This is a genomic window from Bradyrhizobium arachidis (assembly GCF_024758505.1).
GTDB lineage: Bacteria > Pseudomonadota > Alphaproteobacteria > Rhizobiales > Xanthobacteraceae > Bradyrhizobium > Bradyrhizobium manausense_C.
Genome location: NZ_CP077970.1, coordinates 6876651 through 6987342 on the forward strand (window position 1 = coordinate 6876651; position 110692 = coordinate 6987342).

Below are 110692 nucleotides of genomic sequence, written 5' to 3' on the forward strand. Positions count from 1 at the left end.
CAGTCCTGACCGCTCCATGTAATATTGTCCATAAGGTCAAATTAATATCAGGGAGGAACTGCGATGGCCAGGATCGTATTCAGCTTTGCCGCCTCGCATACGCCGATGCTGGCGCTCGAAGGAAAGCGCTGGAGCGAGCGCGCCGAAGACGACAAGAAGAACAAGGCGCTGAACCTGGCCGACGGCAGATTTGTCAGCTACGACGATCTCGCAGAGGAAAACGGTGCCCCTTACGGCGATGTGGCGACCGAAGCCAAATTTCTGGAGATCGAGGCCGCCTCGCAGAAGGCTCTCGATGCAATCGCCGACCGCCTCGCAGTCGTTGCGCCCGACGTTGTCGTGATCATCGGCGACGATCAGGCCGAACTGTTCAGCCACGCCAACATGCCTGCAATGTCGATCTTCTACGGCGAGGAGATCCTGACGCACGAGAAACACCTGACACCGCAGACGCCGGGCTGGGTCGGGACCGTCATGAAGGGCTATGCCATGGATGCCGTGCATAGCTTCCCGGGGCAGCCGCAGTTCGCGCTCGAACTGATCCGCGGCCTCATCGACGAGGATGTCGACGTTGCAGCAGCTGCGAAGGTCGAAGATCCGCTGAAGGCCGGATTTGGCCACGCCTATGGCTTCATCATCGAGCGGCTGTTCCGGGGACGCGCCATCCCGGTCGTGCCGGTGCTTCTCAATACTTATTATCCGCCGAACGCGCCGACAGCCCGTCGCTGCTACGACATCGGCACCAAGCTGGCGCGCATCATCGAGAAATCGCCGAGCGACCTTCGCGTTGCGGTTGCAGCAAGCGGCGGTCTCAGCCATTTCGTGGTGGACGAGCAATTGGATCGCAAGGTGCTCAACGCCATTCGTTGCAACCATCCGCAAGTACTGCGAAGCCTGACACGTAACGAGTTGAATTCCGGGTCGTCGGAGATCCTCAACTGGGTCATGACCGCAGCTATGTCTGAGCGCCTGACGAATGACTGGTCGGACTACTATCCCGCCTACCGCACGCCGGCCGGGACCGGGACAGGCATCGCGTTTGCGACGTGGTCGTGAGCGTTTGCGCGACGGCTCGCGTTGACACATCGCGCGCGGCCCAGCGCGTCTAGATGCGGTGGTGACCGGCGGCTTGCCCTCCATGGACTCGGAGGATCTCGCCGGTCACAAAGCCTGCGCCATCCAGGTAGAGCACCGCATCAACGATGTCGGATATCTCTCCCATTCAGCCCAGAGATGGAGTGCAGCCAAGGCGCGCTATCTCATTCGCCCCTATTATCTGCGACCGGATGGCAAGGTCGGCCATGACGCCTTCGCGGTGATCCGCGAGATGGACAAGGTCGCGATCGGTCGGGTGGTGCTGACGAACCGCGAGCACATCTTCGCGCTCGAACCGCTCGACAGGAGTCTCGTCGGCACGATGCTCCCGCTCGATGAGCGTGGAAACCTCCGTTCAATAGGTCTTCATTTTCCCCTCCCTTGAGACAAGCCGGTTTTCAAGCCGGCTGCCGTTCATTCCGTTCTTAAAAATTATCCGCGCAGCGTCGCATCACGCGGCGGCGACGGACTTCGCCTGCGCCTTCGCACTACGGCCGAGGATCTGGCCGAACACGTCGAGCAGCACGTCGGGGGCATTCACTGCTGCCTCCCTGGCGCACCAGGCGACATACATGTCGGGACGCACCAGCACGCAGCCGTCCTCGTCGACTTCACTCTGGCGATACCAGTCGGCATAGCTGTCGAGCGCATCGCAGCCTTGCGGGCCGATGGTGACGACATCCACCGGCAGGCCGTAAGCCTTCTCGACTGCGGCAGCCGCCGTCTTCCAGCCATCGCCCCCGATCCCGGTGAGCAGCGTGAAACGGCCCTTGCCGACAAGATCGAGCGTCGATTTGCGCTGGCCCTGATGCTCGACCCAGACATGAGGCAAGTGTGCGCCGGGCCAGGTGGTCGCCTGATAATAAAGTTCGTGATCGCGGCTGAAGGCCGGCATCGGCGTGCCGTCGGACACGACGGCGGTCGAGCCATAGCGCTGGTTCATCTCGACGCCGTGGCAGTCTGTTCGATATCGCTCCGGACGAACTGCTGCCGTTCGTCATGGCAGGTCACGCCGAGTTCGGAATCGGCAGCTTCGAGGACGATGGCACGTCGGAGGCGCGGATCGAAACACTTATGGAAAGCCCGCTCTCGGCGATCGTTATCAAGAACGGGCGGTTCGAGAAGCGTCGGCGCTTGACTTGGGACGAACTCACCGCCTCCGAGCTGATCGCCATGCGCCGCGGAACGCGAATCCGTACCCAGATCGACGAGGCCTTGGCGCAGACGGGCCAGGAGCTGAAGCCAACCCTCGAAGTCTCACTAATTACGACTGCCTTGGCATTGACTGCGGAGGGTGCCGGAATCAGCATTCTGCCGGCGCACATGCTACCCAAGGCGCAGTTTCCAACCCTTGCAGCCGTTCCTCTGAGCCAGCCGACCGTCAAGCGACATGTCTCGCTGTTGAGCCGGGCCGATTTTACACTCTCGCCCGCAGCGGAGCAGTTTGCCGAAATCGCCAGGCGCGCCTGGTCGGCGAAATAGCGACCTGAGCGCGTGGACGATTCATCTCAATCACATCGCGCTTTAAGCCTTCACCGGTCCAGCGGCAGACCGGCCACGTAGTGCTCCGCGAAAGAAGAAGTAGACGAGAGCGACGGCGATGAGCCGAGCAAGGCAGCCGTCCCTTCTCCGTTTCATCGACAAAGCGTCGATCCTTCGCCAACTCGGCGTCTTTCTGCCACGGCTGAAGCAGTGAGATTGAGCATTTCGCGGCGCAGCGCGGGCGTCGAGCCCGCCAGAACGGCCTTGCCAAGCGCGCTTCACACCAGCACTCGCCCCTTCGCTTCTATTCACCGAATTTCGTTCGGATAAACAGATATTCGACGGTTTATCCGCAGGGGTTCTAAGTTGTTGAATTCTGGCGCTCCCTAGGGGAGAGGGTCATTTAAGTCGCATCAACGACTTAGCGGAAAATTTGGGGCAACAGTGCGGCATTGAAGATCAAAGACTTTCTGAGGCGCACCCCAAACCAGAATTTGAGCCGCTCGATCATGCGGTCTACTATGGCCGACAGAACCTTGGACGGTATACGCGGATCGCGCCTACTCGTTATGCCGCTTACGACGCTGACGGTCATTTCCTGGGCGAGTTCTGCGGGCGCCGGAACGCCTATCTGGCTGTGGCTGCTCTCGCGGAAGGGAGCGCACAATGAACGTGCTCTCACCCATTGCGGCAGCCATCTACGACAGCATCAATGGCGCGCTATCGCCCGATCAGCTCGATAACTTCGCGCGCTCCGTTTGGCACCATTTGAGCCGAGGTGTGCTTACCGATGACGAGGCCACGTTTCTTAGCAACGCGGTCGAAAAGCGCCGGCCGCTGCGCGCCGTCAACTTGGCGGCCGGCGTTATGGTTGGAAAGACCGCCGCCCGCATGTTCTCCCGGTTCGCTCCTCGGGCGTGTCGGAGGCGGTTGACCGACCACGAACGCACGAAGCGACGCCACCGGAAGCGGATGCTCGGCGGATCAGCCGTCATGCCGGACAATATTCGACACCACTACACGGAGGGCGAGCGGGCCGTGCTGTGCATTGTGGCAGGCGAGGTCAAGCGGCAGGGCGTTTGCGAGCTCTCCATTGATGAGATTGGCGACCGCGCGGGCGTCGGGAGGACAACTGTGCAGAATGCAATGCATCACGCTCGGCTTCTTGGTCACCTCGAAATCAAGGAGCGGCCGCAACGGGGCGCGAAGAATCTAACGAACGTTGTGCGCGTCATCTCGGACGAGTGGCTTACTTGGATCAAACGAGGCAAGTCAGCTGCGCGCACCATAGGGTCCAAATCAATCGAAAATGTGAACACCTCAAAGACCACAAAGATAAACATAGGAGGAGACGGCGCCAACCTATTGGCACGGGTGCCAACCGGTTGGCACCGTAGGGCTAGGCGAGCAATGAGCGGCGACTCTGCTCCAAGTCAGCAACAGCAAGCCGAGGGCAATAGCCGCCCTAAGCTCTGACGCGTAGTGGCCTCTCCAAGAACAGGTATGCCCCCTCGCCTCCTGGCATATGCGTTGATGCTCAGTACACCCATATTATTGCCCGACTAACTTTCTGAATTCGCACTGCCGAACGATCGACACCGCAGCACTCGCGATCGCACTTGCTGGTGGGGGGCGGCAAAAGCCTGGAGACGCTCTCTAGGACCGGTCCTCTAGTGGCGGATTTTTTGCCGCAAAATCCCGCGGAAATTATTTTTTGGCGCGTTCGCGAAAGGAAGCGGCCGCCTTTGCAAAAGGTTTCGCGAGGCGAAGAGCGGACGTCGTTCGCTTGGGACACCCCATGGGTCCCTCTAGGACTAGGATCGATCGCGGGTAATTCGCACCCCTCGGTCTCGGCAGCTGGTGCGGTCCAAAAGTTAGGTTGACACGGTTGACAGAGTTGACGTCGAGGTTGACACGCGCCCGGCCCCTTACCAGCCAACGGACCACAATTTCGAGGTTAACGCGGTTAACACGTCGGTTAACACATGACCTTCCTTGAGATGGTGCAAGATGTTCGCTGTCGGCATCGGGGCCGAGAAATCCCTGACTGTCGCTTATGTCAGCTGGACCCTGAGCGCGAAGTCAGGGCGGTGTCCTCGGTTGTCAGGTCATGGAGTTAGACCGGAAGCAATCGGCCGACCTTCCGAACGGCCCATGACCTTTCACGTCATTTCGCGGCAACACACTAGTTCGGTCGCGATCGGAGCGAGGCGGATGTCTAGCCCCGAAGCGGACCTGGCGCGGCGTCCAGACCCGACGCTTCGTCCGGATGGGATGGCGGATTGTAGCGCTGCGGCGGTGGTGGATTATTGTTGGGGTTCCACGTCTTCCGCCTGAGGTTCAACCTGCTATATTCAGTCCAAACTAGCAGGGATGGCGGTGGTTACGGCGCGCGTTGAGAGACGGTTAGCGGCGGTGCTGGCAGCGGACGTTGCCGGTTATTCGCGGTTAATGGGCGCTGACGAGGTCGGAACGCTCGAAGCCCTTAAGGCCATCCGCCGCGAAATCGTTGATCCAGCCATCGCGGAGTACAAGGGCAGGATTGTTAAGACAATTGGCGATGGTCTCTTGGTCGAATTCGCCAGCGCTGTCGACGCGGTGACTTGCGCCATGGCTGTTCAAGAGAAGATGGCCGGCCGGCAAGGACAAATTGCCTTTCGCATTGGCATCAACATCGGCGACATTATCAGCGACGAAAACGATATCTTTGGTGATGGCGTGAATGTGGCCGCACGCGTTGAGAACGAGTGCGCGCCGGGCGGCGTTTGTCTGTCAGGAAGTGCGTTCGAACAAGTCAGGGGAAAAACGAAATTCGAGTTCGATGATCTAGGCGAACGATCGCTGAAGAACATTGATCGGGTGGTTCGACTATACGGAGTCAAACTTGGCAACGCGCCGAAGGCAACGATTGTGGACAACTATCGATCGCTGCCATTACCCGACAAACCTTCAATCGCGGTTCTACCGTTTCAGAATATGTCCGGTGACCCGGAGCAAGAGTACTTCGCCGATGGCATGGTGGAAGACATCATCACTGCGCTGTCCCGATTCAAATGGCTGTTCGTGATCGCCCGCAATTCGACCTTCACGTATAAGGGGCGGTCCGTTGACGTCAGGCAGGTTGGACGGGAACTAGGGGTTCGTTACGTATTGGAAGGCAGCGTGCGAAGGGCAGCCGACCGAGTACGGATCACAGCGCAGCTGATTGACGCGGAGACCAGGGCCCATATTTGGGCAGATCGCTACGACCGCGCCGTCGACGACATCTTTGCTTTGCAGGATGAAATTACCTTGAGCACTGTCGCCGCGATCGAGCCCAGCCTGCGCCAAGCCGAAATTGAACGAGCGAAGCGCAAACGGCCTGAAAATCTCGACGCCTACGACCTTCTGCTACGTGCGACGCCTCTGGTGGATACTGGGATGCCGGGGGGTGCGTCGCAGGCAGTGCCACTCCTAGAGCGCGCACTTTTACTTGAGCCGAACTACGCGCTCGCGCACGGCCAGACGGCGTTTTGCAATGAAATACTATATCTCCGAGCGGGAAGGCGTGAAGACAATCGCACAGCTGCGATACAGCATGCGCATATCGCAGTGGCGCTTGGCCCCGACGATGCCCCGGCGCTTGTCTACGCCGCAATCGCTATCGGTCTCGTCGAACATAACCGTATCTTGGCTCAGGAAACGTTCGAGGCCGCTCTTGCAATCTCGCCATCGGCAGCGTGGGCATATTCCTGGGGCGCGTTGATTTTGGGTTGGGGAGGGGAAGCCGAGCGTGCCATCGAATGGGGCGAGCGAGGTATCCGCCTTAGTCCACTCGATCCCTGGATTACGGCGGCGCTGCATGGCATCTGCATGGGCCATTTTCTTCGCGGGCGCTATGAAGATGCTGCGGCGGCAGCGCAACGGGCCATTCGCAGCAAACCAGGTTTCAGCGTCTCGCACATGTTTCTGGCAGCGGCGCTGGCTAAACTCGGACGAATGGAAGATGCGAGTGCGGCTGCCGAACGCGTGATACAACTTCAACCCAACTTCAGCAGCAATGGTCAGTGCTCCGCCATCGGTTGCGTGCCGGTGCTCGCAACACGTCTTATCGAAGCAATGCGCGCTTCAGGTCTTCCCGAGTAATTGGGATCCGCCGCCTCGCTGGCGATGTGGGTCGGCCATTGCCGGCATCCCAAGTTGTCTGCTCTTGGCCCATCAAGAAGTGACGACACCCCTCGTTGACGTCCGCTTATTGGAGCAGAGCGGACCGGATTTGCTCAGTCTGAGTTCTTCGCTTGTTGACCCAAAGGCGAATTTCATCTGTGATAAATACCGCCAGATCAGCCTATTTCTGTGTTGTGCGCGAGGTTCGGTCCGCTTGTACCATCGTCAGATTGTGCTCTACTCTTACGAGTCCGCGAGCAGTCCAACTACGAGGGCGATGCAATGAGGCGCCGCGAGTTCATAGTGCTTGTCGGCGGCTCATCCGCGCTATGGCCGTGTGCTGCACGGGCGCAACCAACCGGACGGCGCTATCGCGTTGCAATGCTGGCCACAGAACGAGCGCAGCTCCTTGTCGAAGAGCTCAGCCGAGCTGGATTTGTGACAGGCCGAAATCTTGAGTTCGATAGCCGCGGCGTTGGCGTTCTGCCCGCGGCGTACGAGGAGGTCGCGCCGGAGATGGTCAAAGCGCGACCGGACGTTATCATAGCATTCGGGCCAGACGCGATAAGGGCTGCGCAGAAGGCAACCCGTCACATCCCTATTCAAGCGCTTGCAGATGACTTGCTTGGCAGCAAGCTCGTGGCCTCCATGCCGCACCCTGAGGGAAACACAACCGGCGTGGCCATCTTTGCATTTCAACTGGATGTGAAGCGATTGGAGCTATTGCATGAAGTCCTTCCCAGGGCTCAACGCATCGCAGTGCTGGCAGACCACGAGCCGATACGAAACATCGACGTTCTCGAGAGTGCTGCCCGTGCGCTCGGTATCAAGATTGCATCATTCACGGCGCGGTCTGAGAATGACGTCACCAGGGCAATCGAAGTCATGCAAACGACCGGGATTGAAGCGGTCAATGTGTTGGCGTCACCCGTTCTTTGGCGCTTCCGCCAGCTTATACTTGACCATTTGAGTGTGCATCACATTCCGTCCATTTGGCAGTGGCCGGAAGGCGCTGAAGCGGGCGGTTTGGTTGCCTATGGTCCACGTCTCCCTGATGTTTTTCGCCAATGCGCTCGTCAGGTCGTGAAGCTTCTGCGTGGCGCCAACGTGGCGGATGTACCCGTTGAACAACCAACTGAGTTTGTTCTCGTTATCAACCTCAAGGCCGCGAACGCGCTTGGTGTGATCTTTCCGCCAGCGATCATCGGCCGCGCCGATCAGGTGATTGACTGAGGTCCGCTTCTGGCCCGAAGGCGAAGATGGTTACGACGCCCGGCTCGTCAGCAGTTGAGGCAGGACCGGATCTCGCGGTGACGCAGCCAAACCGACGCGATTGACCCAAAGCGGTCGCCGAGCCCCGCCGCTTGCTCAGACCGCTCGAACTTCGGCAAGCCGCTTGATCGAGTACTCATCATCCCAGCAAACAGCAGCTTGCCACGCGGCCGACGCTTGCGCCGCTATGTCATGCGTGACGCTGTCGAGACCAGCGGCGTTATGGGGCAGCGCTAGGTCGAGGTCGGGAACGTCAACATGCGACTCGTCCCAGTCGATTAGCGCGACGCGACCTGCGGTCATGCGGATGTTGCGCGGGTTAAGGTCGCCGTGGACGACCGAAGTCTGATTTCCAGCAAGCCGAGCCCATGCGGCTCGGCATCGAGCAACGCCCTCAGGCGGCATCTTGCGGAGGTCGATCCTTGTCCCGGTCTCGGCGTGCAGGAGATCGATCGACGATCGCCAGCCCGGTCGCTGCGGCCAGCCCCGCGTCAACTGATGCAGCCGCCGGAGCGTATCGGCCACGCGACGCCAGTCGGCCTCCGTCTCTGGCGGCCGGCCCTCCACGTATGTCATCAGCACCAGACCGTCCGCGAACAGTCTGCCGTCTGTCGTCGGGATTGGCACCGGCACTGTGAGACCTTCGCGGTCAAGGCGTTGGAGAAGCTCGGTTTCCCACACGAGATCAGCGTCGCTCCTGGTGCCGAGACGGCCAACCGCGAGCTGCCCCTGGACACGCATGCTCCACACGTCGTTGGCAACCCCGCCAGCGAGTGGTTCGATGCGAGCTACGTCCTCACCCCACTGCCCGAGTGCTTCCCATCCCACTGGCGACATTAAAGCCTCGGCTTGGTCCGCCTGTGGATTGGGCCTTCCGGCATATACCATCCGGCTTTTTTTTCGCACCGTTGGATTTTCATCACTTTGCTGGGCGGCAGAGATCGCCGCAGCAGCAAGAGCACTGCTGTGGACGAACTGTCCGACCACTTCAATCGCCATTGCGCGAACATGCGCGTCGGGATCGCATTGAAGCAGGCTCATCGCCTTCGGAAGTACTACAACTTCCTCGGGCCTGCAGGTCCCTTCCTTGCACCGGTCGCATGCCAACGTATGCAAGGCGGAGCATCTGACGCGCTCATCGCTGTCGTTCAGCATGCCCATCAGATCGGCAAGAGTGTCGGCCGACAGATACCGGTCGAGAAACCTGCAACAATGCAAGCGGACATCAGGATTGTCGTGCCGCAGCCCGGCGCGCACTGCAGGAAGCGCTCGTATCCCGAGATCGAGCAATGCCCGATAGGCGTTAGGCGCCTTGTACGGCAACGCGAGTTCTCTGATGATCTGGTGGCGCTCTGTCAATGTCAGCAACCGGTCAGGTTGTGGAATGTTGCCAGCACTAGCACACCGCGACACTTGTCTCCAGACCGGCATTTCCGCTTTTGGACCCAAAACGGACATATGGTGGCCATAAGGCGATCCCCGGGCCACTGCCGCTGTGTTAAGCTCGCAAATCATTTTGCTCACTCCGGGAGCGAACATGAGGCGGCGCGACTTCATCATCCTTTTCGGCAGTGCAGTGACCGCGTGGCCGCCAGCAGCCCTGGCACAGCAAACTCATACTAAGAAGATACCTCGCGTCGGTGTCCTTTGGCATGCTGCAAATGCTGAGCAAGAAGACGTCTACTTGCGCGTCGTGACTAAGGCATTCGCTGATCTGGGCTACGTCGACGGCAAGAACATTCTGCTTGAGCATCGCTTTCCGGCCGAACAGCCGGACAGGTTTCGCGCATTTGCTAGGGAGTTCGCCGAAAGCAAGGTTGACGTTATTCTTGCAGTCACCACGCTCGGTGCTAAGGAGGCCAAGCAGGCCACCAACACTATTCCAATTGTAGTTGTTCTCGATGGCGATCCTGTCGCTAATGGCCTCGTCGAAAGTCTGGCCCGCCCCGGTGGGAACGTCACCGGGCTTTCCCTGATGTCGGTTGACGTATCCGGCAAGCGTCTTGCGCTTTTTAGAGAGCTGGTTCCAAATCTGTCCCGATTGGCGATCATGGTTGATCCGAGAGATCCGGGCGGCCCGCGTATGCGCGCTGGTTACGAGAGGGCGGCGAAAGCTGCGACGGTTTCGACACAATACTTCGGTGTGACAACGCCCGACGAAATCGAGCAGGCGTTCTCTACAATTTCTCGAGACAGTTTTGATGGCGTGGCCTTGGCCGGACCTTTGTTGTTCAATGAACGGGTGCTGATCGGTGCGTCCGCCCTCAAGCATAGGGTGCCAACGCTGTCCCTCATCGGTGAGATGGTCCCGCATGGCCTCCTCTTGTCCTATGGGCAGGATTTTCCGGATTTCTTCCGACGGTCGGTCGGCTACGTTGACAAAATACTGAGAGGTGCAAACCCCGCCGATCTGCCTGTCGAACAGCCTACGCACTTCAAGCTCGTGATCAACTCAAAGATGGCCAAGGCGCTCGGGATAACTATTCCGCAGTCTTTGCTGATCACCGCTGACGAGGTGGTCGAGTAAGCCGTGGAGCGAGGTCTCCTATTGGCCTATCGCGTTTTTTCTTTGCGCTGCGGTATTTGGTCGGTATCGCAGCATGGCGGACTCGAGTAAGCCGCATCAATCAAACTCGATTTATGAGACGCGCCCTAGATATTCGGCGCAGATCGCGGCGAGCGCATTGCCTTGCGGCGATCGATTGGGATTGTCGGGGTCGCGCGGCTTAGTCGCCCTAGCGATGGCGCGCTCGACGATGTCCCACTGCTCGCCATAGAGAATGAACGTCATGTCGCGATACGGAGACCGATCGCCATCCGGCAATTCCGGCATGGCCTCAAGCACACCGACTCCGACCGAAAGCCGGGATAACTCGCTCTCGGTGATGCCGGTCAACGATAGCTCAAAGCCGCCTTCGAGAAGGTCGTTCAATTCGAGCCGCAGCATCTCGTCATCCCAATCGGACGCATCGGTCAGCCGATTGTCCGCGATGACATAGGCGAGCTTCTGCTGATCGCTCCACCCGCGCGCGACGATGACCGGCACCTCGGGGATGGCGAGGAGTTTGCCCGCCGCCAGTCGGCCGTGACCGGCGAGAACCATGCCGTCATCCGCCGCAAGGATCGGCATCGTCCAGCCCCACCGGCGGATCGACGCCGCGATCTGCTCGATTTGCTCGGGCGAATGGCGCCGCGAATTGCGCTCATAGGGCCGCAGCCGCCCGATCGGCCAAACCTCGACGGCGGCTTTATCGATCAAAGCGTCCATTTCTGAGCCAATTTTCCGGGTTTTGGCCCATTTCCGAAAGCGCGAGATATTGTCGGAACGACTGACCGCTGCCACCGATTATCTCATGGGCCACGTCGAGCGCGGCTAGTCTCCGTGGTCCGGCCGGTCCCGCTTTCGACACCCTCCTAAGCGTGCTTGGAGGCGGGACCGCGCTCGTTAGGGAGAACCAAGCAGGAAGCAGATTGAAACAACACCCTGAACAAACTTCGCCAAGTACATTTCTGAATGCTCACTGTTGGCCTGATCGCGCCCACTGACTACTCCGTCCGCGAAGACGGACGGCCTATCGGCCGCATCAGGCTGGCTCACGAGCGCGCGCCCGCCATTTGGCTCTGGCACATCACCGTGCCGCTGCCCGGCCCGCCCTTCGGTGACGCCCAGACGCTCGACGAGCCAAAGGCCGGTTCAACGTGGCATGGGAGGCGCTCAAGGCGCGGCAAAGTGCGGAGGAGCTCACGCAGGCCATTGAGGCCGTAAGCCACGCGAACCGACGGGATCGATGGCGGTGAACTACTCGCAATGTGGATCAGAAAGACCAACCCTTTGGATTGCCGGATGCGAGGAACAGCTTGCACTACTTTAGTTCCGATTTCACGGGAGTGATGACTTCGCCAACGCGGCCACAATGGTCACAAGTGAATACGTGCTCGATGGTCCTTTCTGCGGCGCGAAGCGTCGAGCGCGACCATGACATCGGCAAGATTGCATTCCGAACAGATCGGAGCGCTGGGTTGATCGATCGGGCGCCTGAGTATTTCCATCTGAGGACCACTGCTTCCTCGGGAACATTATAGGCTCACCGCCAAAGCATGGCACCAACTTGGGATATGTCGAGCCCAGCGGCCACGTGGTTCCAAGCAAAGCGAAAATTCACCCGGATCAAATACACACGAAGGGGGCGGTCCCGCGATCCCGCGAGGCTTTACCATTCCGGGGAAACCACTAAATTTCAGGGCCTACTCTCGGGCACTTCTGTTCGGGGGAAGCTTTTGATGGTTCGTCTCAGCATGGGAGGGAGACGATGCGGCAACAGAGGATGACCGTATACCGACCCGAGAATTCGGAGATCGACATCGCTCACCTTTGGATAAGATACCACGACATAGTGGAAAGATCGGTTGAGCTATTAAGCCAGGCGCCGCCCGATACTTTCTTGGGGCGGAAGCATCACGACCCCATTCCGCTGCCACCGATTGCTCCAAGACGTCGCGATTGAGCCGGAAATGGTCAGCCGCATCACGGCAGCTTACGAGCAAACGCTCCGTACCCTTTGCGTCAAGGATCGCGACGATCCCCTTACGGAAATGGTCGCGAAGAAGATCATCAAGGTAGCGCAAAGCAGCGTCTATACCCCGACGGAGATATCGGCTCGCGCGATCAAAGAACTTGAAATGCGGTAAGGCACTTCATGCCCGCCGCTTGGAACTGAAACATTCCCAACATCGGGAAGTTGGCTCTTGGGCCTCGGGGCTTCGCAATGTGCGAGGCACGCTATGACCCCTCTACCGCCAGGCGAAGCTATTCTCACTGTCGCCATTATGGGCGTCGCTTTCCTAATCGAGGTCGCATTTTTGGCCTTGATCGGAATATTCTGAGAGACCCCGCTACATCGGTTGGCACGGGAGGACGCCTCAATTCCGGCCCAAATTTTTCAAAGTTCCCCGCAACCATCGGCCCTCGTTCGGCGTCATTGCTCAATTGCGGAGCGCATTATGGACGACGATGAGGAACAGCAAGAGCTGCAAGATCAGATCATGCGCTACCGCATGATGGAGCGCGACGTCACTGATCCGCTTGCACTTGGTCTGCTGCACGACATCGTTGCAGAGTTAGAGGCGTCTCTGCGACCGGCCGACGAGTAGCGGTCGCCGCCATTAATCCGTTGCGGTCGGGGCCGTTTCTCCCTCTGCGGAGGAGCTAACCCCGAATTCCCTCGACAATCTTGGTACACGGGGTTTCGTATGCGCTCTAGACAATCGCGCCACCACAACTCGGACCCAATTGTCCGCGTCCTGACCGGGAAATGGAACTGCGGGTTCTTTCCCGAATTGCCGTTCTGCCGGTCTACTCTAGCGCTGCGAGGGTCGTTCCGCCGCTTCGGACTCTGAGCTTTTTGATGAATGATTTAGTCGAGCAAATTATGGAGGCGGCTGCCGAGGGGCGGCCTATAACTTATCCTGGTTCCGAGAGTGAGTTACGGAAACACATTTCTACGTACATCGAGCTATTGTGGTCGGCCGGAAAACGCGATCCTGAAGAGCTAACCAATCTGGGCCTGGAGTATCTACGCAAGCTCCTTGATGGGCCTAATCCCAAGTACAGCGGCTGTTGAGAGGCCTACTAGCTCCGTCGGCCAGCTCGTCGATGAGCAATTCGCGATACTGTTCTCCGACTACCGGGAGCTCGCTGGAGGCAGCCCAGACGGTCTTCAAGAATGCTCTTTTTCTCGATGAGGATCGTGGCGAGCTTCCTATCGACCTGTTCTCGCAATGACCAAAGTTCATCGATAGAGAGGCGCTGCAAGTTCGATCTTTGCGCCATGATAGTCCCTCCGAAGTAACGGGCGGCGCTGGTTCTGTACTATCACATGCCGCCACGGGCACAGGTACAGCTTTAACCAGTAGTACCCCTGAAAGTTCCTGAACTGGATCTCGGATAAGCGAGCGGAGCCAATGACTTGTCTGGAAAACTGGGCGAGCCAAGCGCCGCTGCGGCTTTCCCAAAATACCTTTGCAATCGTCGGCCTTCGATGGCCCTCGGCCACGTCAATCGACCCACGTGCGGGCCAACCCTTGCGGTCAGCGTATCCGAGCACGCGCTACCGATCCCAGCCGATCATGTAGCGGAGGATGGGCCCCGCCCGGATCACTAGCGGGTCGCGGCACCAGCACGGTGAAGCGTGCCATCGAGGAGGCGGCATCATGATCACCTTTGACCTCAAGCATCGGCGCGTCGACAAGGCGAGAAGCCGCCTAGCGGCCTGGATCGATTTGCCGATCGCCATCGCATCGCGCGAAGTGCCGCGTAATGGACCGGCTTGCGGAGTTGGCGCCGGGACGGAAACAACCCCTCAGGCATAGAAATAGACCAGAGGCAGAAAGACGTATGTCCACCAGGCCAAGCCAGCCAATCCAGCCAAGACGAGCATATCCTCGTCGGTCATGGGGATCTCCGAGGGCAGTTTCGATTACCGTCCAACCAACGAGCGGCGGTGCGCGTTTCAATCGCGCATCAAATATACTTCAAAGGGGAACATTTTTTTCGACACCGTGCGGTCGGCCTTGATGTGGCTGGGTTTCCCGTGCGCAACGCGCTGGAAGCACGACCTAGTCCTTGTAGGGCGGGACGCCGGGCGGCGGGGGATCTTCCGGCTTGTCCGCTGTCGGCTGCTCCTGTGCGGCCTTGTCCGCCGGCGGCTTGTCCGCATGGCGCCGGTCCTCATGCGCGTCCTCTTTCGGCTTGCCTGCCATGGCACCCTCCGTGTTAGCGGCGCCGAGTCGACATCGCCCGGATGACCGCGATTGCGAGGTTTAGCGTCATCTCCTGCCGCATCACCTCGGCGAAGTCCTTGTAGAACGGCACGTCTTGCCGGATCGGGACCGACGGCCGCAGCGAATACATCAGCTTGATGCGGCCCTTCGCCTTGCGTACCGATCGGCCCTGGAAAATGAAGCGCCCGCGCTTGAAGCTGTTCCGCTAATTCTTCGGCTGCTGCTGCGTCCGCACGGCGCCGCCGCTCGTCCGCTGCACGTTGACCGACGACGGGATCGAGAGGTTGCCGCCCTTCGCCCGGCGCGTGCCGCCCTTGGCATGCAGAAACAGGTTCGCCCGACCGATCTTGTCGTAAATCTCGACCGTCAGATCACCCTTCGTGGCGCGCGAGCCCTTGGTCGTCAGCGCGGCATTCATGAACGAACGATTGCGAACGGTGACGGACGACGGCCATGTCGTCTCGATCAAATACGACCGGTCTTTTCGGCGGCCATGTTGAGCGTGGTCGCCATGATGTAGGGGATTTGATCGGCAGCGCCGAAGTCTATGGCGCGCTGCTTGATCTGCGAGAAATCGAAATCAACCCCGAGCGTTGGCATAGGTAGTAGGTGTGCTCATAAGGCGTAGATGTCAGCTTCTGACGGCCAAGCGGAAATCTTACGCTCGGTCAGAGCATTACTGCTCGTGACCCAACTCGGACGTCGGAGCCATTGATTTTGACCGGATTGCCTGTGCGACATCCTGGCCAATATGAAGGTCTTTTGGGCTGGCGTGGGATCTTGTAGTCTTCTTTGAAGCTGCTTTTCGAGACGGGGCGTGCCGACGTCTCCGTTCGAGGCGAATGGCAGCGGGGAATGCCGTCGGCGGGCATCGCACTCTCGTAAACCGACAATTCTCTTGCGCCGGTCTCTTCTTGGGCATCCGCCATGCGCGCGGGCGCGGGAAAGCGCTCAGGCCGCATGTCCGAAGGAAACAAGCGCGCGCCTCAATAACTGACAGCGGGGACTAATACCGCAATTCTCCGCGCATCTGTTGGCGACGGACATGCACATCGCGGGGCGCCCGACTTGTTAAATTCGTCGAGAGCGGTGCCCGCGAGGGAGGAGATCTCCATGGCTGATCACCCCATCATACCAACTGAATCCGACCTGGCATCGCGGGGGCGGCCCCTGACCGCGGTTACTCGCCGCTCGCTGCTTGGCGGGGCTGGCATCGCAGTTGGCGCCGCCGTGCTTGCACCTCCGCCGACCATGCCCGGAATAGCCCCGGCGGCGGCGCAGCCTGCGAGCGCGGACCCGCGACCGCTTGACGCGGCATTCAAGAGTCGCGCCCTGGAAGTGCGAGGGGTCTGCGCGAGCAACAACGAGAAAATTCCCATCGCGCCCCACCCGACGAATGGCGATGAGGCGCGCTACACCAACAAGATCGGCTCCGATTCACGGGGCCTGCCGCACGACAAACGCGGCGAAGTCGAACAGGCGGCATGGCAGACCCTCTATGCCGCTTGCCAGTCGGGCGATCCCGCTGATTTTGAGAAAATCACGCTCGGCGGCACTCGCAAACTGGTCAATCCCTTGGGCACACTGGCCGTCAGTCTCAGCGGCATCAACCCTACTCAGATTGCGATACCGCCGGCACCGGCCCTTGCAAGTGCGGAGCGCGCCGGCGAGGCGGTCGAGGTCTATTGGCAAGCCCTGCTTCGTGATGTTCCGCTTACCGAGCTGCGCGACGACACCACCAATCGCGACGTGCTTGCAGCAACCGAGGAAATCAACAAGCTTTCCGATTTCCGGGGGCCGAAGTCTGGTGGGCGGGTCACACCCGGTACGTTGTTCCGCGCCAATGCGCTTTATTTCGACGCAGGCGACCCGAAGGGCCGCTCCGTCACGCCTCCAGGCGTTTTGGACGGTCCAATGATCTCGCAATTCCTGTTCCGGGACGCGCCCTATGCCGCACAGTGGATCAGTGCTCAAATTCGCACTGTCTTGCCCGCCAACGAATTCCTGACCGAATACGAGGAGTGGTTGGCAATCCAGAACGGCGTCGCACCGAAACGCCAGTTGCAGTTCGACGCGACACCGCGATACGTAACGACAGGAAGAGATCTCGCGGAGTATATCCATACTGGTCCTGCACTTGGGTGGGCGGCAGCGCTGCTCCTTGCCACCCCAAGCGGTGGGACGGACAAACGCTACTCCGGGATCTATCCACCGGCAGAGCCCGTGTCCTACCCATCGAACCCGTATCGGAAATCGAAAACCCAGGTACCTGCGGGTGCCACCTTCGGGTTGATGTATGTGCAAGCACTCCTCGCCACGGGGATTAGTAACTCCGTCCGCGCGTCCTATTGGCAGAAGTATTTCGTGCACCGGGCTGTGCGACCGGAAGCCTACGGCGCTCTGGCGCACCATCGCCTCGCCAATGGCGTGAGCGACTACCCGCTGCATGATGACTTCCTGAAATCGGAAGCCCTCGATCGCAGTAAGGCCAAATACGGCACCTATCTTTTGTCACAAACCTATCCGGAGGCCGCGCCGTTTCACTCCACCTATCCTGGCGGTGCCACGAGCGTTGGCGCCGTCACGGCTACCATATTGAAGGCGTTTTTCGACGAGAGCCGCGTCATCGCCAACCCGGTACAGCCCGATCCGGCCGACCCGACGAGGCTCGTGCCCTATAGCGGCCCGCCGCTCACGATTGGTGGAGAGTTGAACAAGCTCGCGGTGAATTTTGGTTTCGGGCGGAATTGGGCGGGCATCCACTGGCGTTCCGACGCTTCCGCCTCCATGGCGCTCGGCGAGGAAGTGGCTATCGGCATGCTGCGGGACGAGCGCTCGACCCTCCGCGAACCCTTCGACGGCTTCTCCTTCACGCGCTTCGACGGCAGCCGCGTGACAATCTGACAGCAGCCGGGCCACGCCCCTGCCGTGAGGCGCCTGGTCCTGTGCAGAGAAGTGGAAGCGTTTATGCCCGACAGCCTATTGGTTAAGCTAGGCGCGGCGCCTGCTCAATTAACGATGGCCCAAACCGGGGCCGCCAAGGCGCTCGGCCTCACCGTGCTGCCCTCGTTGCTTATCCGCGCCGACGAGGTGATCGAATAGCGACGACAATTGCGGCGGTGCATGAGTCCGTTCATGGCCCTTAGCGACAGAAATCCATGTCCGCTCGCGTGCCGGCGATCAAGGCAAGAGCGGACTCATTTTGCTCAATGTGAGTTCTTCGCATTTTGCCCCCAAGCTGAAGCAACCATCGACCCCTGGTTAGCAGGGGCTCGAAGGCGCTGTGCGGGCAAGTTCGTCCAGCAGATGCTTCGCGTTCTCCAGGTCCGGCGTGTCGAAGCCCTCGGTGAACCAAGCGTAGACGGACGCGAGGATGTCCTGGGCCTTGCGTCGTTCGACCTTCTCGACCCAAAGCCGCGCGAGGGCTTTGGCGGCGCGCAACTCCCAAAGCCTGGCCCGCTGATTGCGAGCAACCGCAAGCGCGCGTTGGAAAGAGGCCTCGGCCTCGTCACGGGCAGACAACTCCAGGAGCAGTTCGCCCTTGCAAAGGTACAGCGCTGCTTCTTTCCATCGCTCGTTGGTCTCGGGGATCAATGCTAAGGCCTCGTCGATGGCGTCAAGAGACGCCTGGAGCTGGCCAAGACTTCCAAGTGCGTTCGCAAGCAGGAGGAGCCAGTGAGTCACCATGGCCTTTGCATCGCCGCGCCAGGCCGCTATTCCCTCGCGCAGCTGTCTCAGGCCGCGATCCGCCTCGCCGGCCCGAACCATTAGCCAACCCTTCATGATTATTCCTGCAGTTCGCCACAGGAAGAAGCCGTGCTCGGTACAGACTGCGATCAGCTCATCAACGATGCTCTCGTCTACTCCGATATGGCCATGCCGCTTGTAAGCTCCGGCGTCTCTTTCAAAGATACAGAACAGAGATGCTTGGAACAGGCCGAACGCTATCGATGGATTGTGTCTTTGCGCCCGTATCACCTCCAGCAGCTGATTGAATGCCTGCTGCGCCTGATCCGGATAACCCAGCGGATGGAGTGCATGGGCGAGATAGGAAAGGTTTGCGACTTGAGGCTCGTAGCTGAAGCGGTAGGCAAGGTCAGCATGCTCCTTCGGATCGTACAACGTGAACGCCTCCGCCATGTGCGTCCGACCCAGGTCAAACTCCCCACGATGCACCTGCACAATCCCAATACATCGGTGCGCGATCATCATGGCAGTCGAGTCTTGCTTTCGCTCAGCCCGGCCTAGCATGGCTGTCGACGTCGCGAGCGCAGCGTCTGTTTGGCCACGCAGAAGGTATATAACATACCTGCCGAAGTCGGCGATGCTACGCTGCCTTGGGTCATCAACCCGCTCGCATAATTCTTCTGCCCGTGCAATTGCCGCCACCGTGACCGGGGATGACCAACCCTTGGCGGCCATGCAGGCCGTGGCTAGCGCCACCTGCATATCGAGTTCCAGACAGACGTGTTCGGGATGATCGGGCAGCGTCTGCAATAGTCGCAGGCCATGTTGCAAGTGGGCGATCGATTCAAGAGTCGCGGAGCGCTGGATCGCCAATTGCGCAGCTTGCCACCAGTACTTGATCGCCCGTTCGGTGAGACCTGCCTCGGTGCAATGATGAGCGATAATTTCCGGCAGTGTCTCGGCGTTCCCGATCACTCGCGCTTCAAGGGCCTCCGCGATGCGAGCGTGCAACTGCTGCCGTCGGGGGCGCAGCAAGGTGCTGTAAGCGGCGTCCTGCACCAGCGCGTGCTTGAAGGTGTACGTGGCATCGGGCGGCGTCCCGCGCCGGAATACCAGCTCCGCCCGGATAAGCTGCTCCAAAGCGTCCTCGAGCTGCTGTTGCGACATGTCGGCGACGGCGGTAATCAGCTCATGGGAAAACTGACGCCCGAGCGTCGCTGCAATCTGCGCCGCTTCTCGAGTTGGCGCCAATCGATCGAGCCGGGCCAGAAGCGAGGCCTGGAGCGTCGTTGGGATCGCCAACTGATCTCCGGCATTGGTCATCCATCCGCTCTCGACGACGGATTTGGTCAGCTCCTCGATGAACAGTGGTATGCCATCCGTGCGATCAATGATCTGGTCGCCAATCTCCTTAGGCAATGTCGTGCCGCCCGCTACGTGCGCGATCATCTCGGCGCGCTGCCGAGGTGGCAAGCGGTTGAGACTGAGCAATGTCACGTGCGGACGGCCGACCCAGGGTGGCGTAAACTCCGGTCGAAACGTGAGAATCATCAGAACACGCAGCGCCGCGGCCCGGTCGATCAGCAGGTCCAGCGATTCCAGCGTGGTGGGGTCGCTCCAATGGATGTCTTCCCATAGCATCAGCAGCGGCTGCCGTGCCGCGAGTCCTTGGACTTGGCCCATCTGCACTTCAAGTGTTTTCTCTTTGCGCTTCTGCGGCGTCAAATCGAGCGGCGGGTAGCGGTTGCCGGCCGGTATCGACAGCAAGTCCGCCAATAGAGGGACGGCTTCGCTCAGCTCCGTGCTCGCCAGAGCGAGGACCGCCACAAGCTTATCCAAGCGAGTCTCAGCCGTATCCTCGCGTCGAAATCCGGCCACCTGCTCCAACTGGGTAATGCTGGGATAAAGCGCACTGTGCTGATGATGTGGCGAGCAGAAAAAGCGCAACCGCGTGTGCGGCTCCTTGTCCAACTGCTCCAGCAGGGTTTGAGCGATGCGCGACTTGCCGATGCCGGGCTCGCCTACGATCAGGACGACGGAACCCTCGCCGGTCCTGGCCCGCTCCCAGCGCCGCATCAACAACGCGATCTCTTCCTCGCGGCCAATCAACGGCGTGCTGGCGGCCCGGAGCGCCTCGAACCGACTTCCGATTAGGCTCGCGCCCAAGACTTGCCAGACATGCACTGGATAGTTAATGCCCGCGACCGGCATGGTCCCGAGATCGCGATAGTCAAACAGGCCGCCAAGTATGCGGCGGGTACCCTCTGCGATGACGACCGCGTTCGGTTCGGCAAGCCCTTGGAGCCGTGCCGCAAGATTAGGGGTCTCACCGATGACGGCTTGTTCCTGGGCGGCGCCCTCTCCAAGCAGATCACCCACGACCACAAGGCCCGTGGCAATACCGATACGCACCCGCAATTTGGTCGCGTGGCCCGTATCGAGTTTGGCCACGCCATCGATCAAGGCGAGGCCGGCGCGCACTGCCCGCTCCGCGTCTTCCTCATGCGCCCGCGGGTAACCGAAATAAGCCAGCACGCCGTCACCGAGATACTTGGCAACAAAGCCGCCGGACCTAGTGATGATTTCGGCGCAACGGCGATGATAGGCGCCGATGATGTCCCGCAACTCCTCCGGATCGAGCCGCGCCGACAATGCCGTGGAACCGACGAGGTCGGCGAACATGACGGTGAGCTGGCGACGTTCGGCCTCGGGAACCTTACCGCCGAAGCGCTTGGGCTCGACCGGCTGTTCGGTCGTGTCGCGAAAAGTGTCAACTCGCAAGGCGGCGATCGCATTGAGGAGAATGCGGCGATGGCCAACCGCCGTCACCCCGAGGTCTCTGAGGTCCTCGGCCGTCAGCGTGGGCAGGATTGCCTCATCGATCGCGTTGTCCCGGAACGCCTGCCCGTAGCGTTCCAGGCCGAGGCCGCGCAGCCAGGCAGAAATATTCATGCCTTCACACGCACACTTGGCCGCACTCATCCAAGGGCCATAGTCGCCGCCGTGCGGCCGCTACGTTAACCGTGCGCCGCACCAGTAACAAGATAGACAGTTTGCCCCACCTCATGGAGCCAAAGACGGGTTGCGGGGCATCCGAACGAGCCAGTGAGGCTCTCCCGATCCCCTCCAGTTTGCGACGGAGAACGCCCATTCATTGGGCCGGAGGAGGTGATTGAATGAACCCGCGACTTCCGGTTCTGATGCTGTGGGACGGCTCCTCCACCGGCACGAGAGTGCCAAGGAGTGGGCGCCGTTTGAGGCTCCCACGATTCGGAGGAGCAGCCTATGCAGTCGATTTCGACAATCGGTCTGGATATCGCCAAGTCGGTCTTTCAAGTGCACGGCGTTGATGCAGCCGGCCAGGTGGTGATACGCCGCCAGTTGAGGCGACGGCACGTCCTGGCATTTTTCCAGAAGCTGGCGCCATGCCTGGTAGGCATCGAGGCGTGCGCATCATCGCACCATTGGTCTCGCGAGCTGCAGGCGCTGGGGCATACGGTACGATTGATGCCTCCGGCCTATGTGAAGCCCTACGTCAAGCGGCAAAAGAACCACAGCACCGACGCGCAGGCGATCTGTGAAGCGGTCACGAGACCCACCATGCGGTTTGTACCGACCAAGACGGTCGAGCAGCAGAGCTGCCTGATGCTTCACCGGGCGCGGCATCTCTTCATCCGCCAGCAGACTGCCGTGATCAATTCAATCCGCGCCTATCTCGCCGAGTTCGGGATTGTCGCCCCCGTCGGGCGCAGGGGTGTTGAGCAGCTGCTGGAGATCGTCGCCGATAGAGCCGACTATCGGCTCCCGGAGGTGGCCCGTGCTTGTCTTGCTGCTCTCGGCAGTCAATTGCGCGCACTGAAGGCCCAAATCCTGGAGTTCGACCGACGCATCATCGCCTGGCATCGATCAAGCGTGACGAGCAAGCGGCTTGACGCGATCCCCGGCGTCGGGCCGGCGCTGGCAACAGCTCTGGTCGCCAGCATTGCCGATCCCAAGGCTTTCCGATCGGGACGAGACTTCTCGGCCTGGGTGGGGCTCGTGCCGAAGCAGAACTCGAGCGGAGGCAAGGACAAGCTTGGCAGTATCAGCAAACAAGGCGATCGCTATTTGCGCAGCCTTTTCACGGCTGGCGCGCTCGCCGTGATCCGCTATGCCAAGATCCATGGCACGGGGCATCGGCCTTGGCTTATGGGACTGCTGACGCGCCGCCCCACCAAGGTGGCTGCGATCGCGCTCGCCAACAAGATTGCTCGGATGGCGTGGGCTATGATGGCCAGGGGTGAGCGCTACAGGGAGCCCGTCGCGCTCGCGGCGTAACCTATCGCGCCGGACATCCGGTGTGACGTAACGGTTGGGAGGGCGAACAGCACGTAATGCAGCGCCGGTCGATCCGGCGATCAGGACAACCCACTTGGGCCATGGCATCGTCGAATGCGTGGTTTTGACCGGGACCTGATCCGCGGAGGGCATTATGGCCAGCGGTCACGTGAACCGCGCTAACAGGCCGAACACATGGCTGCTCCGACTACCGCCGCATGCGTAAAGAAAACCCTTGCCAACCCGGAGCCGTCCACACATGGGCCCATAGCTGACACCTGAAACATACGTTCGCAGGTCTGCTGATCGGGTCGAAGCGGCCGTCGGTCATTGGCCTGCTTCTTCCATAAGATCAGTATCGCGAACCCGCAGCCTAGCTGCGATGGGTGCGTCCACCGCTGAACGGTGATGAAGATAAAGCCAAGCGGCGCGGGCATGCTTGCGGTCCCTCGTTGCGCGTCTAATGTTGCGTGCTCGCCCGCGATTACCCCTATCGCATTTTGTTGTGACACAACGCGGATATCGCCGAATGCTGAGATGTGCGAGTGACGCAGCCACGCGAAAAATCGTCCAGCGCTCCAATTGCCCCATGATAGGTCCACATCGCGCTTTGCCTTTTCTTCCTGATGTGGATGTGCGGACGCTTGCTTGATCATTTCCGGTAAGGCGAAGGCAACGGCTGCTTCCGGCCGCAAATTTTCGTTCTTTAGGGGGTGCGGATAAGGCCGGTAAAATGCACGCGGATTGCCACGTTTTCCTGCTATCCGAGCCGCATTTGCGTCACCTTCATCCATGCATTTGCCCCCGCAAGTCCGTCATCACCGCAAGTTCCGCATCACTAGGGGCTCTATTCCTAAATGAAGCACGAGATTCTAATGACCCGCCTCGCCGCGGGCGTGAGCACGTTTGCGTTTGCGCTTGGCCTTGCCACCGTGATTTCCGATTTAAGACCGGCATTCGATGGCTCATTTGTGCAGAAGGCTGTTCTGACGGTGGTTTTCTGCGCCGCTGTGATCAGCCTTTTCTACGGAAACATCGTTTATCAGCTGACGCGACTTGGCGAGATCAGGCGGCACGCTGCTCACCGGGACGGCGCAAATAATCGCAGCGCGGCTAGAAATGCGGAAGCGCCGCGGATCAGCATTCTCATACCGTCTTATAAGGAGCAGATTCCGGTCATAATGCAGACGGTCTTGTCGGCGGCTCTTTCTGAGCATCCCAATCGGCAAATTACGCTGCTCCTTGACGATCCACCGACAGGCCCGGCGGCCGACTTGACGGGGCTTGAGGCCGCACGCGCTCTGGTCTCTGAGTTGGATGATCTTTTCCGTGGAGCGTCGCGGCAATTCCGTATGGCCGCCGACGACTTCAACGCTCGCCGTCTCTCGGACGGCTTGTCCTTGTCGAATGAGCGCGTAGTCCTTGCTGGACTTTACGTAGAAGCCGCAAATTTCGTGAACCGGCTTGGTCTACTTTACGCGGAGCGCTCTCAACCGGTATTTGCTCATGCGGACGACGTTTTCGCGTTTGAAGTCATCGATCATCTTGACGCCGAGTATCGGAAGCACGCCGCGGCTCTTCGCAATCGGGCCGACTTCGACCTTACGCGCATTCACCTGGAGTACAGACGATTGGTCAGCCTTTTCGACGTGCCGATCGACTGCTTCGAGCGCAAGCAATTTGGAAACCTCTCCCATGCGCCAAATAAGGCGATGAATCTCAACAGCTATATTGGGCTGATTGGACGTGCATTTCGCGTATCCGAGGGATCGGACGGCATGCAGGTTCTCAAGGATTGTCCCGAAGGCAAGGCCGACCTCGTCGTTCCGGCGGCAGATTACATCCTCACTATCGACGCCGACAGCATCATCCTGCCCAACTACATTAACAAGCTCGTCTCTATCATGCAGGCTGATCCAACGATCGCCATCGCGCAGACGCCGTACTCTGCCTATCCAAACCCACCCACAAGGCTGGAGAGAGTGGCAGGCGCAACCACAGATATTCAGTACCTCGTCCATCAAGGGTTTACTGCCTACAATGCGACATTCTGGGTAGGTGCCAACGCGCTGCTGCGCCATTCAGCTTTGAATGAAATCAAAGCCACGACGACCGAGCGTGGTCATGCCATACCTGTCTTCATCCAAGACAGAACCCTCATTGAAGACACAGGTTCGACGATTGATCTCGTCGCAAAGGGATGGCGCTTACACAATCATCCCGAACGGCTCGCGTATAGCGCCACGCCTCCTGATTTCGGTGCACTCGTCATTCAGCGTCGACGTTGGGCGAATGGCGGTCTCATCATATTGCCGAGCCTCCTTGCGCTTTGGCGTGATCGCGGCTCCGCTCGCGCCGGGGGACTCGAAACGTTCGTTCGGTCTCATTACTTGATCTCGCCAGCACTCGTCAACATCGGCCTGTTGCTGCTTCTCGTAGTGCCGTTCGGTGAGGGATTCTCCAACATCTGGTTTCCGATAGCTGCGGCGCCCTATTATCTCTTATATGGACGAGACCTTATTCGATGCGGATACAGATGGTCGGATGCAGTGCGGGTCTATGCCCTGACGCTGCTGCTCGTCCCTGTCAATCTCGCTGGAGTCTACCGATCCCTAGAGCAGTTAGTCACCGGGCGTAAGAGCGCCTTCGCTCGCACTCCTAAGATCGATGGCCGAACCGCTGCGCCGCCATCCCACCTGATCTTCCTGGTCGGTCTTCTGACTACTTCCATTGTTTCGGCTGCAGCCAACCTGTGGGGAGGCAGCGTACTCTTCTGCGGATTCGCCGCAGTAAATGCTCTGTTTCTTGTGTATGGCATCTGGCGCCTGATTGGCTGGCGCGACGCCATAGAGGACATCAGAGCTGGCATCTTGGTGCGAAAAACCGGTCGTTACGCACGCGGCGACGCGACGACGCTCGCTGAGCAATCAAGCCTCTAAGTGAAGAGGCACATGACGTTTCATCGATCAGATGCGGTCGGAGAGAGCCGGTGAAGTTGTTGAAGGGCTTCACCTCGGTTTTGATGGTTGGCTTGGCGGGCGTCGCAGTCGCGGAGGAGCCGCCACGCCTTTCAGTGCAGAGTACCAGTGATTTTTCGTCCTACGGTGCTTTTTACACGGACCTTACGGCCCTGCACTCTCCGTTCGGGAACCTGTGGGAGCCTGGCTGGCGTGTGGAGGGCATTGCCTCAGCCCGCCGCTACAGTTTCGTCGATGCCGATCAGAAGCGCGTCGGGCTCGATACGACGCTCGATGTGCTTGCAGGCTACCAGTTCGCCCCGCATGGCTGGTCCTGGCTCGTCGCCGCCGGCATGACCGCCGTTAACAGCCACCTCTATGCCGCGCCTGGCTTGCCTCGATCCGACGCGCAGTTGTACGGGCTGAAGGTTCTAACGTCACTCTACGGCAAGCCGACTGATCAAACGATGGTTTACGTCCAGGCGCACTACAATACTGCATCCGAGTTCTATTACGCGCAGGGCAAGACAGGCATTGCGATCGCGCCAAATATTTTCGTGGGGCCTGAAGCAGCCTACTCAGGCGGCTGGACCTACAACCAGGTTCGTTTCGGCGGACACATTACGGGGTTTACCGTACTCGGCATGAACACGGGCGTCTCGCTCGGCTTTGTGCGAGACAGCAACTACGGCAAAGGCGTATATGGCGGCTTGAACTTTCAGGTCAATTTCTGATCGGAAATCCTCGCACTGGCTTGCCCTGCCGACTCCTTATGAAAATTTCTACACGCCCGTAACCGCCAAAGCATCGGCGACGTTGGTTCGTGGCCCTTAGCCGATCTTCTGAGCGGTCCCCCATTGAAGGCTGCTTCTGACCCAACTGAGACATAGGCGAGAGCGGACTCCGTCACCTCCCTCCTGAGTGCTCGCATCTCGCCCCGGGAATGGCTTGGAATGGCATTCTCTCGCCACTCTCGCGACGTGGGGAATGACGCTGGTGATCCAGCGGGCTGAGCATCGGGACACCCAGGCCATTCACGCCAAGCAGTTCGCGGGGGCGCTAAGCGGAGCGACACTCCCCTGCCGCTCTCCGTCGGCGGCCGCACGATCGGGCGTCGGTACTCCGCGCGCATCGGCGGCAGATCGCTCACTCGAAGGTTGGGACCAAAGCCTGCTGTGATGCACAACGCGGTTCGCGGATGTGGTAAAGTGCGGTCCCAGCCCTTTGGATAGAGCCCATGAGGCGACGCGAGATCATCGCGGTTCTCGGGAGTGCTGCGTTGGCGTGGCCGCTTTCAGCGTACACACAACAAATGAGGATTGTACCGCGCGTCGGAATTCTGTGGATCGCTCCCGAGCCTGTGGTGACACCATTCCACGAGGCGTTTCGTCAAGAATTGCGCGACCTCGGCTATATCGAGGGCCAGACGATCGTCATTGAGGCACGATTCGCGGGCGGCAAGATTGAGGCGTTGCAGGGCCTCGCAGAAGAGTTGGTGCGCCTCAAGGCCGACGTGATCGTGGCGCCGTCTACCCCCGCCGTGTGGACTCTGAAACAAGCGACGAAGTCAATCCCGATCGTCATGGCAAACGTCTCCGATCCGGTCGGGTTCGGTTTCGTCGCGAGCCTTCGTGAGCCCGGCGGTAACATCACCGGGTTCTCGAACCTGATGGTCGAGCAGGTCGGTAAGACCGTCGAGCTGGCCAAGGAGGCGATCCCGAACCTCGTCCTACTCGCGGTCATGGTGAACTCGGCGGCTCCGGATTCAGAGCTCGTGCTGAAGGAGACCCAGTTGGCGGCCCAAACCCTCAAGTTCGAAGTGGTGTCCGTTGAGGCGCGGGTGCCGGATCAACTCGAAGGTGCTGTCGCACGGGCAAGCGGCGCGCGGGCCGATGCGCTGCTGGTCTCGACAATTGAGGGCATGTTCTTCGCCAATCGCAATCGTATCATCGAGGCGGCGGCAAAACATCGCTTGCCAGCCGTCTTCGCCGCGCCACCCTACGGGCTCACCTCCGCGGGCGCTCTTCTGACATACGGTGCGAACACACCCGACCTACTTCGGCGCTCCGCCACCTACGTCGACAAGATTCTGAAAGGCGTGAAGCCAGCCGAACTTCCAGTCCAGCAACCAGTTAAATTTGAACTTGGTGTCAACCTGAAGAGCGCCAACGCACTGGGGCTGACGATCCCTACGTCGATTTTGCTGCGCGCCGACGAGGTGATCGAGTGAGAAACGGCATAAAGCCGTTGCTATCTCCAGGCTCCTGCTCAGGACGAGCATAGCAAACCTGGCAGGGGACCGTCCGTAGTGCGCTGCGCGCTGAGAACACGTTCAGTGCTGTGAGCCGCACGTTCTCCACTACGACGCGGTCAGTGTGATCAGGGCTGATGTGAAGTCGATGCCTGACGGCCGGTTTTGCGCCAGTAGCCGGTCAAAGTTCGAAAAGAATACCAAAGTTCGACGACGTCGCGAGCGCTTCATTGGCGTCTGCCAAGCCTGAGATTGACAATGAGTTGAGCAAACCAGGTTGGCCACATCCCAACTCACACGAAGTGGAAAGCGTTGGCGTGGTTGGCAATGAGCTGCGCGGAGGTGACGCCGGGAAGCATGATCGTGTCGTTTTCGTTGACGGTGATGATCGCCCCTTGCGGCTCGTCCGAGATGGCGCCCTGCAGCGCCGCCCAGTCGGCAAACGCCGACTTGCTGAACTCGATCACGTCGTTGTCAGCGCCCGCGGCCACGAAATCGGCGATGACGTCGGATCCGGGGTTTTTGGCGAAGACGAAGGTATCGTTGCCGGCCCCGCCGAACAGAAGGTCATTGCCGGCGCCGCCATCGATTCGATCGTTGCCGTTTTGGCCGTATAGCGTGTCGTTGCCATCGCGGCCAAAAATTCGGTCGTCTCCGTCACCGCCGTAGACGATATCGTTGCCTTTTCCACCGTCCAGGTAGTCATTGCCGCCTTTGCCGTCGATCACGTCATTGCCGCCGGCGCCGATGATGACATCAGCTCCATCAGTCCCGCTCAGCGCATCGCTCTTGTCGGTGCCAATGATCGAGTCTGATGTCGGCGTCACGCTGAACTGGCTGACGATCGCCGGGGTCCGCGCCAGGATCTGATCCGGATGGGCGGCGAGGTCGGCGGCCGTGTAGGCCGGTATCCCCCAGGTCGTAACGAGCAGCTGTCCGGTTGCAGGATCGATGTTGAAATCGGTCCAGCCATAGTCGTGTCCGACGAAATAATCGCCCTGCAACAGCGTGGCATGGATCGGGCCACCGCTCTCCAGCCCGATCGGATCGTAGCCCAGCTTGGTCATGTATCCATTGAGGATCGCCTTGTCGAAGTCGTCCTTGTCATTGGGAATGCTGTCGGTATCCGGCGCGTTCGGCAGGCTGTTATACAACGCGAACTGCTGTGGGGTGATCAGGCCAAGTTGAAGCGCGGCCGCGGGCAGAAATGGTGCGAACGACCCGGCAGCCGCAGCCATGGCGACCACCTCGAACGCGCCGCTCTTGACCTGTGGACCGCCGAGCGTCTCTTGATAGGTCAGGTTATTGACCGAGGTCCAATGCTGGTCTGCGGATACGAACACCACGTTCTCGATGTGATTGTCGGCGATGAACTTCAAGAGCGCGTCGCGCTCGGCCGCATAGCCTTCGAAGCGGTCGCCAGGGCTGAGGACCGGACCGAAATTCTGGATCGGCTCCGGCACCATGACGAACTTCCAGGTGACGCCGTTGTCTCGGGCATCGAGAAGGTCGTGCTCCACGCGCGCGAACTGGACGTCGCCCAGGATGCTGCGGCTTGGATCGAACGAGGCGGTCAGGAATTGCGAGATCTGGGCCGGGTCGAGCGGATTTGTCGGCCCCGGCAGCTCTGCATCCCGGAACGAGCGCTCATCGGTCAGAATGATCGCCGCATCGGAGCCATAGGTGTTGTAACGATAGAGATCGGGCGCACCGTCAAAGCGATCTTCGCCGGTGCCGCTGTAGGTCCGGTTCTCGATTGCGTTGTATTCATTGAAGGCCTGCAGACCGTTCGAATACAGGGGCGTTTCATTGATGAAATCGCCTGGCTGACCGGCGAATTGCGGATCGCTGCTCGGTGACGCGCCGCCGGCAAAGTTGTTGGTGACCTCGTGATCGTCGATCATGGCGAGGACCGGCGTATTGGCTTGCAAGTCCGCCCAGTAGTTGAAGCCGAGATGGCTGCTGTAGATCTCGTCATGCGCAAGCCGGAACTCGTCCAGCGTGGTGGCCGCCGGCGGCGGAATATCGGTGTAGGCCGTGTCGCCGAGCTTCACCACCAGATCGAGGTCCGCCGCCGCGGCATTCTTGATCGAAACAAAAGGAGCGAGTTCGCCATGCAGATCGGCGACGAGGGCGAAGTTAAATCCGTTATGGGCGCCGGGTTCACTGGCGGTTGTAAAGCTGCCTTGGAGCGTATCGCCGGACGCGTCGATGACACGATAGAAGTAGTGTTGACCCGACTTGAGATGGTCGAACTCGACCTTTACCGGCACCAGCGGGTCAGCCACCGTGAGGTGTTGACTCTTCACTTGGTGAAACGAGGGGTCCGTCGAGATTTCGAAAGTCAGCTGCCCGGTCTCGACAGCACGCGCCCACAGGACCGCCGATGTCTGAGTGACGTCGCCCGACGAAACTCCATCCGGAAACGCAGCCGTGTTCGACGCACTTTGCGGTTCGACTGGAGACACGACCGCTCCGGGGTCGCTGTCGAAATTGAACGCGTCAAGTGCTGCGCTCAAGCTGAAGAGATCAGAAGTGTTGAAATCAATTGTCCCATCGGGACGTGTGCGAAGGCTCGCCATCGTATGACCTCGCGACTGAAAGCAAGGTTTCCACGAGTAGTCGCTCGAAAGCCATTTTGCGCCCACCTCTCGGGGCGCGTTGGAACGTGGCTATAACGGATCTGAGCGTAGGCAGCTAACGATGCCCAAGAGTAAGCATAGCGCCGAGCGATCACCCGGGCCACTGAAAATTGGGTTAGCAACGCTGCCGCACAAGGTCTCCTCGCAGCGCGCCGACGATCTGGCCCATTTCGGTCGTCGTCGGTCCAGCTGCCGATGTCACCTATCGGGGCTAAAGCAGATCTTTTCCTACCACGGGTTCATCCGCAGTCTGCTCGCGGAGCGGCCGAATCTCAGTCTCGATCGGTCGGTTGCGCGGCGCTTTGGCTCGCTCGACGCGATCCAACGCAGCCAGCACTTCTCGCGGATGGCGCAACTGCGTTCCGTCAAACTCCACTTTGGGCGCGTCGGCATCGAGCAGTATGACCTGCCACCGCTCTGTCCGTAGGCGTCGGTGGCTGAGAGACCAAGCGCGCTCCCGCCTGCAAGGGAAAGGGAGCTGCCGATGCCAGACAACCCCCATGTCTGCTACGTCCATAGTCATGCTTCCGGAATCGCGGAGCAAAACGCGTTCATGCGCGAGCTCGTCAGAAAAGCGATGGAGATTCTTAGGGCTCCAGTCCCCGACACATTCCTAGGCCGCAAGACCCAAGAGCCCTTCCCGAGAGAAGATGAAGCTCACATGGCGCAATGGATGGCCTCGAAGGAATTGCGGCCGCCGGAGTAAGGCTGCTCAGTGAGGGCCCTTTGGTTCGAAGCGAGCTCTACCGGGTGAAGATCGACGAGCTGTTCGGCCATCGACTTGGCGTTCTCCTCGGTAGCGGACACCAGATCGACCAACTGAATGACGTTCTCCTCAAAGTGAGAACGTATGCCCGGTAGGTTTTCATCAGGCGGCCTTACCAGTTTTTCCCGCCTCCGTCCCCTATCCGAGGTTATTGCTGTTCAGTCGGCGCGATAGGTATAATGTTCCGTCCGAGGAACGGGTGACCTCGATGGAAATACTCAGGCGCTCAATCGAAAAGCTAAGCGCTCCCATTTGCTCAAAATGCAACCTCGCGATGGCTTGGTCGCGGTCGGCTCTTCTCAAAGAAGAGCATGCAATTGTGCACAAATTTTCCTGCCCGCGCTGTAACGCGACCGCCGAAACAAAGACGCCAGTTAGGGTCTCCAAAGAAGGCCAGGACACTTTCTGATCGGGCGAATTTCCAGCTTGGGCCTGGCACAGATTGCATAGCCCCCGGGTCCAAACCTGTGTCACGATACCGGCATGGGCGATCGTTGGTTCATAACCATAGCGGTCAGTCTCGGCGCCCTCACTGTAGCAGCCGTTTCTGTACTGCTGTTTACCCCTTGATCTAACTCAACGCGGGTCGTGCTCCCCGGTCTTGCCTGATGACGGCAGGAAACTTAGGGGAGCACGTTGAGGTGTACGACCGCACCTGGCTGTTTCATTCTGTCTGTTGGACGCTCGCCTTGGCGGGTCTGCTCGCCGTCGTCTCAATGATTTGGTAGTTAGAAAGGCCCAGCGGCGTAAACCGGCGACCGCTGATTACTGCCTCAGGCGGGCCGTCCCAGCCGGAGCTGCTCCAGACCATGTTCGATCACTAGGAGATCCTCAAGAATAGGATCTCGAACCGAGTCAATTCTGGACGGGGAATGTTGTGTTCCCAACAATTGGCGCCGGAGTTCTCGCATATTCTCCAGGGCTCGCCGGTTCTTCAAACGCACATGAGCGGAAACGATCGATTCAAATGGTGTTGACATCGGGTAGCTCCGAATACCCTGTTCTACAACAGGTTGCATGGTATCATACTCGGGTTAACCCGCAAGATAGGGTGCTGGTGCAGACTGTGACCGACCGTCATATAGACGGCTGCACTAATCAGGCCCGAGGTTGCTGACCCAAGAGCCCTTCCCCAAGGAAGATGAAGCGCACATGGCGCAATGGATGGCCTCGAAGGAATTACAGCCGCCGAAGTAAGGCTCCTCAGTGCGGGCCCTTTGGTTCGAAGCGAGCTATTCGGCGCGGGCGACTCGCGCTTCGTCTGCATCGCCTGCCATTCCGCGCGCGGCCGCGGGCAATCTCCGGCAGCGGCATATTAACCCAACGGTTGAGATTTGAATGGTCTGTTGACCGGGAGTGGTTGAGTGTTGCCTTAGGACGGGCCGTTAGGACATCGCGGCCTCGTGCTTGAGGTGGAGAGCCCGCCGGCGCCAGCCCCCGGCGGTGCCCTCCCTCAATAATTAATCTTTTATTTACAAATGTATTGGCGAGAACCGTCGTCGCGATTTAGATGTGGATTACCGGGGCTGGCTGCATACTTCACATAAATCTTTTCACCCGGCATTTTTGACACGGCGCGGCCGCAGCGATCAACCTCGCTGCGGCCTTCGTCTTGTGGCCCGTCGGCTTCTTGCGGATATAACGGCTCGGTGAACGAAACCATTTACCGCTCCCACGAAGCAGCCCGGAAACAATTCGGGTCCAGCCTATCAGCATGAACGAAGGGGAACTCAGATGATCGCTCTTAAAGTGGTTGGTCTTGTCCTGAGCGCCGGGATTCTGTTGACGATGTATGCGGGTGACTTCAGTGCCGACCTTGCGCTCGCCATCGTGGCCTGTCTCTCTTAGCATCAGCGACTGGAGCCGCACGGAGATAACCTTAATACCTCCGGGGCCCTTCGGCGGGTCCCTTGCTCCTTTCAGGACGCCTTGTCCCCTGTTGAGGGAGATTGCCTGTATTTCAGAAGCTATTTTTGGAGGGCAGGACCATGCCCAAGATTCTGGAAGATCTGTTGTGGTGTGCTGCCCTGGCGACATGGCTTATGCTTCTCTGTGGCTTCGTCGTCGCTGCGATGCAGCCTTTTGCAGAGAACCTTCGTCGTCAACTAAAGGCGCGGCTGAAGTCCAAAGAGAGGCAAGGCTGAGTGCGTCGGTGCGTCGCGAGTCCTACAGGCGCAATCGATCCTTTGCTGCTTGTGGATCGGCCTCTGCAGAACGTAATCGCCTACGCGATCTCGGTAACCCTTGAGCCTCGGCGTGTGCGCTGCCCCTGCACATGCTTAAGACCAACCTGGAGCAGCTATTGGCCCGGCGGCCAGACGGCATAACCGTGGCGCCGTTCGAACGGGGCGAGATCGGGCCAGACCCATTCCGCGCGGCATGCCGCATGGGCCTCGAGGGTTTGGTCTCAAAGCATCGCGATCGGCCGTAGCGCGGTGGCAGGCAAAAGTTCTGGATCAAGGTGAAGAACCGCAACCATCCAGCAATGGAGCGCGAGCTATGACCGTCCTCGTTTACGTCAACACTGCCAAGCAGGTCGGCGACGCCGAGCACATCAAGGTCTTTGCCACGGTCGATGCCGCGGAAAGATGGTTCGAAGAGAACGACCCGGAGGGCCTCGCTTTCGAATACGAGGTCCTGGAATGAAAGGAAGCGACGAAGAGGTATGTAGCGTTGCTACGTCGGATCGAGTGCGAGGAGTAGGCATGAGATCCCCCGTCGTGAAACGATCCATCATTATCGCCGGCCACAAGACTAGCGTCAGCCTGGAAGCGGCCTTCTGGAATGGCTTGAAGGAGATTTCCGGCCTGCGCAACATGACGCTGTCAGAGTTGGTCGGCGAGATCGACAGTAACCGCCCGCGGAGCAATCTGTCGTCCGCGATACGCGTGTTCGTCCTCGACTACTTTAAGAACCGTGCCACGGCGACCAAACCAGAGCAGAAAGTGTAGGCGCCGCAGCCATCCCGCAGTACTCGGGCAGAAGCAGACGTGTCAGCACCGTCTTCAAAGTTCGCCTTTTGACTCCAGAGCGAACCTGCCTCTGCGCCTTCGTGTGCGGTGTCGATCCGAGCCTATCGAACCGATCGCAACCAGGCGGAGAATGCGCGAATGATCCTTTCGCGGGGATGGCTTGGCCTGCGGACGACGTAGAACTGGTAGCCGGGTAAACTGAGATCAAACGCCTTTACAAGCGCGCCGGATGCGAGTTCAGCCGCCACAAGCACATCGCTAAAAATCCCGACGCCTTGGCCTGCGACGACCGCCTCGATGGCGTGAAGCTCCTCTCGGAAACTCAGATGTTGCATGTCCATGAAATCGGGCAGGTTGCGCCACCTGCGCCTGGCGACCGAGAGCCATCGCTGCCAGCTAGGTGGGTCTATGTCAGACGGAAACCAATAGGAATGAACGAGGACCTGCTTTCGAAGATCGGCCGCATTCTTCAGCCGGCCTCCGGCGGGAAGCAAGTCAGGGCTGCACACCGGCCAATAGGTGTCGCTCAAAAACTCTTCTGCAATGCCCTCTCGCGGCGCTTGGCGGGACGTGGCATAGCGGATCGCGACATCCGCGTCTCCCGCAGGTAAGTCAAGAACATTGTCGGTGCCGATGATATCAAGCGGTGCATCGGGGCGCTGTTTTCTCCAGTGCGGCAGGCGCGGCACGAGCCATCGAGCGGCAAATGCGTTCGTTGTCGTGATACGAAGGGCCTGCCGATCGTCCTTGCGCCTGATCGTGCCGAGAGCGGTGGCGAAGGCTTCGAGACCGGCGTGCACGACTGGAAAGAGCCGAGCGCCGGCATCTGTCAATGATAGTGGTCTCGGTCTGCGCCGGAATAGTGCCCTCCCGCAATATTGCTCCAACAAGCGGACTTGGTGGCTGATCGCAGTCGGCGTTACTCCGAGTTCGGAGGCAGCCTTCTTAAAGCTAAGGTGCCGTGCGGCAGCTTCAAACGCCCGTAGTTCGATAAGCGGCGGCAACTTGCTCATGCCCCAGCCTAGATGAACTATATTCATCTTCAAGCCAAATTCTTTGAATTTGCCTTCCCCGCACAGAGGGTGTGACAAGTGACGAGGCACAACGAAGGGATAGCGCACCATGACGACAGTCCGATCGGTTGCCGCCGAGGCGGCGGAGTTTGGCAAAACCTTCCGAGGCTCACTTATGCAGCCAGGCGATGCGGGCTACGAGGAGGCAAGAAAGGTCCACAATGGACTTGTCGACAAACGGCCAGCGCTCATCGCGCAATGTCGCGATACCTCCGACGTAACCGATGCGATAAGGCTCGCCCAACGACTTGGTCTCGAGGTTGCGGTCCGTGGTGGCGGTCACAATGTAGCAGGACGCGCAACGATCGACGGCGGCGTGATGATCGATCTCTCGCAGATGAAAGGAATCCGCGTCGACACCGAACGCCGAAGGGTGCGCGCGCAGGGCGGCGTCACTTGGGCAGAGCTCAATCGCGAAACCCAGCGGCACAGCCTGGCGGTCACAGGCGGAGTTGTTTCGAGCACGGGCATCGCGGGGCTGACCCTTGGCGGGGGTCTCGGTTGGCTCATGGGCAAATATGGTCTGGCACTCGACAACCTTACGTCGCTCGAGTTGGTCAATGCCCAAGGCGAATTGGTACGCGCCAGCAAAACGGAGGAGCCGGACCTGTTTTGGGCTGCTCGTGGTGGCGGCGGCAATTTTGGTATCGCCACCACCCTGGAATATCAGCTTCACCCAATAGGGCCCGCCATCACGGGCGGTCTGATCGCGCATCCGTTCGATCGTAGCCGTGATGTGCTGTCGCTGTTCCGCGAAAGCACATCATCGCTTCCTGATGAACAAATTCTTGTCGCCACGTTGGCTCATGCACCTGATGGATCAGGCATGAAACTGGCGGCGATGGTGACGTGTCATTGCGGTCCACTCGCAGCTGGCGAATTGGCGGTGCGTCGGCTTAAGCAATTCGGCACTCCGGCATTGGACGGGATCGGTCCCATGGACTATTGCGAGCTCAACAGCATGCTGGACGCAGGATATCCCAAGGGCGCGTTCAACTACTGGAAATCTACCTTCCTACGAGAACTCAGCGACGACGCGATCGGGACAATGATCGCCTGCTTCGCGCGCTGCCCGACTCCCATGGGGCAGCTTCTTGTCGAGCACGTCCACGGGGCCGCAGTGCGCGTCGGCGTCGAGGAAACGGCATTCCCGCATCGGCAAGAGGGCTACAACTTCCTGATCCTGACTCAATGGCTGGATGCCGCGATGACCGATCGTTGCATCGCCTGGACGCGCGATACCTACGCTCAGATGGAGCCTTTCGCGGCGACTGGCAGATACGTGAACTATCTCGGGGATGATGAAGGCATTGATCCCGTTCCCGCTGCCTACGGATCCAATTACCGTCGTCTTCGTGAGCTGAAGAGCAAATACGATCCCAAGAACTTCTTCCGCATGAATCAAAACATCAGGCCATTAGTCTGACTGAAATCGTGTGCATGGCCCAAAGGGGACGGTGTTGTATATGCCCGACAGGCGATGGCTAATTTCTGCTCGTCCTTTTCTTGCACGCACAGCGCTCGCAATTCAGTACTAAGGCGTGGCCTCCGCTGGCGCGGGTCGGGGACTCGTATCGATGAAGGCGATAAAACTCCCCGCGCTGCGGTTACCGCGGCCTTCTACGTGTCACCGGCTGTGCCGACGGCCGTGCCGTGGTTCCGGTGGGCGGCTCTTGGCCGTGAGCGCAAGCGATGCGCTGCAAGGCAAAGACGGATTCCGGGACCGGCGAGATCGAAAGTTGCTACCATAGCAAGTTCGGCGAGCGTGGCGAGGCTCGGCTTGCATTCTGCTGGTCTAAATGCGGCGTAACTTGTCGCCCCTGGAGCCGGCGCCCTAGAGGCGAGGCGCTCAAGCATATTGCCAAGTTCTATGCCATCGAGAAGGACATCCGCAGCCGTAGCGCCCGAGGAGCGCCGCCTCGTTCGACAACCGAGAAGCTTACGGCTCGCCGACCCGTCCCAAAAATAGTTGCGACAAACTCGGCTTGATCAGCCAGGGTAAGCTGGCCGATGCCATCCGCTACGCCCTCTCACGCTGGGAGGGGCCGTCGAAGGTGGCGGTATCGACCTAGACAACAACGGGGGCCTTGATGATCGAAGGGAGATTTTCAGAGCGTGTCCGGCGTCTTCAATTCGTGCCTGACCTGTTCCTCTTTGAGCTGGCGCTCGGCCTCCTGCCAGAACTCGTCCCGACGTCCTTCAGGCCTGCCGGCCTCTTCCCAGAGCTTGTAGGCGCGGGCGCGGATATCATCGTCATGGACGTGAGCCATGCGAACCTCCCGATGAAGCACGGCCTCGCCGTTGGGGGCTGGTGGGGTTAGAGCCAAGGGCCGTGCAGGCCGGCTGTCGGCGGGAAATCCGGCCTGCGGATTCAAGTCGTCGGATCGACGACGGTTCCAAACCCCTGGTGCCGTGTGCGTTGAAGTCTGGTCGTTGCCCGTCCACTCCCTTTCAGCACGCAACCAGAACTCCAGATCACGTCCTTCCGGCCGGCCCGCTTCCAGCCACAGCACAAAGGCACGGCTGCAAGTTTCCTCGCGCCGAATTGACACCTGCAACTCATCGAGCCTGCCCTTGATCACCTTCGCGAAGCTTTCGAGCCGCTCCACGGTGGCAACGTCGCAAATCAACGGGATCATGCGATTGGCCAGTTCGAGCTGATGTTGCAGCCTCTGAAGTTCGTCCCGGTGGCCCACGATGTTGCTCCGATTGGCTATATGACGCCGGAGCCCGCGGAATGTTCGATTAGCACGGCCGTCCTTGCGTAGTTCGCAAGACCATCGGAAAACAATTCGGGAGGATGCGATGCCGTGCAAACGTCCGGCCGCCCGGCCCCGATGCTCAGCTCGACCTGCATCGTGCAGATCGGAGAGAGAGAGACTGGAGCTACAGCTTTGGCTCAACGATCCTCGCTATCGTGAGACGGCCGATTTCTTGTCGGCGCTGCCTGAGGATTGCCGCCAGACAAATCATTGGCGCATTGCCCGGTGCTTGATAAAGCCTTCCGCGAACCGGCCTATCTCAAAGCTGCAACCATGTCGCTGCAAACAGCGCTCGTGATGGATGGCTTGGTAGCCGCAATTTGGTGACAGCGTGCCGCCATCGGCTGGCTATAGGTCGGGTACGGTGGCGGCGGCCTGTCGCGTTCTTGCCTCCCAACGACCAGGACCGCCGAATCCTCATCCAAAATAGGAACCGGCACAAACGATGCAAGCGGTGAGGCAGCGCGTTCTGCATCTGCACATGAGCGAATCTCTGGTTGTGGCTGGATTATATCACAGCCCTGCCGCGTCGATCCGGAGGGCCACTCGGTCAACTACTGGCACGAACCGGCGTCGGTCTTGATCCAACCGCCTAGCTTTATATGTTGGGGCAGGAAGCGGGACACATGATGGACACATGGTCTCCCTTGCGAAAAAGCGCTAAGTTATTGAAACCAAAGAACTAAGCTGGCGTGGTTCAATGGTAGAACGGCAGCTTCCCAAGCTGTCATCCGCATTAGTGGGGCAGCTAGATCTTCCATAACATTCGATTTGCGAATGCGGCGCGGCGGGCCGGCGCCGTGGAAGCCACTTATTCAATGAGAGAGCGTTTCCTGTCTGCCTTGCGCGATAGAAAACTTTTGCTCGCGCTCCTGCCGCGAGTATCCGGCGCAGAAGCTCCTGAAATGGAAGGTAGCGGAGCCTTTGATAACCTCGCGACGACAACCTTCGAACTGGAATGTACGAGCCCTCAGCGGAGCGAGAGAGATTCAAACCGGTACAAGGCGCTATTTTCCGGTGGCGGAGTAACAGCGGTTCGAAACGAGGCAATAAGGTGTGGGGCCCCGTGTCAGAACCAATTGACGACCGGCATACAAAGAACCTCCATAAGACATTTCACTAATGACTTGACTTTGCCATCAGATGAATCTCCTATGGACGTAGTTTGAGGACCGAGTCGGTGGCAACGCCGGGGGAACTTTGTAGCAAAACCGCGGAGCTGTTGGGCTTCCCACCAAACACTACCTTAGTTGCCTGGCGGGCATTGAGGGAGGACGGTCGAGTCACGACCGGTGGCAGGGGCAAAAGCGCTTCTCACTGCGTGCCCTCAGACGCAGCGAATTTGTTGATCGCCACCATCGGGAAACTTCCGTTGCAAAGCTATCTGAAAAGCTGGGAGCGATTTTCGGGTTTAACCTGCACACGGATAAACCAGCGACGGAAATATACGATGGGAGAGATAGGAGAGATCAGCACGTTGAAACAGGGTCACTCCTTTCAAGAGGGTTTGACTGCGCTGATTGCGTCCGCCTTGTCGGGAGTACTGCAAAACTTTCCCAATCCAACGAAGATTCAAGTTGATTTTCACGGTCCCACACCCCGCGCATCGATCAACATATTAGGCGATGTCAGTATTTTCATTCGCTACGATGACCCTACTGAAGAATTGTCAGACGTCCAGCCCAATCAAGCCGGAGACCTTGAACAATCAATCAATATCAGCGGCAAAACAATCTTTGGCCTTGGTGAGTTTCTCCGGAGGGAGGCGACTACAAAGTGAGAAACTCTCCATTGAGCACGTACAATTTCGGCGGCGGCTTTCCTGTGGAGCTTTGCACCAACCGCGATCGCACCCATTCAGCCAGCGAGACGGCGCCCAAGTTCAAGTACAATTACGACCAAACTAACCCTCTCAAGCTCGAAGTGTAATGGCACGCCAGTTCGCGCTTCCCCCAACACTTCCGCCTCGTTTGATCGGTCGCGAGGCCGCTGCAGCTTACGTCTCGGTTTTGCCGGGAACATTCGATGCGATGGTGCGGGACAAGCGAATGCCACCTCCTCGGCGCCTCACTGAGGGGCGCAAGGCGTGGGACGTTCGGCTGCTGGATCAGGCTATTGATGGGTTGCCGTTGGACGGCGAAGACGCCGGCGCGTTGAACGATGGCTGGGATGATTAGCTATGCGTCGAAAGTTGCCGCCGAATGTCGAGAAGAACGTCGTCAAGGGACATGTCTACTTGTCCTATCGCGTCGGGAAGGGGCCACGGATTAAGCTCCCCGGTGACCCTAATTCAGACGCCTTTAAGATGGCTTACGCAGCTGCTGTCGCCGGGCACGCGTCGACCAGTCCGGCGATCGCAAGGGATCAGCCTCGCTCCATCGGCGCGCTCGTCACGTCCTATCTGAACAGCGATGCGTTTGCGTCGCTCGGCGACGGTAGCAAGAGCGGATATCGTAGTCGTTTGGATCAGATAAGGCGTGATCACGGCCACAGGGCAGTTGCCGGCCTCACCAAAGACCGGATCGAAGAGAAGATCCTCAAACCGCTCCATAATAAACCCGGCGCAAAGATCGACACGCTCAAGAAGCTTCGAATCTTGATTCGTCATGCAAAGGACGATCTGAAATGGCTCGCCGTCGATCCGTCCGCCGGCATTAGGCGCGGGAGGTCGAAGGAAATTCGAGCTTGGACGGATGCCGAGATGGTCGCCTTCGAAACGCGATGGCCCTTTGGAACGAAGCAGCGCGCAGCATACGAACTGATGCTCCACGTCGGCACGGCGCGCGTCGACACGCACCTGACAACCTGGGTGCAAGCCGATGCCGACGATTTTGAGTACACTAGACGCAAGACCGGCGTGCCTGTTCTCGTCGAGAAGGCGCAGTCGCTTCGTGCGGCTCTCGCAGCGCTTCCGCGCAGACACGTTTGTATTCTGACCACTGAATGGGGCAAGCCATTCACTGTGGATGGCTTTAGCGGTTGGATGCGCGATGCAATGACTGACGCCGGCCTTCCGCTTGATTGCCGGCCACATGGCCTACGCAAGACCTTTGGCCGCCTCCTCGCCGACGCGGGCGCGACCGCTCATCAAATCATGGCTGCACTTGGCCATCTCACTCTGGCCGAAGCTGAACGTTACACGCGCGAAGCTGATCGTCGACGCGGGGGTCGGCACGCGATCCAGAAACTAGAAGACTACAAGGCGAACAGAATTCCCCAAACCTCTTCTGCCAGTTTGGGGAAAGAGGCAAAAACCATAGGAAATTCAAAATGAAGAGAAAACCCTTGGCGCTCCCTAGGGGAATCGAACCCATGTTTCAGCCTTGAGAGGGCCTGGAGCTTCGTCTCCAAGCCACGACAATCCTAAATGGCCGACCCAGTTTTTTGCCTATCTTGGGGTAGCCGGATGGATTGCAAATTGTTCGTTTGTCCAATCGAGAAAGTGCATTTTGTTTCAATAGCTTTGATTTCCGTTACTCACCGGCGGAGTACAGAGGTCTGGAGAAAATACGGGCATTGGAGAAGGAGTTAGGCAGACGCGCGCTTTCTGAGTACGGTCCGCCAGCGAACCGACGAGCTAAATTAGCGGCAAAAGAGCGGTTCGATTTTTAGGGAGAGGACGTTCGAAACGTAAGGTGGCGGAGGGAGAGAAACCGGGTTCGAACCTTCTCCGCCCGCCGCTCAGAAACACCGCCGGGCGCGCCGCCTCCAAAGCCGTTTATTTTCAACATGTTATAAGTTTTGATTGGCTGGAGCGTGATTTACCGATCAGACGTGAGCCCATCCGAACGATCAAATCTATCGCCGGACGAGAGGGATACCATCGCGGTAGACGCCTGGCCCGCCAGCTGCGAAGTCCGCGTTCAAAAACAAGTCGCTCGCGGTGGAAATCTATTCGCCAATGCCAGGGCAGAGTTTTCATCAGTCTCCAACGCGATCTTTTGAGCTAGCATGATGTCCCCCGGCACCAGACGCGCGTTCGGCACGAAGCAATAGCAGCATAGGGGCTCTCCCTTTGCGTCTAGCACGTGCACGTTGGCAGCCGCGCCATAACTAATGCGGTAGATTCTGCCGGTGTGGCTTCCGACTACATCGAAGTGTTGATATAGCTTGAATTGTTCCAGCTGCCTGGGTGAAAGCCATTGGCACAAAAGTCGACGGCCCCGGGCTTCCGGAGAATTTTCTCCAAGAAAGTTCGCATAGACCTCGTAGAGAGCTCTCAATCGATGGCTCGATCGCCCTCGCGAGCCAAACAGAAACATCGTTCTCTCTAGCCCCCCACCAAGCGCGGAAAGAAGAGGGTCTCTTCGGCTGTCGGGTCAAACGCACGAACTAAATCGATTCGCCCGGTCCCTTGCGCGTCGCTGCCGTAAATCCCTTGCCGGTCAGTTCCTGAAAACGCTGCTCGGCCTGAGCCACCGATTCAAGATCGAACCGATCGAATTCATGTCGGCTGTCACCGTTCGCGTCCATGATGATTTGGATAGCCATCGCGCTCCTCCTCGTTCCCCGGACTCTGTTAACGGAGGGCGCTGCACTCCTGTTCCTATTTGCGACAGGCGTTCTTCATTCCACACGGCGCTCCCTCAGCTCCCCAGCACTCACGTTCGGTCGACACCAGGGCTGAGTCCAGTCTTGGCGGAATCAAATCGCGTCTGTATTGAACGGTTCCTCGCGCTTCACGACGCTTCCACTTCCTAACATTTGTTAGACTAAACGGGCGGTTGAGCCGACTGAGTTACATAACCTATGTGAGTGTCGACGATGGACCGCGGCCGCTAGGCTAACTCGAACAATCGAGAATGCGGGAGGTTCGCGATGAAGCATCGACGGCGTTTCAAACAAGCCACCACACTGCATGATCGACTAGCAAAATTCGCAAAGGACATGCGCGAGCGCGCCGAGGTTTTGCCGCCCGGCAGCGAGAGAGACGAACTTATCAAACGGGCGCGCAATGCCGAAGCTGCGGCACGGATCGATGCGTTGCTGCCACCGCCAAAGCTTCGATCAGCAACTTAGGAACTAGTCGCGATCGGCAGATTAGTATGCGCTACTTCAGCGCACGCATTCGGCCTTGACTGTAATTCGGAAGATCAGCTTCTCCCGGCGGTCTCTGACCTCCAAACTCCAAGCGCCACCCGGAAGCAGGTTGCTCTCAATATCCCGGGTCAACCGTGTGGCCGTTCGCCAAGCCGCTCTATCGTCAGGCAGGTCTTCCCCGACGTTGTCCCGGTAAGGGTAACCATTCTCAATGTCAAAATAGTACCGCGACATAATTCTTGAACACGATTCAACTAAGTTAGTTTCATGGCCGGCGTCGGTTCTTCCTCGGCCATAGCGCTGAAAGAAAATTAGTACACCTCAAAATCTCCTGGCCCTCGGCAGCGAGGCGGCGCTCGAGCTTCGCGCGCGACGTCTTCGGACGCGTCCCTTGACCAACCCTCCGCCGGGCCACTCGGCGAGCTGGGGCAGCGGAGGAACCGGGGCATCCACCTTCTCGGCCGGCACTGTCTCTATCGCCCGGTCGACCAGGGGCCGCGCCTCCATGAATTCCAGGACTGCATGTCCCTTGGCGGTGATCTTCCAGCCGCCGTTTTTGCGCTCAATCAGGCCTTGCGCGAAGATGTCGAAGTCCGGCACGCGCGCAGCAAGCCGCTTGGTGCGATCAGCCCAGTCCCGACCGCTCGTCGCCAGGATCGCCATGTCGCGTTTGAGGTCGGCCATGAGGGCGAAGCCGTCAGGATAGGCCACCAGGATCTTCAGCACCGTGACCTGGAAATTCACCCCCGCCCCCCGGCCGGTCAGCGCCACATGGTTGGCGCTTGCGAGAGAGCTTGGCGCCCGACCTGCTTGAGCTGCTCCGGTGACGTGTCGCCTCTGGTCGCGGCTTCCAGGATTTTCGAAGCCACGTGGGTACGGGCGCCGGTCTCGGCCTGGGAAACGCTTTCGCAGACTTCGTCCAGGACCGCGCGCAAAATCGCGGTGGTAGCAGGATCGAACATGGGGGACCCCCAGAAGAAAGAACTATCGTAACGCAATCGCTCGGGCGTCGAATTCAACAATGTTAAGAAATCTCTAGGAATCTACATCCCGGCTCGGATTTGGCAATAGACTCAGAATGCGTCGCGCCTAGAACGGCCTCAGGCTGGCCCGCTTGAAACGCCGGCGCGGACCTGGACCTTTCGCACCGCGGCATAGATCGTTTTAGCGCTCTAGTCGAGAAACCGGATGATGGTTCGAGCGGTCGAGAGCGTGCACCAGCTCGTCGCTGTCGAGTACGGCCTGCAGGCGCCGCAAGGTCTGTACAAGATCCAAAGAGCCCAGTCGATCCTCACTGAGAATTCGTCGAGCGTCCACGATCGCGCGATAAAGGACATCCTGGTCGGGGCTATTCATTTTCGGCGCTCCAAACACAAACCAATCCCGCCGGAGGGCGGAACGTTCCCAGGTTCTCCCTGCGATGATCGTCGACTTTCGGCGAAGCGAGAAAACTCGGAAACATTCGCAGCAGGGTGGCTTCGGCATCGAACATTGGAGCGTGGACGGCGGTGTCGGCGAGGAGCTCGCGCCGGTGCGGCAAAATGGATCAGTGGCCGCATGCGCCGGGAAAGCGGAGGAACGAGCACCTGCCGATCTCACTTGTCTTGCATCAATCTTTCGTGGAGGAGAATGACAATGGAAATGGAAAGGCGTGAAACAGGAACGCTGATCGGTAGCGACAAGGTCGAAGGCACCACCGTCTATGGCGCCGACGCCCAAAAGATCGGCTCGATCGAGCGCGTCATGATCGACAAGGTCAGCGGCCAGGTGTCGTACGCGGTTCTCGGCTTCGGCGGCTTCTTGGGCATCGGAGACGATCACTACCCCCTGCCATGGCAGTCGTTGAAGTACGACACGAGCCTTGGCGGGTACCGAACCAATCTCACCGCCGACCGGCTCGAGGGCGCGCCAAAGTACGGCAATGACAACGATTGGAATTGGGACGACCCGGGACGGGCGCGAGCCGTGAACGACTACTATTCCGGGTTCTAGCCGATGCCGGCGACCTAGATCGCACCGCGCCACATGCTGTTGCGGTTGCGGGGACCCGGAATCCCAAGGCACTTCGGGTCCCCCCTTTGTAGACTGCTCGAGCCACCGGCGCCCTCAGTGAGCTTTCCGTCCATCTCCGCACCGCTGCATCTTGGAGCGGATCGATCCTGTCGCAGTATGCGCACAGGTATTGGCCGGGCCGCTGCACGGCCTCGTCGGCCGCGGGCTTCCGACCGTCAGCAATCTTGCCCAGCAATGGCGTACCAGGATGAGAAGGCCTCGCAGGGCCGATGCGACCTGCATCAGAAAATCGATGCGATGCGAACCGAGATGCAGAAGCTGGACGCTCTCGTCAAATCCGCCGTCAAGGACATTGCGCAGATGAAGCCGACTGTGGATGCGGTCGAGAACGCCAAGCAGCAAGCGGTGGGCGCGCGGATCCTGGCGCGCCTGTTATGGGGCGGAGCGATCTGCATCAGCGGCGGCGCCGTCTGGGTGGTCGCCAACCATGTGAAGATCACCTTCAAATAGAACTTGGCTGGATGCTCGTAAACTGGCCGGATGCCCGCTCAAAAGCCAACAGCGGCGGAAAAGCGGACATCGGGCGAGGTCGCAGAAGGGCCACAAGCGGACCCGCCACCGCCAAGTCGCATCAAGTCAAACCAAAACGCGCGCACAAATCAGGGACACTCTCGAAATCCATATCCAATTCATATTTCTGAAGAAGCGGGGCAGCTTTTATTCTGTCGGGCCAAATTTCGCGCAATTCGCGAAAGTAATTTTCGAAACCGCCGGGTGAAATTACTTCGATGATTTCGCACGGAGTGTCGCCCGCGTTCCAGAACGTATGCCACTGCCCTCGCGGCTTGAACACCCATGTGCCCGGTTCGGCTGTGACAACATCGTCGCCCAGCAGCGCCCCAAAGGTGCCGGTCAACACATACGAATGCTCGTCTTCGCGGTGGTGACGGTGCAAGGGCGCCGCCAACGTGCGGGGCGGCAGCTGATGATGAATTACGGAGAAGCGGCCGCCGGTTTGAGGACCATCGATCTTCCATTGCGTGCCGAGGCGCCCAGAGTGAAATTTCTCACCGGCCGCAAACGGAATCAATAGTGGACCGGATAGAAAAGGGGATCGACCCGAGAACTCACGTTCCATGTTATCTCCCTTATCGTGTGTGGCGCATTCACGTTAAAGCATTTCTTGAATAATGTCTGCTGCGGGTCTTGGCCGTGTAAAAACACGCTTCCCAGGGAGGTCGGAGAGAAGCCAAGACCGGTTCGGTCTCAGGCCGCGATCGCAGCCATCAGCGGCTTGGTCCCGACGATGTTCATGACCCGCGTCAGATTGTAGGCGAGGACCGAGAGAGCCATCTCGGCGGCTACTTTTGGGAGCGTTTTGGTGAGGAAATGTGTCGCCCCCATGCGGGCTTTCATCGTGCCGAACGGATGCTCGACCGTCTCGCGACGCTGGCGCATGGCTTGTGGGTTTGCATCGAGGCGCTGCTGCACAGCCTCGAGCAGATGCTCGTGCTCCCATCGCGTAATCCGCCGCTCTGGCCCGGTCGTGCATTGCGATTTGAGCGCACAATTTTGACAGGCCGTGGTCCAGTAGCGCCGCAGCATCTTGCCGTCTTCTTCGTTTGTATATCGATACGGCAATCGCTCCCCAGCTGGACAGCGATAGGCGTCCTCCTCTGGCAAATACGCAAAGTCCTGCTTACCGAAGCGCCCCTCCGATTTGGCGCCCGACGTCTGCGGCTTGGGCAGAGTTACCGTGATGCCGGCCTCGTGGCACGCGAGGATCTCCGTGCTGCTGAAGTAGCCGCGATCGGCAACGGCCTCGAGCGTCTCAGCCTTGAGAACACCCTTCGCTTGCTTGGCCATGTTGGCAAGTTGTGCCCGATCTGAGCCGCTGTTCGTTACCTCATGCGCCACAATCAGATGGTGCTCGGTGTCTACGGCGACCTGCACGTTGTAGCCGACGACGCCGGAACCGCGACCGCTCGTCGCCATCGAACGGCTGTCGGGATCGGTCAGTGAGATTTGCTGGTCAGGCGACGCGAGCATCTGCTTCTCGTAAACGGCAAGCTTGCCCATCTCCTCCTTCAGCTTCGTCAGCTTCTCGGTAAGCCTCGTTATCTTCGCGGCCAGCGCCTCCGTCGGCTCCTGTCGATCGGCCGTGTCAAGTTGGCTCAGATAGCGCGCGATGCTCTCCTCCAACTGAGCACGCCGCCGCTCCACCTTGGCGCGCGTGAAGTTCCTGTCCCGGTTGTTCACGGCCTTGAACTTGCTGCCATCGATGGCGACGCTCGCCGTCGCGAGAAGGCCCATCTCACGGCAGAGTTCGACGAAGCGCGCACATACCTTGCGCAGCGCCAGGCCGTTATCTTTGCGGAAGTCCGCGATCGTCTTGTGATCAGGTGCGAGCCGCCCCAGCAGCCACATGACCTCGACATTGCGTCCGGCTTCTCGTTCGAGCCGCCGGCTCGACTGAACCCGGTTCAGATAGCCGTAAATATAAAGCTTAAGGAGAACAGAGGGGTGGTACGAGGGCCGACCAGTCGCCGCCGGCTCCACCCCCTCAAAGCTCATCTCCGCCAAATCGAGCGCATCGACAAACACGTCAATCACGCGGACAGGGTTGCTCTCGTCAATGAAATCATCGAGGCATTCGGGCAACAGCGTCCATTGCCCACGATCCGCCTCTTCAACGAAGCGCCTCATCAATTCCCCCGCAGAATCACGGGAGAATCATATCAGCAGCACCGCGTTTTCACACAGCCAGGGTCAAAGGCTGCCCTCTCGCGGCCGCATCACATTGGTCGGCGCAACGCTCGGAAGCAGACACCGGGGCGCTCTTCAAGGCGGGCAGCAACGGGCCATTAGCGAACTTGGGCCAAATCCACGGAATAGGCGCTAAGCGATCTACGACATCGTTCAGGTGAAATGGTTCCCAGAGACCAGGCAGCCCTGTTGACGCGGAGCTTTTAAAGCCCCTTAGTTTCCAATGTCGCCGGGCGATTGGAGCGGCGAAGGCACGGTTGTGACTGCTTATCGGTTTTTCGTTGATGGAACGCCTCCTTTACCTCCTGCCGCCAAAGCCTCAAACTGTGGCGTTACGCTACGGCGTCTCAGCGCTCCTAATGGCGTGCAGCCTCGGCGTATTCGCAGCGATGGAGGCGCAAAGCGGATTTATCGGCCTGTATATTCTGTTACCCGCGATCTTCCTCGCGGGTCTGATGTTCGATCGGGGCAGCGCATTCTTCGCGACCCTCCTGGCGGTGGCAGGCGTGTTGTGGGTATTGCGTTTGCAGTTGTCGTCCGCGCTCGCTCTCCCGCTGCTCTTCTTTACCTTCATAGGGATTGCTTTTGCCGCGTTCGCGGAACTCCTTCGCAAAGAAATGGAAAAGGTCGTTGCCTCAGAGCGGTCAAAGACGCTCTTGCTTCAGGAGGTCGCGCACCGTACCAAAAACAACCTAGCAATGCTCAGCGCAATGGTGCGCTTGCAATCTCGCACCCTCGGTCAAGAGGCATCCGACGAGCTGGAAAAGACGTCACAACGCATCCAAACCATGGCCGAAGTGTACGACCACCTTATGCTGCGCGACGAGACAAAGATCGTCGACCTGAAGGAGTACATCGGCAACATCGCGCGGAGGCTTATGGCGCTCAGCGGCGACAAGCCAGTCGCAGTACGTTGCGAACTAGACGAAGCGTATGCGCACAGCGAGGTCGCGGTACCTATTGCGATTATCATCAACGAATTGGTTACTAATAGCATCAAGTACGGCTTTCCCGATGACCGACCGGGGCAAATCCTCATTACGCTCCACACGAACGACGAACTGGTGATCTCGGTCTCAGACAATGGCGTCGGAATGCCGGGGCATGAACAGGCGAGAAAGGGCTTCGGTTCGAAGGCAGTAGCGCTATTGGTTCAACAGTTAAACGGCAAGCTAGTGTACGAGGATGCACAGCCGGGTTGCCGCGTGCTACTTCGGATGCAGAAGCCGAAGCTATAGCCACGGCAAGTGCGGTCGGCTCGCAGTATTTGTGCGTTGCTACAGTATCTCGGATGACCGGTTTGGGTCAAAAGCGCGGATTCAAAGATAGACAAAAGAGGTCCGCTCTACGCCCAACTGCCGACGGACCATTCGATCACGGGTCCCTCTGGCATTTGATTCATGCGGGGGTAATTCGCACCCCGGCCTCGCGGCAGCCGGAGGCTTCGAAAAGTTAGGTTGACAAGGTTGACACTGGTTGACGCTGCGGTTGACGGGACGAGATGCCAGATCTTGTGGGGTTCATTTCGAGTGGATCAGTTCAGTGAACTGCTTTCGAAAATCGTCGCGAAATTCGGGAGGAGGAGGGTGCAGTCAGGACTGGTGATTGATGGTCAGGAGCAATGACAGAGCAGGTTGAATTGAACGACATGAGCGTGGCCGGAACTTCTCGCTCGCACCAGTCAGTCGCTAGCTGCAAACCCCCTCAATGCCGCCCAACTGGCTTGTTAGCCCTAGCTGGCAGCTAGGGCTGCATGTGGACGCGCCGCGGGACCGGCTGGGCGTGCGTCCAGGCTGTGATGGTCGGCACCCATTGCAATGGCCGGCTCCCCCGAGTTGGCCCGGCGGACGCATGAGCATTAGCCCTTGCTGACTGCTAGGGCTAGTTGCCGGAGAACGAGGGGTGGGTGGTCGATTCCTCTGCGCCTCCTCCCCCGCGCGGACCGGCCGCACTCTGTCGCGAAATTAGGTAGGCGGAGGTTGGAGAATGCCGGTCGACGTTGATACCCCAAGAGGGCGAAGTGCTCGCGCGTGGATTTCGCCTAGTCGACCACCTCCACGTCGACGTGCGCGATGCCAGGTCCGACCAGGCCGAGTTCGCGCGCCGGGGCCAGTGCCAGGTCGAGGACGCGCCCACGGACGAAAGGGCCGCGATCATTGACAGTGACCACGACCGACCGGCCGCCGCGCGACACCCGCAACTTGGTACCGAACGGCAGGCAGCGATGCGCGGCCGTTGGCAGTCGATGGTCGAAGCGCACACCGGAGGCCGTGCGACTGCCGCTTTCGTTGGAGTAATAGGAAGCCACGCCGGAAAAGGAGCGCTCGCACGCCGTGCCAGGGCCGACAAACAGGCATAGCAGCGCCATCGCCACGAACGGCGTTTTCATAAGACCTCTCTCGGGCTTGGAATTAGCAGCCGTCGTTGATCGAGGCGCGGGTTGGGACGCTCTCGAGCACGATCCGGCCGATCGTCCAGACGGTCAGGCCAGCTGTCACGGCCGCAGCGACAGCGGCGGCCAGACGGCCAATGGTCTCAAACGAGCGAAGTTCCTAGCAGTCCAAGGGACGCGGCTCGAACCGAAGTTCGTGGCTGACATCGAGTACCGAGCTACCTGCTCGCGCGTGCCGACGGAGTGATCGAACAGAGCCTTCTTGTTGCGGCGCATGTGTCCGGTATTGGCCTCGTGGTTGACCTTAGCTCAGAGCGCTACGAGGTCTGCTTCCGAGCGTCGCGCAAGCTGCCGATGGGCACCGAAGCAGTCAGAAGCCCGTGCTGTACGCGAGGCCGGCTCCTCCTTCGAGAGGAAATGCCGATAAGACGGCGCGACATTTTTTTGGCACCACTGCGATCTGGCCGATGGCAGCGATTTCTGGGCGCCGGGGGGCGCGAGCGACGTGGAAGGCCCTCCACGCATGGAAAGATTCACGTCGCGGCCGAGAGAGATGAGCGGGATGGAAGGCGCGAACCCGCAGCTTACGTTCAGTTGCAGTTTTCGATGACGCTCGTCCCGCCGCCGCTCGTTGCGCCAGCTGTCCTGTTGCCCCAAGCTTCGAGCCGACAACCCTGTCGGACCGGACGGCAGCCCGCACTGTTGCAATAGATCTGCCCCGTCGCCTGCGTCTTCGCTGGCGCGGACTCGGTTTTCTTCCGCTCATCGTCGCGCTGCCTGGAGTCCTCGCGGGTTGCGACCGGCTTCTTCTCCTCGATCTTCTCGCACTCGTTGTCCTCATTCACCCGATAGCCGGCGCGGCACGTGATCTTGACGCATTTGTCGCCATCCGCCCGAAAGCCGCGGTCGCAGACCAACGGGCAGACGCGGCCCTGCTTGGCCTTCAGTGCATCCAACGCATCGAGGCTCGCGAGCTTCACATCAAACTTGGTGCCGGCATATTTGTTGAACTGCGTGAGCGAGCGTTGCGAGGTCGCCGTCCACTCGCCATCAGCGGAAGAGGTGAGACAGCCGACGCGCCGCAATTCCAGCTGCACGGACTTCGCCAGATCGGCGCCCGAGAGACTCGACGAAGGTGTCGGCGAGAGCGCGGCCACCTTCTGGTTCTCGGGCTCCGGCGCGACCTGTCGGTCGGCGGCGGCCTTCTCGGCACTCTGTTTGGCCGCATGCTCGGCAGCCTGCTTCTCCGCAGCCTGCTTGGCGGCAAGCTCGGCCTTGGCCTTGTCCGCCGCCTCTTTCTCCGCGAGCGACTTTGCAGCTGCAGCTTCCGCCGCCTTGCGCTTCTGCTCGGCGGCTTCCGCCTTGGCCTGCTCGAGCGCTCTCGCCTTCTCCGCGGCGATTCGCGCCTCTTCGGCGGCTTTGGCCGCGGCGGCCGCCTTTTCCAGCTCGGCCTTCTGCGCACGCTCGTGGGCAAGCCGGGCTTTCTCCTCTTCCGCCGCCCTCGCCTTCTCGGCAGCCACCGTACGCGTCTCCTCGGCCGCGATCCGATTCAACTGGCCCTTGGCGAGCTCGGTGTAGAAGCCGCTGGGGTAGCGGGCAAGAAACACATTCCAGATCTCGCGCGTGCCCAGCTGCAGCGCCAGCTCGTAGTCGCGTCGAATTTCCGCATCCGGGTTGGCCTGCGGGCCGGTTGCGACCGGCTTCACCGCGACCAGCGGCACATCATCGCCGCCGAGCGAGCCGTAGACGTAGGGCTCCTGCTTGTAACCGGTGCTCTTCAAGACATCATCGCGCACGAAGCCGAAGGCCTTGCGCAGATCGAGCCCGGGCTTGGGGAGGTGGTCGGCCAAGGCGGCGGCAAACGGACTGTTCCTGGAATCGCCGTCCGAGGCGGTGGAGCCGGCCTTAGCGGCGAAGGCAACCATCGTGTTCGGGCTGGTCGGCTCGACCTTGGCAAGCCCGCGTCCGATCGAGCGCGAGGCCACCGTCCGCTTCATCGTCTTGGCGAACGGATTGTCGCGGCAGGCATCCAGAATGACCAGCCGAAGCTGTTTGGCGGGCTCGATCGCCACCAGCAAGCGATCCAGCGGGAAGGCCTCGTCGTAAACGTCGGTGTCGGTCTCCAGCATCGCATCGGTCGGCACTAGATAGTTACTGCCGTCGACCTCGATGCCGTGGCCCGCATAATAGATGACGGCAACGTCGGCATCCCGGGTTTTGCCGCCGAACTCGCGCAGCGCCTTGCGCATGTCGGCCGCGCTCAAATCCTGCTTGACGTCGACGGCATCGAAGCCGGCCCGCTTCAGCATGCCGCCGATCAGGCCGGCATCATTCGTCGGGTTCGTCAGCCGCGGCACGCTCTTGTAGGCGGAATTGCCTATAACGAGCGCGACCCGCTTCTCGGCATGCGCCGAACCGCAGGTGAGCAAGAGGGAAATCAGTAATAAAACAACAGACCGAAAACGACTCACCGCAGTCCCCCGGAATGCAATCTTGGCAGACTAGCCGGAGCATGGCCGAAATCAAAATGCCCGCTCTGTGATGTCTATCACAAATGATCCCGTCTTATACCCCTACTCTGGTGGGCATTGGTCCGGAGGACGGAATCAACGTTAATCGCGCTCTGGTCGCGGTGGGCTTCTCCCTTCGGCCAGTTTACGGAGCGGTCCTAGACAAGGCCTTCACAGTCCTGGTCCGCAGGAGGTGCAGCAGGGGACCCTCGGTTCGGCTTTGTTGCTGCTCTGGCGGGTGCCTGTCACATGAACAACGTCCTCTTAGGCTATTCGATCGATCGTCAATTCGAGCGCAAGGAAGCAGTTCGGCTCGTTCGCTTGGCATTGAGTGTCGATAATAGCGATCCAGAAACGCTAGCATTGGCTTGCGTAACCTTGGCGTTCGTTGCAGGCGATTACGAAAGTGCGGTCGAAATGGCAGACCGGGCGGTCGCGCTCAACCAAAATTCATTTGAGGCATGGCACGCTAGAGGCTGGGTCTATTTTCTTGCTGGGTTGCCGCAGGAAGCGGTCCGGAGCTTTGAACGTGGCATTCGGATGAGCCCGATAGACCCACGGCTACACGTGTCGCTTACTGGGATGGGGATGGCCTTTATTGAGCTTCGTCGCTTTGACGAGGCCATCGTGGCCGGGAAGAAAGCGCAACGCCAGAACCCCTCCTATTCGTCCGCATACGTGTGCCTCGCGTCCGCTTTGGCCCATCTCGGGCGTGACGCTGACGCGCGGGAGGCGGTGGCTCGTCTGCTTGAGGTCGATCCCACCTACGGTATATCCGTGAGGATAGGTCGGGCGGGGCAAACAAACGCGAAGCTGATAATTGAGGGTCTTCGGAAAGCGGGGTTGTCTCCAACTGCACCGAGGTGATCGAATGACGGCTTTTGGCCCGAAGCCGACGTCTGATCGAAATGCTCGCAGGTCTGCTGATCGCGTCCAAGCGGACATCGGTCATTGCCCGACTTCTTCCATAACATTTCATTTGCGAATGATGTCCGGTGCTCGGGCAGGAGCAGGCGTGCCAGTACTATCTTCAAAGGCGCCTTTTGACCCTAGCCAGACTTCGTCATAGGCCGCCGCTCGCATCTCGCCGTCTGCGTTTGGAACCGAAACCTTTTCTAGCCTGAATGATTTACTCCCGGGGCTTCGCAAGATGCGAGGCATTCATGAACCCTCTCTCGGCGAGCGACTTGTTCCTTACGGTCGCGATCATGAGCGTCACTTTCCTGACCGAAATCACTCTTTTCATCTTGATTGGTATGATCTGAAAGAATCGCGCTGTGCGCAGCCGATGCGAAGGTCTAATTCTCCGTGAACTTGATGGTTGAGACAGGCCATCTTCCGTCATGATCTTTGATCGAAATCCGAGGCCCGTGCAATTCATCCAGCCAAACGTTCTCGACTGTGCCCGCCTTTCCGTCGGTAAGGACGACGGCTTTGCCGATCAATTCGGATTGCGCCGCACCGTACTCATTCAAAATATTTGAGGCACGGTGCTTCACCGATGGCATTGCGCCTCCACATGCGGCCGAGGCGTCCGTGCTGTTCTAGGACGGCTCAACGGCGACGTTTGTCCCAGCGCTCAGCACTGGGAATGATTGATGGCGACTGCTCTTCCAATTCGCGGAGACGGCCGATTTGCGCTCTGAGGCTCCCCGGTAATTCCGGCCCTTCTTTCAGGAACGCGCGCAGCCTTTCTCCAATTTCTTGAACGATTGCTCGGCTTTGCTTGGGATCTAGGTCAATGCGGTTGCGCATAAGAAGCCTCGTTCGGGTAAGAAAGCGCAAGCATCGGCGCCCACTCCTCCCGCAGCTCTCCCGCTTGCGAGCACCGCTGGCAATTCTGGAATGGAACCGGAGACCGCCTCTTTTGGCTATCTGCGCGAGCGCTTGTTTTTGAAAACAGCGGGCCCTGCAGTGAGGAACCCTTGGCTATCCGCGACATGCGCCGTGTAGTTAACGGCGAGCGACGGTCTCGTACTTCTAAAGTCTTGGCAGGAGCTTCCGTTCCCAAACTTTGGCCGCGCCGCCGTTCGGACGGGAATGGGGAAACAAAACAATTGGAGCGCCGGCCGACCATGAGGAACTTGCCGCGTGGATTAGATCGGGGCGCAACGTCACCGCGCTCGAACGGATTGACGAGGATGCTTACCGGACGGCGCGCAAGCAGGCGTTCCAAGGACTAGCGTCGAACAGTGCTCTCGGAACCATTTCTCGGCGTATCCGGTTAGTTCGTGGAGTCGATGGAGGAATTCGCCATGATGGAGGAATTCGCCATGAGGATCGAATATCTTGCTGCAATTGCGATAGTGGTCTTTGCCGCTGGTGCTGGACTGGCGGTCCATTCTGTCGGCTCGCTGCCGCCCGAAAAGCAGTCCACGCCTGCCGCCGCCCAATTGGCTACCCTGCTAGCTGAGTCCGTGGATCCGTTTTTGCATCGGTCCGGTGGCTAACGGCCGGCGCAACTCAAAAACGCATTGGCGCCGTTGCCTAAGTCATGGGGGCACGTCTCTTCCGGTATTTCCGATATTGCCTTTAGCGTCGATCTCAACCTTACCTTGGCGACGGCTCTTGTGGGTAGACCGGACGTGGTCGCGGTCATGACCGAATGACGCGAATGACCCGAAGCCGTCATACGGCATGCGCTGCATTTGCGACGCAACAAGTACGCCCATCGTGAGTCCGGCCACAATCGAGATATGATATTCTGCGCGACGTTGTCCTCAAGCCGTTGTGAGGATCGCAATGAAGCGGCGGGAGTTCATAGCGGCTACTGCGGCGCTGCTCGTTTCGCCACCACGCTTGCGGGCGCAAGGGCCGCCTCGCCGGATCGGTTTCTTGATCCCTTACTTCAAACAGTCAGGTCGCGACGCGTGGCGCAGCGGCTTGCGTGAAAAAGGCTGGATCGAGGGCAAGAACCTGCTCGTCGAGTATCGTTACTATGTCGAAACTCCGGATCGCGTATCGGCTCTAGCGGCCGAACTCGTCGCCCTCAACCCCGATCTGGTAATTGCCGTCGGGCCGCAAGCAGCCCTAGCCCTGAAATCGGCAACGGCCACCATTCCGATTGTCTTTGTGGCTGTGGCCGATCCCGTGGCGCTCGGCCTCGTCCAAAGCCTCTCGCATCCGGGCAGCAATATCACCGGCCTTACGACCTTGGTTCCGGGAGATTTCCTTGCAAAACGTATAGAAATCCTCCGGGAATTGGTGCCTGGCGCCTCAAAAATTGCACTCTTGGTCAATCCGAATAACCCACTCCATAGACTGGCGCTGGCCGAGGAGGCGCCTCGCGCGGCACGGAACCTGGGCGTCGCTCTGCTGATAGTTGAGGCGACCACGCCCGAGGAAATTGATGCCGCCTTTGCCTCGGCCGCCGCCCAGCACGCCGATGCTATAGTTGATGGTAATGATCCTCTGACCAATTCCCAGGGGCCGCGAGTGGTCGCACTCGCAGCGAAGCATCATCTGCCCGCGAGTTATCTTTTCCGACACGACGCGATTGGCGGATTGATCGTCTATGGCCCCGATGTGCCCGATCTATTTCGCCGTGCAGGCGGCTACGTCGATAAGGTCCTCAAAGGCACCAAGCCTGCTGATCTGCCGGTCGAGCAGCCGACCAAATTCGAGCTGGTGATCAACATGAAGACTGCCAAAGCGCTCGGCCTGACCGTACCACAGTCGTTGCTCGCTCGCGCCGACGAGGTGATCGAATAGAGACGCCGCTGCCGTGCATTAGTCCGCAATGTGGCCCTGAGGTGAAGTCGTGCAGAAGCTCACTGAGGTCCGCTATCACAGGTGAAGCGGATTCCACCCAGTAGGCTGTTGCAATCGCAGCTTTTCGAAGCGCCAGGTGTTCTGCAGCATCTCGGCATTCTGCTGGAACAGATTGGCGCTCACAGCCCGGCTCGTGGCATTTATCGGTGATGAGAACGCCGGTTGCGCTCCCGCCCCATTCTAACAAGGGAGCAGCGCCATGCGGCAGCAGCGACGCCGTCTCAAGCACATCAAGTCCCTTGAAGAAAGTCTCGCCGATGAGGCGAAGCGATTGCGCGAGGAAGCCAGATTGCTTGCACCTGGCGCGGTCCGCGACGCGATGCTCAGGAAGGCTCGGCAGGCGGAGACCGGAGCGCATGTCAGCGAGTGGCTGCGATCGCCCGGACTGCAACCGCCCAGGTGAGCCGTGGTAGATCGCGAATATCGCACCTTCATTGTCGGCCCTGATGGTCATGTGGTGGACCGTCATGATCTGGTGGGCGTGGATGAAGCCGAAGCAAGAGAGCGAGCCAGGCAGCTAGCCGGCGGACACGATGTCGAGCTATGGCAGCGTGACAAGAAGCTGGCGACGTTCCGCCATCAGCCGCTGCGGTAAGGCCGCCCGGCTACCGAAGGCCCAGATATTTCCAGCTACTGCGGAACGTTGATCCATACCGCATGTTTTCTTGATGGAGACGGAATCTTCGCGAGGAGCGAGACAGTCACCACCGCGGCCAGGGCGGTGTAACGCCCGCCCAGTCGCGGTCGTCCCCTTCCCTTCGCGAGTGAAACACAATGATCAGCCGCAAGCCCACCTATTTTCGCAATGCGCTGGACTTGAGAGACAAAGTGCAGGTCAAGGTTCTGCGCAGGCGCCTCAAGCTAACGGACGAACAATTCGCAAGCATAGTTCGCAAGTCCGGAAAATCGATCGCGGCGATCACCAAAGAAGCCGCCAAGAGCTAGGCGGGAAGCAGCGCACGGCGTCTCTGGCCATGGTACCCGCCGAGAGCTAATGGCTTTGCGGCATCTCAAAGACGAAGCTGGTCTCTTCTACGTTGGAGGAAACCTTCAGCATGCCACCATGCGCCTGGGCAATCTGCGAGGCAATATAGAGCCCAAGCCCCAGGCCCTGCTGACTGGGCCGCTCGCCACGCGTATAAGGCTTGAACAGATTGCCCATGGCTTTGTCAGATATCGGTGCACCATAGTTTGTGACGGCCAGCTCGAACACGCCATTGATCGTTCTCGCAGATACGCGTACGGGCTTTCCCTGATCTCCGTACATGATGGCGTTGCCCAAAAGATTGGAGAAGAGCTGCCCCATCTTGCCGCGATCGCAGTTGACGGGCTCTTCGATGTCGATTGAAGCTTCGATTGCGACGTCAGGCCAGACCGACTTGAGTTCGGCAATCACTTGCTCAAGGACGGGCGTCACGGGCTGCTTGGCGTCGCGGCTGATGGTCAAGCCGTCGCCCAGCCGTCCCCTGGCGAAGTCCATGATGTTGTCGACAAGGCTCGCCATGCGCAGAACCGACTTCTGAACCGTCAGGATGATCTCCGGCGCCTTCTCGGTACCCAGATTCTTGAGCAGGTATCGCATTCCCGCGTCGACGGAGGCGAGCGGATTGCGAAGGTCGTGGCCGAGAACGCCGATGAACTGTTCGCGGAGCTCTGCCGTTTTTCGTTCGTCCAGCAGGTCGGCCTGGCTGAGCCTGAGGTCCGCCTGACTTTGCTCAAGGCGCTGATTGAACTCGAGCTGGGCGGCGATCAGTTCGCCCAACAGCTGGAAGGAGCCGAGAATTTCGGGCTTGCCGAGGTCGCGCGGCTGGGGGTCGATCGCGCAAAGGGTCCCCCAGATCATTCCATTGCTCAGGATGATCGGGGCCGAAATATAACTCCTGAAGCCATACATCGCCGGCGTCGGGTGATTGCAGAAGGCGCCGTCGGACTGCACGTCATTGATGACGACTGTCTTGCCGTGCTGCCGGATTTCGTTGCAGATAGTGGTTTCGACCTGCAGCTCGCCCCCCTCCCGCAGACCGAAGTTGATGTTGTCCCGAACGGCGCAGCAAACCCATTGCCGGGACGTTACCCGGGCGATGGCAACGAAGCCCATGCCCGTCATCCTGCCGACGACATCAAGAATCTTCGGGACGGCACCAATCTGCTTGACGGCGTCGACTTCAGCCTCGATGTCAATCGTCATAACAGGCTCGAACTTGGCCTTAACTATCTGAAGTCAACGCGCGACGGTCATCAAAGTTCTGCGGAACGAACAGGCCGGCCGGAGGTTAGCTGCGGTTATGCCGGAGCGAAAGTGGCCGAATCCGCAAAGCGCAAAGACATAGTTTTGGTGGTTGAGGATGACGTGCTGGTGCGTATGAATACGGCTGATGTGATCCGCGATCTCGGCTTCTCGGTCCTGGAGGCTGTTGATGCCGATCAAGCGATCGCTCTTCTGGAATCCACGCCTGCAATAACGGTTTTGTTCAGCGACATTCAGATGCCGGGATCGATGGACGGCCTTCGACTTGCCGCTGTGGTGCGAGACCGATGGCCGCCGGTCGCCTTGTTGATTACCTCCGGCCAGGTCAGCCCTCACACCACCGACATGCCTTCCGGAGCTCACTTCATCCAGAAGCCGTATCATCCATTGCAGATTGGCGATCAACTTCGCGAACTCACTGGTGCTCAGACGGGTCAACCATAGCGAAGCGAGAGCAAGCGGTTGCCGCACTCACCAATCGATTTGAACTGGAATAGGCGTCTGGGCGAAAGGTGTTCTTATGGCCCAGAAGGCGTCCTATTCGACGTGTCCGCCTTTGGAGGCACAAACGCGCGTAAGCTGGCCGTGCACCCCTACGTTAGCCGGCACTCGGCCCTTGGCCTGTTTCTTCCATAACGTCTGATATCCGAATGCAAGTCTTGGCCCAGACGGATGGGAGATTTGTCCTCCTCTAAGGTCAGCCTTTAGTTTGAGATCTGGGAGTTCCGTCGACGAATTTTGCGATCCCGTCACCCCCTCCTGAGGCACTGGGATTGAACGACGGCCAAGGCGTCAATAAATCTCTACAGCTCTATCGAACCGGTGCCCCTGCTCGGAGCGCTCAGTTCCTCGGCTTGCATGTCGCCTGCAATCGGTATGAAAAAGTGAAATCGCATCATCGTGCCGGAGATGGTAGTGAAATACCAGTTCGCCGAATTTGAGGTCGATCTCAGCCAGCAAGAGCTACGCCGGCGTGGCGAATCCATTCATATTGAACCTCAAGTCTTCGATCTTATCGTTCACCTGGTGCGTAACCATGACCGCATTGTCAGCAAGGATGAGCTGGTTGACACCATCTGGCGCGGTCGAGTCATCTCCGAAGCTGCGCTCAGCAGCCGCATCAACGCTGCCAGGCGAGCGCTCGGCGACAACGGTAACGACCAGTTGCTCATTCGAACTGTGCATAAGCGCGGCTTTCGGTTCGTCGGGTCTGTACAGATTGGCGAAACGCCAGAGCAAGTTGGGAAGGGCACTCAGCTTAATCAAGATAAAAGTGTTGGTCCTGGAAGTGTCCCGATCACCGTTTCCGTCGCTGCCGAAGTGCCCAACCTTGACAACGTCGTTTCGGAAACCGTCAGGGCTGAGGCCGTTGCGAAGCTGTCTATAGCGGTTATGCCGTTCGACAACATTTCGGATGACCCAGAGAACGACTACTTCAGCTATGGCTTAACAGAAGATGTTATTCGTCTTCTTGCTCGGAATCGTTGGCTGTCAGTTATCTCGCGGCACTCGACCATCGCATTTCGGGGTCGGACGACGGATGCACGAGAGATTAGCCAGCAGCTAGGCGTCAAGTATGTGCTGCGCGGCAGCGTGCGAAAGAACCGCGATGCGGTGAGGATAACAGCGGAGCTGGTGCGGGCAGCGGACGGGCAGCAACTGTGGTCAGACAAGTACGATCTGCAGCTTGAGTACATATTTGATATTCAAGACGAAATGGCAAGGCAGATCGCGGCAACGATCGAACCCGAATTGTCGAAGGTCGAGCAGCAGCTCGCCGCTCGCAAGGCGCCCGAGAGCCTCAGTGCCTGGGACTGCTACCAGCGCGGCCTATGGCACTTCTGGCGATTTACCACGCCAGGGTTCGATTCCGCTGAATCCTACTTTAAACGTGCGATCGCGGAAGATCCGCACTTTGCGCGCGGACATGGCGCTCTCAGCTACGTCAACCTGCAACGCGCGTTTCTAGATGACCCAAATGATCGTCCGGCGCGGCTTGAAACGGCATTGCGACAGGCGCGGGAGGCTGTGGCTCTCGATGATCTTGATTGCTTCTGCCAATGCGTACTGGGGCGAGCCCTGTGCCTGACACATCAGAATGACGAAGCGCTGGCGGCTCTAGATGTAGCCTTAGAGCTAAACCCAAGTTTCGCACAGGCCTATTTTGCACAAGGATTCAACTTGCTGTGGTACGGCCGAGAGACTGAAGCAGAGACTCTGATTGACCGCGCAACCGTGCTCAGTCCGCGCGACAACCATCTTTGGAGCTTCCATCATGTTCGTGCTTGGACTCACTTTTCCCTTAGCGAGTATGACATAGCAGCTGAGTTCGCCCGACGGGCGACTCGACAAAGCAATGCAACGTACCAAGCATTTGCAGCACTGACCGCTTCGCTAGGTATACTCGGCGATAAGACGGAAGCAAAGGCTGCCGCTGCCGAGCTGCTGCGGCGCAAGCCTAACTACAACACCGAAATAGCCCGAAACGAGCTGTTCTTTTGCAATGATACAGATTTCATTGATCGATTTCTTGAAGGCCTGCGTTTGGCCGGCATTTCCAAATCCTAAGTTTGCCATTTGCGTGATTTGCAGGCGAAAGTCTTGGCCTGATCTGTTTGAGGCGTTGGCCGAAGTCAGCTTTTGATGTAGTGGACGACGTCCGCTCCCGGCACCGAATGTGCAAAAAGGTGATCGTTGAGGCAACGAAAAACCGGAGGGGGCGTCCACATGCAAGTTAGCACCATCGGCGTTCCAAGTGCACGGCGTGGATAGTGCGGGGAAAGTCGTCATCGGCCGTCAGTTGCGGCGCAAGCGGCTCATCGACTTCTTTAGCAAGATTCCCCCCTTGCCTGGTTGGCATGGAAGCCTGCGGAACTTCTCATCATTAGGCGCGTGATGTCTCCCAACTCGGTCACGCCGTGCGTCTGATGCCGCCGAGTTATGTCAAGGGCTATGTCAAGCGGTCGAAAAACGATGCTGCCGACGCAGCCGCCATCTGTGAGGTCGTGACACGCCCATCGATGCGGTTCGTGCCGATCAAGTCGGTCGATCAGCAAGCTTTGCTGGTGTTGCGTCGAACGCGAGATCTCCTAATCCGTCAGCGCATGTAGCTATCAACGCGCTCCGAGCCAACCTTGCCAAGTTCGACCTCGTTGCGGAGATGGGACGCGAAAGTCTCGCGCATCTTGCCGCCGTCATCGCGGACGAAAGTAATCGCGAAGCTCTTCGGTCCGCGATGAAGCAAGCGCGTCTACGCTTGACGCCGAAGACGACCGCACCCTTCCGGACGGCAAGAACCCAAGCGAGAAGAGTCGTGGGGTTTGGTCGACTTCATCGCGAAGCCGCAAGTGGTTTGAAGTTCGGGGGTGAACCATTTCTCCTCCGTATGTATTCACGCGATTGAGAGCGCTGCGTGATCGTCTTTGCCTTTGCCGTCTCACCGCCTCAGCAAGAAATCAACGGCATCTAAAGGAATTCCGCATGCTGGCTTCAAGCATGCTCGTGCACGGGCGCGTATATCGATCTGACATTGGGCGAGCGCAAAGCCCGCAAGAGCAGAGTCAGAAGATTTACGAACCCCCTTACCTCAGATTTGTCACCAAAGGAGAACGAAATGACTATTACGACGAGTGCACGCGCCAAAGTCAATAATGGCGTCAACGTCGATGCGCTGTTAGGTGCCCGTACGGCGCTCGAGCAGGCGCCTGAGGCGGCTCAGTTTAAGTGGCGGGCGAGCTGCGAATGGGTGAATGGCACGCACAGCCGCTCCGCTATCGGCAGTTTCTTCGGCCTCGGAGCCGAGCAGTCCCGCAACAAGACGTTCACCGTGGAGGCAGATCACCCGCAGGTCTTCGCATCCGAAGACAGTGCTCCGACTCCGGTCGAGCTCGTTCTGTCCGGGCTTGCGAGCTGTCTCACGGCAGGCGTTGCGGCGATTGCCCAGCGCCGCGGCATACAGCTGCATTCCGTCAGGGCTTCGCTCGAGGCCGACATGGATATTCAAGGAATTCTCGGCATCGACGACGAGGTGCGCAACGGCTTCGGTGCCATCCGCGTCCACTTCGACATTCGCGCAGATGCGAGCGAAGACGACATCAAGGCGTTGGTAGCTCAATCGCAGAGGCGGTCGGCCGTGTTCGACATCGTGACCAATCCGACGAACGTCTTCGTGACTGCTAACTGAGGACAACGGCTGGAGAAAGGGAGCGCGTGCTGTGAAATTTGCAACCGCCATCATTGTCGGCGCCGGCCAATCCGGATTGGCCATGAGCTGGCATCTTAGCACGCGTTCGATCGACCACGTGGTCCTCGAGCGCGGCGAGGTGGCCAACTCATGGCTGAAGGAGCGGTGGGACTCGCTTCGCCTTCTCACGCCCAACTGGCAAAGCCGCCTGCCGGGATACGCCTACAGTGGCGACGATCCGGACGGCTTCATGACGATGCCGGAGGTCGTCCGCTTCCTGCATCAGTACGCCAGTCTCTCGCGCGCTCCGATCGTAACGGGAGCGCGCGTCACGCGGGTGCGGCAGCAGGAGGCGGGCTACGAGGTCGAGACCAACCTTGGTGCATGGCGCTGCCGCAAGCTCGTCATAGCAACCGGCGCCTGCAATCTTGCCTCGATCCCGCAGCTTGCCGCCGGTCTGCCTGCGAGGGTGGCCAGCCTGACGCCGCTGCAATACAGGAATCCCGGTCTCCTGCCTGATGGCGGCGTGATGATCGTCGGTGCCTCGGCAAGCGGCATTCAACTCGCCCGGGAGATCCGGGCGGCCGGGCGCAGAGTCGTGCTTTGCGTCGGCGAGCACGTCCGGCTGCCACGAACCTACCGCGGGCGGGATATCCAGTGGTGGATGGACGTCATCGGCGCCATGGACGTTCGATACGACACCATGGAAGAGGACATCGAACGGGCGCGGCGGCTGCCGTCGCTCCAGCTGATCGGAACGCCGGAGCGCGTGACCGTCGACCTCAACAGCCTGGGCAAGGCGGGCGTCGAGCTCGTGGGCCGCGTTGTCGGCCTTGCTGACGGCAAGGCGCAGTTTTCCGGATCGCTCGCCAATCTCTGCGCGCTGGCCGATCTGAAGATGAACCGGCTGCTCTCCAGCATCGATGATTGGGTGAACGCGAGCGGACTCGCGCAACAGTTTCCCGCGCCGCATCGCTTTGAGCCGACCGATGTCGGGTCACAAACCAGGATCGGCCTGGACCTGAACGATGCCGGCATCGGTTCGGTGATCTGGGCGACAGGATATCGCCCCGACTACTCCTGGCTGGACGTCCCAGTGCTCGATCGCAAGGGACGCATCCGTCACGATGGCGGGATCGTTCCCGCACCGGGAATATATGTAATGGGCCTGCCCTTCATGCGCCGGCGCAAATCGTCCTTCATTGACGGAGCGGACGACGATGCTGCGGATCTCGCCGCTCACCTCGGCCACAACCTCAATCGCGCTGCTGCCTGAAAGCAAATGCCATGTACGGCCTACACAGTCTCGACTCAAATTATGACGCGGTCATCGTCGGCGCACGCTGTGCGGGCGCAGCCACCGCCCTCCTCCTGGCGCGGTCGGGTGCAAAGGTGCTGGTGGTCGACCGGCAGCCCTATGGCTCCGATACGATGTCGACGCACGCCCTGATGCGGTCAGCGGTCATGCAACTCACGCGCTGGGGACTTGCGCCGGATATTGCTGCGGCGGGAACGCCCGCGATTCGGTCAACGACGTTCCACTATGGCGATGAGGCCGTTCGGGTGGACATCAAGCCGGAGCATGGCGTCGATTGTCTGCTGGCGCCGCGACGCACCGTGCTCGATCCGTTGCTGGTCGATGCAGCCCGCGACGCCGGCGCGGCGGTTCGCCATGGCGTCGCTGTGTCCGAATTGCAATTTGCATCGAACGGCCGGGTGATCGGCGCTTCCTTGAGAGACGGCAGCGGTGCGTGCAGGACCGTCCGCGCCGATATCGTCGTCGGTGCGGACGGCCGCCAGTCGACCGTCGCACAATCAGTCAATTCAAGAGTCATCGTCGAAGGCTTCAACGCCTGTGGCCTTGTGTTCGGCTACTTTTCAGGCCTGGACCGCGATGGCCTGCATTGGCATTTCGCTCAAAACGCCGCGGCCGGCGTGATTCCAACCAACGGCGGTCACTGCGTCTTTGCGGCGGTTCCGGCTTCGCAATTCGTCGCGACATTTCGCGGCGATCTCATGCGCGGATTCCTCGGGGTGATGGCATCGAGCTGTCCCGAGCTGCGCGCCGGCATTGGCAGGGCCACGCTGACCGGCCGCTTGCGGAGCTTTGGGGGAGCCAGGAGCTACCTCCGGCAATGTCAGGGCGCAGGCTGGGCCCTCGTCGGTGATGCCGGCTATTTCAAGGACCCCCTGACCGCACACGGCATCACGGACGCCCTTCGCGATGCGCAATTGCTGTCGTGCGGAGTCATCGACGGCAGCACAAGCGGGCTTGAGGCCTACCAGCGCGAGCGCGACGAGCTGTCCTTGCCGCTTCTGCGCACCACCGACGCGATCGCCTCCTTCATCTGGGACCTCGACGAGGTCAAGCAGCTTCACGCCGATCTGAGCGCTGCCATGAAGGCCGAGGCCAGTCACATCGCGAACTTGTACCAAGAGCCGTCCCACGCAGCATAGGAGCATGAAGATGTCGACCGATTCACCCTGGACTCGCACGCTGGCCGGCCGGCCCGTGGCAGGTCGCCGCGCGGAACGAAGCCGCACCACCAGCATGCGCGATGTCGAAATGTTCACGGCGATGACGGGTGACAAGAACCCCATCCATTACGACCTCGAGCTGGCGGCCAGTTCGCCCTTCGGCGGGCTTATCGTGCAGGGCGGGGTCACGACCGGTCTCATGAATGCCGTCGTTGCCGAAGATCTCCCGGGGCCGGGCACGGTGTTCCTCGAAACCAACTGGCGTTTCGTCAAGGCCGTCCGGGTCGGAGAGACGATTACGGCAAGCGTCAAGGTCGAGCACGTCCGCGACGACAAGCCGATCTGCAAGCTGGAGACCGTTGTCCGCAACGCAAGCGGAGAAGATTGCGTGGTCGGAACTGCGACAACTTACACGATGCCGCTGTCGCAGCACGTGGCCGACCCAGGCGAAGTGCGCCATGGCCCGGTGACGGGTCATTGACGAATGAAGCAGCCTCGAATCAGGATCGGGACAATTGCTCTGACCGGTTTGGCGATGGCTGCGTTCGCGGCAAATTCAGTGCTTTGCAGGTTAGCCCTGTCCCATGCTGCGATCGATCCGGCCACATTTACCCTTGTACGCCTTGCGTCAGGCGCGTGCGTACTGTGCCTCATCCTGTCGCTTCGCCGAAAGCCTGAACCGTCCGGGGGATCGTGGCCCGCATCTGTAGCGCTGTTCGCTTATGCGTTCACGTTCTCCTTTGCATATGCCTCTCTGCCGGCCGGAACGGGATCGCTACTTTTGTTTGGTGCGGTTCAGACGACAATGGTCGGCTATGGGTTCGTCCGCGGTGAACGCTTATCCGCTTTGCAGTGGTTCGGATTAACAATCGCCGTCGCAGGACTGGCGGCGCTCGTTGCTCCCGGTGCGATGGCGCCGTCAGTGGCGGGCGCGTGTCTCATGTTGGCTGCCGGCGTTGCATGGGGCGCTTACTCGCTGCTTGGCCGTGGCATTACGGATCCCCTCAGCGCGACGGCCGGGAATTTCCTGCGCTCCGTGCCAATCGCAATTGGACCTTCTTTGTGCGTCCTATTGTTCGGCACGAACCTCACTGCCATCGGATTCGCTTGTGCGATCCTTTCCGGCGCTGTTGCGTCCGGGCTTGGCTATACAATCTGGTACGCGGCGCTCCCGGGTCTGACGCCTGCGCAAGGCGCCTCGGTGCAACTGAGCGTTCCGGTCATCACGGCATTGGCAGGCGCCTTAGTGCTCGGAGAAGCAATCTCCCTTCGCCTTTCCATATCATCGCTTGCAATACTCGGGGGAATTGCGCTGGTCTTCGGCAGTCGAGAAAGTGCGCCATCTCGTACCAGTTGAATGGCGATCGAAGACGTCACGCTAGCGGCGCCGCAAAATGGACTTTGTCAATATGTCCCGGAAATTCGCTTATTGGCCCCTCGCGGACTTGCCGATAGGCGGCGCTGATGTCTGTTTCTAAGGTCATTGCGGACGTCGCGCGCTTGCGCGCGCGTTGGACTCTCGAGGACTCGGCCTGCTCCCCCCAAAGGCCAGTTGTTCCATAACTTTCAATTTGCGAATTCCGCTTTCGGGCGCGGAGCGGACAATCAGCAGATTGGCAGGGGCGCCTTTGGGGCCATGTGTGGACGGCTCCGGGTTGGCAAGAAGAATCTTCACTTGCAGCATTGGTCGGAGCAGCCATGTGTTCGGCCTGTTTGTGCGGCTCACATGACCGCTGGCCATAATGCCCTCCGCGGATCAGGTCCCGGTCAAAACCTCGCATTCGATGATGCTGTGGCCCATGTGGGTTGTCCTGATCGCCGGATCGACCGGCACTGCATTACGTGCTGTTCGCCCTCCCAACCGTTACGTCACACCGGGTTGTCCGGCGTGATTTCGTTCACGCCGCGAGAGCGACGGGTTCCTTGTAACGTTCGTTCCTGGCCATCATCGCCCAGGCCATCCGGGCGAGTTTGTTGGCGAGTGCGATGGCAGCGACCTTGGTGGGGCGCCGGGCCAACAATCGAGTGAGCCAGGGCCGATGATCGGTGCCATGGATCTTGGCATAGCGGATCACGGCGAGCGCGCCAGCCGTGAACAGGCTGCGCAAATAGCGATCCCCTTGTTTGCTGATACTGCCAAGCTTGTCCTTACCCCCACTCGAGTTCTGCTTCGGCACGAGCCCCACCCAGGCCGAGAAGTCCCGTCCCGATCGGAAAGCCTTGGGATCCGCAATACTGGCGACCAAAGCTGTTGCCAACGCCGGCCCGACGCCGGGGATCGCGTCCAGCCGTTTGCTCGTCGCGCTGGATCGATGCCAGGCGATGATGCGGCGGTCGAACGCCAGGATCTGGGCCTTCAGTGCCCGCAATTGACTGCCGAGAGCAGCAAGACACGCACGGGCGACCTCGGGCAGCCGGTCATCGGCTGTATCGGCGACGACTTCCAGCAGTTGCTCGACACCCCTGCGCCCGACAGGGGCGACAATCCCGAACTCGGCGAGATAGGCGCGGATTGAGTTGATCACGGCAGTCTGCTGACGGATGAAGAGATGGCGGGCTCGGTGAAGCATCAAACAGCTCTGTTGCTCGACCGTCTTGGTCGGCACGAACCGCATGTTGGGTCTCGTGACCGCCTCGCAAATTGCCTCCGCATCGGTGCTGTCGTTCTTCTGCCGCTTGACGTAAGGCTTCACATAGGCCGGAGGCATCAATCGCACCGTATGCCCCAATATCTCCAGCTCGCGGGACCAATAGTGCGATGACGCGCAAGCCTCGATCCCCACCAGACAGGGCGGCAGCTTCTGGAAAAATGCCAGGACGTGCCGGCGCCTCAACTGGCGGCGCATGATCACTTGGCCGGCTGCATCAACGCCATGCACTTGAAAGACCGACTTCGCGATATCCAGGCCGATTGTCGAAATTGACTGCATAGCTTGCTCCTCCGAATCGTGGGAGCCTCAAACGGCGCCCACTCCTTGGCACTCTCGTGCCGGTGGAGGAGCCGTCCACAGCATCAGAACCGGACTCATGCAACGCAGCAACGAGTCCCCGAGCGGCTTGCGATGAGAGAACGGCCGTAGCTGGACCATGTCAGGAGGTATATTATGCGAAGGAATGGCGCTGTTGAGCCATCCCTGCGACCGGCATCGATGAGAGGGGTGCTGTGGAACAATCATCCCCGAGCATATCGATACGACCTCTCGACGTAAGCGACCTGCCGGAAGCCGGCGCAATCTTGCGTCGTGCATTCGCGGCCCAGTTTGGGATGGCGCCAGATACGTTTTGGACGGATCGGGACTTCGTTACCGGACGTTGGATGACAGATCCCTCGCTGGCTTTTGGCGCATGGATGGGAGATCGGTTGATCGGATCGAGCCTGGGAACTAGCTGGGGAAGCTTGGGAATATTCGGCCCGATCTCCACACACCCCGACACCTGGAATCACGGGACCGCCAGACTTCTCATCCCGCCGGTGCTCGAACGGTTGAATGCATTGGGAGCTCGGCATCTAGCCTTCTTCACGTTTGCCGAGAGTACAAAACACATTGCCTTGTATCAGAGGTTTGGCTTCTGGCCGCGGTTTCTCACCGCGATCATGACCCGCTTGGTCGAAGCCAATGAGATAATGCCAGAAACGACTCGCTATTCGACCGTTGCCGGCGCAGGTCAAGCACATTGGCTTGACGCATGCCGAGCTTTAACGACTGAGGTGCGCGACGGATTGGATCTCTCAGCGGAAATACGCACTGCTCACGCGCATGGACACGGCGACAGCGTCTTTCTTACGGATGGATCACGAATGGAGGCGGTGGCATTGTGCGAGTATGGACCGAAGAGCCCCGCAGGGGCCGGTTCATGTTTGATCAGGTTCGGAGCGGTTCGCCCCAGCTCGGAGAGTGAAACGCGCTTCAGTCAATTGGTCACTGCCTGCGGAGCACTGGCAGTAGACGAAGGGCTTAAGCAGGTGGTGGCATGTGTAAATGCCAGCCGGCCCAAAACATATCGACATCTCCTGTCAATGGGCTTCCGTGCCCAACGCAATGGCGTAACTATGCATCGCCCGAATGAGGACGCATACCATCAAACAGCCTCGTACATCCTTGATGATATGCGATAGTCCGCGCTATGGCGTCCGACAAAGCGACTTTTGATCTGTCGCAGCACTGTTACAACCCCCTACCTTGACGTGAAGTATCGGGAGCACCTCGCAGACGGCTTGCTTCGCGCGGGCGTAACCAACTTGCGGCAATAGGCATTGGTGGAATGGCTGGTCGAACCCCGCAACAGCTCTCTGCCACGCGAAGCAGTGGCTCTGAACCGTTTGCTCTGGCAAGGGACTCCATCGGTAGGCCGAAGTCGCCTAAGGGTCAAAAGGTGCCCTATTCGACGTGTCCGGCCTTGGAACAAAGCGAATCTGGTGCAACGTGCGTAAGCCGCCTGTGCACCCACCGTTAGCCGGCAGTCGGCCATTGGCCTGCTTCTTCCATAACTTTACATACGCGAATGCCGCCCATCAAAAATGCTTGGCAGCAAGAAGCCCCAGTAGAACCGTGCCCGAGACCGCGGATATTGCGACCATGTTAATCAAGTTTTGCGCGGCCACCGATAACGTCGGTGCGGCGAAGGCTGGCGGCGAGTTTCCTTTTGATTTCTTGCGTTTTGAACTTTGTGGCGTTGTCTTTGCAGACATTGCATTCCCCGAGATGGTGGGTCAGACCGCATTGCAGCCTGACCCGGACGCTTCCCTGTCGGGAGTTTGTCCCCGATCTGCAGCCCCCATTGCATGCTGGCGGACGAGAAAGCTTAAGGGGCCTGGTAAACCAAAGCTGACCAGAGTTGATGGTCTATGAATTCGCGATGTCCATCGCGCGGGAAGCCGCGCCAGGCCTCTGCAGTTGACGATATAACCTGGACTGCTCGCGGCAGCTTGCCACCGTGCGCCGGTACCGCACGCTGACACGCCACCTCATCTATCCGGCCAGTGAAAACTCGACCGGCCTGATGGGCTCCAGACGGGTTCGCCGCCATCCCCATCGCCGCAATTGATCCGCCCCAGCGTGCGGCTTCTCCTGCGGTCCCCGCGCTTTATGGGTCCGGGTCCCCTCGCTCGTTATGCCGCCTCGCTTGGGAGCGTCGACGTCATTTCGGCGATCTTCTGAAACTCGATAAACAGCTCGGGCTGGTACTGCTCGAGGTAACGCGCCACGCGGTCGTTGGTGATCAGCTTGCGGAGATAGCCCTTCACGACCGTGAGGTGGAGGTGATCCTGGCCGTATGAGTCTTGGATCGAAGATATCGCTTCCTGCAATCGTGAGAGTTCGCGTTCCATGCGGGCAATAGCTTCGGCCGTCATGCCCTTCAACCGTTTGGGCGTCTGTGGCGTCACCAACTGGGCCTGGGGAGTGCCGGCCAATATGGCTGCCGCATAACTCACAGAAAAATTGTTGGCATTGATGAGGAGTTCGGCGGCCTCGATCTGACGCAGGGGGCTCATCTTGCGAAGAACATCGAAGACAGCCAGAGGACATATCCTGTCCTTTAATAGGCCGACGACCTCCTCGCATATTCCATCAAGCAGCTGCGCTTTACGCGCTATGCTGCGAACATTGATGTCCAGAGCCCGAGCAATCTTATCCTTAGGGACGTTGCGCTCGATCGCTTTGGCGATCATTCTCTGCTCCTGGATCGGAGACAGGCGGCTAATGCGCTTGTTGTAAGTAAACGCTTCGTCGTCGGTCGAGACCAGGCATTCAACCTCACTCTCCCCGAGGTCGCGAAGCACTTCGATCCGCAAATGGCCGTCAAGCAACAGGTAGGAACCGGGATCTCTTGTGTCCTGAATGACGACGGGCGGTTCGACTAGCCCCATTTCGCGAATAGAGGCTGCAATCTGGCGGTATTTGTGACTAGATTTCGCAGTTTTCTCGATCGACTTGACCGGCAAGATCGAGGCGATTTGCACCACCACGAAATCGGAGCCAAAAGCCTGGGTGATCGTGTTCGGGGCACCGGTATCGACTGGTTTGCTCATGTCGCTAATCCATCGGCGATCCGCTGCTCCAGAAACGCAGGCATGGTGTCGAGACGCTCGGCCTTGAGCAGATTTGCAAAGTTCTCATCATCGCGGAGCTCTCGCATAGCTTCGACGATGAACAGTAATCGGCTTTGTGTGACCTCGGCCTTCTTGACGAGCAGCTTTTGGCGGTCCGCCTCTTGGCGATAGACGCGAATGATCGATTCGCCGGTAAGTGGTCGCTTGGCGCCGTCGCGCCGTCCAAACCGGCTGTCATGAATGTGTTTGCCGCTGCGCCGTCGTTGCTCGATAATCCTGCGCACTGCGACCAGCTTCTTTCCGCGTAATTTCTTTTCCGTGTACGCCTGCGTCAGAGCTTGCTGAACATCCTCATCGCTCGATTTTGCAATCTCGATCGCCATATTCAGGGGAAGAATGCCTGCTTCGACAGCCGTGACGAGCCGTTCCTCACCCTTTTCCAGTAGGGTGCCAATCATATGAATGTATTCGACGCTAACGCCGATCTTCGGTCCAATCTCGCGGTCGCTATAGCCGCGGCCGCGGAGCGTGCTGATATCCTGCAACAGGTCGATAGCTCGATGCTGACGCCTGGCGCAATTTTCAACCAGGCTCATAACTAGGCAATCGCTTTCCTCGGCCTCGATGACTATGGCCGGAATCTCTGTCTGACCGAGCTGAATGAACGCTTCGATCCGGCCCTGGCCACACACAAGATCATAGCTTGCTGCGTCCGCATCGCTCTTTCGTGGGCTAACCGTGACCGGACGCTTGAGCCCGACATTGGCGATGCTCTGCACGATCTCCTGAAAATTGCGACGATTGCGGACTCTCGGATTTAGAAAGCGAATCTGGTCAATCGGGATGGACTTTACATGTTTCGGTCCTCTCGACTTGGATTTACTCATACCGCCTCCAAAAATGACGTTTGGGCTGCCATCGAATAGAGAAAGTCGAGCGATTCGAATCGGTAAGCGTCCAGCGAAAGTACGTTGTCTTCCGCCATCCGAATCCGGCCCGTATTCATGTCGATACTTGGAAGAATGTAGTAGTCGAGAGGCTGTTCGTTCGAGCGATCCAGGCGAACGGCAATCGTGACGTCCGGCGCAAGACCCGTGTCAAACCGAATTTGCCATCGAAGCGCACCGGTCCGGGTCTCGAAAGACCGCGCGAGCACGATCGATGCGGTAAATTCATGATTGACCAGAAGGAGATGAGTTATGGGGTCACAGGCGACGGATCCGCCCGCGTTTTCGAGGCCCGCTACAATTTCGGCTAGTAGTCCAGGGAAGGACTCGCGTATGTGCCGGTTGATTTCGATGAATTTGTAGTCACGGTCGGGCGTGTAGCCTATAAGGCTGTAAGCTCTCAAAAGGCTGCCGAAGCGGTGCCGGTATAGACTTGATGAGGGCATACCATCCCGCTCGTCGATAATGAGGCCTGACAGGGAGCCCTCCTCTGCAAGCACGGCTTGAAGAAGAGCGAGCAATTCCTCATCGGAATAATGATTGTGACGTTGGTCTATAATAAGTCTGGCTCGCTCAAATAGAGCGCGGTCGACAATTGAGGGAAAGGCACCATCCGCTCGAACCCAGGTGTCGCGCTGATTGACTACGCGTCGTTGCTTCAACTTGTAAGAAACGCGATTGAAGATGTTGTTGCCGATATATTTCTCGTTCGTCAGAATCTGATGGATTGATGCCCGAGTCCATGGACGACCAAGGTCGCTCATGATGCCCCGCTGGTTTAACGCGAGTGCGATTTCGCGCTCCGACTTACCCCCTTCGACGAACATCGAATAGATGCTGTGAACGTGCTCGATTTCGTCGGGCGGGCCAGGAGTAAGGACGACGCGGTCGGTTTGGAGGCTCTTTCGATCGCCGCGGCCGAGTTCACCCTTGGGATTTCGACCCTCATCGATTAAGAGGCGTCGCAAGCCAAATCCAGCCGGACCGCCCTGGCGAAAGCCGTGTTCGATGAGACGGCATTGGCCGGCAAAGACCTTGACCGATAGCTCGCGGCTGTATTCACCAGCCATGACCCGTTTGACGTTCTTGAGGAGGATCGAACCGATACTGCCGTCATTGTCAAACTGTTCGCCGCAATAATGAACACGTATCCCTGCCCGAGAGCAAATGTGCTCGTGGTATGCACCTTCGTCCGCATCCTGAAATCGTCCCCAGCGGCTGACGTCGTAGACTAAGATGGCTTGAAAGCCGGCCGTGCCGGATTGCACTTCCAGCATGAGAGATTGCAATCCGTCACGACCGTCTATTCTTAAACCGCTACGACCAGAATCTTCAAAGACACGCACAATCGTGAAGCCCCGTTGCTCGGCATAGCGACGTATCGTGTGGAGTTGATTTTCGGTGGAGTATTTCTGTAGATCTGTCGACATCCGGACATAGGCAGCGGCTAGAGAAGGACCTTCTCTTCGATTTTGGCCCTTGCCGATGCTTTTGATGCGCCCTGTCAATCAGCACCCGATTCCAACGCGATTCTGTCGGCCTCTCCCAAGGCATTCATGGATTACCGCCTGATCGTACGGGATAGGAGGGTGGAATGTCGTTTCCAAAAAAGGGTAAGTCCTTTCCAGAAGGCGGTAAGTCCTTTCCAAAAAAGAGCGGAGACGGCAGTTCGGATTTCGGCGTTGACGATCATGCGTTCGCGATGAAAATTGCATCGGCATTGACGTCGGAGCTTAGGGATCGCAACTCGCGTGCAAAGTTGGTGGCGGGTTGGACGGGTGCGAATGAGCGTACGGTCAAAAATTGGATTTTAGGACGATATGCACCCTGCGGCAGACACCTCGTGGTTTTGGCTCAGCATTCAGACCAGGTGCTAAAGGCCATTCTGTCCATGGCGGATCGGCAGGATCTCCTTTTAGCTCCTAAGGTGGAGGACCTGAGGCGAAAGGTATTCGAATTGGCGGCTATCATCGGCGAGCCGAGCCGCTCATCGACTAGATCTCATATACTCTGAATTTCGTCCGTCCGTCCGTCGACGGTCGAGCCGGTAGCTTAGCCGGAACGGTAGTTAACTCCTATTGATCTCGCCTAAAGGCTGCGCCTTGATATCGACAAGGCCGCTTGGTGGCTCGCCGCGAGACTCAGCGGTCGACACGACAACATGTCCGAATTGCGCGCCTTCCGCGCTGACGGGAGATAGTCCTCGGTGCGCCAGTGTTGGACTCCGGCTGACCGCCAGGAAATCAGCAGAGGCTCGGCATCGCTGCCGAGCCTTCTTATTGTTGATCTCTGAACATCGGACTTAGAAGTCCATACCACCCATGCCGCCTCCGCCCGGAGGCACGCCGCCCGCACCGGTGTTCTTCTTCGGCACTTCGGCCACCATGGCTTCGGTGGTGATCAGGAGCGCCGCGACGGACGCCGCGTTCTGGATCGCCACACGAACTACCTTGGTCGGATCGATGATGCCCTTGGAGACCAGGTTGACGTATTCGCCAGTCTGGGAGTCGAAGCCGTAGGCGTACTGATCCTTTTCGAGGATCTTGCCGACGATGACCGAGCCGTCCTCGCCCGCGTTGATTGCGATCTGGCGGGCCGGGTAAGACAACGCCTTGCGCACGATCTCGACGCCGGTCTTCTGGTCGTCATTTTTGGTGCGAATGCCCTTGAGGTGCTCGGAGGCACGCAGCAGTGCAACGCCGCCGCCCGGCAAAATGCCTTCCTCGACGGCCGCGCGGGTCGCATGCATCGCGTCATCAACGCGATCCTTGCGCTCCTTCACCTCGACCTCGGTCGCGCCGCCGACGCGGATCACCGCGACGCCGCCCGCGAGCTTGGCGAGACGCTCCTGGAGCTTCTCACGGTCGTAGTCCGAGGTGGTCTCCTCAATCTGCGCCTTCATCTGCGCCACGCGAGCCTCGATGTCGGCCTTCTTGCCGGCGCCGCTGACGATCGTGGTGTTCTCCTTGTCAATCATCACCTTCTTGGCGCGACCGAGCATGTTGAGCGTGACGTTCTCGAGCTTGATGCCGAGATCTTCGGAGATGCACTGACCACCCGTCAGGATCGCGATGTCCTGCAGCATGGCCTTACGGCGATCACCGAAGCCGGGAGCCTTCACCGCCGCGACCTTCAGGCCGCCGCGCAGACGGTTGACGACGAGCGTGGCAAGCGCTTCGCCTTCGACGTCTTCGGCGATAATCAAAAGCGGCTTGCCGCTCTGCACCACGGCTTCTAACAAGGGAAGCAATTCATTCAACTGAGATAGCTTTTTCTCATTGATGAGGACGTAGGCGTCGTCCATCTCAACGCGCATCTTGTCGGCGTTGGTGACGAAGTAGGGCGAGATATAGCCGCGGTCGAACTGCATGCCCTCGACAACTTCCAGCTCGGTCTCGAGCGACTTGGCTTCCTCGACGGTGATGACACCCTCGTTGCCGACCTTCTTCATGGCGTCGGAGATGAACTTGCCGATCTCCGCGTCGCCGTTGGCCGAAATCGTGCCGACCTGGGCGATCTCGTCGTTTGAGGTGACCTTCTTGGAGTTCTTGACGAGGTCGGCGACCACGGCTTCCACAGCCATGTCGATACCGCGCTTCAGATCCATCGGGTTCATGCCGGCGGCAACCGCCTTGGCGCCTTCGCGGACGATCGCGGCGGCGAGCACGGTCGCGGTGGTGGTGCCGTCACCGGCCGCATCTGCGGACTTGGAGGCGACTTCGCGCACCATCTGCGCGCCCATGTTCTCGAACTTGTCGTCGAGCTCGATCTCCTTGGCGACGGTGACGCCGTCCTTGGTGATGCGGGGAGCGCCGAACGACTTGTCGAGCACGACGTTGCGGCCCTTCGGGCCGAGCGTCACTTTCACCGCATTGTGGAGGATGTCGACACCGCGCAGCATGCGGTCGCGCGCATCGACGCCGAATTTGACTTCTTTGGCTGACATAATGGGTTTCCCTGAGTACTTGGTTCTGTCTCACCCTTGCTCACCTTTGGCGAGGCGCCCGGCAGGCGCTCCTCAGGGGTGAGCGGTGCGGGCGTTGGATTAGGCGGCTTTCTTCTTGGAAGCGGGGACGTCGAGCACGCCCATGATGTCGCTTTCCTTCATGATCAGCAGGTCGACGTTGTCGATCTTGACTTCGGTGCCGGACCACTTGCCGAACAGCACACGGTCACCGACCTTCAGATCGATCGGGATCAGCTTGCCGGCTTCGTCGCGGCCACCGGGGCCGACGGCGACGACTTCGCCCTGGGAGGGCTTTTCCTTGGCAGTGTCGGGAATGATGATGCCGCCAGCGGTCTTCTCTTCTGCGTCGATGCGCTTGACCACGACGCGGTCGTGAAGCGGACGGAATTTCATGCAGTCCTCCTATTTTCTAGTCGCTTTTATCTTGGATGAAATAGCAGTCGAAGCTAGCGAGTGCTAACCGCTCCGGAAATAAGCCGGCCTGCCCGGCATACAAGACAAAGCCGCGAAGGATTTTGAAAAACTTCTGCATTCGAGGATGCTCGCGCTCGTCACTCAGCGCGAACGTTCTTTGACGGTTTGCGCTTCTGGTCGGTGTTAGCCAGCAAGGAGCGCTGCTTTCTCAAAGCGCCCCGTCGTAATTGATCAGCAGCGACCGAACTGAGGGCTTTCGGGTTGGACCGCCGCTTGCCGGGGCTCAGAACCTCAGTGATCGGCTGAACGGCCCAAGGACGCACCGGCTGGACGTCCATAGGATCTGCTGTGGAGGGCCTTTTTGTCATTACGACAAAACGAGGAATCGGCATCCCCGGTTCCCCATGGGCCTTACTTAGCCTCGATTAGGGTGACGGTTTCGCCAAAATCGAATTAACATATTGGTTTCACTTGGCTTTTCCGTGCATGTGAGCCTCGGCTGATACGGGCCTCCGGAGAAGGTTCGAACCCGGTTTCTCTCCCTCCGCTATGGCCCGAACTTCCGAACGGACTGCCAGCGCGCTTTGGTCTGTTACGGAGGGTCATTTGCCGGGCTGCGACCTCTTAAGGCCAAAGAAGACCCAGCCATTCCATTTCGTGCCGGTGATCTCAGAGGCCACCGAGGAAAGGGATTTGTACGGCCGGCCCAGATACTCGAAGTCGTCATGCCGGACGGTGACACAGTGCTCTACACGCCTGACCGTCTGAGTACGCTCCGCCGCAAAAAGGCGAGCCAAATCAGCAGCAAAAGGGTGCTTTGGATATCGCGGGGAGGAGGTTCGAAAATCGAGATGGCGGAGGGAGAGAACCCGGGGTCAAACCTTCTCCGCCCGAAACGGGTCATATGGCCGATTCCAGGTATTCCACCACTCCCTCGGGGCGTCAAAAAAGCCCGCCGCGGGCGGGCCTTTGATGAAGGCGAAGCTAACCTACTTCTGGTCTTCGTTGCTGGTGCCGGTGCCCGGACTGCCGATCGGCAAGCCATTGGCGGAGTGGCCGACGCCAGCATTCCGGTCCGCCTGGGCGGCAGCGGGCGACTTGCCATTCTGCGTTGGAGGCTGAACGTTTGAATTGACGTTAGCGCCGGTCGTGGTGCTGCTCTGCGTGGAGGACGGGGCAGCTGCTGTGCCGCTCGACGAAGTCCCGTTCGGTGTCGGCGGCTGAACATTCGGATTTGTCGGAGAGAGGTTGGTATGAGCACCCGTGGAGCTGCCGTGCGTGCCCATGCCGGACGGTGCCGACGAGCCGCCAGTTGCGCTGCTGGACGAGGTCCCGGTGCCCGCTCCGGAGCTGGCCGCTGCGCCAGCGCCGCTTCCTGCACCACCACCCCCGCCCTGGGCGAACGAAGGTGCGGACATTGCAATGCATGCTAGTGCCACGAGTAAGGGCTTGCGGATCATGGGGTTTCTCCCTGGTTTTGAAGGCAATTCATCGCGCCGGGGGAAGTTCCTGCCGCTTTCGGTTCACGCTTTCAGGAGAGGGGAATGTATCCGGCCGCCTGAGGATCGGCGACAAGAAGGAGATCGACAAAGCGGTCTGGTGTAAGCCGCGAGGTATCAGGCTAAGAGGGCCTGGGAAAAGCAGAAGGAAAAGCTCGAGGCCGCGCTGCGCCGACGCGGGATTAGCGTCAGCGTGCCAATCGCCCGGCACGCACCTCGCTTGCTGGCGGCCCCCCATCAGGACGAGGAAGGGGACGGTCCATGCCGCCGCGACGTTGCCCAGGAGCACCATCGTCAGAACGGCCTGCGAGGACATCCTGGCGCCTTCCGGAGCGCGGCGGCCCAAGGCCGCCGCAACCGCATCGGTATCCCGCCGCCCGGAGGTGGATCGTCGTCCTCGCCATCGAGCTTGCGCAACGCGGCCAGGATGTCAGCGAGCCGGATGGTGCGGCCCATGCCGGGGATGTCGCGCAGCGCGGGACAGGATTCGACGGCGAACATGTCGGATGCCCATGACGACAGGATGATCCGCTTTTCCGATACCGAGAGCTCGTTGTCGTTCAGGACGTCCTCTGGGGACGCATAGTGCGCGGCCGGGTGGAAGATGGGATTGAGATTGCCGGTGTTCGTATTGGCATTGGTCATCGATTGCCTCCCTTTACGCTCCTTTCCTCGGGACGGATTTCGGTGGGGTCGGGCGGCGGAGACCGCCGCCCGTGATGGTCTCCTACTGCGTGTTGATTGCGATACGCTTGACGCCCGCTCGCGGGTTCACGGACTTCGGGAGCGAGATCGACAGGACGCCGTTTTTGAATGAGGCCTCGGCCTTGTCCTCCTCGACGTCCTGAAGCGCGATCTGCCGCTGGAACGAGCCGTAGTGGCGCTCGGTAAAGTATCTGCCTTCGTCCTTGCGCTCGCTCTTCTTCTCGCCGCGGATGGTCAGCACCCCGTTTGCGATTTCGATCTGGACGTCCTTTTCCGTCATGCCGGGGAGCTCGGCCGAGATCGTCAGCGCCTCGTCGGTCTCGCTGAGCTCGATCTTGGGCCAGCCGAAGTGCCCTTCCATGAGCGGCGACAGGCCCGTCCCGCCGAAGCCGCGGAAGACATCGTCGAACAGTCGGTTCATTTCGCGATGAAGCGTCATGAACGGATCGTGGGTGCCGCGCGCGGGCGCGAGTTCCTGGTTTCTCGACCAGGGAATTAGATCACGAACTGCCATGGTGGTTCTCCTTTTTTGCCTGCGACACGGAGCGCGGCTGCGCTTGTGCGCGCCGCGTTCCTTCGTCGGACCTCGACCAGACGTCAGGCCGCCTTCTGCTGCTCGATCTGAGAGGCGGGAGAGGCGCCGCTTCCGATCTGGATGCGGCGCGGCTTCATGGCTTCCGGCACCTCGCGGACGAGATCGATGATCAGCAGTCCGTCGCGGAAAGCCGCCTCCTTCACTTGGACGTAGTCGGCCAGGTTGAACACGCGGCGGAACGGACGCGCGGCGATGCCTTGGTACAGGTACTCGCCGCTCGCCTTCTCGGGCTTCCTGCCCTCGATGGTGAGGGCGTTCTGCTCGGCCGTCACAGTGATGTCGTCGGCGCCGAAGCCGGCGACAGCGAGCGAGATCCGGTAGTGGTCTTCGCCGGAGCGTTCAATGTTGTACGGGGGATAGTGGTCTTCACTCGCCTGGCGCAGCGTGCTGTCGACGAGGTCGGCGAGGTGGTCGAAGCCGATGGTGGAGCGCCACAGGGGCGCGAAGTCAAAGGTGGTCCTCATAGCCAAGTCCTCCAAAGAGCAAGATGGATACAAGGAGCGCAAGGCAGGGTCAGAGCGGGTCTGAAACCCGGCCCGGCGCCCGCGCCGGACCCGTGAAAGCGCCCGGCACACCGCTCTCGCGGCGAAAAATAAATTAGAAAAACGAGAAGTGGTTTCAAGAGGTCGGCCAAAAAAAATTGCAGCGTGGTGGCACCGAGCCTTCCCTAAGGGCCGGAGGCAATGAGGGCCTTGACAGCCACTCGCCGCCGGATATTTTTGCATCGGGAATTTGTCTTTCCCGATTTTCTTAACACCGAAAAGGACTGTGAAGACCGTCAGGAGTGACGACGATGCTCGACGAAGATCTGGCCCGCATTCGTGCGCACCGCAACAACATCGACCGCTATCGACGGCTGCTTCGGACGAGGCTGTCGGAACTGGAACGTCAATTTATCGAAAGACGCCTCGCCGAGGAGCAGACCGCGCTGGATGCCCTGGTCGCCGACACCTTCCCCGTCGCTTTCACGCTACCGAAAGGCCAGTCGGATTCCGCAACGATAGGGGCCGAGCGATGAGCGACGTCCGCGACCTCCTCATCCGCTGCAGCGAAAAGGTCATCGGACACTATCGCCTGCTGCTGGTGGGCGCCAAAACCGAGAGCGAACGCCAGCTTTACCAAAGCCGGATCGAGCGGGAGCAGCGGCTACTGGGCGAACTCCAAGGCAGCTTGCCGGACCGGTTCGCGGCGTAAGTGAGATCATCTTTGTGCGGGTGTCGGACGGCGTTCCGCTCTCGTTCGAGGCCTAATGCTGACGGCCACTTAATGCGATCGAGCGACAAGAGCGCTCGCATTTTCGATCGCGTGACGCTACGATAAGTCTGTACTTAAGCGCCAATAGCCGAGAGACGACGTGGATGGGCCGATGAAATCCAGAACTCGTTCGTCCGCCGCTGTTCATCGGTTCTCGCTATCCCCTGTAAGGTTGGCTGATGGTGCTGCTCCCATCGTGGTCGGGCAGCCACATCGCCACTAGCTGCATTCGACGAGGCATCGTGGAGGCCTCGGGCTCTGCGTCACGATACCCGGCTTTCCGCCATGAGCGTGGACTGACGGCACAGCACCAGAAAGCCACTCGAATGTTATGGAGCCCGAGTTGCCTGGCGAGCCGCATCCATGGCGTCGAGACCAGCTTGCTTTGCGCGATCCAAGGCCTCCTCGCCTAGATCACCTAGTTCGGCCTTTAGAGTGTCCGAGGCCTCACGTAGACTCTGGGTAACGGCCTCAGTTCGCGTTCCGAGATCCGCCTTTACCTGATCGCTGAATTGCCCCATCAGGTCGTCTTCGAGATGCGACCTGCGAAATACACCCGCAACGGCCGCGCCTATCGCCAAACCGACGACGCCAATCAAAAGAGGTTGCCGTTCTAACGCGTCGGCGAGCGACGACTGCGCCTTCTCGAAGGATTGCTTCCCAGGGAGAGCGTCCCGTGCAGATGAGATACCCTCGTCGAGCCGTTCTTTCGCCTTGCCAGCCGCCTCTGACATCGCGTCGGACGCTCGCGTGCCCGCCCTCCGAACGGCCGCTCCCACGTCGAAAGACACTTCATCCTCGTTCATGTCGGGAGCCGTTGGAGGCGAGCGCTCAAATATGGTTCCGGCCGATTGCACGGCATCTACGACTGGGGTCGCTGCGGCCGTCGCTGATCTTGCCGCTCTTTTGACACCCTCGTTGCCGGCCAGCAGCCAAAGAGCACCACCGCCGACCAGTATCGCGGCCAGCGGATTTTCCTTTGCGGATTCCATCAGACTGTCGACAAAGCCAGTCTTCGTGTTGCTCATCGCACCATTCCCTTCACAGTATCCCTGTCTTTTTCGAATTGTCGTATGGTCTCATGTGGGGCTAGCTTCCGTGCGTCGAGCCGATTGATACCAATCGCAAACAACAGGCCGGCGATGACGGCCGCTAAGATGGCGGACGTCAGGTGCGAGACGGGCTGCGACCAGCCGGCCGACACCAACGTGGACGATAGGGCGAGGAGCAACATCACGAGCGCGGGGACGACCAGAATAGCTCCACCCGCGATCAGCCCGAATGCGACGCCCATGATCTGCGCCTTCTCGCTCAACTCGGCCTTGGCGAGATCGATCTCGTTCTGAAGCAACTTGGAGAATTGCGACAGTGCGTCACCGAAGAGCTTCGATGAGGACCGAAGGTCCTGTTGAGTGGTCTTTATATCGTCCTGGATGCTCATGTCGGCTCGCTGCATTTATTGAGAAGGCCTGCCTGGTTTCACTCCGTGAAACTTGGCGATGCTTCGGTCGATTGCCGCTCTCGAGATGCTGATGGCCCGCCGGCCCCAGCCTCCGTCTCGCCTGACCCGTGCTCGCCTGTCCTTCGTTTGGAGGATGAAGCGCCGCCCTCGGTCGCTCTTAAGAATCGAACTGCCGCGAAGCCGGCTAGAACAGAAAGCCCGAGAAACGCCGCAGGTTGCCGCTTCGCGAAATCTGTCGCGTTATCGACGAGGTCGCGGAAGTTGCCGTCGCGGATTTTCTCCCCCGCCCCTTGGACGTAATCGGCGGCCGAATTGATGCCTTTGGTTGCGAAGGGTGCGTCGATTTCAAAAGCACGCGCGGCCTCTCTGATGTCATCCGAGAAGCGCTGAATGAAGTCCGCACCGGAGTATTGTTTCTGTTGAGCTTGGTCCTGAACTTGGTCTAGAGCGCCGGATGCTACACCCTTTGCGGCATCCGCAGCTTCTTTGGCCTTGTCCCGCGCTGTATCGACCGAGGCTCGTAGTGCCTCTTCGGCGCGATGCCTCATTTCAGCTCCAGCCCCGCCAACCTGGCTCTTGAGCTTTTCCGCAAGAGAGGCGTCTTGATCTTGGGACGGATGCTTTTCAGATGGATTCAGATCGCTCATCACAGCCTCACTTCTGGTCTTTCGTCGGATTGAATGCTGCCGCCACGATGTCGTCGGCAGCCTCTTTCAGCCTGTCGGCGAGCCCTTCAGTCATTCGGCTGGCGTGCTTGCCGAGATCCGCGCCGCTTACGCTCTTGGCCGCGGCGTCGGCTGCGGAAATGACAGCTTCCTTGGCGGTTTCAACGCCTGTCTCCGTCGCCTCACTGGCCGCTTCCCTCACGCGATCACTCGCTTGTCCCATGACCTTGGATTCGGCCCGCGTGGCTGGCAGAGCCGCGGCCAAGACCGCTCCGATTGCGATGCCCAGCCCTCCAATCAGAGCAGCGTTGTCACTAACAACCTGCTTGGCCTTGCGTGTCGCCTGTTCGCTGGCCCCCGCTGCGGATTCCCTCGCGGTCGTGGCTGCTTCGGCTATCTTGTCCTGAGCAGAATCAGCGCCGCCTGAGAGCTTGCCCGTTACGGTGTCGAACGCTTGCTGGGCTTTTCCCTTGAGAGCGCCGGCAGCATCCCGCGCGGCGCTCGTCGCCTCAGCGGTCCTGCTTTCAACCGAAGACAGGACGTCACTTGCTTGGTCCCGCAAGCCCCGCGCGCGCTCCGCCACGCCTTCCAGCGAGGCATCTGCGTTTTCTCTGATGGGAGACGTCGCATCCTGGATGCCGGTTCGAACCGTTCTTGACGTCAGTGCAAGGCCTGCACCGATCATAAGAAGTGGTAGGGGGGCACCACGCATCAGCCGCATCAAAGGGACCGCCACGGCGGCGCCCGCGGCTACTGCCTGCAGAGGATTCTCCAGTACTCGTTCCTTGAGGGAATCGATCCAACTTTGGGTCTTATGGCTGACGTATTCCGAGACCTCCGACTTGATATGTTCAGGTGATACCTTGTGACGGATGTCCTCGGCGGTACCCGCTAATTGTTCTCTGAGCTGGTCGACCGTCGCCGCCAGCTGCGCGCGGCTGCGCTCTGACTCGCGCCTCAGCTCCTCCACAGATTGTGTCATCGTTTCCTCTTGGACATTCTTATGATGTTTCGAGGCGAACCCACGGCGAATTGAATGGTTCCTACCCTCGATGGAGCCGCGCGAGGCAGCTAGTGCGGCCTACCGCCACAGCTCGAACGCGACGCCCATCCGCGCCACGAAATTAAGTACAAAAGTGTACTCTTGGCGCTCGAACGAGAGCGAATGTCGACCTAACAATTGTTGGGGACGGAGTTCAGGCGAAGCAAAGAATTTCGCCGTCCGGGATCGAGGCGCAACCACAACCCAATCTGTGCCGAGGTCTTGGTCTTCATCCTTCGACGGATGTTACGACATGCAATGCGTCGCCGCATCAAACACAAAGACATTTCACGAGTGCCTTGTTGAAGAAGCCCAGTGCTTCAAAGACGCCGCAGCGAAGCGACCGTCAGGCACAGCTAGAGAGCTGCTCGTTCGAAGAGCTCAACAAGCTGAATGCGCTTCGAGGATGATGACTGGCTAGGGGTGCCTGCTCGGCGTTCGAGAGAGCGAGTGCATCGGAAGTCGTAGGTCTCCACAGGAACGTTCCTAGATCATTCGGTTTACTTGTCGTAATGCGACGACGCCGTCAAACGCAGCGGGCGCACCGTTGCGAGCGCTTCGGCAAACAGGATGGTGCAGAACTCTGAGTGTAAGCGAGCCTAACTCTGCACAAGCAGAAACTGACATCGACCTTCGCCCGGATTCGCAGATGGAAAATTATGGAAGAATTCGGCCAATGGCCGAGTTGCTGCCAATCCACCTCAGACGAGCTTCTCGGGACTCTCCGACGATCTCTTGCGCTTGTCGCGCTGGCGCAAGAAGCTAACCCCCACCTCGTTGCCATTGACCACCTCGAGCTGGCAGCGACGGTAGGCAAGCCCCGCGGACGACAGCAGCAAGAAGAACTCGTTCAAGGCAAGCCCCTGAATGGAGTCCTCAACCGAGATCCGATACGGCTTTGACCACACAGGCCCGACGCCATGTGCCATCGATCGCCATCATATGCGCCGGGATGGCATGCTCAAAGACAACGCTCGGCGTTGCCTGGGGTTGTCCGCTCGCATGTCAGCGCTCAGGCGTCCAAACCTGCAATGCGTTGACCGGTCGGCGCTTGGCGCTTCGGAGGTGACGACCCCAGCCCGGCGATTTTGCGCTCATACGTCTTTGCAAGGTCGAGAAGCCGACGCTTGATAAATGGATCAGCAGCGGCGGCCAACGTGCGAATAACTTGCAGGCGCCCCTCCAAGAACTGATCATGTGTCATTTCAAGCCCCCTCTTTTGCGCTTTTGCAGAAGACTGCCAGATTTTCCCGAAACTGCAACTAACCTTTGTTAGGCGCGCGCGTCGGTTCCAAACTGGAGCAACGCCCATAGCAGTGCAACCCGCCCCGCCGCTTTGGAACTTCCCGATTGGAACGACGGTTGATTTGATGCAGCTCATTCATGGGAGAACGCAATGCCGCGTGGAGACAAATCCAGCTATACGAGCAAGCAAAAACGTCAGGCCGAGCACATCGAAGAAGGCTACGAGCATCGAGGCATACCCCGCAAGGAAGCCGAACGGCGTGCCTGGGCCACGGTCAACAAGGAGACCCACGGGGGAAAGAAAAGTGGATCGGGGCGCGGTAAGACGGAAGATCATTCGCCCTCCCGTAAAGGCGGCCGTCTCGGCGGAAAGGCTTCTGCCGAGCGTCCCGCGGCAGCCCGCTCGCGATCGGCCAAGAAAGCCGCCCGGACCCGAAAGCGCCGCGCGGCCTGATTTACGAGGGGAAAAGCTTATGCCAGATCTGCCCGAACAAGATGTTCGTAAGCGAGCCCACGAATTATGGGAGGAAGCCGGCAAGCCGCAAGGGCGTGAACAGGAGTTTTGGCTTGAAGCCGAGCGGCAGCTCCGCGAAGCGATGGTTCAACACGAACTCAAAACGCCCGACACGCTCTAACCTCTCGCGAACCCGGGCACTGAAACCTCACCCCGACTCGCGCAAAAGCGCGCTGCGCGGAAGCACGATTTCGGAAGATGTCGGCCAACGGCCGGGCCCGTTCAGGCCTGCGGCCACAGCGCAAGGATGCTCGCGGTCGAGGCGACCTCAATCTGCTGGCTGAAGCGGTCGGTGTAGAGGCTGATAAGCGCATCATGACTCTGGTCCGACTGACTGCACAGCGCATCCTCCGCGAGAATAACACGATACCCAAGATCGACCGCGGCAAGCACAGTCGAGAGGACGCAGACATCGGTCTCCCCACCGCTCACGATCACAGTGTCGACGTGACGTTCCTGCAAAAACCAGTGCAGCCGACCATTGGCAAACGCGCAATAGGTGCCCCGATCAAATACTGAAGCAGGTGGCACAAAGGCGCTGAGATCATCCACAAGCTCCAGATAGATCGGATCAAGCCGATCGCGCGTGACGCACTCCCATTTGCGGTAAAGCGCCTTCCACGCGCCAGGCGCATCGTCAGCAGAACGCGGCGGAATAAACCGGGTAAAAACCGTCCGCTCGCGCGCCTGCAGCACCAAGCATCTAATCTGTGGGAGCACACGCTCCAACCACGGCGTGGCCCAGGGCGCGCCGGGCGCGAACAGGCGCTGCATGTCGATGCAGACGTGCGCGGCGTTCGCACCGACAGGAGTGAGCAAGACGCCCATGATCCCCTCACCGCTTCTTTCCAAAGCCCGTGAGCGGCCGCAACAAGCGCTCAAGGCCGACGCCGACTACGAGCCCGGTCAGCACGTCGCTCGTCCAATGCGCGAGAAGCACGATCCGGGTCGACGCCAGCGCGGCCCCGATGGCCCAGACGATATTGCGCTGCTTGCTCGGAAGCTCGCATGCTGCACTCGCCAGCGCTCCGATATGAATCGCATGGCCGGAAGGAAAGGCGTCCTCTTGATTGCCGGAATAGGGCACGCCCCGCAGATGCCCCGCGACGGTCAGCCGATCCGGCCGTTCCTGGTCGAACTCCGTCTTGAGTGCATGAGGTAGTAGTGAGGCAGCAAGCGTCGTGACGAGAATATGATCGCCGGCGCAGCGCAGCGTTCGATCTTGCCGGCGGGTCCACAACCACCATCCGAGCGCCAAGCCACACAGGACGTGCTCGTCTGCACCCCACGTCGCGATATTGGCCCACGCCTCAATCGTGGGGTTGGCATGGCCGGCGACAAGCCTGGCAATCGCAACATCAGCGCTGGTAGGGCGAACAGAAACCGCCATGGCAACCCGGAAGATCGGTCTACAGACAAATAAAACGCCGCGTTCACGACGGCGTTCCCGCGCGGGACCTCGCTTGCCCCTCAGAAGCTCTGACGCGCTCGTCGGACGGCAGGAGGCTTCGAAAGGCAGACGATCATCTGCCATCTCGCAGCCGCGAACCCTAGGCCTGATAGGAACTGCGATCTCAGCGGCTTGTTGTGTCACACGGCGTCGCGGCGCCATACGCCGATGCGCGCAAAGTCAAAAGTGAAAAACCAACGGAAGCTGTCGGTGGACTATGCTTTTCGCTTCATGATTGGAGGCGCAATCGTATCAATATTCGCCGTGGTTGGCGATATATTGCGGCCTAAGAGCTTCGCCGGCCTCTTTGGTGCCGCCCCCTCGGTCGCGCTCGCCACACTCGCTCTGGGCTTCTGGCGACATGACGCGACCTATGTCAGCGCCGAGTGTGCCTCCATGATGCTTGGAGCAGTGGCACTGTGTGCCTACAGCTTTGTCGTCTGCCAAACACTCATGCGGCTCAAATGGTCCGCCAGCGCTGCAAGCATCTTCGCCCTCGCGTTTTGGGCCGCTGTTGCCTTCGGGAGCGAAAAATTGCTGATCGGATAGCGCTATGATCGTCACAGCTAAGCTAACCGCGCTCGCCCAAGATCGCTGGTACGATTACGTCGTGCGCTATGTACTCGGTGGTTTTGCGACCTTGATTGCGGGCTTGGTCGCTGACGCATTCGGCCCCTCCATTGGAGGACTGATGCTTGCCTTTCCTGCGATCCTTTGTGCGAGCACCACGCTTATCGAAAGGAACGAGCGCAAACGAAAGGAGCGCAAGGGCCTGCCTGGCGGGGAGAGAGGCAGACAAGCCGCAGCTTTGGATGCCGCTGGCGCCGCATTGGGGAGCGTTGCGCTCCTGTGCTTCGCCGCCACGGTCTGGCAACTGGCGCCTCATGGACCGTGGGTTTCGCTTCCTCTTGCCTGTCTGATCTGGCTGCCCGTCGCAATCATGATGTGGTGGCTGCGTCGCCTCACGCGACGCGTGCGGTTTCCGGGCCGCAGCTCAGAGACAAACCTATCGTCAGCGCTGACTGCCCGGCGCCGCCGCCGCCGCCCGTTCTAGAAGGCACCGCGGAATCCTAAGCGAGGCGCCGCTGCGACCAGGGCGATACGCAAGACACATTGACGTAATCAAGCTCAGCGCGATCAGCTCATTGCGGGTGCTTCCACAACGCGTGTTGGCGAGACGCAAATTTGGAACGGCGTGTCGACTGCTCTGTTTATTTTCAATCTGAGGGAGAATTCGTCAATGGAGAACGCTTATGCGGGTTTCAGTTCTTACAGCGCTCGTGATCGCAACGGTCGCCAGCTTTCCCGTGAACGCCCAACAGACCACTGGACAGAACCTACAGACCGAGGCCGACAAGGGCATGAAAACCCAAAACTCGGGAGCGTCCGGCTTCGTCGGAGATCAAGAAAAGCCCGGGGCGGCTGCTCGTCCGCCCGGAGAGCCAAGCTCCACCGCAAGCAACCCCGCAACAGCGCCCAGCGCACATAATTCCGGCGCTGGGATTAGCGGGGCGTCCGGTAACAAGAACGGCCCAGCAGTGCAGAAGGGAACGGTCGGCGCAAGTCAGCATAACCCAACCGTGCAGCAGCAAGACTCATCCAACATCAAGGGGCTTCCGGGGGGCAAGAGCGGTCCTGCCGCAAAGCAACCATCTCGTTGAAGTTGGCCGCGACCCGATTAGCATTCGCCGTCCGCGCATGGCGGACGGCGAGTGCTAAGGACCGCCCGCAACCGATCCGGCGATCACCATAACCAGTTCATCGAGATCAATATTGCCATTGACAATCAACTTCTCGGAGACACGGATCTGCAGGCCTTTCGGATCGACGGAGGCCTGATATTTCAGCTCGTCAATGATCGCCTCCTTGAGCTTCTCTTCCAGCATGAGCTTACCCCAACACGTTAACCGGCCATGGCGCGACACGATTCCGCGCAAGCGCGGCATGCCGCAACTAGCTTGGACACATCTTGAGAACGATCAAAGGTGAGAGCGCGGTCAAGCATCAAAAACCTCTAGGCGCGGACAAATCGAAATTGCTGAGTACCGCGCTCGCGCGGATCAGATCCGCACTCAACGATCCGGTAGCCCTCGTGAGCTGCGACAAAGGCTTGCCTGGAAATGCGGCGCCTGGTGTATTTGACGAGCTTGTCCTTTGCGATTCCCAACGACCCAGGCCCGTTGTCGCTGAGATAGGAGGTCTGGACCTCTGGTTCGGCGTCAGCCTCACCAATCGGCACTCGATACCAAACCATCCTTGCCGGCTGTGCGGCGCACAGGCCCCTGAAGGTCTCGATCGCATTAGGAACGTACTGGATGGCTCCGTTTGAGTGCATCAGATCCACTGCACCGAGCCAATCAGCAGCCTCTTTGAGGCTATCAAAGAACCTCAGTCGATCAGTGGCGAGTTCGCTGGCACGCCGCACCATGGTCGGCGTCTCGACCACCGCCCATCGGACGTCGACCGTTTGCTGTCGCGCCACCTTGTAATGCAGCCCGGCGCCGCCGCCAAAATCCAGGACCGTCTTTGTATCCGCGATGAGTGGCCAATCGCCGGCCGGCTCATAGGCAACCGTTTTGCGAAAGATCGCCTCGACGAGATCGCGGTGCTCATAGCCTTCGATCACCGCGCCCGCGACCGCCTGCATGGCAGGTCATCCCGAACAGCAAAGATGCCGCAGGATATTGCTTCGCGGCGCCGTGCTGAAATGGTGTCCCCGATTTGGGGACACTCCCATGACGTATGTTCAAGAACGAGATCGTGCATTCGCAAGGCTGCACTTCCAAACGACCGTTGCCTTTTTGGCGGAGGTACGCGGCATCGCGTTCAGCACCCGCTCCGCCGGCACGCCGCCCTTGCGCCCCGTTCGCGCGCCTCGCGCCGACGCTCGCGACGTTCGCTCCGCCGCTTCGCCCGCTCGGCAGGCTGCGGCAGCAGAGGCACCGGGGCATCCACTCTCTCGGCCGGCACCGTCTCTATGTCGACTAGGGGGCGCGTTTCCATGAATTCGAGGACGGAGCGTCCCTGGGCGGTGATCTTCCAGCCGCCGTTTTCGCGCTCGACTAGGGTTTGCGAGAAGATGTCGAGGTCCGGCACGCGCGCAGCCAGCCGCTTGGTGCGGTCGGCCCAGTCCCGACCGCTGGTCGCCAGGATGGCCATGTCGCGCTTGAGGTCGGACAGAAAGGCGAAACCGTCGGGACAGGCCACCAGGATCTTCAGTACCGTGACCTGAAAATTCACCCCGCCCCCCGGCCGGTCAGCGCCACATGGTTGGCGCTTGCGAGAGAGCTTGGCGCCCGACCTGCTTGAGCTGCTCCGGTGACGTGTCGCCTCTGGTCGCGGCTTCCAGGATTTTCGAAGCCACGTGGGTACGGGCGCCGGTCTCGGCCTGGGAAACGCTTTCGCAGACTTCGTCCAGGACCGCGCGCAAAATCGCGGTGGTAGCAGGATCGAACATGGGGGACCCCCAGAAGAAAGAACTATCGTAACGCAATCGCTCGGGCGTCGAATTCAACAATGTTAAGAAATCTCTAGGAATCTACATCCCGGCTCGGATTTGGCAATAGACTCAGAATGCGTCGCGCCTAGAACGGCCTCAGGCTGGCCCGCTTGAAACGCCGGCGCGGACCTGGACCTTTCGCACCGCGGCATAGATCGTTTTAGCGCTCTAGTCGAGAAACCGGATGATGGTTCGAGCGGTCGAGAGCGTGCACCAGCTCGTCGCTGTCGAGTACGGCCTGCAGGCGCCGCAAGGTCTGTACAAGATCCAAAGAGCCCAGTCGATCCTCACTGAGAATTCGTCGAGCGTCCACGATCGCGCGATAAAGGACATCCTGGTCGGGGCTATTCATTTTCGGCGCTCCAAACACAAACCAATCCCGCCGGAGGGCGGAACGTTCCCAGGTTCTCCCTGCGATGATCGTCGACTTTCGGCGAAGCGAGAAAACTCGGAAACATTCGCAGCAGGGTGGCTTCGGCATCGAACATTGGAGCGTGGACGGCGGTGTCGGCGAGGAGCTCGCGCCGGTGCGGCAAAATGGATCAGTGGCCGCATGCGCCGGGAAAGCGGAGGAACGAGCACCTGCCGATCTCACTTGTCTTGCATCAATCTTTCGTGGAGGAGAATGACAATGGAAATGGAAAGGCGTGAAACAGGAACGCTGATCGGTAGCGACAAGGTCGAAGGCACCACCGTCTATGGCGCCGACGCCCAAAAGATCGGCTCGATCGAGCGCGTCATGATCGACAAGGTCAGCGGCCAGGTGTCGTACGCGGTTCTCGGCTTCGGCGGCTTCTTGGGCATCGGAGACGATCACTACCCCCTGCCATGGCAGTCGTTGAAGTACGACACGAGCCTTGGCGGGTACCGAACCAATCTCACCGCCGACCGGCTCGAGGGCGCGCCAAAGTACGGCAATGACAACGATTGGAATTGGGACGACCCGGGACGGGCGCGAGCCGTGAACGACTACTATTCCGGGTTCTAACCGATGCCGGCGACCTAGGTCGCAGCGCGCTCACATGCTGTTGCGGTTGCGGGGACCCGGACTCCGAGGCACTTCGGGTCCCCCTTCTAGGCTGCTCGAGCGACCGGCGGCCTCTCAGAGCTTTCCGCCCATCTCCGTACCGCTGGATCTTGGAGCGGATCGATCCCGTCGCAGCATGCGCACAGCGCCCAGCCTCGGCGCGCCACTGCCCGGCCTCGTCGGCGACGCGCTTCATCAGCTTGCCGCAAAGCGGGCATAGCCTGCGGTTCGGTGGAGCCCCAGCGTCATCTGAATTGTCCCTGCCGCCGGCTAATCTAGGCCCACCATCGGCCTTGCTAGACGCCCAGTTCTTTGATCGCCATATCGGAAATTTGCGCGGGATCTTTCACCCCCGTTTGGGCGATCTCGATTATCTTCTTCGCGAGCATCTCGGCTAAGGGGTCCTTGCGGTCGACAATACCGATCCCGCGCAAGGCCAGTTCATAGGCCGTGGTGATGCGATTGATCTCTTCCGGGCCCATCGGCAGGTTTTGTAGCAACCGATAGATTGGCACGGCTCAGCCCTCCGAAACCCAGCGGCTTACCTGATCACGACGGAACTTGAGCCATCCGAAAATTGATAACGAGGTTAAAGCACCCCGACTGCCGCTTAAGGAGCGCGCTCGACAGGGACGGCCGGCGGCATTGAGCGCAAGCCAGGTGGGCAGATCCGGATTGCAGCCACCGACGTAAGGCGTATGATTCTCCTGATTTGCAACTCAAGGGGGTGCACATGGCAGCCGACCTGGTTTTGAAAATCGCCATCGTGGGACTGGGCATCTTTGCGACGGTTCTCGCGTCTATGCTGTATCTTAATCTGTAGGAGGGCCACTCAGTTCGTGACACCTATAACGCGAATGCCGAAGAGACAGCCGCTTTCTTTCTCCACTGTGTATTGATGATGCAGCCGCCCGAGGCCAGCCCGAAGATGTCATCCAAGCGGAAATGGGCCGCCCCGGAGGGCGACCCATTGTTCGTTCAGTTCACCAGCTCCGGGTGCCGAAGCTGAAGCCGATGCTCGGCCCGCCGCCGTAGTAGCCGTAGCCGCGATCGTAGTAGCCGGGACCGCCATAGTATCCATAGCTGCGCCTAACGACGTAGTCGTCACCGCCGTAATAGCGCTGGACGTAACGGGGGCCGCGGGCCCGGAAGCAGCGGCCGTACTCGTTACAGACCAGCCGCACCTGGTCGACGCCGGAGACCTCGGTCGAACCAATGGCGGCAGGGTTGAGCGGGGCGGCAATCGCGGCCGATCCCAGAAGGGTGGCGGCGAAGATTCCCAGTGCAAGGGTCTTCATGGACGTTTCTCCTTCTGGCTAAATCAATCGATCTCTTCGATGATCATGCGTTCCTGGGGTTCGATGATATAGGTGCGGCTATCCCGGTTGATGTACCGGTACTCCCGCAAGGTCGGCGCATCGCGATAGACCTCCTCTGGGAACGTCTCGATTGCCATCCCTTCCGGCACCCGCTCGCCCCTGCGGATCTCGGTTCGCACCGTGCTACCGGTGGTACCCCGCTCGCGCTCGACCGGACGCGCCTTGGCGTGCTTGCGAACCACGTCGCGATCGCGGTCGCTGAAGGTCGTCTTGCGCTGCTCGGTGCGTGCCGGCGCTGCCGCCGTGGAGCGGCCCGAGTACGGCAGGACGGCGACGATCTTATAGCTGGATGGCTCCACGATCACGATCTCGTCCTTCACCAGGACGAAGTTGTAGCCGCGATACTGCGGCACCACCTCGACGACCTCGGCTGGCAGCGGCTGCAGGCGCACATCCCGGGGGACCGCGGTGCCGACCGACAGCGAGAAGTTCACGCTGTTCAGCGGCTGGACATTGAGATGCGAGATGGACGCGCTGATGCGGGTCCGCTGCTGGTCGTTGATGTTGACCGACGCATTCACGTTGGTGTTCGACGACCGATCGGCCGTGTTCTGCTGGCTGTTCGGCTGCTGAGCCGTGTTGGTCGAGCCGCCGCTAGCCGCCGGCGATTGCGCCTGATTGCCGGTTGAGGCAGGCGGGTTTGCGCTCTGAGCCTGGTTGTTGGAAGGCGGATTGGTCTGCGCCTGGTTCGACGGCGGATTGGTCTGGTTGGCGGGCTGGTTGGTCTGCGCCTGGCTAGACTGGTTGCCCGAGGTCGGCGCTTGCGTGGTGTTGGTGCCGGTGCCGGAATTCGACGGTTGGCCCGCAGCGCTCTGGCCGGTCGAGGCCGGCGGCTGTGGCTGGGCCGAATTGGTCGGCGGATTGGTGGTCTGTGCGGATCCCGAAGGCGTCGTGGTGGAATCCTGCTGACGTTGAGCGGCCGGCGGATTAGAGCTCGAAGTGTTCGGAGAGGATTGCGCGAAGGCCGATGTCGCGATCGCGACTGCAGCAGTCGTGGCTAACAATAAGCGTTTGTTCATCTGAAACCTCCTGAATGTCGTGCCAAACAACATCCGACGAATGCGCGGGTTCCTGTGCGGGAAAGTTCGGCAAGCGCCCTCGCCTCGCTTGGCGCGCGCACAGTGATGCGCTCGCCCAGGAACAACTGGAACATCGGATAAACCTCGTCGTTGGCAATGACGACTTGCGAGCCAATGGAGGAGACAACATCATGAAGAAGCTAATCGTGTGCGGCGCCCTCGCCGCTTTCGCCCTGGGTACACAGGCCGCCAGCGCCGCCGAGTTCTACATCGTGCGCGATGCGACCACCAAGAAGTGCACCATCGTCGATACCAAGCCGACGACGACCACGACGACGGTCGTGGGCGACGGCATCTACAAGACCAAGACCGAAGCCGAGTCCGCCGTGAAGACCGTCAAGGTCTGCACCGAGCAGTAAGGATTTCGGACGGGTCGATGCTCGCTCGAAAGAGTGAGAAGTAGAGAGCAGCCGGCGGTGATCTTCATCGGCGGGCCGCCTGGAACGGCTCGTCCGGCGACCCGGACGAGCCATTTCCATGCCTGCCGATGCGTGCATGGGAGTCTGCAACTGGCTCCAAAGCAGCAAAAGGGCCCCAATTGGGGCCCTCAGTCTTACCGCGCACTCGCTCTACTTAATTGTAGTCGGAGTATTTGAACTGCGGAAGCACCTTCAATTGCTCCTTGTTGCCGCTCATCACGGCGTGGTCCGGAACCCAATCGTTTGTGGTGCGATTGGTGGTGGTCGTCGGCGCCGCGCCGGTGGTCGTATCGCGGGCCGTGGTCGAGGTGCTGGTCGAACTCGTCCGCACCGGCTCCTCCACGAATTTCAGCTTGTCGATGGACACCGCGATGTCGTGCTCACCCATACCCAAAAAGCCGCCAATGCCGATCACCACAGCGTTGATCTTGCCGCTCTTGTCGACGAGCAGCTCGTTAATGTCGCCAAGCTTCTCGTTGGCCTCATTATATACGTTCAGGCCCATGAGCTTGGAGGCGCGCCAACTTCCCTTGAGCGCCACATGCGCATTGGCCGGCTGGCTGGTCGCCGCCGGCGCGGCACGATCCGCCGGCTGGGTCGATTGTGCGAACGCTGCGCTACCGATCACGGCGCCGCCGAGCAGAGCAATGGCAAGAATACTTTTCATCGATCATCTCCTCCAACTGAGTCAGCACCCGTCTGGATGCCCGGCCCCAACGCTCCGAGATTGCCACTTGTTCCCGATGACACCTGCGGTTCAGGGTGAAAGGAAATCGCTATCTCTAACCTTGCGTTCCGACGGATTCACGGACTCCTTCACGTTCGTTGCGGCTTCGAAGCGCACTCACGCTCGGTGCAACTAGCGTCATCGATCAGCTTGCGGTATTGGCTTTCGTACGCTCTAGCCATCCGGCTCGCGGTGAAGCGCTCCTCAAACCGCGACCGAATCTTTCTTCTGTCCAGCCGCGCCAACTCCTTCACAGCCTTGATCGCTTGCTCCTCGCCATCCACGATGAAGCCGGTCACGCCGTCCTCGACCACTTCAGGCACGGAGCCGGAGCGGTAGGCGATGACGGGTGTTCCGCAGGCCATCGCCTCGATCATGACGAGACCGAACGGTTCCGGCCAGTTGATAGGAAACAATAGCGCCGCGGCGCCGGCGAGGAATGGCTGCTTCCTCGTTTCGTCGACCTCACCCACGAGCTGGATCTTCTCGCCATCGATGTGGGGCTCGAGCTTCTTCTTGAAGAAAGCGGTCTCGCTGCGCGGGATTTTCGCGGCGATCCGCAGTGGCATCCGCGCGGCGCGCGCGATGCGTATGGCATCTTCAGGACCCTTGTCCGCAGTCAGGCGCCCGAGGAAGGCCACGTACCGACCAACTTCGTAGCAGGGCTGGAACGAGTCCTTGGGCAAACCGTGCTGAATCGTTCCGATCCAACGCGCGTCCGGAAGCGGCAGGCGCTGATCGTCGGAAATCGACACGAAGCTTGCTTCGGCAAACTGGCGAGCGACGTCCGACAAGCCGGGCAGATCTAGCCGACCGTGCATGGTCGTCAGGAACGGGATGCCCGTCCGGCGCAGCACCGGAAGGGGCAGCCAGTCGACATGGGAGTGGATCACGTCGAAGTCGCCTGCGCGCTTGGCGATGGCTTCGATCAGCAACGTGCAGGCGGCGTTCGGATCCGCGCCCCTCCGGCCGAGGCGCAGCGCGCGCGGCCACACGGGGTGGAGCTTTCCGCTGGTGCGGGAGTCGCCGCTCGCAAAGAGGGTGACATCGTGTCCAAAGCCGACCAGCTCGTCGACCAGCCAGGCGATGACCCGCTCCGTGCCGCCGTAGAGCTTCGGAGGGACGCTCTCGGCCAATGGAGCAAGCTGGGCAATCCGCATCGGCTAAGCCCCAAACGCGGACCGCAGGACCAACACGATAGCCGCGGAAATGAGATATGAAATCGTGAGCAGCGTCCAGCTGGGCCTTGTGCTTTCGCCGGCCACTCGCGTCACGAGCCTTTTCATCCACCCTAACATTCGTCCGTGGGAAGCCCGTGCAGGTAGGCGAGTCCGAAGCCGGCGAGTTCTTCGGCATCGCTCTCTCGCTCTTCCCATCTCCTGTGCAGATGGCGCTCGAGGAGGCAGCGGCAGCTGTCCTGAGCGTCGACTTCCGGGTGCGTCGAACGGTACACCGTCCAAGCCGTCTCTGCCGCCCTTCTCACCGCGATCTCGTTGACCATTCTCGCGCTCCGAGGATCGAAACCAGTCGCTGCCAACTCAGCACGATCCGGAAAGTTTCCGTTTTTTCCCGGAGCCTTGGAAGTGCCTACTGAGAACCGCGCCGGAGGAGTCAGGATGTCTTCGCCCGCGCACGCTCCCGTGCGACTCGGCTGCGCTGAGGGCGTTGGTCTCGGCCGGACCGGGTCGAAACAAGAAGCCGAGGCATAGGCGGCGCTCGCCCCCGTCAGGTCTTGGCAATACAACGGGCGAACGTACCCACAGCCTATGCAAAACGGGACACCGGCGGGCCCAATAAGCGGGTTGTATATATCCTAAATGGTCGACCGAGCTTTTGACGATCTTGGCCGCCGAGTGAAATACGAATTCTTCTGCTATTCCGATGAGGAAAATGCCCTTGGTTTCAATAGCTTTTGTCTTCCGTTACGCGCCCGCGAAGTACAGAGCTTTGGAGAAAACACGGGCATTGGAGAAGGAGTCGGTAAAAGCCCGACCCTCTGAGTACGGTCCGCCGGCAAAAAGGCGAGCCAAATCAGCAACAACAAGCGCTTAGACTAATGCGGAGAGGACGTTCGAAACGCAGGGTGGCGGAGGGAGAGGAACTGGGATCGAACCTTCTCCGCGTCGTCCAAGTACTCCCAGGTACTCTGGCGGATTAGGTGCCCTTTGACCGGACGGTCGGAAGCGCCGGCGTGCCCTAGGACCTTTCTAGGCCTGCCTGGGGGGCGAGAGGCCTTCCCAAGGCCATGCTGTCCTCAGCGCGGAGGCCGGCTTCGTTGTGGCAAGGGGGGTGCCTAAGGACACCAGCGAGCGTCCCGCGCCCGATCTAGTCCACCAATTCGGTGGGTGTCGGCTAGGGATTGGGCTTCCCCAAGATATCCGCCAATTCAAACACCTTTCGCCTCAGATCCACAACTTTGCAAGCTAGGACCAACTCCTGCCGACCTGCCATCGACAGAATGGCATTTAGCACCTGGTCTGAGTGCTCGGCCAACATGACCAGGTGTCGGCCGCAGGGTGCGTACCGTCCCAACATCCAATTCTTGACCGTGCGCTCATTCGCACCCGTCCAACCCGCAATCAACTTTGCGCGCGAGTTTCGATCTTTGAATTCCAAGCTCAATGCCGCTGCAATTTTCATCGCGAAAGCATGGTCGTCAAGGCTGAAAACTCCACCGCCGTGTCCGCCGCTTTTTGGAAAGGACTTCCCTTTTTTGGAAACGACATTCCACGCTCCTGTCTCATATCATCAGGCGGGTAACTCCTGAGCGCCTTGGGTGCGGCCGACAATATCGCGTTGGAATGGGGTGCTGATTGACAAGGCAAATCAAAAGCTTCGGAAAAAACTTAAGTCGAGGAGAAAGGCCTTCTCTAGCTGCCGCCTACGTCCGGATGTCGACCGATCTGCAGAAGTACTCTACCGAAAATCAACTCCATACGATCCGTCACTATGCCGAGCAACGCGGCTACACGATTGTCCGTGTCTTTGAAGATTCCGGCCGTAGCGGTTTGCGAATGGACGGTCGTGACGGGTTGCAGTCTCTAATGCAGGACGTGCAATCCGGCAAAGCCGGCTTTCACGCAATCCTGGTGTACGACGTCAGCCGGTGGGGACGATTTCAGGATGCGGATGAAGGTGCGTATTATGAGCACGTCTGCTCGCGCGCTGGGATCCGAGTTCATTATTGCGGCGAGCAATTCGATAATGACGGCAGCATCGGCTCGATACTTCTCAAGAACGTCAAACGGGTTATGGCTGGCGAATACAGCCGTGAGCTATCCGTCAAGGTTTTTGCTGGGCAATGCCGCCTCATCGAACACGGCTTTCGCCAAGGCGGTCCTGCGGGATTCGGCCTGCGACGCCTCTTAATCGACGAGGGTCGGAACCCAAAAGGCGAGCTGGGGCGTGGCGACCGAAAGAGCCTTCAGACCGACCGTGTCGTTCTGACCCTTGGTCCGCTCGAAGAAATCGAGCACGTGCACAGCATTTACTCAATGTTCGTTGAAGAAGGTAAGTCAGAAAGTGAAATTGCCGTCGCGCTTAATCAACAGGGGATAATGAGCGATCTTGGTCGTCCCTGGACACGCGCGTCGATCCACCAAATTTTGACTAACGAGAAATACATCGGCAACAACGTCTTTAATCGCGTTTCTTACAAACTAAAGCAACGCCGCGTGGTCAATCGGCGAGATACCTGGGTGCGAGCTGACGGTGTCTTCCCATCGGTTGTAGACCGAGCTCTCTTTGAGCGCGCGAGAGTCATCATAGACCAGCGCGGCAATCACTACTCCGATGAAGAATTGCTCTCCTTGCTCCAAGCTGTTCTTGACGAAGAAGGGGCGTTGTCCGGTCTCATCATCGATGAGCGCGACGGCATGCCGTCGTCGAGCTTGTACAGATCCCGATTTGGCAGTCTGTTAAGGGCCTATAGCCTTATAGGATACGAGCCAGATCGCGATTATCGATACATTGAGATCAACCGACATATACGCGAATCCTTTCATGCAATATTGGCCGAAATTGTAGCGGGGCTCGAGAACGCCGGCGGATTCGTCGTCTGTGATCCCATAAGTCATCTGCTCTCAATCAATCGAGAGTTTACAGCATCCATCGTGCTCGCAAGGTCCTTCGAGACCTAGGCTGGCGCACTTCGATGGCAAATCCGGTTTGACACGGGTCTCGCTCCGGACGTCACGATTGCCGTACGCCTCGATCGTTCGAACGAACAACCGCTCGACTATTACGTTCTTCCCAGTATCGACATGAATGCCGGCCGGATCCGGATGGCGGAAGACAACGGGCTATCGCTGGATGCTTACAGATTCGAAACGCTCGACTTTCTCTATTCGATGGCAACCCAAACGTCATTTCGGGAGGCAGCATGACCAATCCTAAACCCAGACATCCCAAGCACGTAAGGACCATCCCGATTGACCAGATTCGCTTTCTAAATCCGCGAGTGAGAAATCGTCGAAATTTTCAGGAAATCGTCCAAAGCATCGCTAACGTCGGGCTCAAACGTCCGATTACCGTCAGCCCGCGAAAGAGCGAGGCGGATTCGGCAAGCTACGACCTAGTTTGTGGCCAGGGCCGAATTGAAGCCTTCATTCAGCTCGGTCAAACGGAGATTCCTGCCATCGTCATTGAAGCCGAGGAAAGTGACTGCCTGGTCATGAGCCTCGTTGAGAACTGCGCAAGACGCCAGCATCGAGCGATCGACCTGTTACAGGATATCAGCACCCTACGCGGCCGCGGATATAGCGACCGGGAAATTGCGCCAAAGATCGGCGTCAGTGTTGAGTATATTCATATGATCGGGACCCTTTTGGAGAAAGGTGAAGAACGTCTCGTTACTGCCGTCGAGGCAGGTATCCTTCCACTGAATATGGCGATCGAGATTGCAAAATCGAGCGATGAGGATGTCCAAACAGCTTTGACACAAGCCTACACAGAAAACAAGTTACGCGGAAAGAAGCTCGTTGCTGTACGGAGAATCATTGAGCAGCGACGGCGCCGCGGAAAACAAATACATGATAGCAGATTTGGACGACGCGGCGCAAAGCGTCCACTCACCGGCGAATCGATTATCCGCGTCTACCGACAAGAGGCTGACCGCCAAAAGCTGCTCGTCAAGAAGGCCGAGGTCACCCAAAGTCGCCTTCTCTTCATTGTCGAAGCCATCCGAGCACTACGCGACGATGAAAATTTCGCCAATTTGCTGAGGGCTGAAAGTCTCGATTCGATGCCAGCGTTTCTGGAGCAGCGGATAGCTGATGGATCGGCGATATGAGCAAACCAGCAGGTCAGGACGTCTCACCTACCATCGCCCAGGCATTCGGCTCCGATTGCGTCGTCGTACCCATCGCTTCAATACTGCCTGTGAAGGCGATAGAAAAGACCACCAAATCCAGTCATAAGTACCGCCAGATTGCAGCATCTATTCGCGAGATCGGACTTGTCGAACCGCCAGTGGTAATTCGAGATGCCCGAGATACCAATTCCTACCTTCTGCTTGATGGCCATTTGCGGATCGAAGTGCTCCGAGATCTAGGTCAGACAGAGGTGGAATGCCTGATCTCGACCGACGACGAGGCTTTCACATACAATAAGCGGATTAGCCGTCTGTCTCCGGTTCAGGAGCAGCGAATGATCGCAAAAGCAATTGAGCGAAACGTTCCCAAGGACAAAATAGCAAGGGCTTTAGACATCAACGTTCGCAGCATAGCGCGTAAGGTTCAGTTGCTCGACGGAATCTGCGAAGAGGTCGTTGGCTTGTTAAAGGACAAGATGTGTCCGCTGGCCGTCTTTGACGTTCTACGAAAAATGAACCCGCTTCGTCAGATTGAGGCCGCTGAACTCCTCATCAATGCCAACAATTTTTCTGTTAGCTACGCGTCGGCCATTTTGGCAGGTACGCCACAAGCCCAGCTGGTTACCCCGCAGACGTCAAAGCGATTGAGGGGTATGACGGCTGAGGCCATTGCGCGCATGGAGCGGGAGCTTTCACGATTGCAGGAAGCGATATCGTCGATCCAAGATTCGTACGGCCAGGATCACCTCCATCTCACCGTCGTAAAGGGATATCTGCGCAAGCTGATCACCAATGACCGCGTGGCGCGCTACCTTGAACAGTTTCAGCCTGAGCTATTTGTCGAATTTCAGAAGATCGCCGAAATGACGTCGACGTTGCCAAGCGAAGCTGCGTAAGGGGACCCGGACCCTTCAAGCGCGGGGACCGCAGGAGAAGCCGCACGTTGGGGCGGATCAATTGCGGTGATGGGGATGGCGGCGAACCCGTCTGGAGCCCATCAGGCCGGTCGAGTTTTCACTGGCCGAATAGATAGCGTGTCAGCGTGTTTAGACCGGCGCACGCTGACACGCGGCGGCAATCAGGCCCCATTCCAGTGTTGCAGCACTTTGGCGCGCAGGCTGCATTCGCATATGTGATGTTGTTGAAGAACTCGGCCTTTGGGCGGCTGACGCAAGTCCTCACAGCCCTCCCTCCGCACGCAAGCGGCGCGTCCGCATTTACCTCAGAACCAGACATCGGAACCGTTTGGATGCAAGTCAGCGAAGGGCCACTAACGGAAGTGGCCACTTTCCGCTCGACCTCCCTATCGGCACGCGATGGGAGAGCGAGCGCCTTAGCGGTCTTGAGGTTGACTGTAAGATCCAACTTGGCTTGAGCCGGAAGAGCGCACTCACATACCGGGATCCGGTTGAGGGCGGCACGCAGCGAAAAGCATCGACCCGAGACGCCAGATTAGTTAGAATCCAAGCCGGAGCAAGAGCCACCTGTTCGCATGAACCGCAGCATAACTAGGCCTGCGAATGGCCGTCGCCAGCGAGGGCTCCAGGATGCGCTGTGCAAGCTGTAGGACGGAAAACAGTTCAGACCGTCGGTTCTGTGCCGAGTGCGGTTGCGCACTGCCGGTTTCATGCCGACAGTGCGGCTTCCTCAACCAGCCGAATGTGAAATTCTGTGGCGGCTGCGGCGCTGCTGTGGCAATAGCCGCCTCCGAGCCTGACCTCCGAACGGCGCGCGTAAGTGACCAATCGATATTGGGTGAGCGGCGACAGGTTACAGTCCTCTTTGCCGACCTGTCAGGCTTCACCCGTCTCAGTAGTGTCCTCGATCCGGAGGAGACGCATGGCCTTCTCAACTCCTATTTTGAGGTCATCGACCACATCGTCGTGAGCTACGGCGGCTCGATAGACAAGCACATCGGCGATTGCGTGATGGCCGTCTTCGGCGCGCCCACCGCCCACAGCGATGATTCAGAACGGGCGGTGCGCGCAGCGCTCGCCATTCATCCCGCCATGCAGAGTCTCAGCGAGAAAGCCGGGCGGACCTTGAAGGTCCATGTCGGGCTCGCCTCTGGCCAGGTGGTCGCGAGCAAAACCGGCAGTGGCGAGCGCCAAGAGTACACTGTCACAGGCGATACAGTGAATCTTGCCTCACGGCTGACGGCGCAGGCTGGACCTGGCGAAACTTTTACCTCCAATGCAGTCTATCAGTCCTTGCTGGACCGCCTCGATGGCGAAGATGTCGGCGCGATTTCCATCAAGGGCCTTGACCGGCCGGTCCCGGTCTGGCGCGTGCGAGGCCTGCGGAGCAGCGGTTCGCACCGAATTCACAGGCGGTTGGTGGGCAGACAGGGCGAACTGGGTCAGTTCAGCGGGATTGTTGCGAGTTGCCGGGAAGCGGGTAGCGGGCTCGCCCTCTATGTCCGCGGCGAGGCTGGTATCGGCAAGACACGGCTGGTTGAGGAATTCCAGCGGATCGCCTCTAGTCAGAACTTCGCTTGTCATCTTGGTCTTGTACTCGATTTCGGTGTCGGTAAAGGGCAGGACGCGATCCGGGCGATTGTCCGCAGCTGTCTGGAATGCTCCGGACAGGCTGAGACGGCCGCCCGCGCTGCGGCGAAACGGGCTCTCTCAGAGGAGCTCCTAGATTCGGACCAGCTAGTGTATTTGAACGATCTGCTGGACCTGCCGCAACCAACGGAGCTGCGGGCGCTGTATAACGCCATGGATAACGCGGCCCGCAACCGCGGGAAACAGAAGACCGTCGCGCAGTTGCTCCGTCGGCTGAGCGCCCGCAGTTCGCAAATGGTTACAATTGAAGATCTACACTGGGCCGACCCAGTCACCCTTGCGCACGCGGCTGAGCTGACAATGCTCACCGCGTTATGTCCTTTTGTCCTGGTGATGACCTCACGCACGGAAGGAGACCAACTCGATCCAATGTGGCGCAGCCGGACACGAGCCGCGCCGTTGATTACAATTGACCTCGGTCCCCTCCGCGAGCAGGACGCTCTAGCACTCGCGGGCGAGTACAGCGATGCGAGCAAGGTGTTTGCCCTCGCGTGCGTCAAACGATCCGAAGGACACCCGCTATTTCTGGAGCAGCTCCTACGAAGCGGTGTGGACAGCGATCTGGATAGCATTCCTGGATCAATTCAGAGCCTCGTGCAGGCGAGGATGGATGCACTCGAACCGACGGATAAACAGGCGTTGCAAGCCGCCTCAGTGCTGGGCCAACGCTTCTCACTTGATGTCCTGCGCCATCTCGTCAACAACGACCAGTACGTCTGCACGAGGTTCATCGAGCAGGATCTTGTCCGCTCCGATGGCAACGACTTTCTGTTTTCTCATGCCCTCGTCCAGGAAGCGATATATTCCTCGCTGCTAACCACAAATCGCAGGGAGCTGCATCGACAGGCCGCAGCCTGCTTCGCAGAATCAGACCCCGTGCTTCGTGCAGCTCATCTCGACCGGGCTGCTGATCCGGCTGCACCCCAGGCGTATTTGTGGGCAGCACGGTCGCAGGCCGCGGCCTACCATAATGAGCGCGCGCTGCGCCTAGTCGAACGGGGCCATGCTCTAGCGATCGAGCGGGCCGATATCTACGCGGTGACTCATTTTAGAGGTGAGCTTCTACATGATCTCGGCGCAATCCCCGAGGCGCGCCAAGCCTTTGAACGAGCGCTCGAAGTCGCCGGAGATGACGTTGAGAGCTGCCGGGCCTGGATCGGCTTGGCCACCGTCATGCGGATCAGCGACCAAATGCAAGACGCACTTCAAGCCTTGGACCGAGCCCAGGCGCTCGCGACCGCCGAGGACCTGATCGTCGAGCTATCGCGAATTCACCATCTTCGGGGCAATCTGTACTTCCCACTTGGCAGAATCGAGGGCTGCGTCGAGCAGCATGAGCTGGCGCTGCGCTACGCGCGGCAAGCCGGCTCCGCTGAGTGCGAAGCTCAAGCGCTGGGTGGATTGGGCGATGCTGCGTATGTTCGAGGCCGCATGCTAACCGCACATCGAAACTTCGACCTGTGCGTAGCTGTGAGCCGCCAGCACGGCTTCGGCCGCATTGAGGTCGCCAATCTCAATATGGCTGCACTAACACGCCAATATGCAAACGAGTTGCCTGCAGCTGCGGAGGACGCTCTGGCGGCCGCTGAAGCGGCCGTGCGCGTTGGCCACCAGCGGGCGGAGTTGCTCGCTCGGAACATAGCGGCGTTTGCATTGTATGACATGGCCGAGCTGCAGCGTGCCCGCGACCAACTGCTAGAAGCCGGCAAGCTCATTGAGCGCATCGGCGCTCGGCGATTCGTGCCGGAAAACCTCACCTATCTCGCAAAGATTATGCGGGCTGAGGGGCAACGGCTCGAAGCCAGCCATCTGCTTGATGAAGCCTTGGCTGTGAGCCGTGAGACGGGACTCTTGTTCTTTGGACCGCGTATCCTGGCCGAACGGGCCCTTGCCGCGGAAGACCCGGCGGAGCAACGGAAAGCATTGCGCGAAGGCGAGAGCATCCTGGGCGAAGGCTGTGTTGGACACAATCATCTTTGGTTCTATCGAGACGCCATTGAGACAGCACTCGGCGGACGTGACTGGAGTGCTGTCGACCGTTATGCTGCGTCACTAGCGGCGTTTACCGAACCGGAGCCACTCCCATGGAGCAATTTCTTCATCGCGCGAGGGCGTGCGCTGGCGGACATCGGTCGTGGGCGATGCGGTGACAGCATATTGGCGGAGTTGCGGCGTCTGCAAAGCCAGGCAGGACAGGCTGGCCACAAGCTGAGCGTTGCGACAATCGAGCAGGCGATGTCGACGGGCTAATCCCACACAGCGGCGACTGGCGCATCCGCAGTGTGACCGCTTGCCAAATTTGATACCCATGGCGTCTTTCCAACGATCCCCTTGGACCAGCGCCGCAAAGGCTTGAGAAAGTGGCTGCAGCTCGCATCACGAAACAGGCGCGCTCGCCGTTGGTGATCAATAGGTCAGTCTCGCTGGACATATCCACAGCGCCGTCGAGGACCTTAGTGAACTGCTTCGACGCGCAATGATAGTTCGTCGCAGTGATCTTGGCCGCCATTTGGCGTCCTCATCCATCTTCTCGTTTGGCAAATGCGTTGAGGGCCATGCGCTATCGTTGCCAATGGCTAAGGCCCGAAGTTGGGAGTAACCTTAAGCTGAACTAGCCGATCATGCGTGAAACAGGAGGACGTGATGCAAGCCATGGCCACCGAAACCTTCATCGGCAACATGCGCGGCCCGGTCATCAGACGAACCGACGCCGACTATGACGTCGTGCGGAGCCTCTATAACGGGATGATCGATAAGTGTCCCATGCTTATCGCGCGATGCACTGACGTCGCCGACGTTGTCACGGCCCTGAATTTTGCCAAGCAGAACGACCTCCAGGTTGCGATCCGCGGAGGCGGACACAACGGGCCGGGACTTGGTAGTGTCAGCGAGGGGCTGATGATCGACATGTCGATGATGAAAGGCGTGCGGGTCAATCCCACGGCCCGCACCGTCCGCGTCGGCCCCGGCTGCACCCAGGGCGATGTCGACCATGCTACGCATGTCTATGGGCTCGCCGTGCCGGCCGGCATAGTCTCGACTACCGGTATCGCGGGCCTCACGCTTGGTGGTGGTACTGGATACCTCACTCGCAAGCATGGCCTCACCATCGACAACCTGCTGGAGGCGGATGTCGTGCTCGCCGATGGCAGCATCGTCACTGCGAACAAATCGGAGAACGCTGACCTCTATTGGGGATTGCGCGGCGGCGGTGGCAATTTCGGAATCGTCACGAGCTTCCTGTTCCAGGCTCATCCGGTGAACATGGTCTATGCCGGTCCTGTCTTCTGGGATCTCGAAAATGCCCGGACTGTCATGCAGAAGTACAGGGATTTTCTGCCTGGCGCCCCCGAGGAGCTCGGGGCCTTTGTCGGATTGAAGACCGTTCTACCGGTGGACCCGTTCCCGGCGGAGCATCAGGGCAAGCGCGCCTGCGCCATCATCGCTTGCTACAATGGCCCGACAGAAGATGGACAGGCGGTCATCGCCAAGTTGCTTGGTGAGCTGCCTCCGCCGCTCTTCAACTGGATGGCCGAAATGCCCTATCCAACCCTCCAGTCCATGTTTGATCCGTTCCTCCCGAAGGGCCTGCAATGGTACTGGCGCGGCGATTTCGTGAAAGAACTGACTGACGAAGCGATTGACGCCCACATCGCCCAAGCACAGAAACTGCCGAGCGCGCTTTCGCTCATGCATCTTTATCCGATCGACGGTGCCGTCCAGCGCATCGGCAGCAGCGATACCGCCTGGAACGCGCGCAACGCGACCTGGTCGATGGTGATCGCCGGCATTGATCCGAACCCGCAGAAGGCGGGAGAGATCACGCGCTGGACCAAGGGCTACTGGGAGGCCGTGCATCCCTACTCGGCTGACGGCTGCTACGTGAATTTCATGATGGACGATGGGGACGACAGTAGGCTCAAGGCCACTTACGGCGACAACTACGATCGCCTTGTCGCCTTGAAGGGCAAATACGATCCGACGAACTTCTTCCGTGTCAACCAAAACATCAGGCCGCTGCATTCATAAATGATCGCGTCTCCTTGCGGTTCAATCGCGCCAAAGGGTGTCGGGGGCGCTCTTTCGATTCATGGGAGAGCGCCCACGCGATTCATCATCTCTGCCAGTCGGTCACTCCCGTCGAACATCGCCGAATTCATATCGGGTGATGCAGGCGATCGACAGAGATACAAAAACTGCCATTTCGGAAGGTCGGACAGGTCCGCTCCGGGTCAATCGCGTCACTTCGGCCGCGTGCCGTTCTCTTCCGGTCTACCCCTGTGAACGGACATCGTCAGACCGCCCCGGCATGTCTCAAACGGGCCAGACGCCGACATCACGCCACCGCGCGGGACGTTTAAGGCCTCACTATGACGAACGGAAGTTCTGTGTTCTTCGACCGTCGATCGATCGCACTTTGCACATACAGGCGCCGTTGAGCCTCTTCAAACACCATTATGAGACGCTTAGCGTCCACACTCTGGTCAGAGCAATACTTTGACTGCTTGCAAATCGGCAAGATTTCGTCTGCCTCGCATCCGCCAAGCGGAAAATACCTACTGAACAGAGCTTGGATCGGATACACCGAGGTCGCGTGCGGAAACAGAAGTTCTAACTCGTGAACGAATTGCTGAAGCCGAATGGTGCACCCCGAGTTTTCGGCGGCCCGTGTTTCGGAAATTGGGTGGGCGCATGATACGAGTAACAAGACAACCAATGCCCAAAAGCCGAGCCCCGTCATCGTCGCCGCTGTGTTGTTTGGGCGCTTCAGATGCCATGCGGCGGATTGCGGCGGGCGATCTCGAAGGCGCGCTCGCGGGCATGCGGATCGGCGCGATCCTGCATCCAGCCGTGCGCCTCACACTCGCGGATGGCACCGGCGTCGTTCAAGACGGCGATCGCCCAGCCCCGCAATGTCCAGAATCCTGGCCGTCTTTCCCTCGTCATCAGCATCAAGATGGCTCCGCCCGGAAGGAATCCTTAGCACCCCTCCTCGTTCCCGGCGGTTAGCACAGACCAGGGATTCGAAATGACGAGAGCTCACGCTTGTCCCCCTGTTCCAGCCCTCTGTGCAAAAGTCAGGCAGCGGGATCTTCTTTTTCTCCGCTCGCGACGATCTTGAGTGCCCCGTCTGGGAGCTGGCGCTGCAACGCCTTGGCCTCGTCCCAGGGGGCGCGCATCCAGACATCGTACTCTTCGCTCGTCGTGAGGATGACAGGCATCGCCGTCGGATGAACGCGCTTCACCTCGGCATTCGGATCACAGGTCAGAAAACCGAAGACGTCGATGGTGACTTCGCCTTCCTTTGCCTTGCGGACGCTCGTCCAGTTGGTCCAAAGGCCTGCAAAAGCGATCAAGGGGCGGCTTTCGTCGGGTGCAAACCACACCGGCACCTTCCTGCCATCGATGGTGTCGTACTCACTGAATGAGGTGAACGGCACCAGGCAGCGATGCTCCGGATCAAGCCATCGTTTCCAGTGGGCGCTGCCGACGTTGCGGATGTTGGTCGTTCCCGAATCGGGTTCCATTCGCAACAATTCCTTGAAGTCGACTGACGTGCCCTTGGCTTCGAGTTTTTGCGCCCGCTTCTTGGTGGCGTTCAATAACGCCTGCCGAGAGGAGGGCATGCCCCAGCGGGCCATGGTGATCTCATGGCCGTCGGCTGCGTTGCGAACGATCGGAGCCGGATAGTCCGGAAAGATGCCGGGCATCGAAGGCAGGTTGCCGACGCGGTTGTTGAGAGCATCGAACAGTCGGCGAATGGCGTCGACGTTCTTGGTCATGGAGTAGAGATTACACATGATCACGTCTCCGGAGCGGCATGGCGTGGCCGCTGCGTGAGCTGGAGGAGGGTGGCGGCGGGGCGACGACCGGCCTTAGCACATTTGCTGCAGCGGAGCCTGCCAGCGAGGTCGTGGACGAAGGTCGTGGAGACATGCGGCAGCGTCGCCAAGTCGACGTCCCGCGCTGTCTTGCAACGCGAGCACCGAATCTCGAGCCAGGGATAGCCGCCGTTGATCGCCTGATCGATTGTCGGCGACGGGTCGATCGGCTCGCCATCCGCCCACATTCGCTCGTTCCAGCTTTCGCACAGCAGCCTGTCCGCCTGCCTTATCAGCGCGTCCCCCTTCGCCCGGGCCTCAGCAGATTGCGCGGCGAGAATGGTCGTCATCGCGCGCGCCTTGCCCAGCTCCGTCTTCAAAACCTTTCGATCGCCTCCAGAAAGCGGCGTTGGATGATGCTTCGGCGCCATCCGGTGCGGTCCTTCGGCAGCGCAAGATGATTAAGAGCGGTCGAAAGCAGGCCAGCAGCCGTCCTCCTCATGACGCCCGGTTCGCTGCTGACACGTGTGGTCCAGGAGCCGCTGCCCGACATCCTTCCAGAGGGCCTTTGGGCCATACATGCGGACCGCATCTGCCTTTTGCATTTCGACGATACGGTCACATCGGCGACAAGTGACCCGCAGCACGTGTTGTTGGATTTCGGATAGCCGCCGCGTCTGGATCGCCGGTCCGGGCGCCTCTGCACCCAGGCGCGGATCGCTCAGGACGGCCTCCCAATATTCCGGCGGCAACTCGTCGATCGATTCCGAAGAACTTGCCGGCCGAGCCTGCCCGTCGGCCGAAAAGGCAAGTTTTTCCATTTGCTTAGGGGATTGCATGCGCCAACTCGCGGGTCGATCGCTCATGGCGCAATTTAGAACATAAGAAGAACAAATGTCGAGTCCGGGGGAATACGGCTAGCATGATTTTCTGAGGCCGCACCAGGCGCGCTTTGCGGGTGGACGGCGCCTGGAAGGGCAGAAATTCGGGGCCGACCTTGTCGGAACTAGCCTCCCCTGTTCGTCTTGAATCCTAGCAGCCCTATCGGAGTATCGCGTTCATGGCCCCTCGAGCAAATTGGAAAGGCTTTCTGCGTTTGTCTCTCGTGACCTGCCCCGTGGCGTTGTTTCCGGCCACCTCCGAGAGCGAGAAGATTTCCTTCAACCAGCTCAATCGGCAGACGGGTCACCGCATCAAGTACCTCAAGGTCGACGCGGACACTGGCGACGAGGTAGCGAACGACGACATCGTAAAGGGCTATGAACTCGAAAAGGGCCAGTACATTGAGGTGACGAAGGAGGAGCTCGAAGAGATCGCGCTGGAATCCACCCGGACGATCAAGATCGACGAGTTCGTCGAGAAGTCCGATATCGATCCGCGCTATCTGATCCGACCCTACTATCTTCGCCCCGACGGCAAGGTCGGACACGACGCCTTTGCGGTCATTC

At 59.5% G+C, this 110692-nt stretch carries 110 protein-coding genes and 11 pseudogenes (1 of these 121 running past the window's edge); 59 read left to right on the plus strand and 62 right to left on the minus strand.

Features of this window, described 5'->3' with window-relative positions; translation table 11 throughout:
* The first annotated feature begins 63 nt into the window (after positions 1 to 63).
* On the plus strand, positions 64 to 1056 hold the full coding sequence (locus tag KUF59_RS31830; RefSeq protein WP_212458674.1) for a DODA-type extradiol aromatic ring-opening family dioxygenase: 993 nt from the start codon (positions 64 to 66) through the stop codon (positions 1054 to 1056).
* A gap of 49 nt (positions 1057 to 1105) precedes the next feature.
* Here the strand turns inward: KUF59_RS31830 and KUF59_RS31835 are convergent.
* Positions 1106 to 1222, minus strand: a pseudogene (locus KUF59_RS31835) (3-oxoacyl-ACP reductase); the annotation flags it as partial.
* A 30-nt stretch (positions 1223 to 1252) separates the two neighbouring features.
* Between KUF59_RS31835 and KUF59_RS31840 the strand changes: the two are divergent.
* Positions 1253 to 1423, plus strand: a pseudogene (locus tag KUF59_RS31840) (Ku protein); the annotation flags it as partial.
* Between the two features lie 123 nt (positions 1424 to 1546).
* Here KUF59_RS31840 and KUF59_RS31845 read toward each other — a convergent pair.
* Positions 1547 to 2038, minus strand: coding sequence for an aromatic-ring hydroxylase C-terminal domain-containing protein (locus tag KUF59_RS31845; RefSeq protein ID WP_212458675.1), 492 nt, complete (start codon positions 2036 to 2038; stop codon positions 1547 to 1549).
* A 56-nt stretch (positions 2039 to 2094) separates the two neighbouring features.
* On the opposite strand from KUF59_RS31845, the gene KUF59_RS31850 reads away from it, so the two are divergent.
* The 4 genes from KUF59_RS31850 to KUF59_RS31865 all read left to right on the plus strand — a co-directional run bounded on the left by KUF59_RS31850 (position 2095) and on the right by KUF59_RS31865 (position 7956).
* Positions 2095 to 2577, plus strand: a complete 483-nt coding sequence (locus KUF59_RS31850; protein WP_212458676.1) for a LysR substrate-binding domain-containing protein — start codon at positions 2095 to 2097, stop codon at positions 2575 to 2577.
* A gap of 666 nt (positions 2578 to 3243) precedes the next feature.
* Positions 3244 to 4053 (plus strand): hypothetical protein, encoded by an 810-nt coding sequence (locus KUF59_RS31855; RefSeq protein ID WP_258767385.1) that lies wholly within the window; start codon positions 3244 to 3246, stop codon positions 4051 to 4053.
* A gap of 939 nt (positions 4054 to 4992) precedes the next feature.
* Positions 4993 to 6702, plus strand: a complete 1710-nt coding sequence (locus tag KUF59_RS31860; RefSeq protein WP_309500879.1) for an adenylate/guanylate cyclase domain-containing protein — start codon at positions 4993 to 4995, stop codon at positions 6700 to 6702.
* Between the two features lie 402 nt (positions 6703 to 7104).
* Positions 7105 to 7956 (plus strand): ABC transporter substrate-binding protein, encoded by an 852-nt coding sequence (locus KUF59_RS31865; RefSeq protein ID WP_258767386.1) that lies wholly within the window; start codon positions 7105 to 7107, stop codon positions 7954 to 7956.
* 135 nt (positions 7957 to 8091) lie between these two features.
* Here the strand turns inward: KUF59_RS31865 and KUF59_RS31870 are convergent, their stop codons facing one another.
* Together KUF59_RS31870 and KUF59_RS44395 are read right to left on the minus strand one after the other, a co-directional pair.
* Positions 8092 to 8823, minus strand: coding sequence for a phosphotransferase enzyme family protein (locus KUF59_RS31870; protein WP_258770048.1), 732 nt, complete (start codon positions 8821 to 8823; stop codon positions 8092 to 8094).
* A gap of 333 nt (positions 8824 to 9156) precedes the next feature.
* A pseudogene (locus tag KUF59_RS44395) lies at positions 9157 to 9555 on the minus strand (hypothetical protein); the annotation flags it as partial.
* On the opposite strand from KUF59_RS44395, the gene KUF59_RS31875 reads away from it, so the two are divergent.
* Complete coding sequence (locus tag KUF59_RS31875; RefSeq protein WP_258767387.1) at positions 9533 to 10522, plus strand: ABC transporter substrate-binding protein; 990 nt, start codon at positions 9533 to 9535, stop codon at positions 10520 to 10522. The pseudogene KUF59_RS44395 and the gene KUF59_RS31875 sit on opposite strands and share 23 nt — an antisense overlap.
* A gap of 111 nt (positions 10523 to 10633) precedes the next feature.
* Here KUF59_RS31875 and KUF59_RS31880 read toward each other — a convergent pair whose 3' ends face one another.
* Complete coding sequence (locus KUF59_RS31880) at positions 10634 to 11263, minus strand: ParB/Srx family N-terminal domain-containing protein (RefSeq protein ID WP_258767388.1); 630 nt, start codon at positions 11261 to 11263, stop codon at positions 10634 to 10636.
* 1244 nt (positions 11264 to 12507) lie between these two features.
* Here KUF59_RS31880 and KUF59_RS31885 point away from each other — a divergent pair.
* From KUF59_RS31885 to KUF59_RS31895, 3 genes are all read left to right on the plus strand, one after another.
* Positions 12508 to 12684: a hypothetical protein gene (locus tag KUF59_RS31885; protein WP_258767389.1), complete on the plus strand. Its 177-nt coding sequence runs from the start codon at positions 12508 to 12510 to the stop codon at positions 12682 to 12684.
* Between the two features lie 312 nt (positions 12685 to 12996).
* Complete coding sequence (locus KUF59_RS31890; RefSeq protein WP_258767390.1) at positions 12997 to 13146, plus strand: hypothetical protein; 150 nt, start codon at positions 12997 to 12999, stop codon at positions 13144 to 13146.
* Between the two features lie 1059 nt (positions 13147 to 14205).
* Complete coding sequence (locus KUF59_RS31895; RefSeq protein WP_258767391.1) at positions 14206 to 14364, plus strand: hypothetical protein; 159 nt, start codon at positions 14206 to 14208, stop codon at positions 14362 to 14364.
* 246 nt (positions 14365 to 14610) lie between these two features.
* Here KUF59_RS31895 and KUF59_RS31900 read toward each other — a convergent pair whose 3' ends face one another.
* The 4 genes from KUF59_RS31900 to KUF59_RS31915 form a co-directional block, all read right to left on the minus strand.
* Positions 14611 to 14754 (minus strand): hypothetical protein, encoded by a 144-nt coding sequence (locus KUF59_RS31900; RefSeq protein ID WP_258767392.1) that lies wholly within the window; start codon positions 14752 to 14754, stop codon positions 14611 to 14613.
* A 13-nt stretch (positions 14755 to 14767) separates the two neighbouring features.
* A complete protein-coding gene (locus KUF59_RS31905) occupies positions 14768 to 14905 on the minus strand; it encodes a hypothetical protein (RefSeq protein ID WP_258767393.1) in 138 nt (45 codons plus the stop codon).
* 75 nt (positions 14906 to 14980) lie between these two features.
* A complete protein-coding gene (locus KUF59_RS31910) occupies positions 14981 to 15244 on the minus strand; it encodes a hypothetical protein (protein WP_258767394.1) in 264 nt (87 codons plus the stop codon).
* Positions 15241 to 15375: a hypothetical protein gene (locus tag KUF59_RS31915; RefSeq protein ID WP_258767395.1), complete on the minus strand. Its 135-nt coding sequence runs from the start codon at positions 15373 to 15375 to the stop codon at positions 15241 to 15243. The genes KUF59_RS31910 and KUF59_RS31915 overlap by 4 nt, the downstream gene beginning before the upstream one ends.
* Before the next feature lie 513 nt (positions 15376 to 15888).
* On the opposite strand from KUF59_RS31915, the gene KUF59_RS31920 reads away from it, so the two are divergent.
* Positions 15889 to 17679: a vanadium-dependent haloperoxidase gene (locus KUF59_RS31920; RefSeq protein ID WP_258767396.1), complete on the plus strand. Its 1791-nt coding sequence runs from the start codon at positions 15889 to 15891 to the stop codon at positions 17677 to 17679.
* 63 nt (positions 17680 to 17742) lie between these two features.
* Positions 17743 to 17877, plus strand: coding sequence for a hypothetical protein (locus KUF59_RS31925; RefSeq protein WP_258767397.1), 135 nt, complete (start codon positions 17743 to 17745; stop codon positions 17875 to 17877).
* A 159-nt stretch (positions 17878 to 18036) separates the two neighbouring features.
* Here the strand turns inward: KUF59_RS31925 and KUF59_RS31930 are convergent, their stop codons facing one another.
* Positions 18037 to 21414 carry an adenylate/guanylate cyclase domain-containing protein gene (locus KUF59_RS31930; RefSeq protein WP_258767399.1) on the minus strand — a complete coding sequence of 1126 codons (3378 nt, stop codon included), beginning with the start codon at positions 21412 to 21414 and terminating at the stop codon, positions 18037 to 18039.
* Between the two features lie 333 nt (positions 21415 to 21747).
* Here KUF59_RS31930 and KUF59_RS31935 point away from each other — a divergent pair, with 333 nt between their 5' ends.
* Positions 21748 to 22779 carry an IS110 family RNA-guided transposase gene (locus tag KUF59_RS31935; protein WP_258767401.1) on the plus strand — a complete coding sequence of 344 codons (1032 nt, stop codon included), beginning with the start codon at positions 21748 to 21750 and terminating at the stop codon, positions 22777 to 22779.
* Between the two features lie 179 nt (positions 22780 to 22958).
* On the opposite strand, the gene KUF59_RS31940 is transcribed toward KUF59_RS31935, so the two are convergent.
* Positions 22959 to 23573, minus strand: coding sequence for a hypothetical protein (locus KUF59_RS31940; RefSeq protein WP_258767402.1), 615 nt, complete (start codon positions 23571 to 23573; stop codon positions 22959 to 22961).
* Positions 23574 to 23654: 81 nt separating this feature from the next.
* Here KUF59_RS31940 and KUF59_RS31945 point away from each other — a divergent pair, with 81 nt between their 5' ends.
* The 4 genes and pseudogenes from KUF59_RS31945 to KUF59_RS31955 all read left to right on the plus strand — a co-directional run bounded on the left by KUF59_RS31945 (position 23655) and on the right by KUF59_RS31955 (position 27966).
* Entirely contained in the window at positions 23655 to 25718 is a 2064-nt protein-coding gene (locus tag KUF59_RS31945) for a glycosyltransferase family 2 protein (protein ID WP_258767403.1), read from the plus strand.
* Between the two features lie 50 nt (positions 25719 to 25768).
* A complete protein-coding gene (gene bcsS, locus KUF59_RS31950; RefSeq protein WP_258767404.1) occupies positions 25769 to 26470 on the plus strand; it encodes a cellulose biosynthesis protein BcsS in 702 nt (233 codons plus the stop codon).
* Positions 26471 to 26684: 214 nt separating this feature from the next.
* Positions 26685 to 26780 (plus strand): annotated as a pseudogene (locus tag KUF59_RS44545) (low affinity iron permease family protein); the annotation flags it as partial.
* Between the two features lie 193 nt (positions 26781 to 26973).
* Positions 26974 to 27966: an ABC transporter substrate-binding protein gene (locus KUF59_RS31955; protein ID WP_258767405.1), complete on the plus strand. Its 993-nt coding sequence runs from the start codon at positions 26974 to 26976 to the stop codon at positions 27964 to 27966.
* Positions 27967 to 28280: 314 nt separating this feature from the next.
* On the opposite strand, the gene KUF59_RS31960 is transcribed toward KUF59_RS31955, so the two are convergent.
* Entirely contained in the window at positions 28281 to 30455 is a 2175-nt protein-coding gene (locus KUF59_RS31960; protein ID WP_258767406.1) for an alkaline phosphatase D family protein, read from the minus strand.
* 235 nt (positions 30456 to 30690) lie between these two features.
* Between KUF59_RS31960 and KUF59_RS31965 the strand changes: the two genes are divergently transcribed.
* Entirely contained in the window at positions 30691 to 31056 is a 366-nt protein-coding gene (locus KUF59_RS31965) for a hypothetical protein (RefSeq protein ID WP_258767407.1), read from the plus strand.
* A gap of 230 nt (positions 31057 to 31286) precedes the next feature.
* Here the strand turns inward: KUF59_RS31965 and KUF59_RS31970 are convergent, their stop codons facing one another.
* Positions 31287 to 31448, minus strand: coding sequence for a hypothetical protein (locus KUF59_RS31970; protein WP_258767408.1), 162 nt, complete (start codon positions 31446 to 31448; stop codon positions 31287 to 31289).
* Positions 31449 to 32863: 1415 nt separating this feature from the next.
* Positions 32864 to 33058, minus strand: coding sequence for a hypothetical protein (locus KUF59_RS31975; protein ID WP_258767409.1), 195 nt, complete (start codon positions 33056 to 33058; stop codon positions 32864 to 32866).
* Between the two features lie 325 nt (positions 33059 to 33383).
* Between KUF59_RS31975 and KUF59_RS31980 the strand changes: the two genes are divergently transcribed.
* From KUF59_RS31980 to KUF59_RS31995, 3 genes are all read left to right on the plus strand, one after another.
* Positions 33384 to 33539 (plus strand): hypothetical protein, encoded by a 156-nt coding sequence (locus KUF59_RS31980; RefSeq protein WP_212462917.1) that lies wholly within the window; start codon positions 33384 to 33386, stop codon positions 33537 to 33539.
* A 355-nt stretch (positions 33540 to 33894) separates the two neighbouring features.
* Positions 33895 to 34041: a hypothetical protein gene (locus tag KUF59_RS31990; protein WP_258767410.1), complete on the plus strand. Its 147-nt coding sequence runs from the start codon at positions 33895 to 33897 to the stop codon at positions 34039 to 34041.
* Positions 34042 to 34100: 59 nt separating this feature from the next.
* On the plus strand, positions 34101 to 34346 hold the full coding sequence (locus KUF59_RS31995; RefSeq protein ID WP_258767411.1) for a ribbon-helix-helix domain-containing protein: 246 nt from the start codon (positions 34101 to 34103) through the stop codon (positions 34344 to 34346).
* Between the two features lie 122 nt (positions 34347 to 34468).
* Here KUF59_RS31995 and KUF59_RS32000 read toward each other — a convergent pair whose 3' ends face one another.
* Positions 34469 to 35491: a LysR substrate-binding domain-containing protein gene (locus tag KUF59_RS32000; protein ID WP_258767413.1), complete on the minus strand. Its 1023-nt coding sequence runs from the start codon at positions 35489 to 35491 to the stop codon at positions 34469 to 34471.
* On the opposite strand from KUF59_RS32000, the gene KUF59_RS32005 reads away from it, so the two are divergent.
* Positions 35490 to 36866, plus strand: coding sequence for an FAD-binding oxidoreductase (locus KUF59_RS32005; protein WP_258767414.1), 1377 nt, complete (start codon positions 35490 to 35492; stop codon positions 36864 to 36866). The genes KUF59_RS32000 and KUF59_RS32005 overlap by 2 nt on opposite strands.
* Before the next feature lie 682 nt (positions 36867 to 37548).
* Here KUF59_RS32005 and KUF59_RS44115 read toward each other — a convergent pair.
* Positions 37549 to 38136: a DUF2934 domain-containing protein gene (locus tag KUF59_RS44115; protein ID WP_309500880.1), complete on the minus strand. Its 588-nt coding sequence runs from the start codon at positions 38134 to 38136 to the stop codon at positions 37549 to 37551.
* 1411 nt (positions 38137 to 39547) lie between these two features.
* Between KUF59_RS44115 and KUF59_RS32025 the strand changes: the two genes are divergently transcribed.
* Positions 39548 to 39982 (plus strand): hypothetical protein, encoded by a 435-nt coding sequence (locus KUF59_RS32025; protein WP_258767415.1) that lies wholly within the window; start codon positions 39548 to 39550, stop codon positions 39980 to 39982.
* A 399-nt stretch (positions 39983 to 40381) separates the two neighbouring features.
* Positions 40382 to 41476, plus strand: coding sequence for a tyrosine-type recombinase/integrase (locus KUF59_RS32030; RefSeq protein ID WP_258767416.1), 1095 nt, complete (start codon positions 40382 to 40384; stop codon positions 41474 to 41476).
* A gap of 996 nt (positions 41477 to 42472) precedes the next feature.
* Here the strand turns inward: KUF59_RS32030 and KUF59_RS32040 are convergent.
* Positions 42473 to 42693 (minus strand): annotated as a pseudogene (locus KUF59_RS32040) (hypothetical protein).
* Between the two features lie 327 nt (positions 42694 to 43020).
* On the opposite strand from KUF59_RS32040, the gene KUF59_RS32045 reads away from it, so the two are divergent.
* Positions 43021 to 43221, plus strand: a complete 201-nt coding sequence (locus KUF59_RS32045) for a hypothetical protein (protein WP_212458678.1) — start codon at positions 43021 to 43023, stop codon at positions 43219 to 43221.
* 36 nt (positions 43222 to 43257) lie between these two features.
* Here KUF59_RS32045 and KUF59_RS44400 read toward each other — a convergent pair whose 3' ends face one another.
* The 4 genes from KUF59_RS44400 to KUF59_RS32060 form a co-directional block, all read right to left on the minus strand.
* On the minus strand, positions 43258 to 43476 hold the full coding sequence (locus tag KUF59_RS44400; protein WP_408918042.1) for a DUF6894 family protein: 219 nt from the start codon (positions 43474 to 43476) through the stop codon (positions 43258 to 43260).
* An 87-nt stretch (positions 43477 to 43563) separates the two neighbouring features.
* Entirely contained in the window at positions 43564 to 43986 is a 423-nt protein-coding gene (locus KUF59_RS32050; RefSeq protein WP_212458938.1) for a hypothetical protein, read from the minus strand.
* Positions 43987 to 44003: 17 nt separating this feature from the next.
* Complete coding sequence (locus KUF59_RS32055; protein ID WP_212458679.1) at positions 44004 to 44204, minus strand: hypothetical protein; 201 nt, start codon at positions 44202 to 44204, stop codon at positions 44004 to 44006.
* A gap of 202 nt (positions 44205 to 44406) precedes the next feature.
* Entirely contained in the window at positions 44407 to 44598 is a 192-nt protein-coding gene (locus KUF59_RS32060; RefSeq protein WP_212458680.1) for a hypothetical protein, read from the minus strand.
* Between the two features lie 279 nt (positions 44599 to 44877).
* Here KUF59_RS32060 and KUF59_RS32065 point away from each other — a divergent pair, with 279 nt between their 5' ends.
* Positions 44878 to 45234, plus strand: coding sequence for a PRC-barrel domain-containing protein (locus tag KUF59_RS32065; RefSeq protein WP_212458681.1), 357 nt, complete (start codon positions 44878 to 44880; stop codon positions 45232 to 45234).
* A gap of 255 nt (positions 45235 to 45489) precedes the next feature.
* On the plus strand, positions 45490 to 45765 hold the full coding sequence (locus tag KUF59_RS32070) for a DUF1515 family protein (protein WP_212462902.1): 276 nt from the start codon (positions 45490 to 45492) through the stop codon (positions 45763 to 45765).
* A 121-nt stretch (positions 45766 to 45886) separates the two neighbouring features.
* Here KUF59_RS32070 and KUF59_RS32075 read toward each other — a convergent pair whose 3' ends face one another.
* Together KUF59_RS32075 and KUF59_RS32080 are read right to left on the minus strand one after the other, a co-directional pair.
* The gene (locus KUF59_RS32075) at positions 45887 to 46393 is read right to left on the minus strand and encodes a cupin domain-containing protein (RefSeq protein WP_249141250.1); all 507 of its coding nucleotides are present in this window, start codon (positions 46391 to 46393) and stop codon (positions 45887 to 45889) included.
* Between the two features lie 128 nt (positions 46394 to 46521).
* Positions 46522 to 47961, minus strand: coding sequence for an IS1182 family transposase (locus KUF59_RS32080; RefSeq protein WP_258767417.1), 1440 nt, complete (start codon positions 47959 to 47961; stop codon positions 46522 to 46524).
* A gap of 344 nt (positions 47962 to 48305) precedes the next feature.
* Here KUF59_RS32080 and KUF59_RS32085 point away from each other — a divergent pair, with 344 nt between their 5' ends.
* Positions 48306 to 49259 carry a sensor histidine kinase gene (locus KUF59_RS32085; RefSeq protein WP_212462900.1) on the plus strand — a complete coding sequence of 318 codons (954 nt, stop codon included), beginning with the start codon at positions 48306 to 48308 and terminating at the stop codon, positions 49257 to 49259.
* Positions 49260 to 50062: 803 nt separating this feature from the next.
* Here KUF59_RS32085 and KUF59_RS32090 read toward each other — a convergent pair.
* A pseudogene (locus tag KUF59_RS32090) lies at positions 50063 to 50362 on the minus strand (septal ring lytic transglycosylase RlpA family protein); the annotation flags it as partial.
* 641 nt (positions 50363 to 51003) lie between these two features.
* A complete protein-coding gene (locus KUF59_RS32095; RefSeq protein WP_212462898.1) occupies positions 51004 to 52884 on the minus strand; it encodes a caspase family protein in 1881 nt (626 codons plus the stop codon).
* Positions 52885 to 53172: 288 nt separating this feature from the next.
* Here KUF59_RS32095 and KUF59_RS32100 point away from each other — a divergent pair, with 288 nt between their 5' ends.
* Complete coding sequence (locus KUF59_RS32100) at positions 53173 to 53790, plus strand: tetratricopeptide repeat protein (RefSeq protein ID WP_212462897.1); 618 nt, start codon at positions 53173 to 53175, stop codon at positions 53788 to 53790.
* A gap of 431 nt (positions 53791 to 54221) precedes the next feature.
* Here KUF59_RS32100 and KUF59_RS32105 read toward each other — a convergent pair whose 3' ends face one another.
* Together KUF59_RS32105 and KUF59_RS32110 are read right to left on the minus strand one after the other, a co-directional pair.
* Positions 54222 to 54431, minus strand: a complete 210-nt coding sequence (locus tag KUF59_RS32105; RefSeq protein WP_258767419.1) for a PRC-barrel domain-containing protein — start codon at positions 54429 to 54431, stop codon at positions 54222 to 54224.
* 46 nt (positions 54432 to 54477) lie between these two features.
* Positions 54478 to 54678: a hypothetical protein gene (locus tag KUF59_RS32110; protein ID WP_258767420.1), complete on the minus strand. Its 201-nt coding sequence runs from the start codon at positions 54676 to 54678 to the stop codon at positions 54478 to 54480.
* A 500-nt stretch (positions 54679 to 55178) separates the two neighbouring features.
* Between KUF59_RS32110 and KUF59_RS32115 the strand changes: the two genes are divergently transcribed.
* The 4 genes from KUF59_RS32115 to KUF59_RS32135 all read left to right on the plus strand — a co-directional run bounded on the left by KUF59_RS32115 (position 55179) and on the right by KUF59_RS32135 (position 57639).
* Complete coding sequence (locus KUF59_RS32115) at positions 55179 to 55373, plus strand: hypothetical protein (protein ID WP_212462846.1); 195 nt, start codon at positions 55179 to 55181, stop codon at positions 55371 to 55373.
* Positions 55374 to 55665: 292 nt separating this feature from the next.
* Positions 55666 to 56634, plus strand: a complete 969-nt coding sequence (locus tag KUF59_RS32120; protein ID WP_212462845.1) for an ABC transporter substrate-binding protein — start codon at positions 55666 to 55668, stop codon at positions 56632 to 56634.
* Positions 56635 to 57100: 466 nt separating this feature from the next.
* Positions 57101 to 57289 (plus strand): hypothetical protein, encoded by a 189-nt coding sequence (locus KUF59_RS32130; protein ID WP_212462844.1) that lies wholly within the window; start codon positions 57101 to 57103, stop codon positions 57287 to 57289.
* Between the two features lie 179 nt (positions 57290 to 57468).
* Complete coding sequence (locus KUF59_RS32135; protein WP_212462843.1) at positions 57469 to 57639, plus strand: DUF3606 domain-containing protein; 171 nt, start codon at positions 57469 to 57471, stop codon at positions 57637 to 57639.
* A gap of 46 nt (positions 57640 to 57685) precedes the next feature.
* Here KUF59_RS32135 and KUF59_RS32140 read toward each other — a convergent pair whose 3' ends face one another.
* Positions 57686 to 58882: a GAF domain-containing sensor histidine kinase gene (locus KUF59_RS32140; RefSeq protein ID WP_212462842.1), complete on the minus strand. Its 1197-nt coding sequence runs from the start codon at positions 58880 to 58882 to the stop codon at positions 57686 to 57688.
* Positions 58883 to 58993: 111 nt separating this feature from the next.
* Between KUF59_RS32140 and KUF59_RS32145 the strand changes: the two genes are divergently transcribed.
* From KUF59_RS32145 to KUF59_RS32180, 8 genes and pseudogenes are all read left to right on the plus strand, one after another.
* Positions 58994 to 59386, plus strand: coding sequence for a response regulator (locus KUF59_RS32145; RefSeq protein ID WP_258767421.1), 393 nt, complete (start codon positions 58994 to 58996; stop codon positions 59384 to 59386).
* 471 nt (positions 59387 to 59857) lie between these two features.
* A complete protein-coding gene (locus tag KUF59_RS32150; RefSeq protein WP_258767422.1) occupies positions 59858 to 61510 on the plus strand; it encodes a winged helix-turn-helix domain-containing tetratricopeptide repeat protein in 1653 nt (550 codons plus the stop codon).
* Between the two features lie 187 nt (positions 61511 to 61697).
* Positions 61698 to 62135: pseudogene (locus KUF59_RS32155) on the plus strand (IS110 family transposase); the annotation flags it as partial.
* Positions 62136 to 62471: 336 nt separating this feature from the next.
* Positions 62472 to 63125 (plus strand): OsmC family protein, encoded by a 654-nt coding sequence (locus KUF59_RS32160; protein WP_258767423.1) that lies wholly within the window; start codon positions 62472 to 62474, stop codon positions 63123 to 63125.
* 31 nt (positions 63126 to 63156) lie between these two features.
* Positions 63157 to 64401, plus strand: a complete 1245-nt coding sequence (locus tag KUF59_RS32165; RefSeq protein ID WP_212462838.1) for an NAD(P)-binding domain-containing protein — start codon at positions 63157 to 63159, stop codon at positions 64399 to 64401.
* A gap of 11 nt (positions 64402 to 64412) precedes the next feature.
* Positions 64413 to 65582 carry an NAD(P)/FAD-dependent oxidoreductase gene (locus KUF59_RS32170; protein ID WP_212462837.1) on the plus strand — a complete coding sequence of 390 codons (1170 nt, stop codon included), beginning with the start codon at positions 64413 to 64415 and terminating at the stop codon, positions 65580 to 65582.
* A gap of 4 nt (positions 65583 to 65586) precedes the next feature.
* Positions 65587 to 66084 carry a MaoC family dehydratase gene (locus KUF59_RS32175; protein ID WP_212462836.1) on the plus strand — a complete coding sequence of 166 codons (498 nt, stop codon included), beginning with the start codon at positions 65587 to 65589 and terminating at the stop codon, positions 66082 to 66084.
* A gap of 3 nt (positions 66085 to 66087) precedes the next feature.
* Positions 66088 to 66960: a DMT family transporter gene (locus KUF59_RS32180; protein ID WP_212462835.1), complete on the plus strand. Its 873-nt coding sequence runs from the start codon at positions 66088 to 66090 to the stop codon at positions 66958 to 66960.
* 541 nt (positions 66961 to 67501) lie between these two features.
* On the opposite strand, the gene KUF59_RS32185 is transcribed toward KUF59_RS32180, so the two are convergent.
* Positions 67502 to 68533 (minus strand): IS110 family RNA-guided transposase, encoded by a 1032-nt coding sequence (locus KUF59_RS32185; RefSeq protein WP_212462834.1) that lies wholly within the window; start codon positions 68531 to 68533, stop codon positions 67502 to 67504.
* Positions 68534 to 68919: 386 nt separating this feature from the next.
* On the opposite strand from KUF59_RS32185, the gene KUF59_RS32190 reads away from it, so the two are divergent.
* On the plus strand, positions 68920 to 69720 hold the full coding sequence (locus tag KUF59_RS32190; RefSeq protein ID WP_212462833.1) for a GNAT family N-acetyltransferase: 801 nt from the start codon (positions 68920 to 68922) through the stop codon (positions 69718 to 69720).
* Positions 69721 to 70116: 396 nt separating this feature from the next.
* Here KUF59_RS32190 and KUF59_RS32195 read toward each other — a convergent pair whose 3' ends face one another.
* The 4 genes from KUF59_RS32195 to KUF59_RS32210 all read right to left on the minus strand — a co-directional run bounded on the left by KUF59_RS32195 (position 70117) and on the right by KUF59_RS32210 (position 74110).
* The gene (locus KUF59_RS32195; protein WP_212462832.1) at positions 70117 to 70293 is read right to left on the minus strand and encodes a hypothetical protein; all 177 of its coding nucleotides are present in this window, start codon (positions 70291 to 70293) and stop codon (positions 70117 to 70119) included.
* Between the two features lie 420 nt (positions 70294 to 70713).
* Positions 70714 to 71634 carry a plasmid partitioning protein RepB C-terminal domain-containing protein gene (locus KUF59_RS32200; RefSeq protein ID WP_212462831.1) on the minus strand — a complete coding sequence of 307 codons (921 nt, stop codon included), beginning with the start codon at positions 71632 to 71634 and terminating at the stop codon, positions 70714 to 70716.
* Complete coding sequence (locus KUF59_RS32205) at positions 71631 to 72542, minus strand: plasmid partitioning protein RepB C-terminal domain-containing protein (RefSeq protein ID WP_212462830.1); 912 nt, start codon at positions 72540 to 72542, stop codon at positions 71631 to 71633. The genes KUF59_RS32200 and KUF59_RS32205 overlap by 4 nt, the downstream gene beginning before the upstream one ends.
* Complete coding sequence (locus KUF59_RS32210; RefSeq protein ID WP_309500881.1) at positions 72539 to 74110, minus strand: recombinase family protein; 1572 nt, start codon at positions 74108 to 74110, stop codon at positions 72539 to 72541. Before KUF59_RS32210 ends, KUF59_RS32205 begins: the two co-directional genes overlap by 4 nt.
* 86 nt (positions 74111 to 74196) lie before the next feature.
* Between KUF59_RS32210 and KUF59_RS32215 the strand changes: the two genes are divergently transcribed.
* Positions 74197 to 74616, plus strand: coding sequence for a hypothetical protein (locus tag KUF59_RS32215; protein WP_258767424.1), 420 nt, complete (start codon positions 74197 to 74199; stop codon positions 74614 to 74616).
* Between the two features lie 288 nt (positions 74617 to 74904).
* Here the strand turns inward: KUF59_RS32215 and groL are convergent, their stop codons facing one another.
* From groL to KUF59_RS32230, 3 genes are all read right to left on the minus strand, one after another.
* A complete protein-coding gene (groL, locus tag KUF59_RS32220) occupies positions 74905 to 76548 on the minus strand; it encodes a chaperonin GroEL (RefSeq protein WP_258767425.1) in 1644 nt (547 codons plus the stop codon).
* Between the two features lie 99 nt (positions 76549 to 76647).
* Positions 76648 to 76962, minus strand: a complete 315-nt coding sequence (locus KUF59_RS32225; RefSeq protein ID WP_008139213.1) for a co-chaperone GroES — start codon at positions 76960 to 76962, stop codon at positions 76648 to 76650.
* Between the two features lie 623 nt (positions 76963 to 77585).
* Positions 77586 to 77780, minus strand: a complete 195-nt coding sequence (locus KUF59_RS32230) for a DUF2924 domain-containing protein (protein WP_249141235.1) — start codon at positions 77778 to 77780, stop codon at positions 77586 to 77588.
* Between the two features lie 755 nt (positions 77781 to 78535).
* Between KUF59_RS32230 and KUF59_RS44120 the strand changes: the two are divergent.
* A pseudogene (locus KUF59_RS44120) lies at positions 78536 to 78611 on the plus strand (NUDIX hydrolase); the annotation flags it as partial.
* 165 nt (positions 78612 to 78776) lie between these two features.
* Here KUF59_RS44120 and KUF59_RS32235 read toward each other — a convergent pair.
* The 3 genes from KUF59_RS32235 to KUF59_RS32245 form a co-directional block, all read right to left on the minus strand.
* A complete protein-coding gene (locus tag KUF59_RS32235) occupies positions 78777 to 79127 on the minus strand; it encodes a hypothetical protein (RefSeq protein ID WP_212462873.1) in 351 nt (116 codons plus the stop codon).
* A gap of 82 nt (positions 79128 to 79209) precedes the next feature.
* Positions 79210 to 79701: an Hsp20/alpha crystallin family protein gene (locus KUF59_RS32240; RefSeq protein ID WP_212462874.1), complete on the minus strand. Its 492-nt coding sequence runs from the start codon at positions 79699 to 79701 to the stop codon at positions 79210 to 79212.
* A gap of 83 nt (positions 79702 to 79784) precedes the next feature.
* Positions 79785 to 80246 (minus strand): Hsp20 family protein, encoded by a 462-nt coding sequence (locus KUF59_RS32245; RefSeq protein WP_212462875.1) that lies wholly within the window; start codon positions 80244 to 80246, stop codon positions 79785 to 79787.
* Positions 80247 to 80575: 329 nt separating this feature from the next.
* On the opposite strand from KUF59_RS32245, the gene KUF59_RS32250 reads away from it, so the two are divergent.
* Together KUF59_RS32250 and KUF59_RS32255 are read left to right on the plus strand one after the other, a co-directional pair.
* Positions 80576 to 80800 carry a hypothetical protein gene (locus KUF59_RS32250; protein WP_212462876.1) on the plus strand — a complete coding sequence of 75 codons (225 nt, stop codon included), beginning with the start codon at positions 80576 to 80578 and terminating at the stop codon, positions 80798 to 80800.
* Complete coding sequence (locus KUF59_RS32255) at positions 80797 to 80976, plus strand: hypothetical protein (RefSeq protein ID WP_212462877.1); 180 nt, start codon at positions 80797 to 80799, stop codon at positions 80974 to 80976. Before KUF59_RS32250 ends, KUF59_RS32255 begins: the two co-directional genes overlap by 4 nt.
* Before the next feature lie 389 nt (positions 80977 to 81365).
* Here KUF59_RS32255 and KUF59_RS32260 read toward each other — a convergent pair whose 3' ends face one another.
* The 6 genes and pseudogenes from KUF59_RS32260 to KUF59_RS32285 all read right to left on the minus strand — a co-directional run bounded on the left by KUF59_RS32260 (position 81366) and on the right by KUF59_RS32285 (position 85409).
* Positions 81366 to 82064, minus strand: coding sequence for a hypothetical protein (locus tag KUF59_RS32260; RefSeq protein WP_212462878.1), 699 nt, complete (start codon positions 82062 to 82064; stop codon positions 81366 to 81368).
* On the minus strand, positions 82061 to 82477 hold the full coding sequence (locus KUF59_RS32265) for a phage holin family protein (protein ID WP_212462879.1): 417 nt from the start codon (positions 82475 to 82477) through the stop codon (positions 82061 to 82063). Before KUF59_RS32265 ends, KUF59_RS32260 begins: the two co-directional genes overlap by 4 nt.
* Before the next feature lie 38 nt (positions 82478 to 82515).
* Positions 82516 to 83145, minus strand: coding sequence for a hypothetical protein (locus tag KUF59_RS32270; protein ID WP_212462880.1), 630 nt, complete (start codon positions 83143 to 83145; stop codon positions 82516 to 82518).
* 7 nt (positions 83146 to 83152) lie between these two features.
* Positions 83153 to 84145: a DUF3618 domain-containing protein gene (locus KUF59_RS32275; RefSeq protein ID WP_258767426.1), complete on the minus strand. Its 993-nt coding sequence runs from the start codon at positions 84143 to 84145 to the stop codon at positions 83153 to 83155.
* 761 nt (positions 84146 to 84906) lie between these two features.
* A pseudogene (locus KUF59_RS32280) lies at positions 84907 to 85147 on the minus strand (PilZ domain-containing protein).
* A gap of 70 nt (positions 85148 to 85217) precedes the next feature.
* Positions 85218 to 85409, minus strand: a complete 192-nt coding sequence (locus KUF59_RS32285; protein ID WP_212462891.1) for a hypothetical protein — start codon at positions 85407 to 85409, stop codon at positions 85218 to 85220.
* Between the two features lie 192 nt (positions 85410 to 85601).
* Between KUF59_RS32285 and KUF59_RS32290 the strand changes: the two genes are divergently transcribed.
* Both KUF59_RS32290 and KUF59_RS32295 read left to right on the plus strand, forming a co-directional pair.
* Positions 85602 to 85904: a plasmid stabilization protein gene (locus tag KUF59_RS32290; RefSeq protein ID WP_212462882.1), complete on the plus strand. Its 303-nt coding sequence runs from the start codon at positions 85602 to 85604 to the stop codon at positions 85902 to 85904.
* Between the two features lie 19 nt (positions 85905 to 85923).
* Positions 85924 to 86085, plus strand: coding sequence for a DUF2934 domain-containing protein (locus tag KUF59_RS32295; RefSeq protein ID WP_212462883.1), 162 nt, complete (start codon positions 85924 to 85926; stop codon positions 86083 to 86085).
* 101 nt (positions 86086 to 86186) lie between these two features.
* Here the strand turns inward: KUF59_RS32295 and KUF59_RS32300 are convergent, their stop codons facing one another.
* Both KUF59_RS32300 and KUF59_RS32305 read right to left on the minus strand, forming a co-directional pair.
* Positions 86187 to 86792: a cysteine hydrolase family protein gene (locus KUF59_RS32300; RefSeq protein WP_212462884.1), complete on the minus strand. Its 606-nt coding sequence runs from the start codon at positions 86790 to 86792 to the stop codon at positions 86187 to 86189.
* Positions 86793 to 86799: 7 nt separating this feature from the next.
* Entirely contained in the window at positions 86800 to 87498 is a 699-nt protein-coding gene (locus KUF59_RS32305) for a phosphatase PAP2 family protein (protein ID WP_309500882.1), read from the minus strand.
* An 84-nt stretch (positions 87499 to 87582) separates the two neighbouring features.
* Here KUF59_RS32305 and KUF59_RS32310 point away from each other — a divergent pair, with 84 nt between their 5' ends.
* Positions 87583 to 87963 carry a hypothetical protein gene (locus tag KUF59_RS32310; RefSeq protein ID WP_212462885.1) on the plus strand — a complete coding sequence of 127 codons (381 nt, stop codon included), beginning with the start codon at positions 87583 to 87585 and terminating at the stop codon, positions 87961 to 87963.
* Between the two features lie 4 nt (positions 87964 to 87967).
* Positions 87968 to 88468, plus strand: coding sequence for a DUF3147 family protein (locus tag KUF59_RS32315; protein ID WP_212462886.1), 501 nt, complete (start codon positions 87968 to 87970; stop codon positions 88466 to 88468).
* Between the two features lie 661 nt (positions 88469 to 89129).
* On the opposite strand, the gene KUF59_RS32325 is transcribed toward KUF59_RS32315, so the two are convergent.
* The 5 genes from KUF59_RS32325 to KUF59_RS32345 form a co-directional block, all read right to left on the minus strand.
* The gene (locus KUF59_RS32325; protein WP_212462887.1) at positions 89130 to 89300 is read right to left on the minus strand and encodes a hypothetical protein; all 171 of its coding nucleotides are present in this window, start codon (positions 89298 to 89300) and stop codon (positions 89130 to 89132) included.
* Between the two features lie 128 nt (positions 89301 to 89428).
* Positions 89429 to 90061, minus strand: a complete 633-nt coding sequence (locus KUF59_RS32330; RefSeq protein ID WP_212462888.1) for a class I SAM-dependent methyltransferase — start codon at positions 90059 to 90061, stop codon at positions 89429 to 89431.
* Positions 90062 to 90240: 179 nt separating this feature from the next.
* Positions 90241 to 90654, minus strand: a complete 414-nt coding sequence (locus KUF59_RS32335) for a hypothetical protein (RefSeq protein WP_212462890.1) — start codon at positions 90652 to 90654, stop codon at positions 90241 to 90243.
* Positions 90655 to 90670: 16 nt separating this feature from the next.
* A complete protein-coding gene (locus KUF59_RS32340) occupies positions 90671 to 90871 on the minus strand; it encodes a hypothetical protein (protein WP_212458679.1) in 201 nt (66 codons plus the stop codon).
* 202 nt (positions 90872 to 91073) lie between these two features.
* Positions 91074 to 91265: a hypothetical protein gene (locus KUF59_RS32345; protein ID WP_212458680.1), complete on the minus strand. Its 192-nt coding sequence runs from the start codon at positions 91263 to 91265 to the stop codon at positions 91074 to 91076.
* A 279-nt stretch (positions 91266 to 91544) separates the two neighbouring features.
* Here KUF59_RS32345 and KUF59_RS32350 point away from each other — a divergent pair, with 279 nt between their 5' ends.
* Entirely contained in the window at positions 91545 to 91901 is a 357-nt protein-coding gene (locus KUF59_RS32350) for a PRC-barrel domain-containing protein (RefSeq protein ID WP_212458681.1), read from the plus strand.
* 335 nt (positions 91902 to 92236) lie between these two features.
* On the opposite strand, the gene KUF59_RS32355 is transcribed toward KUF59_RS32350, so the two are convergent.
* The 3 genes from KUF59_RS32355 to KUF59_RS32365 all read right to left on the minus strand — a co-directional run bounded on the left by KUF59_RS32355 (position 92237) and on the right by KUF59_RS32365 (position 94338).
* Complete coding sequence (locus KUF59_RS32355; protein ID WP_258767427.1) at positions 92237 to 92455, minus strand: hypothetical protein; 219 nt, start codon at positions 92453 to 92455, stop codon at positions 92237 to 92239.
* A gap of 468 nt (positions 92456 to 92923) precedes the next feature.
* On the minus strand, positions 92924 to 93238 hold the full coding sequence (locus KUF59_RS32360; RefSeq protein WP_212458682.1) for a hypothetical protein: 315 nt from the start codon (positions 93236 to 93238) through the stop codon (positions 92924 to 92926).
* Between the two features lie 23 nt (positions 93239 to 93261).
* On the minus strand, positions 93262 to 94338 hold the full coding sequence (locus KUF59_RS32365) for a DUF1236 domain-containing protein (RefSeq protein WP_212458683.1): 1077 nt from the start codon (positions 94336 to 94338) through the stop codon (positions 93262 to 93264).
* Between the two features lie 191 nt (positions 94339 to 94529).
* Here KUF59_RS32365 and KUF59_RS32370 point away from each other — a divergent pair, with 191 nt between their 5' ends.
* Positions 94530 to 94757, plus strand: coding sequence for a hypothetical protein (locus tag KUF59_RS32370; protein WP_212458684.1), 228 nt, complete (start codon positions 94530 to 94532; stop codon positions 94755 to 94757).
* A gap of 214 nt (positions 94758 to 94971) precedes the next feature.
* On the opposite strand, the gene KUF59_RS32375 is transcribed toward KUF59_RS32370, so the two are convergent.
* From KUF59_RS32375 to KUF59_RS32385, 3 genes are all read right to left on the minus strand, one after another.
* The gene (locus KUF59_RS32375; protein ID WP_212458685.1) at positions 94972 to 95484 is read right to left on the minus strand and encodes a PRC-barrel domain-containing protein; all 513 of its coding nucleotides are present in this window, start codon (positions 95482 to 95484) and stop codon (positions 94972 to 94974) included.
* Between the two features lie 149 nt (positions 95485 to 95633).
* Positions 95634 to 96704, minus strand: a complete 1071-nt coding sequence (locus KUF59_RS32380) for a glycosyltransferase family 4 protein (protein WP_212458686.1) — start codon at positions 96702 to 96704, stop codon at positions 95634 to 95636.
* A 131-nt stretch (positions 96705 to 96835) separates the two neighbouring features.
* Positions 96836 to 97045, minus strand: a complete 210-nt coding sequence (locus tag KUF59_RS32385) for a hypothetical protein (RefSeq protein ID WP_212458687.1) — start codon at positions 97043 to 97045, stop codon at positions 96836 to 96838.
* 1312 nt (positions 97046 to 98357) lie between these two features.
* Here KUF59_RS32385 and KUF59_RS32390 point away from each other — a divergent pair.
* The 6 genes and pseudogenes from KUF59_RS32390 to KUF59_RS32410 all read left to right on the plus strand — a co-directional run bounded on the left by KUF59_RS32390 (position 98358) and on the right by KUF59_RS32410 (position 107451).
* Entirely contained in the window at positions 98358 to 99683 is a 1326-nt protein-coding gene (locus tag KUF59_RS32390) for a recombinase family protein (protein ID WP_309500883.1), read from the plus strand.
* Positions 99684 to 99925: 242 nt separating this feature from the next.
* Entirely contained in the window at positions 99926 to 100834 is a 909-nt protein-coding gene (locus KUF59_RS32395; protein ID WP_258767428.1) for a plasmid partitioning protein RepB C-terminal domain-containing protein, read from the plus strand.
* Positions 100831 to 101751: a plasmid partitioning protein RepB C-terminal domain-containing protein gene (locus KUF59_RS32400; protein ID WP_212458689.1), complete on the plus strand. Its 921-nt coding sequence runs from the start codon at positions 100831 to 100833 to the stop codon at positions 101749 to 101751. The genes KUF59_RS32395 and KUF59_RS32400 overlap by 4 nt, the downstream gene beginning before the upstream one ends.
* 651 nt (positions 101752 to 102402) lie before the next feature.
* A pseudogene (locus KUF59_RS44405) lies at positions 102403 to 102480 on the plus strand (hypothetical protein); the annotation flags it as partial.
* Between the two features lie 126 nt (positions 102481 to 102606).
* A complete protein-coding gene (locus KUF59_RS32405) occupies positions 102607 to 105672 on the plus strand; it encodes an adenylate/guanylate cyclase domain-containing protein (RefSeq protein ID WP_212458690.1) in 3066 nt (1021 codons plus the stop codon).
* A gap of 393 nt (positions 105673 to 106065) precedes the next feature.
* The gene (locus KUF59_RS32410) at positions 106066 to 107451 is read left to right on the plus strand and encodes an FAD-binding oxidoreductase (RefSeq protein WP_212458691.1); all 1386 of its coding nucleotides are present in this window, start codon (positions 106066 to 106068) and stop codon (positions 107449 to 107451) included.
* A gap of 741 nt (positions 107452 to 108192) precedes the next feature.
* On the opposite strand, the pseudogene KUF59_RS32415 reads toward KUF59_RS32410, so the two are convergent.
* From KUF59_RS32415 to KUF59_RS32430, 4 genes and pseudogenes are all read right to left on the minus strand, one after another.
* Positions 108193 to 108375, minus strand: a pseudogene (locus tag KUF59_RS32415) (hypothetical protein); the annotation flags it as partial.
* A gap of 125 nt (positions 108376 to 108500) precedes the next feature.
* Positions 108501 to 109223 (minus strand): SOS response-associated peptidase, encoded by a 723-nt coding sequence (locus KUF59_RS32420; protein WP_212458692.1) that lies wholly within the window; start codon positions 109221 to 109223, stop codon positions 108501 to 108503.
* A 2-nt stretch (positions 109224 to 109225) separates the two neighbouring features.
* Positions 109226 to 109675, minus strand: a complete 450-nt coding sequence (locus KUF59_RS32425; RefSeq protein WP_212458693.1) for a hypothetical protein — start codon at positions 109673 to 109675, stop codon at positions 109226 to 109228.
* A 30-nt stretch (positions 109676 to 109705) separates the two neighbouring features.
* Positions 109706 to 110110, minus strand: coding sequence for a hypothetical protein (locus KUF59_RS32430; RefSeq protein ID WP_212458694.1), 405 nt, complete (start codon positions 110108 to 110110; stop codon positions 109706 to 109708).
* A 194-nt stretch (positions 110111 to 110304) separates the two neighbouring features.
* Between KUF59_RS32430 and ku the strand changes: the two genes are divergently transcribed.
* Positions 110305 to 110692: the start of a non-homologous end joining protein Ku gene (gene ku, locus KUF59_RS32435; RefSeq protein WP_212458695.1), read on the plus strand. 539 nt of this gene lie beyond the right edge of the window; the window shows 388 of its 927 coding nt (coding positions 1–388); the start codon lies at positions 110305 to 110307; the stop codon falls past the right edge of the window.

Excerpts from the sequence above, each read along its gene's own strand:
- KUF59_RS31845 (WP_212458675.1), bottom strand. The coding sequence starts at position 2,038 with ATGAACCAGCGCTATGGCTCGACCGCCGTCGTGTCCGACGGCACGCCG.
- KUF59_RS32265 (WP_212462879.1), bottom strand. The coding sequence starts at position 82,477 with ATGAGCATCCAGGACGATATAAAGACCACTCAACAGGACCTTCGGTCC.
- KUF59_RS32140 (WP_212462842.1), bottom strand. The coding sequence starts at position 58,882 with ATGACGATTGACATCGAGGCTGAAGTCGACGCCGTCAAGCAGATTGGT.
- KUF59_RS32205 (WP_212462830.1), bottom strand. The coding sequence starts at position 72,542 with ATGAGTAAATCCAAGTCGAGAGGACCGAAACATGTAAAGTCCATCCCG.
- KUF59_RS32360 (WP_212458682.1), bottom strand. The coding sequence starts at position 93,238 with ATGAAGACCCTTGCACTGGGAATCTTCGCCGCCACCCTTCTGGGATCG.
- KUF59_RS32425 (WP_212458693.1), bottom strand. The coding sequence starts at position 109,675 with ATGGCGCCGAAGCATCATCCAACGCCGCTTTCTGGAGGCGATCGAAAG.
- KUF59_RS32420 (WP_212458692.1), bottom strand. The coding sequence starts at position 109,223 with ATGTGTAATCTCTACTCCATGACCAAGAACGTCGACGCCATTCGCCGA.
- KUF59_RS31995 (WP_258767411.1), top strand. The coding sequence starts at position 34,101 with ATGAGATCCCCCGTCGTGAAACGATCCATCATTATCGCCGGCCACAAG.
- KUF59_RS32375 (WP_212458685.1), bottom strand. The coding sequence starts at position 95,484 with ATGAAAAGTATTCTTGCCATTGCTCTGCTCGGCGGCGCCGTGATCGGT.
- KUF59_RS32030 (WP_258767416.1), top strand. The coding sequence starts at position 40,382 with ATGCGTCGAAAGTTGCCGCCGAATGTCGAGAAGAACGTCGTCAAGGGA.
- KUF59_RS31935 (WP_258767401.1), top strand. The coding sequence starts at position 21,748 with ATGCAGTCGATTTCGACAATCGGTCTGGATATCGCCAAGTCGGTCTTT.
- KUF59_RS32180 (WP_212462835.1), top strand. The coding sequence starts at position 66,088 with ATGAAGCAGCCTCGAATCAGGATCGGGACAATTGCTCTGACCGGTTTG.
- KUF59_RS32325 (WP_212462887.1), bottom strand. The coding sequence starts at position 89,300 with ATGCTGGAAGAGAAGCTCAAGGAGGCGATCATTGACGAGCTGAAATAT.
- KUF59_RS32310 (WP_212462885.1), top strand. The coding sequence starts at position 87,583 with ATGCGCGCAAAGTCAAAAGTGAAAAACCAACGGAAGCTGTCGGTGGAC.
- KUF59_RS31920 (WP_258767396.1), top strand. The coding sequence starts at position 15,889 with ATGGCTGATCACCCCATCATACCAACTGAATCCGACCTGGCATCGCGG.
- KUF59_RS32175 (WP_212462836.1), top strand. The coding sequence starts at position 65,587 with ATGAAGATGTCGACCGATTCACCCTGGACTCGCACGCTGGCCGGCCGG.
- KUF59_RS32005 (WP_258767414.1), top strand. The coding sequence starts at position 35,490 with ATGACGACAGTCCGATCGGTTGCCGCCGAGGCGGCGGAGTTTGGCAAA.
- KUF59_RS32060 (WP_212458680.1), bottom strand. The coding sequence starts at position 44,598 with ATGAATAGCCCCGACCAGGATGTCCTTTATCGCGCGATCGTGGACGCT.
- KUF59_RS32080 (WP_258767417.1), bottom strand. The coding sequence starts at position 47,961 with ATGAGGCGCTTCGTTGAAGAGGCGGATCGTGGGCAATGGACGCTGTTG.
- KUF59_RS32120 (WP_212462845.1), top strand. The coding sequence starts at position 55,666 with ATGAAGCGGCGGGAGTTCATAGCGGCTACTGCGGCGCTGCTCGTTTCG.
- KUF59_RS32245 (WP_212462875.1), bottom strand. The coding sequence starts at position 80,246 with ATGAGGACCACCTTTGACTTCGCGCCCCTGTGGCGCTCCACCATCGGC.
- KUF59_RS31875 (WP_258767387.1), top strand. The coding sequence starts at position 9,533 with ATGAGGCGGCGCGACTTCATCATCCTTTTCGGCAGTGCAGTGACCGCG.
- KUF59_RS32430 (WP_212458694.1), bottom strand. The coding sequence starts at position 110,110 with ATGAGCGATCGACCCGCGAGTTGGCGCATGCAATCCCCTAAGCAAATG.
- KUF59_RS32250 (WP_212462876.1), top strand. The coding sequence starts at position 80,576 with ATGCTCGACGAAGATCTGGCCCGCATTCGTGCGCACCGCAACAACATC.
- KUF59_RS32350 (WP_212458681.1), top strand. The coding sequence starts at position 91,545 with ATGGAAATGGAAAGGCGTGAAACAGGAACGCTGATCGGTAGCGACAAG.
- KUF59_RS32290 (WP_212462882.1), top strand. The coding sequence starts at position 85,602 with ATGCCGCGTGGAGACAAATCCAGCTATACGAGCAAGCAAAAACGTCAG.
- KUF59_RS32305 (WP_309500882.1), bottom strand. The coding sequence starts at position 87,498 with ATGGCAGATGATCGTCTGCCTTTCGAAGCCTCCTGCCGTCCGACGAGC.
- KUF59_RS31945 (WP_258767403.1), top strand. The coding sequence starts at position 23,655 with ATGACCCGCCTCGCCGCGGGCGTGAGCACGTTTGCGTTTGCGCTTGGC.
- KUF59_RS31895 (WP_258767391.1), top strand. The coding sequence starts at position 14,206 with ATGATCACCTTTGACCTCAAGCATCGGCGCGTCGACAAGGCGAGAAGC.
- KUF59_RS32385 (WP_212458687.1), bottom strand. The coding sequence starts at position 97,045 with ATGGTCAACGAGATCGCGGTGAGAAGGGCGGCAGAGACGGCTTGGACG.
- KUF59_RS32260 (WP_212462878.1), bottom strand. The coding sequence starts at position 82,064 with ATGAGCAACACGAAGACTGGCTTTGTCGACAGTCTGATGGAATCCGCA.
- KUF59_RS32235 (WP_212462873.1), bottom strand. The coding sequence starts at position 79,127 with ATGACCAATGCCAATACGAACACCGGCAATCTCAATCCCATCTTCCAC.
- KUF59_RS31940 (WP_258767402.1), bottom strand. The coding sequence starts at position 23,573 with ATGGATGAAGGTGACGCAAATGCGGCTCGGATAGCAGGAAAACGTGGC.
- KUF59_RS32345 (WP_212458680.1), bottom strand. The coding sequence starts at position 91,265 with ATGAATAGCCCCGACCAGGATGTCCTTTATCGCGCGATCGTGGACGCT.
- KUF59_RS32075 (WP_249141250.1), bottom strand. The coding sequence starts at position 46,393 with ATGGAACGTGAGTTCTCGGGTCGATCCCCTTTTCTATCCGGTCCACTA.
- KUF59_RS31965 (WP_258767407.1), top strand. The coding sequence starts at position 30,691 with ATGCCCAAGAGTAAGCATAGCGCCGAGCGATCACCCGGGCCACTGAAA.
- KUF59_RS32055 (WP_212458679.1), bottom strand. The coding sequence starts at position 44,204 with ATGTTCGATCCTGCTACCACCGCGATTTTGCGCGCGGTCCTGGACGAA.
- KUF59_RS31930 (WP_258767399.1), bottom strand. The coding sequence starts at position 21,414 with ATGAATATTTCTGCCTGGCTGCGCGGCCTCGGCCTGGAACGCTACGGG.
- KUF59_RS32115 (WP_212462846.1), top strand. The coding sequence starts at position 55,179 with ATGATGGAGGAATTCGCCATGAGGATCGAATATCTTGCTGCAATTGCG.
- KUF59_RS32395 (WP_258767428.1), top strand. The coding sequence starts at position 99,926 with ATGACCAATCCTAAACCCAGACATCCCAAGCACGTAAGGACCATCCCG.
- KUF59_RS31890 (WP_258767390.1), top strand. The coding sequence starts at position 12,997 with ATGGACGACGATGAGGAACAGCAAGAGCTGCAAGATCAGATCATGCGC.
- KUF59_RS31865 (WP_258767386.1), top strand. The coding sequence starts at position 7,105 with ATGCTGGCCACAGAACGAGCGCAGCTCCTTGTCGAAGAGCTCAGCCGA.
- KUF59_RS32070 (WP_212462902.1), top strand. The coding sequence starts at position 45,490 with ATGGCGTACCAGGATGAGAAGGCCTCGCAGGGCCGATGCGACCTGCAT.
- KUF59_RS32045 (WP_212458678.1), top strand. The coding sequence starts at position 43,021 with ATGAAGCATCGACGGCGTTTCAAACAAGCCACCACACTGCATGATCGA.
- KUF59_RS32285 (WP_212462891.1), bottom strand. The coding sequence starts at position 85,409 with ATGACACATGATCAGTTCTTGGAGGGGCGCCTGCAAGTTATTCGCACG.
- KUF59_RS32340 (WP_212458679.1), bottom strand. The coding sequence starts at position 90,871 with ATGTTCGATCCTGCTACCACCGCGATTTTGCGCGCGGTCCTGGACGAA.
- KUF59_RS32365 (WP_212458683.1), bottom strand. The coding sequence starts at position 94,338 with ATGAACAAACGCTTATTGTTAGCCACGACTGCTGCAGTCGCGATCGCG.
- KUF59_RS32185 (WP_212462834.1), bottom strand. The coding sequence starts at position 68,533 with ATGCAGTCAATTTCGACAATCGGCCTGGATATCGCGAAGTCGGTCTTT.
- KUF59_RS31855 (WP_258767385.1), top strand. The coding sequence starts at position 3,244 with ATGAACGTGCTCTCACCCATTGCGGCAGCCATCTACGACAGCATCAAT.
- KUF59_RS32065 (WP_212458681.1), top strand. The coding sequence starts at position 44,878 with ATGGAAATGGAAAGGCGTGAAACAGGAACGCTGATCGGTAGCGACAAG.
- KUF59_RS32315 (WP_212462886.1), top strand. The coding sequence starts at position 87,968 with ATGATCGTCACAGCTAAGCTAACCGCGCTCGCCCAAGATCGCTGGTAC.
- KUF59_RS32085 (WP_212462900.1), top strand. The coding sequence starts at position 48,306 with ATGGAACGCCTCCTTTACCTCCTGCCGCCAAAGCCTCAAACTGTGGCG.
- KUF59_RS32105 (WP_258767419.1), bottom strand. The coding sequence starts at position 54,431 with ATGCCATCGGTGAAGCACCGTGCCTCAAATATTTTGAATGAGTACGGT.
- KUF59_RS32410 (WP_212458691.1), top strand. The coding sequence starts at position 106,066 with ATGCAAGCCATGGCCACCGAAACCTTCATCGGCAACATGCGCGGCCCG.
- KUF59_RS31850 (WP_212458676.1), top strand. The coding sequence starts at position 2,095 with ATGGCAGGTCACGCCGAGTTCGGAATCGGCAGCTTCGAGGACGATGGC.
- KUF59_RS32195 (WP_212462832.1), bottom strand. The coding sequence starts at position 70,293 with ATGTCTGCAAAGACAACGCCACAAAGTTCAAAACGCAAGAAATCAAAA.
- KUF59_RS32240 (WP_212462874.1), bottom strand. The coding sequence starts at position 79,701 with ATGGCAGTTCGTGATCTAATTCCCTGGTCGAGAAACCAGGAACTCGCG.
- KUF59_RS31980 (WP_212462917.1), top strand. The coding sequence starts at position 33,384 with ATGCCCAAGATTCTGGAAGATCTGTTGTGGTGTGCTGCCCTGGCGACA.
- KUF59_RS32295 (WP_212462883.1), top strand. The coding sequence starts at position 85,924 with ATGCCAGATCTGCCCGAACAAGATGTTCGTAAGCGAGCCCACGAATTA.
- KUF59_RS44400 (WP_408918042.1), bottom strand. The coding sequence starts at position 43,476 with ATGTCGCGGTACTATTTTGACATTGAGAATGGTTACCCTTACCGGGAC.
- KUF59_RS32400 (WP_212458689.1), top strand. The coding sequence starts at position 100,831 with ATGAGCAAACCAGCAGGTCAGGACGTCTCACCTACCATCGCCCAGGCA.
- KUF59_RS32110 (WP_258767420.1), bottom strand. The coding sequence starts at position 54,678 with ATGCGCAACCGCATTGACCTAGATCCCAAGCAAAGCCGAGCAATCGTT.
- KUF59_RS32300 (WP_212462884.1), bottom strand. The coding sequence starts at position 86,792 with ATGGGCGTCTTGCTCACTCCTGTCGGTGCGAACGCCGCGCACGTCTGC.
- KUF59_RS31955 (WP_258767405.1), top strand. The coding sequence starts at position 26,974 with ATGAGGCGACGCGAGATCATCGCGGTTCTCGGGAGTGCTGCGTTGGCG.
- KUF59_RS32275 (WP_258767426.1), bottom strand. The coding sequence starts at position 84,145 with ATGACACAATCTGTGGAGGAGCTGAGGCGCGAGTCAGAGCGCAGCCGC.
- KUF59_RS31925 (WP_258767397.1), top strand. The coding sequence starts at position 17,743 with ATGCCCGACAGCCTATTGGTTAAGCTAGGCGCGGCGCCTGCTCAATTA.
- KUF59_RS32215 (WP_258767424.1), top strand. The coding sequence starts at position 74,197 with ATGTCGTTTCCAAAAAAGGGTAAGTCCTTTCCAGAAGGCGGTAAGTCC.
- KUF59_RS31880 (WP_258767388.1), bottom strand. The coding sequence starts at position 11,263 with ATGGACGCTTTGATCGATAAAGCCGCCGTCGAGGTTTGGCCGATCGGG.
- KUF59_RS32190 (WP_212462833.1), top strand. The coding sequence starts at position 68,920 with ATGACAGATCCCTCGCTGGCTTTTGGCGCATGGATGGGAGATCGGTTG.
- KUF59_RS31885 (WP_258767389.1), top strand. The coding sequence starts at position 12,508 with ATGGTCAGCCGCATCACGGCAGCTTACGAGCAAACGCTCCGTACCCTT.
- KUF59_RS32200 (WP_212462831.1), bottom strand. The coding sequence starts at position 71,634 with ATGAGCAAACCAGTCGATACCGGTGCCCCGAACACGATCACCCAGGCT.
- KUF59_RS31990 (WP_258767410.1), top strand. The coding sequence starts at position 33,895 with ATGACCGTCCTCGTTTACGTCAACACTGCCAAGCAGGTCGGCGACGCC.
- KUF59_RS32100 (WP_212462897.1), top strand. The coding sequence starts at position 53,173 with ATGAACAACGTCCTCTTAGGCTATTCGATCGATCGTCAATTCGAGCGC.
- KUF59_RS31900 (WP_258767392.1), bottom strand. The coding sequence starts at position 14,754 with ATGGCAGGCAAGCCGAAAGAGGACGCGCATGAGGACCGGCGCCATGCG.
- KUF59_RS31915 (WP_258767395.1), bottom strand. The coding sequence starts at position 15,375 with ATGCCAACGCTCGGGGTTGATTTCGATTTCTCGCAGATCAAGCAGCGC.
- KUF59_RS31905 (WP_258767393.1), bottom strand. The coding sequence starts at position 14,905 with ATGTATTCGCTGCGGCCGTCGGTCCCGATCCGGCAAGACGTGCCGTTC.
- KUF59_RS31830 (WP_212458674.1), top strand. The coding sequence starts at position 64 with ATGGCCAGGATCGTATTCAGCTTTGCCGCCTCGCATACGCCGATGCTG.
- KUF59_RS32370 (WP_212458684.1), top strand. The coding sequence starts at position 94,530 with ATGAAGAAGCTAATCGTGTGCGGCGCCCTCGCCGCTTTCGCCCTGGGT.
- KUF59_RS32225 (WP_008139213.1), bottom strand. The coding sequence starts at position 76,962 with ATGAAATTCCGTCCGCTTCACGACCGCGTCGTGGTCAAGCGCATCGAC.
- groL (WP_258767425.1), bottom strand. The coding sequence starts at position 76,548 with ATGTCAGCCAAAGAAGTCAAATTCGGCGTCGATGCGCGCGACCGCATG.
- KUF59_RS32170 (WP_212462837.1), top strand. The coding sequence starts at position 64,413 with ATGTACGGCCTACACAGTCTCGACTCAAATTATGACGCGGTCATCGTC.
- KUF59_RS31975 (WP_258767409.1), bottom strand. The coding sequence starts at position 33,058 with ATGGTTTCGTTCACCGAGCCGTTATATCCGCAAGAAGCCGACGGGCCA.
- KUF59_RS32330 (WP_212462888.1), bottom strand. The coding sequence starts at position 90,061 with ATGCAGGCGGTCGCGGGCGCGGTGATCGAAGGCTATGAGCACCGCGAT.
- KUF59_RS32270 (WP_212462880.1), bottom strand. The coding sequence starts at position 83,145 with ATGAGCGATCTGAATCCATCTGAAAAGCATCCGTCCCAAGATCAAGAC.
- KUF59_RS32380 (WP_212458686.1), bottom strand. The coding sequence starts at position 96,704 with ATGCGGATTGCCCAGCTTGCTCCATTGGCCGAGAGCGTCCCTCCGAAG.
- KUF59_RS32135 (WP_212462843.1), top strand. The coding sequence starts at position 57,469 with ATGATCAGCCGCAAGCCCACCTATTTTCGCAATGCGCTGGACTTGAGA.
- KUF59_RS32000 (WP_258767413.1), bottom strand. The coding sequence starts at position 35,491 with ATGGTGCGCTATCCCTTCGTTGTGCCTCGTCACTTGTCACACCCTCTG.
- KUF59_RS32255 (WP_212462877.1), top strand. The coding sequence starts at position 80,797 with ATGAGCGACGTCCGCGACCTCCTCATCCGCTGCAGCGAAAAGGTCATC.